We start from the raw sequence: 113495 nt of genomic DNA on the forward strand, positions 1-113495 counted from the left end.
TTGGGGATTTTGGGCAGGTCACGCAAGGGTTTCTTTTTGGTTGGCATACATGCACCTCTTACTCATGTTATGCCCGAACACAAAATTTCTGACACCCTCCCCCAGTGACGGTCGGCCCCTTCACCGTCACCAGCAGCAGTGACGCCACGCCAGTGGCACTGCCGCTGGCCGAGGTGCAGAAGCTCAAGGACAATACCCCGATCACATTCACCTACACGTCGCAGGATCGGGCAGGGAATCTATCGATCGTTTCCGTGCCTCATGACACCCTGCAGTTGCTGTTGCAGGATATCCCCGTCGTTCTCCCTACGCCTGAAGTGCCAGGATTTGACCAGTCGGGCGACCCGCTGATTCTCGACAAAGATGCCCGTGCAGGCATCAACCTGGTGGTTCCCGGGGTCACCGGGGCTCGTATCGGCGATAGGGTCGTCGTGCTTTGGGGAGCCCAACGTTCGGACGAACATGAAGTCACCGTGGTGCCGCCGCCGCCAGAGCCATTGATGAAACTGGTCCTGCTGTATCCGCTTACCAGCGCAGGGCCGAAGACAGGGGCAGTGGCCGTGAGTTATGAATTGTGGCGCGGCGCCTTCAAGATCGGCGACGCGACGCCCCCGGCGAGCGTCAATGTCGACCTGCGGCTGCCGGGTGGGCCCGATCCCGATCCGGAGTTGCCAGGGCATGGCAATCTGGAATTGGCCACCATTGTCGGCGATGCCTCCGGGCAAGTGGATGAGCTGACGCCCGAGGATGTCGCCGCAGGTGCGCAAGTGACCATCCCCTGGCTCGCCGTGGACGGCACTGAACTGTTGGAGGAGGACGATAAACTCCACCTGGTCTGGGGCACACAGCCCTCCCACGCGCTTGCTCCCGTGAGCGCTGCCGAGGCAGCTGCCAAGGTCAACATCAATCGTCCAGTTCCCCCGACCGTGCTGGCCAGCGAGCCCAGTGGCACAGTGCAGATGGCCTATACCGTCACCCGCGTGTTCGGTGCGAGTGGCGAGGAAAACACTGCGCTTTCTCCATCCAAGCCTGTGGACCTACTGCGCGGGGAAGACCTGCCGGGAGGGGGCACTGCGCTCAAGGAGCTTGAATTCACTGACCTCAATCGGTTTGGCGCAATCGATATCGAGAAGGCGCAACGAGCTTTACCGGTGAAAATCGAGCTTTATGGCAACGTGGCGGTGGGCGACACCATTGTGATCCATCTCGGTGCAGACGACAGTCAGCGGCCTACTCCCGGAAACCCTATCCCGGATGCTGAAGAAAACCTCCCGCTCATCAGAATCGAACAGCATCACATAGACAAGGGCGAACTCACCTACCAGATCGAGCGTCGATGGGCGTTCGTAATCTGCACCGGCTCGGCCACCGTCGAGTACACGGCGACGAATGTCCATGGGCCGGTGAAAGCCGGTCACAAACGTGTGCCGGTCTCGGTAAGGGAACCCAGTCAGCCGACGTGCCCGCTGCCTTGAAGTGAAAGTGCCCTGGCGATTGGCCAGGGCACTGTTTCTTCATCTTCCATGGTTGCCTGTGGGCACCTTGACTTTCAGGGGATGACGCATGAGTACCTTTAATGAAGGGGTAAAGGGGACGCTTGAATTCAAAGCACTCGAAGTCTGTGCGCTATTGGATGACGGTTACGATGAGCTCCCTGAACTGTTACCGGGTGACAGGTTAAGTGACGATCTGCAGGTGATCGTCCCGTGGTGGCCCGAGATTGCGGTTGATTACCAAATCGCGTTGACCTGGGACGACGAGATTCTCGAGGCCGAAGAGGGCGCTTATCACTATGTCGAGCAGTCTGAGGCGGAGGATCGCGATCATAAGTTCGAACTCACGCTGCCCGCGTCCTTTTGGCGTTCAGTAGGGGAGGGGAAAGAACGGCGGTTCAGCTTGGGCTACGCTGTTCGCCCTTCTCTGAGCACGGTCTGGGAGCATGGTCCTAGCCGGTTTGTTCGTATTGACAGGCTGGCCCCCGGAGGTGATGAGGGGGCACTGGGAAAGATGGTGTTCCCCAAGGCATTGGAGGACAGGGGTGTAATCCTTGAGTCCGATTTCGAGGAGGGCGTGCTCTGGGTCACGATCAGCGGTTTCTTGCATCAGGCGCTGGGTGACACGATCACGGTCAGTATGACCGATGGCATTGAACGAGTCAGCGCGGGGCCGTTCATCGTGGACAGCGAGAGCGAGCCTACGCCCATCGCATTGCCCCAGGCCAAGTTGCAGACATTGGTTGGCGGGATTCCAATCGCTTTCACCTATCAGATACAGGACCGGGCAGGTAACGAGTCCGCCCTCTCCCTGGCTCATGACAGCCTGGTACTCCAGGTCGTACAACCCCTGTCTGCACCGCGCGTGCTGGATGCCGACGACTCGGGCAACCTTGATTTCAACCTGCTGGGAGATGCCGACGTCCGCATCGTTCTGGACCCCGACGACCGTTGGGTAGTCGGGCAGGCGGTAACGTTGGTCTGGGTGGGCATGACCGCCAATGGCAGCCTTCTGGCGCCTGTGATCAAGCATGGCCAGTTGAAGGCGGGTGGCGTTGAAATCCTTCTGGAGAACGCCCATGCGGCCGCGGTGTTGCAGGGGGATGCACGCCTTGTCTACCGCATTGATGAAAGTGGGATCGGTTCCGATCCACGGATGATCTCCATCATCGGCTCCCTCGAACTTGACGCTCCTGAGGTGGATGAGGCCGCGGACGGTGCGCTCGATCCCGAGAATGTTCCGCCGCAGGGCGCGACGATACGGATCAAGGCTTACCCCCATATGGCCAAGGGCGATCAGATCCTGCTGGAGTGGAATGGCGTGTCCGCTGCTGGCGATCCTCATGATCTTTCCTGGCCGCTCAATGTTCAAAAGGTGGGTGAGCTTGAGCAAAGGGTCGGGAAGGACGAGGTCGAGGTTCTGGTTGGGGGACGGGTCACCGTGTTCTACACGCTGACTGCAGTGGGCGGCGCCCTCTCCGATTCCGCGAATTGCGATCTGCGGGTAGGGCGTGTCGCATTCCCGCGCCCAGAAGTGGAAAAGGCATTCGGTGATAACAAGGACCAGTTGGACTTCAACCGCGACTTCGTCGGGGCCAGCCATGTGAAGGTCACCGTGCGCCAATATGCCGGGATGGCCGGAGACCAGGTCGCGTTAGTGCTGGAAGTGCCGGACCGTGACTACCAGTCCCCCTGGAGAGACGTCGTCGGGCCGGCCGATCTGGTGTTTGAGGTACCCGCTGGCGTGGTGATGAACGGGATTGGGCATACGGTGCCGATCAGCTACAAGATCCTGCGTGATGAAAAGGAGGAAACCTCGGTTGTGCTGGAGCTGAACATTCAGGAACAGCTGCTGGAGATGCAGGCTCCCAGATACATGTCCTTTGCCGGCCAGGAGCCGAAGTTCATCGTGCGCTATCAAGAGGTCAAGAGCGGCGATCAGATCGACATTCACTGGCAGGTTGAAGGGGAACCGTCCAGGCATGCAACGGAGGCGGTGTATCAGGACGCCAGCTATTGGCTTGTGCCAATCGACCCGAACTGGGTTGCCGCAGATGTAAAGAAGACGGTGTACGCCAACTATTCCGTTGTTCCGAAGGTGGGGGAAAAACGGCAGTTTTCGCCTCTTCATGTCTTCACGCCGCGTTAACGGTTCGCCCCGTGTCAATCCCACATTCCATGCGCCATGGCGAGGCAGGTGTCAGTGTTTTCTCGTGCCCTGGCGGAAAAATCCTACAGAAGATTTTTGGATTTCTGTCGAGACTGTTCGCCGTTTCAACAGTGCCGAGGTGCTACGACGACTGGCCGTTCGGTTGACGATGTTTTAGTGGGAGATCGCTATGAGAAGTTCCAGCATACCCTTGAGTGTCGCGGTGGGTCTGATAACTGCCATGTCAGGCGCGGACTTGGCCGAGGCCAAAGTGCTCGACAACCAGAGTGAAACGGTCACTGGCCCGGTCGCGGATACCTATGAGCTGAGAAATGGCTCGACCCTGGAGATCACCGCCACTGGCAGCACAGAGGGTGTAACGGTCTCTAGTGGGTCGACTGTCACTGTCAACGGTGGACAGGTAGCCGCCGCCGGCGCGCAAGCCGGCATCAGCTTGCGCGATGGCACCCAGGCGCTACTCAATGGCGCAACCGTGACGGGTGGCCCGACGGCATCCTCGTTTGGCGTTTCTGCTACCCTGGCCTCCAGCATCCGGGCCCAGGGCAGCACGATTGCAGGTGGCATTGGTGCCTCCCTTGTGCGAGGCAGCAGCCTTGTTCTGGAAGGCAGCACGCTCACCGGGCTGGAGCGTGTCGGCGCCTTTGTCGTCGGTTCCAGTCTGCAAGCCACGGGTGGCAGTCTCGTCAGTGGCAAGACCAATGGTCTGGATGTGCGTCAGGAGTCGGCAGCCAACGGTGGTGGCGGCTCCCGGGTGATCCTGGATGGATCGACGGTCAGGGGCGACACTCAAAGTGCCATCATCGTCAGGGCCGGTTCCGGTAGCTCCACCGGCACCGCACACATTCTGGTGGCCAATGGCAGCCAGCTTATCGGGGGCAATGGCACGATCCTCGAGGTCATCGGTGGCATGACCGCCGACTTCACCGCGGACAACAGCCAGCTGAGCGGCGATGTGGTGGTGGCAGCCGGCAGTACCGCGAACCTGCTGCTGCAGAACAATGCCTCGCTGCGGGGAAACCTGGTCAATGTGCAGAGCCTGGAGCTGAACAGCGGTGGCCGCTGGATCCTGACCAAGGATGGCGAGGTTGGCGAACTGACACTCGACAATGGCACGGTCGATTTCACCGACCGGGACACAACGGCGGGCTTCAAGACCCTGACGGTGGACAACCTCAAGGGCTCGGGCATCTTCGTGATGGACATCGACCTGGCCAGTGGTACCGGCGATCTGCTGAAGGTTACCGGGGCCGCCGAGGGCAGCCACCAGTTGAGCATCGCCAGTACCGGTGCCGATCCGGTCGAAGGGCAGGCGCCGCACCGTATCGTCGAAACCGGTGGCGGCGACGCGACCTTCGGCCTGCTGCACGATATCGATTTCGGTACCTACACCTACACCCTTGAAAAAGGCGAGGGTGAGGACAACTGGTACCTGGTGCAGAAGTTCGACGACAGCGGCAGCCCGATCGTGACGCCGGGCGCCCGTGCGGTGCTGGGGCTGTTCAGCGCCGCGCCCACCGTCTGGTATGGCGAACTGTCCTCGTTGCGCAGCCGCATGGGTGAATTGCGCCTGGGGCATGGCCAGGGCATCTGGATGCGCAGCTACGGCAACCGCTACAACCTCTCGGCCGGCAACGCCGTGGCCTACCAGCAGGATCAGAACGGCGTGAGCTTCGGCGCCGACGGCGCGGTGCCGGGCCACGACGGGCGCTGGTTGCTCGGGGTCATGGGCGGTTACAGCGAGTCCGACCTGGACTTCAGCCTCGGTTCATCCGGCAAGGTCAAGAGCTACTACGTCGGTGCCTACAGCACCTGGATGGCCGACAGCGGTTACTACGTCGACGCGATGCTCAAGTACAACCGCTTTCGTAACAGCAACGACGTGGTAATGAGCGATGGTCGCAAGACCAAGGGTGAATATCACAATGACGGCCTCGGGGCCTCGGTGGAGGTCGGGCGGCACTTCAAGCTGGACGATGGTTGGTATGTCGAGCCGTTCACCCAGTTGTCCACGTTGTGGGTCGATGATGACAGCTACACGTTGGACAACGGCATGCGCGCCCAAAGCGATGGTGCCAACTCGGTGCTCGGCAAGGTTGGTGCCCAGGTCGGGCGCAGCCTGGCGCTGGACAACGGCAGTGTCCTGCAGCCGTACCTGAAAGTCGCGGCGGCTCACGAGTTCATCAAGAGCAACAAGGTGAAGGTCAACGACAACCACTTCACCAACGACCTGTCCGGCACGCGGGGCGAGTTTGCCGTGGGGTTGGCCGCACAGGTGTCCGAGGTGCTGCAGCTGCACGGCGAGTTCCAGTACAGCAACGGCAAGCACATCGAACAGCCGTATGGGGTCAACCTGGGCTTGCGCTACAACTTCTGACCGCTTGGCAAACCCGCTCCTGCAGGTCCTGCAACAGACTACATCCGCGGATAATCGATATACCCCACCGGCCCCCCGGCGTAGAAGGTCTCAGGACGCGGCGCATTGAGCGGCGCATCGGCGGCCAGGCGCGCGGGCAGGTCGGGGTTGGCGATGAACGGGATGCCGAAGGCCACCGCATCGGCCTTGCCGTTGGCCAGGGCCGCGTTGGCGCTGGCCTTGTCGAAGCGTTCGTTGACAATGTAGGGGCCGCCAAACGCCGCCTTGATCTGCGGGCCGATGCTGTCGTCGGCTTCCTTCTCTCGCGAGCAAATGAAGGCGATGCCACGCTTGCCCAGCTCTCGTGCCACGTAGGTGAAGGTCTCGGCACGGTCGGCGTCGCCCATGTCGTGGGCATCCGCCCGTGGCGCCAAGTGCACGCCGACGCGGCCCGGACCCCACACCTCAATGGCGGCGTCGGCGACTTCCAGCAGCAACCGCGCGCGGTTTTCCAGCGAACCGCCATAGCGGTCCGTGCGCTGGTTGGTGCTGCTCTGCAGGAACTGGTCGAGCAGGTAGCCGTTGGCGCCGTGGATCTCCACGCCGTCGAAACCGGCGGCCTTGGCGTTTTCGGCGCCGCTGCGGTAGGCCTCGACGATATCGGCGATCTCCTCGGTTTCCAGGGCTCGTGGCGTCGGGTAGTCGCTCTGTGGGCGCACCAGACTGACATGGCCCTTGGGCTGGATCGCGCTGGGGGCCACCGGCAGCTCGCCGTTCAGGTACGACGGGTGGGAGATGCGCCCGACATGCCACAGCTGCAGGAAGATGCGCCCGCCGGCGGCGTGGATGGCCTTGGTCACGTTGTGCCAGCCGCGTACCTGCTGGTCGTTCCAGATCCCCGGTGTATCCGGGTAGCCAACGCCCATCGGCGTGACCGAGGTCGCTTCGCTGAGGATCAGGCCGGCGCTGGCGCGCTGCACGTAGTACTCGGCCATCAGCGCATTGGGCACGCGGCCTTCGTCGGCGCGGCAGCGGGTCAGCGGGGCCATGATGATGCGGTTGGGCAGTTCCAGGTCGCCCAGGGTGATCGGGTCGAACAGCGTAGTCATGTGCAAAGCCTCGCTTGGATCAGAGCGCTTGGCTCATTTGCTCGAGGAACGCCTTGATGGTCGCCTCGTTGCGTTTGAAGAAATGCCACTGGCCGATCTTCTGGCTGCTGATCAGGCCGGCGCGTTGCAGGGTGGCCAGGTGGGCGGAGACGGTCGACTGCGACAGACCGCAGCGTTGGTCGATTTGCCCGGCACACACACCGTGTTCGGTGCTGTGGTGCTGGTCGGGGAACTGCGCGGCCGGGTCTTTCAGCCAGTTGAGGATGTCTCGCCGGACCGGGTGGGCCAGTGCTTTTATGATTTCGTCGAGATCGAGGGGCATGGTTGGCTCGTGGTGTGTAGCGGTATATCGCGATGGGGCGAAATATAAATCGTTGCATCGCGATATACAAATATGAAAGGGTTCTGAGGCAAGCGTCATTGGCTATATCGGTTCATGACGATTGGCTGTGGGGCGGTGCTAGACTGGCGCCATGAACTACCTCGCGCACCTTCATCTCGGCGGCCCGGCGCCGCAACAACTGCTCGGCAGCCTGTATGGCGATTTCGTCAAGGGCGCGCTGGAGGGGCGTTTTCCGCCAGCGCTGGAGGCTTCGATCCGGCTGCACCGGCATATCGACAGCTACACCGACAGCCATCCGCTGGTGCTGGCGGCGCTGGCGCGTTTCCGGCGTGAGCGGCGACGCTTCGCCGGAATCGTGCTGGATGTGTTTTTCGATCATTGCCTGGCCAGGAGCTGGGGGGACTACGCGGAGCAGCCGCTGGCGCAGTTCACCGGCGACTTCTACAAAGTACTGCTGGCTGAGCCGCAGCTGCCGGGCCGGCTGGCGCGGATCGCGCCGTTCATGGCAGCGGATGACTGGTTGGGGGCGTATGGCGACTTCGCCACCCTGGAACAGGTGTTTGGCGGTATTGCCCGGCGCTTGTCGCGGCCCGAGGGGATGGACGGGATGATGGGAGAGCTGGAGCGGCTGTACGAGCCGCTGCTGGCGGATTTTCGCGAGTTCTATCCGCAACTGCAGGCGTTTGCGGCAGCGCGAAGACGCCCCTCCAACTGACGTCAGCTATTCAGGCTGCCTTGGCCTGGCGTCGCGGCTCGACATCCTCTATGCCGAACAACGCAAGATGCACTGCCTGCTGTGCCTGGAACGCCAGCGCCGCGCGCTCCTGGCCTTCACTGCCGATCGGCGCTAGCAGGTGAATCACCACCTCGCCCCGGTCTTGCCCGAACAGCCGCAGCAGATGGGACACCAGGTCGTCATCGCCTATGAACGGCGCAATCGGATCGGGTTGGCCCGCGCGAAGATACTGGATCGCCACCGGCTGTAACGGCGTGCCACGGTCGATGGCCCCGGCCAGCAGACGTCCATGGAAGGTGCGCAGGGTGCGACCGTCAGTGGTGGTGCCTTCCGGAAAGATCAGCAGGGGACGTTGCTCGCCCAACTGTTCGCTGATCTGTTGGCGCAGGCGCTGGGCATCGCCACCGCCACGGCGGATGAACAGGGTCCCGGCCTTCTCGGCCAGCCAGCCGGCCACCGGCCAGTGCCGCACCTCGGCCTTGGACAGGAACGACAGCGGCGTAAGCATGCCGAGCAGCGGGATGTCGGTCCACGACACATGGTTGCAGATCCACAGCATCGGCCGTTGCGGCAGTTCACCCTTGACCTTGACGTCGAAGGGCAGGGCGGCGACCAGGCGGCCCATGAACAGGCGTGTCCAGCGCTGGCGACGTTCGATCGAGGCTTTCAGGCCCAGGCGTTCGCCCAGGGCAATGATGCTGGCCATTGCCAGCCCCAGTGCCAGTACCAGGAACAGCCGCAACAGGCGGGCAGTGGCCCGCAGACGCGGCATCAGACCGCCGCCTTGAAGTGACGGGCGTAGCGCGGGCAGAGGTCGTCGCGCTTGAGCAGGATGAACACGTCGGCGACCTGGAAGTCCTCGTCCCAGCAAGGCTCGCCGCAGATCTTCGCGCCCAGGCGCATGTAGGCCTTGAGCAGCGGTGGCATTTCGGCGATGACGTTGTTCGGCAGCGGCAGACTGGGCAGTGGGTTCTTCGGTTCGGCGCGCAGGTGCTCGGTGCACAGGTAGCGTTCGCGCAGGCGCTGCATGATCGCGTGGGCCTGCACGCCACCGTCCTGCATGGGGATGCTGGCGCAACCCATCAGGTAGCTGTAGCGGCCTTCGTTGAGCACTTCGGCCAATTCGCTCCAGAGCACGGCGATGGTGCCGCCGTTGCGGTAGGCCGGGTCGACGCAGGTACGGCCCAGTTCGAGGATCGGGCCTTGTAGCTGCAACAGGCCGTGCAGGCTGAATTCTTCTTCGCTGTAGAAGCGACCCAGGCTGCTGGCGGCCTGGTGGTCGAGCAGGCGGGTGGTGGCGACGAGCTGGCCGGTGGCCAGGTCGCGCACGCCGATGTGGCGGCAGTGGATGTCGTAGTCGTCCATGTCCAGGCCGTGTTCGGCGCCCTTGAGCTTGGCCTTGAATTCGGCGCTGAACACCTTGAAGCGCAGGGCCTGTGCTTCCTGCAGGGCCGCGGCGCCGACCAGGCGTTCGGCTTGCAGACGGCGTTCAGTGCTGTTGTCGCCAGAGCGAGCGATCCGAGTCATTGCGAGTCTCCATAAGCCAGCCAAAGGGTTGCGGCCGGTCGGCTTTGTTGTGCAAAGTCAGCCTAGGTACGCCCGGTGTCACCCCTGTGAATCTTTGGTGATGCTTGCGTGACACCCCACAAGGAGCTTGCGATGGCCTGGTTGCAACGACTCAATGACCCCTTGCGCCACCCGCTGGCGGCGACCCTGGGCGAAACCTACGCGGCGGTACTCGAGCGCCTGGGCGCCGTCGCGCCGTTCGAGCTGGCGGTGCTGGGCGGGCGCGCCATGGCCACGCCGGGCCTGGCCTTCCTGCTCGGTTACCAGGCGGCGCTGCGCGTGCTTTGGCCCAGCGCGCCCGCCAGCCTGGGGGCGTTGTGCGCCACCGAGCGGCGCAGCGTGCGCCCTGCGGACATGCACACCCGTCTCGATGGCTTGCGCCTGAGCGGCAGCAAGGACTTCGTCACCGCCGGGCTGGATGCTGAATGGCTGTTGGTGGCGGCGCGCCACGAGGGCGTGGGCGAGGCGCCGCGCTTGCAGCTGGCGGTGGTCTATCCGGGCGAGCCAGGGGTAAGCCTCGAAGCGTTGCCGACCCTGCCGTTGATGCCTGAAGTCGGCCATGGCCGCCTGCAGCTCAAGGAAGCCGCGTGCGAGTTGCTGGCCGGCGATGGTTGGGACGCCTACGTCAAACCGTTCCGCTCCCTTGAAGACCTTTATGTGCTCGCCGCGCTGGTGGCCTGGCTGTATGGCGTGGCCCAGGAGTGCGCCTGGCCGCAGGACCTGCGCCTGCGGCTGATCGGGCTGCTGGCCGGTTGTGCCGAGGGCAGCCGGCAATGCCCTGACAGCGTGGCCTGCCACTTGCTGCTGGGTGGCCTGTTTGCCCAGTTCCAGGGCTTGCGGGGCGAGATCGACCAGGCGTTGGCCGCCGGGCCCGGGCACTGGGCGCAATTGTGGCAGCGCGACCAGGGCCTGCTGGCGCTGGCCGGCGTGGCCCGTGACAAGCGCCTTGCCAAGGCCTGGAGCGCCGCCGGATTGTCATGAAAGCCTGAGAGGCTGGGGAGCCTTTGAACCTGGGCTGCTCCCGATGAAGTCACTATTGCTTGCCCTGGCCATGACCGCTGGCCCTGCCTGGGCCGAATACTGGCCCTCGGCGCAATGGCCGGTCGATAACGCCGTCATCGACTGGCAGGCGGTCGACACCTACGCCTTCGCGCCGCGTGATGCCGAACGCGGCGGCATTCGCACCGACGCGCTGTTGATCATCCGCGATGGTCGTATTCTGCATGAGCGCTATACCGAACCAACCCAAGCCGACACGCCGCACCTGACCTGGTCGGTGAGCAAAAGCGTGCTGGCCACGGTCATGGGCGTGGCCTACGGCGAGGGGCGTTTCAGGCTTGATGACCCGGCCGCCCGTTACTACCCGGCCCTACAGCGACATCCTGGGCTGCGCCTGGCCGACCTGCTGCACTGGGCCAGCGGCCTGGCCTGGCAGGAGGACTACGAATACGCGCCCCTGAAGTCGTCGGTGGTGGCCATGCTCTATACCCGTGGCCGTGCTGATATGCCGGCCTACGCGGCGGCAATGCCCGCTGCCAATGTGCCCGGCACGCAGTTCGCCTATTCCAGCGGCGACAGCAACCTGCTCGCCGCCAGCCTGCGCGGCATGCTCGATCCCGCGGGCTATGCCGACTACCCCTGGCAGTCCCTGTTCATCCCGCTGGGGATCGACAGCGCGGTCTGGGAACGGGATGGGGCGGGCACCTATGTTGGCTCTTCCTATCTTTATCTGAATGCCCGCGACCTGGCGCGCATCGGCCTGCTGATGCAGCGCGACGGATGCTGGCGCGAGGGCCGGTTGCTGCCGACCGATTGGGTGGCGTTCAACCGTACCCTGTTCAACGCCGCCCAGCCGGTGCCGGGCGAAGCCAACCCCGGCGGCCATTGGTGGCTCAACCAGCCGCTGCCCGGGCAGCCGGCGCCGTGGCCGGATGCGCCAGCGGACACCTTCGCCGCGCTCGGCCATTGGGGCCAAGCCCTCTATGTGCTGCCTTCGCACAAACTGGTGATCGTGCGCTACGCCGATGACCGCGACGCCAGCTTCAGCCACAACGAACTGCTCAAGCGGGTACTGGCCGCCGTGGCGGGGGAGGGCGCATGAAGCGGGTCGTGCTCGTGGTGTTGCTGGCCGGGTTGGCCTGGGCCTGGCATGAGCGCCAGGCGCTGGCGGACTTCCCGGGCATTCTTTCGGCCTATTCGGCCAAGGAGTATTGCTCGTGCCGCTTCGTCATGGGCTTTGCTGAGACCTACTGCCGTGGCTATGTGCAGCAGTACCTGCCCTTGAGCCTGCTGGAGGAGGACGGCGCCCGGCGTCTGGTCACCGCCGAAGGCATGGGGCGGCGCAACCAGGCCGCCTGGCAGGGCGCGCGTGAGGGCTGCCGCTTGCTGCCGTGAAACCGTGCGGGTAAGGTTGACGGCCTTGATTTACAGGATTTCACATGTTCAAGCCGTCTCGCCTGCTGCCCGCCCTCCTGCTCGCCCTGTGCCTGCCCGCTCACGCCAACTGGCACCTGGACGGCGAGTCCTCGCGCCTGTCCTTCGTCACCGGCAAGAACGGCAATATCGCCGAGGTCAACCGATTCCTGGTGCTGCACGGCAAGGTCGACCGCAAGGGCGCCGCCGAAGTGAGCATCGAAATGGACTCGATCAGCAGCGGTATCCCACTGCGCGATGAGCGCATGCGCGACAACCTGTTCGTCTTTGAGCAGTTCCCCGAGGCCACGGTGCAGGCGCAGATCGACCTGCGTCCGATCAACGATCTGGCCAGTGGCGCGCAACTGGAGCTGCGCCTGCCGGTCAGTGTCACCCTGCATGGGCAGACCCGTAGTTACAACACCCTGCTGCTGGCCACGCGCCTGGATGAGCGACGATTCCAGGTGGTGACTCTCGAGCCGCTGATCCTGCGCGCCTCGGACTTCGGCCTGCTGCCGGGCCTGGAAAACCTGCGCAAGCTGGCCGGGCTCAAGTCGATCAACCCCTCGGTGCCGGTGAGCGCGGTGCTGATCTTCACCGCCCGCTGACATGCCGGGGCCGGTCTTCCCCTGGCGGGATGGCAACCAGTTCGAACTGCTGATCGACGGCCCCGAATTCTTTCCGCGCATGCTGCTGGCGATCGTGCGCGCCGAATTCCAGGTCGACCTGGAGCTGTACCTGGTCGAGGGCGGCGCCTGCGCCGAGGCGGTGGTCGAGGCCCTGGAGCAAGCGGCGCGACGCGGCGTGCGGGTGCGCTGCCTGTTCGATGACTACGGCTCGCTGGCCTTCCCCACGGTGCTGCGCGAGCGCCTGCTGGCGGCGGGAGTCTACCTGCGCTGGTACAACCGCCTGCGCTGGCGCCGGGGCCTGCGCAACCTCTATCGCGATCACCGCAAGCTGCTGCTGGTGGATGAGCGGCTGGCGGTGGTCGGCGGTACCGGGGTCACCGATGAATTCTGGACGCCGGGCGAGGAGGCCAGCGAATGGCACGAGGTGATGGTGCGCATGCAGGGACCGATCGTCACTGATTGGCAACTGTTGTTTGATCGCCAGTGGCACGCTAACCAGCGCCGCACGGCGTGGCGCCCACCCGAGGGCTTCGGCCTGCCGCGCCTGCCCCAGGTGCCGGCCAAGGGCCAGGGCCTGGGCCGGGTGGCCTATGCCGACGCCCGCCAGCACAAGGACATCCTGCATGCGCTGGTCCGCGCTTTGAACAGCGGCCAGCGTCGTATCTGGCTGGCCACGCCCTATTTTCTGCCGACCTTCAGCGTGCGCCGCTCACTGCGCCGTGCCGCGCAGAAGGGCATCGATGTACGCCTGCTGCTGACCGGGCCGCGCACCGACCACCCTGCGGTGCGGTACGCTGGCCACCGCTATTACCCGCGGCTGCTGCGCGCAGGGGTGCGCATCTTCGAGTACCAGCCGTGCTTCCTGCACCTGAAGATGGTGCTGGTGGATGACTGGGTCAGCGTGGGGTCGTGCAACTTCGATCACTGGAACCTGCGCTTTAACCTCGAAGCCAACGTCGAGGCCATCGACCCTCCGTTGACCGCCGCGGTGGCCGTCAGCTTCGAGCGCGATTTCGCCCAGAGCCTGGAGGTTGACCTGGCGCGCTGGCACGCGCGGCCATTGTGGCGGCGGATCCAGCAACGCCTGTGGGGCTGGCTTGACCGGGTGGTGGCCAACCTGTTGGACCGGCGCAACTAGTCGTGTATATCGTGCTCGGGCAAACCGGACTATCTTGCAGGATTGTTCCCAGACAAGCGAAGGAGTGGATGCGATGACGGCGAAGAAGATTCTCATGCTGGTGGGCGACTACGTCGAGGACTACGAGGTCATGGTGCCATTCCAGGCCCTGGCCATGGTTGGCCACACCGTCCATGCCGTGTGCCCGGAGAAGATTGCCGGGCAGACGGTGCGCACGGCGATCCACGATTTCGAGGGCGAGCAGACCTACAGCGAGAAGCCGGGGCACAATTTCGCCCTGAACTACGACTTCGTCCAGGTGCGCGCCGAAAGCTACGACGCGCTGCTGATCCCCGGTGGCCGCGCCCCGGAGTATCTGCGCCTGAACGACAGGGTGCTGGAGCTGGTCAAGGCCTTCGACCAGGCCGGCAAGCCCATTGCGGCCGTGTGCCATGGGGCCCAGTTGCTGGCGGCGGCAGGCGTGCTGGAAGGGCGCGAGTGCAGCGCCTATCCCGCTTGTGCGCCCGAGGTACGGCTGGCGGGTGGGCGGTTCATCGATATCGCGGTGGACCAGGCCCATGTCGACGGGAATCTGGTGACGGCGCCTGCCTGGCCTGCGCATCCGGCGTGGCTGGCGGCGTTTCTGAAAGTGTTGGGAACCCGTATCTCCTGACCGACACGGTTGAGCTTTGTAGGCGATCGCCCAGCCCCACAGGCGTTGCCGCGCCGGGAACTGTCCCCTGTGGGAGTAGCGGTCATGGAGAAATACCTGTCGCGCAGGGGAAAGGCCGCGGGGCTGGGGGGATGCTAGGGTGGGCCTCAGTCACAGCCATCGACAGGACGACCGCCCCGCATGGAAATACGTCTGCTCCATGGCGCCGCCATCGCGCCTTACATCGATGACCTCGCGCGCCTGCGCCTGGCGCTGTTTCGCGAGTTTCCCTATCTCCTGGACAGTTCCCTGAGTCACCAGGCCGATTACCTGGCCAATTACGCCGAGTCCGGACGCAGCCTGGTGGTGCTGGCGTTGGACGGCAACCAGCTGGTGGGCGCCGCCACCGGCCTGCCGCTGGCGGATGTCGATCTCGAGTTGCAGCAACCGTTCCTCGCCCAGGGCCGTGATCCGGCCTCGGTCTATTACTTCGGCGAGTCTGTGCTGCTGCCGGCTTACCGTGGACAGGGGCTTGGCGTGCGCTTTTTTATCGAACGCGAGTCCTACGCGCACAAGCTGGCCGAGTTCGACTGCTGCGCCTTCTGTGCGGTGGAGCGTCCGTCTGGACACCCACGGCGTCCGGCGGACTACAAACCATTGCAGGGGTTCTGGCGCAACCGCGGCTTTCTGCATGAACCGTCGCTGCGTACCGCCTATCGTTGGCGAGACCTCGACGAGCAGGCGCAGTCGGCCAAGATCATGTCGTTCTGGCTCAAGGCGCTGCCTGCGTGATCTTGCCTGAGTCACCCAAGCGAGCGCCGTCAACGAAAACGCCCGACATAAGCCGGGCGTTTCGTTGACCGCGAACGGTGCTTTACTTCACTTCCACCGCTAGGCTCTCGGCGATCTTGCTCTGCCACAGCGCGGGACCGGTGATGTGCACCGACTCGCCCTTGCTGTCCACCGCGACGGTGACCGGCATGTCCTTCACTTCGAACTCGTAGATCGCTTCCATGCCCAGCTCGGCGAAGGCCAGGACCTTCGACTTGCGGATGGCCTGGGCCACCAGGTAGGCGGCGCCGCCGACGGCCATCAGGTACACGGCCTTGTTGTCCTTGATCGCCTCGATGGCGGTTGGGCCGCGTTCGGACTTGCCAATCATGCCCAGCAGGCCGGTCTGTTCGAGGATCTGGCGGGTGAACTTGTCCATGCGGGTAGCGGTGGTCGGACCGGCCGGGCCCACCACTTCGTCACCGACCGGGTCGACCGGGCCGACGTAGTAGATGAAGCGGCCCTTGAGGTCGACCGGCAGCTCTTCGCCACGGTTGAGCATCTCGACCATGCGCTTGTGCGCGGCATCGCGACCGGTGAGCATCTTGCCATTGAGCAGGATGGTCTCGCCCGGCTTCCAGCTGGCGACCTCTTCCGGGGTGATGTCGTCGAGGTTGACGCGACGGGCGCTCGGACCGGCTTCCCAGACGATTTCCGGGTAGGCGTCCAGCGACGGCGCTTCCAGCTCGGCAGGGCCGGAACCATCCAGCACGAAGTGGGCGTGACGGGTGGCGGCGCAGTTGGGGATCATGCACACCGGCAGCGAGGCGGCGTGGGTCGGGTAGTCCATGATCTTGACGTCGAGCACCGTGGTCAGGCCGCCCAGGCCCTGGGCGCCGATGCCCAGCTGGTTGACCTTGTCGAACAGCTCGAGGCGGATCTCCTCAAGACGGTTCTGCGGGCCACGGGCCTTCAGCTCATGGATGTCGATGGACTCCATCAACACTTCCTTGGCCATGACCGCGGCTTTCTCGGCGGTGCCGCCGATGCCGATGCCGAGCATGCCAGGCGGGCACCAGCCGGCGCCCATGGTGGGGACGGTCTTGAGCACCCAGTCGACGATCGAGTCGGACGGGTTGAGCATGGCCATCTTGGACTTGTTCTCCGAGCCGCCGCCCTTGGCCGCGACATCGACCTCGACCTTGTCGCCGGGGACGATGGAGTAGTGGATCACGGCCGGGGTGTTGTCCTTGGTGTTCTTGCGGGCACCGGCCGGGTCGGCCAGAATCGAGGCGCGCAGGACGTTCTCGGGCAGGTTGTAGGCGCGGCGCACACCTTCGTTGATCATGTCGTCGACGCTCAGGGTGGCGCCGTCCCAGCGTACGTCCATGCCGACGCGGATGAACACGGTGACGATACCGGTGTCCTGGCAGATCGGGCGGTGGCCGGTGGCGCACATGCGCGAGTTGATCAGGATCTGGGCGATCGAGTCACGCGCGGCTGGCGACTCTTCACGCAGGTAGGCTTCGTGCATCGCCTGGATGAAGTCGACGGGGTGGTAGTACGAGATGAATTGCAGGGCGTCGGCGACGCTCTGAATCAGGTCGTCTTGCTTGATCACGGTCATGCAGCGCGCTCCTCTTAAAGACGGGAACATTCGAAAAGGCATTCCGACAGTGCACACCGGTATGTCAGGAACGCCTGGCAAGGCGCCGGCTGGTCGGGCCGGCACAAAAAGGCGCGGCAGTATACCGTGCCGCGCCTTCGGAAACACCTGCACGTGGTCTGGACCAAGGTCGGCAGGGAAAGGGCATCCTTTTTGCTGATGGCATGCGATGCTGTGGCACTGGGGCGCAAAGCGGCTCCCAGGACAATCTTGAATCAGACGAGAAACCTGACCATGCCCGAACTTTGCGTGGGCGAGCACCTGTGGACCGTGCCTAGCGGCAGCAACCTGCTGGATGCCCTCAACGAGGCAGGCCTGAACGTGCCCTACAGCTGCCGCGCTGGCAGCTGCCACGCCTGCCTGGTGCGCTGTCTGGACGGTATCCTCATTGACGCCAAACCCGAGGCACTGGCGGCGGACAAGCGCGAGCAGGGCTGGCGTCTGGCCTGCCAGTGCTCGGTCGCCGGCGACTTGCGGGTGGCGTTGTTCGACCCCCGAAACGATGGCCTGCCGGCCACGGTGATTGGCCTGGACTGGTTCGCTGATGTGCTGCGCCTGAGGCTGCGACCGGAGCGGGCGCTGCGCTACCAGGCCGGGCAGCACCTGGTGTTGTGGCGCGGCGGCGTTGCACGGCCTTACTCGCTGGCGAGCGTGCCAGGCGAGGACGACTTTCTTGAATTTCACCTGGATTGCCGCCGTCCCGGGGCGTTCTGCGACCAGGTGAGGCAGCTTCTGCTGGGGGATGTGCTGAGGCTTGGCGAACTGCGAGGCGGTGCGCTGCACTACGACCCGGAATGGCAGGCGCGGCCGCTCTGGCTGCTGGCGGCGGGCACCGGGCTGGCGCCGTTATGGGGCATCCTGCGCGAGGCGTTGCGACAGGGGCATCAGGGGGAAATTCGGGTGCTGCACGTGGCACACACCGCTGAGGGGCACTATCTGGCGCAGTCGTTACAGGCGCTGGACGGAGTGACGGTCGAATGGGTGTTGGCGGCGCAGCTGGATGAAGCGCTGGCTGGATTGAAGCTGATGTCGCGTCAGACCATGGCGCTGGTGTGCGGGTCGCCCGGGAGCGTGGAGCGCTTTGCCCGACGGCTGTTCATTGCCGGGGTGCCACGTAATCAGATCTTTGCGGACGTATTTACCGAGCATGTTTGAGGGCTGAAAAGCATCGCGGGGCAAGCCCGCTCCCACAATGCCGACACCGGCGTGGGAGCGGGCTTGCCCCGCGATAGGGACTGCCGAGGAATCAGCCGACCAGCGGATCACCGACATGCAGGATCTTCATGCCATTGGTGCCGCCGATGGTGTGGTAGCTGTCGCCCTTGGTCAGGATCACCCAGTCACCTTGCTCGACCAGGCCACGCTTGAGCAGCTCGTCGACCGCCGCCTGGCTCACCTTGTCGGCCGGCAGCGAGGCCGGATCGAAGGCGATCGGGTAGACGCCGCGGAACATGTTGGCACGGGCCTGGGTGGCGCGGTGTGGCGACAGGGCGAAGATCGGCACGTGCGAACGCAGGCGCGACATGATCAGCGGGGTATAGCCACTTTCGGTGAGGGCGATGATCGCCTTGACGCCGGGGAAGTGGTTGGCGGTGTACATCGCCGCCAGGGCGATGGACTCGTCGCAGCGCTCGAACGTGGTGTGCAGGCGGTGGCTGGACTTCTGGCTGGTCGGGTGCTTCTCGGCGCCCGAGCAGATACGGGCCATGGCCTGCACGGCTTCGATCGGGTAGGCACCGGCGGCGCTTTCGGCCGACAGCATCACCGCGTCGGTGTTGTCCAGCACGGCGTTGGCCACGTCGGACACTTCGGCGCGGGTCGGCATCGGGTTCTGGATCATCGACTCCATCATCTGGGTCGCCACGATCACCGCCTTGTTGTTGCGGCGGGCGTGCTGGATGATCTTCTTCTGGATGGCGATCAGCTCGGCGTCGCCGATTTCCACGCCCAGGTCGCCACGGGCAACCATGACGGCGTCGGAAGCGAGAATCAGCTGGTCGAGGGTCTCGTCGTCGGCGACCGCTTCGGCGCGTTCGATCTTGGCCACCAGCCAGGCGCTGCCGCCGGCTTCGTCACGCAGCTTGCGCGCGTACTCCATGTCGCTGGCGTCACGCGGGAACGACACGGCCAGGTAGTCCAGGTCCATTTCCGCGGCCAGCTTGATGTCGGCCTTGTCTTTTTCGGTCAGGGCCGGCGCGGTCAGGCCGCCACCCTTGCGGTTGATGCCTTTGTGGTCGGACAGCGGGCCACCGATGATGACCACGCAGTGCAGGGCATCGGCGGTTGCGGTTTCGACACGCATGACCACACGGCCGTCGTCGAGCAGCAGTTCGTCACCGACGCCGCAGTCCTTGACCAGGTCGGGGTAGTCGATGCCGACGATATCCTGGTTGCCTTCGGTCAGCGGGTGGGCGGTGGAGAAGGTGAACGTGTCACCGACTTTCAGTTCGATGCGCTTGTTGGCGAACTTGGCGATGCGGATCTTCGGACCCTGCAGGTCGCCCAGCAGCGCGACATGGCGGCCGTTCTTGGCGGCGATGTCACGGATCAGGCGGGCGCGGGCCTTGTGCTCGTCCGGGGTGCCGTGGGAGAAGTTCAGGCGTGCCACGTCCAGGCCGGCGAGGATCAGCTGTTCGATCACTTCCGGCGAGTTGCTGGCGGGGCCAAGGGTGGCGACGATTTTGGTACGGCGGATGGTCATGCACAGACTCCTATAGTGAAGCGCAGCGAAAGGCTACTCCTCAATTGCGCTGTAGTCATTGTTCCGTTGCACTACCCGCACACGAAGCAGGGTTGCATTTGAACGGCGCGGGTATGCTTGCAAAAGGCGGTGAAGATTTGTCGTGAAAGGCCGATACACTGCCCATCAAAGGAGAATTCCCATGCGCACCCTGATCGTTTTGACCATGGCGGCCAGTGTCGTCGGCTGCACCCGTTGGTCCATGGACCACCATTTGAACAATGCCTATCGCGCCTACGATCGTGGCGATTGCGCGAAAGTCATGCTGGAGCTGTCACAGGTCGACCGCACCAGCCGCGCCCGTCCGTTCATCCACCCGGAAGTGTCGCTGTTGCGTGGCCAGTGCCTGGAGCGGCAGAAGCTCTACGTCGATGCGGCGCAGACCTATCAGTACCTGATCCAGCAGTACCCACGCAACGAGTACGCCTACCGTGCCCAGGCCCGTCTGCAGACGCTGGATAAGCTCGGCTACCTGCGTGGCAGCGAGGCGGCGGTGGCCAATCCGGTGAAGACTACACCTTGGCGTTAATCCCAAGGTGTCGATGATTTCATGTAGTCCGTCCGTCGGACTGGGCTAATCTGTTAAAGAGTTGTAACGATCATCGCCAGTACCTTGTCTTCCTGGCTCCAGGTACAGGACTTCACTGCGATCATGTTTATCGAGCGACACATACAACGTCATCAACTGCCTTGCGTGCTCAAGGTGTTCAACCGCTGCACCGACCAGCAGATCGGTTATCTGGGCAACGCTTCGGAAGATGGCCTGATGCTGATCAGCCAGTTGCCGGTGCTGGTGGGGCCCGACTTCGAGTTGCAGCTGCGGGTGCCCCTCGCCGGCGGTGGCCTGCAGTTCATCAACCTGACGGCCAGTTGCCTGTGGTGCCGCGAAGATGAGACGCCGGGGCATTTCGATGCCGGTTTCATGCTGCTGCAGGCACCGCAGGAATACGATGAGTTTGTCCGCACCCTGCGCGACTTCTTCAGCTTCCGTCCCATGAACGCCTCCGCCTGAGGCTGGCCCAGCCCTCCCACGTGCCGTTAGACTCTGGTCGACCTCGATACAGGAAGACCCCGTGAGCTCCAGCATTTTCTGGCACGACTACGAAACCACCGGCATCAATCCGCGCAGCGACCGCCCGCTGCAGGTGGCCGGCGTGCGTACCGACCTCGACCTCAACGAGATCGAGGCGCCGATCAGCCTCTACTGCCGTCCCTCAGACGATATCCTGCCGCACCCGGCGGCCTGCCTGGTGACCGGCATCACTCCCCGGCAGCTGGCCGACCAGGGCCTGTGCGAAGCCGAGTTCATGACCCGGGTGCACGATCAGCTGGCTCGCCCCGGTACCTGCGGCGCGGGCTACAACACCTTGCGTTTTGATGATGAGGTCACGCGCTACAGCCTCTATCGCAACTTCTTCGACCCCTACGCCCGGGAATGGCAGGGCGGCAACAGCCGCTGGGACCTGATCGACGTGGTCCGTACCGCCTATGCGCTGCGCCCCGAGGGGATTGTCTGGCCACAGCAGGACGGGCGCACCAGTCTGCGCCTGGAACTGCTGAGCCAGGCCAATGGCATCGACCATGGCCATGCCCACGAGGCGCTTTCCGACGTGCGGGCGACCATTGCCCTGGCTCGCTTGATTCGTGAGAAACAGCCGCGATTGTATGACTGGTTGTTCCAGTTGCGCAGCAAACACAAGGTCATGGAGCAGGTTCGACTGTTACAGCCCCTGGTACATGTCTCCGGGCGTTTCTCGGCCCAGCGCAACTATATCGGCGTGGTGCTGCCATTGGCCTGGCATCCGCGTAACCGCAACGCGCTGATTGTCTGCGACTTGCAACAAGATGCTTCGCCGCTGCTCCAGGAAAGTGCAGAGGCCTTGCGCCAGCGGCTGTATACGCGGCACGAAGAGATGACCCAGGGCGAACTACCGGTGCCGCTGAAGTTGGTGCATATCAACCGCTGTCCGGTAGTGGCGCCACTGTCGGTACTGCGCCCGGACGACCAACAACGCCTGGGGCTCGAGTTGTCGGCATTGCAGGTAAAGGCGGAGCAGTTGGCCAATCAGCAGGCCATTTGGGGAGACAAGCTGGACATCATTTATCAGGAAGAAGGCTTTGCCCCCAGCGAAGATCCGGAGCAACAGTTGTATGACGGTTTTCTCGGTGACCGCGACAAGCGCCTGAGTGAACAAGTGCGGCGTGTGGATCCGGCGCAATTGGCACATGGGCACTGGATGTTCGATGATCCGCGGCTGCCGGAACTGCTGTTCCGCTATCGCGCGCGAAACTTTTCCGACACCCTTGATGAACAGGAGCACGCCCGTTGGTATGGATTCTGTCAGCAGCGGCTTACTGATCCTACTTACGGTGCGCCTAATACCCTGGCGGACTTCGAGCAAGCATGCCAGGGCAGTTGGGCCGACGCCAGCGAAGCGGGACGGCAGGTGCTGGAGGCTTGGCAAGCTCATGTCCGGCAACTGAAAGTGCAGTACCAGCTTTGAAATGTGCAGATAAACAAAAAACGCCGGCAAGTGCCGGCGTTTTTAATGTTGAAACCAATGCGCCTATCAGGCGAATCAATCCAGCAGGGTAGCCCAGCTTTCGACGACGTCGCCGCCCCACTTGGCTTTCCACTCTTTCAGGGTCTTGTGATTGCCACCCTTGGTTTCAATAACCTCGCCGTTGTGCGGGTTCTTGTATTGCTTGACCTTGCGCGCACGCTTGGTGCCAGTGGTCTTGACTGCGCCACGCGGGGCTTTGCTCAGTTTGCTTTCGGGATCGAGCAGGGCGATCACGTCACGCAGCGACTTGCCGTTTTCGGCCATCAGCTCGCGCAGTTTCTTTTCGAACTCCAGCTCTTTTTGCAGCTTGCCGTCTTGCGACAGGTTGGCCAGGCGGGCTTGAAGTTCTTTGATGGCTTCTTCGGTGGCGCGGTATTCGTTGATCAGGGACATGGTGTGTTCCTTAATGCATGTTCAGAGAGAGACAGTGAGGCAATAATAGACAGGCGAAACTCTCAAGTAAACAATTTAATATTGATCACTCATTTAATAGTAGGCACTGACAGCGCAGTCATTAGGTTAAGAAAAATTTACAATTTGTCTGGGCCTCTGGCCATTTCCCCTTGGGATGAAGGGAATAGGCGTGTGCGACGGTGTCCTTGAGCGTGAGGGCGCAGAGGCGTAGATGCTTACTGCGTTTTTCCCGGCAGGTCGCTAGAATATGCGCCTTTGCGAAGTTCTGGAGTCTCCCTCATGCGCACCTATCGACTGGTGATTGCCTGCCCCGACCGTGTCGGCATCGTGGCAAAAGTCAGTAATTTCCTGGCCCTCTACAATGGCTGGATCAATGAAGCCAGCCACCACTCCGACGAGCAGAGCGGTTGGTTCTTCATGCGCCATGAGATCCGCGCCGAGTCCCTGCCGTTCGGTATCGAGGCTTTCCGTGAGGCGTTCGCCCCAATCGCCGAAGAGTTCTCCATGACCTGGCGGATCACCGACTCGGCGCAGAAGAAGCGCGTGGTGCTGATGGCCAGCCGCGAATCGCACTGCCTGGCCGACCTGCTGCACCGCTGGCACACCGATGAGCTGGACTGCGAGATTCCCTGCGTGATCTCCAACCACAATGACCTGCGCAGCATGGTCGAGTGGCACGGCATTCCGTTCCACCATGTGCCGGTCGATCCGAAGGACAAGCAGCCGGCGTTCGCCGAGGTCTCGCGCCTGGTCGCCGAATACGGCGCCGATGCCGTGGTGCTGGCGCGCTACATGCAGATCCTGCCGCCGCAGCTGTGCCAGGAATACGCCGAAAAGGTCATCAACATCCACCACAGTTTCCTGCCCTCGTTCGTGGGTGCCAAGCCGTACCACCAGGCGGCGCTGCGCGGCGTGAAGCTGATCGGCGCGACCTGCCACTACGTGACCGAGGAGTTGGACGCCGGCCCGATCATCGAGCAGGACGTGGTGCGTGTCAGTCACGCCGACAGCATCGAGGACATGGTGCGCTTTGGCCGTGACGTGGAAAAGATGGTCCTGGCCCGTGGCCTGCGCTACCACCTGGAAGACCGCGTGCTGGTGCATGGCAACAAGACCGTGGTGTTCAACTGAGACGAGGGCTCAGGCATGGCAGATCCGCGTGACAAGGCCGGCGCCTCGGCGCCAGCGACCTTGGGCGAAGGCTGCCTGGCCCGCTTCGATCCCGAGGCGTTGAGCGGCGAGGACGGCACCGAGTTTCCCGGTGCCGCCGAGCTCTGGGGACGACTCAACCCGTCTGGTGACACTGCGCCTGCCGTGGACGCACCAGCAGGAACAGGAACACCGGCCCTCCCGCCAGCAGATAGAAGTAATAGGTAACCGCGCGCCAGATCAGGATCGCCGCGGCTGCCGTCGAACTGCCCACCAGCGGTGACAGCAAGGTCGCCGAGGTCAGCTCCGCCGCACCGGCACCGCCTGGCAACAGGCTGAACTGCCCGGCACTGAGCGAGAGCATCTGCACCAGGAAACTGGCAATCCACGCCAGGTCCACCCCCAATCCCCGCAACGCCAGATACAGCACGCTATAGCGCAGGCACCAGTGCGCGCAGGTGAGGATGAACACCAGCGCCAGTGTGCGCCTGGGCATGCTCCAGGTTTCGCTCAGTGCGTGGACAAAGCGCAGCAGCTTGCGCGCCCAGCGCCGTCGGCGTTCCGGCGCGATGCCCAGGCGAAGCAACAACCGACCGTTGCCGCGCATCACCGCGCGTCGATAGCGCAGCAGCAGGAAAATCCCCGCAAGTGCGGCGCACAGCAGCAGGGCGCTGCCCAGCAGCATCTGCGCCTGGCTATGACCGAGGCGGTGGAACAGGGCATAGGCGGCAATCGCCAGCATCGCACAGAAGAAGAACAGCAGGTCGTTCAATTGGTCCATGGCGAACACCGCGCCACTGCGCGATGGCGCGATGCGCGCGCGGGCCAGCAGTGTCATCAGGGTCAACGGGCCACCGCTCCCGCCGGGGGTGGTGCAGATGGCAAACTCTGTGGCCATCACCACGCCCAGGCTGTGCATGCGTCCCACCTGCGTGCTCTGCTCACCCAGCAGCAGGCGCAGACGGGCGGCATTGAGGATCCAGCACAGCAGGATCATGGCCAGCAGCAACAGCATCAGCCCGGCGTCGAACGCGCGCAGGCGCGGGAGCAGGTCGCTGCCGCCGAGCAGGGTGGGCACCAGCATTGCCAGCAGCAGTGCCAGGGCCAACCAGCCCAGGCGCTTCATGGGGCGGCCTGGCGCCCCAGCCAGGCGGACTTGGTCAGTGGCTCACGGCCTTGGGCCAGCAACCGGTGCAGGGTGTCGAGCCAGTAATTGCGTGCGCTGGCGTGGCGCATGTCGACCGGATGCAGGCCCAGGCGCAGGGTGTCGGCTTCGCGCCAGCGGCGGCACTGCCAGTCGCTGACCACCCTCGACAGGCCGCGGCGCCAAGCGCTGCGTGCGCTCCATACCAGCCCCGGGGCATCGAAGGCGGTGAAATCCGGCAGTCGGTAGAGATGGCGCGGTGAACTGGTATAGCGCAGCGGCAACGCCCGCAATGCCTGGCGCGTACCTTCGCTCATCAACCAGGCGGGAGCGACGAAACCCGCCACCGGCCAGCCCTGTTTCTCGAACAGTGCCAGCCCCGCCTGCAGGCGCTGCAGGGCATCTGCCTGGTCCAGCCCATGGAACTCGCCTTCGTGGGTATAGATCCGGCGCATGAAGTATTCGCCCGGTCCGCGCGGTGGCGGGCCATCGTCGGCGTGGTAGTAGCCATGCAAGGCCAGCTCGTCACCTTGGGCCAGGCGCCGCTCGAGCAGTCGGCAAAAGGTAGGAGAACGCGTCAGTGGATTGCGATGGTGGAAATCCGGCACCACCAGCCAGGTCATAGGCACCCCGCCCAGTGCGTCGATGGCCTGGACAAAGGGCTGGTAGTCCGGCCAGGTTTCTGGCGCGACATCGTGCAGCACCAGCATCAGGCTGCGCGTGGCGGTCTGGCCCTCAGCCATGGGCGCGCACCGTCAGTGGGTGGCCGAGCACTGCCTGGTAATGCTGGAGCAAACCGTTGACCACGGTGTCCCAACTGTAATGGCGCTCCACATGCTGGCGCGCCTGACGGCCCAGCTGGTCCACACCGCTGTCGAACGCCTCGCGCACAGCTTCGGCCATGGCTTGGCCATTGTTGGGTGGACACAGCCGGCCGCAGTGCCCGTCGACGATCTCGCTAAAGGCGCCGGCACGCACGGCCACCACGGGCGTCGCGCTGGCCATGGCCTCGAGTATCACCAGACCGAAGGTCTCCTGGTCACCGGCATGCACCAGAAGGTCGGCGCTGGCCAGCAGTCGTGCGATCTGCGTGGGCGGGCAGAAGTGGTCGATCACGCTGACATTGCCCGGCACGTTGGCCGGCATGTTCGAGCCCACCAGCAGCAGGTGGTAGGGCTGGCCGAGCGCTTGCATGCAGTCGAGCAGCACCGGCAGGTTCTTTTCCCGTGAGCCGCGACCGGCGAACACCAGCAGGCGACGGTCGTCGGCGATGCCCATCTCTGCACGCAGGCCGGGGTCGTGCCGGTCGGGGTTGAACAGCGCCAAGTCCACACCCAGGCGCTGCACGTGCACATTCTCAACGCCCAGCCGGCGCAACTTGTCGGCCATTACCTGGCTGGGCGCCAGGACTCGGTCGAAATGCCCGTAGAGCTTGCTGACGTAGGCCTCGACATTGGGGGTGAACCAGTTGCCCATGCGGTTGCTCACCAGCAAGGGCAGGTCGGAATGATAGAAGCCGATCACCGGCACATCGAGCTTGCGCCGCGCCTCGAGGGCTGCCCAGGCGGTGAGGTAGGGGTCACCGACCTCGATCAGGTCGGGCTGCAGGCGGCGCAGTTCCTTGCACCAGGGCGCCAGGCGCACCGGGAAGCGGTAGCCATTGCCGAAGGGCAGGGGCGGGGCCGGTACGTGGTAGACACCATCGACATGGCTGGCATTGGCACCGGGAATCAGCAGGCTGTGGCGAACGCCGGGCATGGCGTCGAGGCGGCGGTGTTTGGCATCAAGATAGGTTCGCACGCCGCCGCTGGCCGGGGCGTAGAACATGGTGATGTCGGCGATGTGCACGATCAGCATCCCTCCGGGATCGTCCTCGAGTGTGTCATCCGGCGGTAATGAACCGGCGATGACGCGCCTGAGGGTTGACCTGTCTGAAGGATAGTTTGTTCGATCGGGATTTGGCGGAGCGTCCTGTCGCGGGGCAAGCCCGCTCCCATGACGGGAGCGGGCGGCAGGTCAGATGCGGAAGCTGCCGACCAGTTGCTTGAGGCGGCCGGCCTGTTGCTCGAGGTCCGAGCAGGCGCGCAGGGTGGCCTGCAGGTTCTCGACGCCTTCCTGGTTGAGCATGTTGATCTCGTTGATATCCATGTTGATCGAGTCGACCACGGCGGTCTGCTCTTCGGTGGCGGTAGCCACTGACTGGTTCATGCCGTCGATCTCGCCGATGCGCTGGGTGACGCTGCCCAGGCGTTCACCGGCCTGGTTGGCGATCTCCATGCTGTCCTGGCTATGACGCTGGCTCTGGCCCATGGTGTCGACCGACTCGCGGGCGCCGACCTGCAGCTCCTCGATCATGGTCTGCACCTGTTGCGCCGACTCCTGGGTGCGGTGTGCCAGGTTGCGCACCTCGTCGGCGACCACGGCAAAGCCACGTCCTGCCTCGCCGGCGCGGGCAGCCTCGATGGCGGCGTTGAGGGCGAGCAGGTTGGTCTGCTGGGAAATGCTGGTGATCACCTCGAGGATCTGGCCAATGTTGACGGTCTTGTTGTTCAGCGTCTCGATATGCTCGCTGGAGGTGACGATCAGGTCCGACAGGCGGTTCATCGCATCGATGTTGCGTTGCACCACCTGCTGGCCTTCCTCGGCCAGCAGCCGCGCGGAGCTGGCATGCTGCGAGGCCTGGGCGGCGTTGCCGGCGATTTCCTGGGCGGCGGCGCCGAGCTGGTTGATGGCGGCGGCGACGCTGTTGGTGCGGTTGGACTGCTCGTCGGAGTTGCTCATCGACGAATTCGAGGCGCTGATGACCCGCAGCGCCACTTCGTTGACTTGCTCGGTGGCCGAGGACACCTCGCGGATCGAACCATGGATACGCTCGACGAAGCGGTTGAAGGCGGTACCGAGGATGCCGAACTCGTCGTGGTTGTGGATTTCCAGGCGGCGGGTCAGGTCGCCTTCACCCTCGGCGATGTTCGACATGGCGCGAGTCATGGTGTGCAGTGGCTGCATCAGCACGCGGATCAGCAGGCCGAGCAGGGCGATGATGATCACCACCGCCACCAGGGTGGCGATCACCGCCGAAGTGCGGAAGGTGCTGAGCATCGAGAAGGCCTTGTCCTTGTCCACCGACAGGCCGATGTACCAGTTGGCCGACGGCAGGCCCTTGACCGGGGTGAAGGTGAGCAGGCGGGTTTCGCCGTTGAGCGTCACTTCGGTCAGGTTGCTGGACAGCCTGGGCGTGTTCTGCGGGAACAGGTCCGACAGCGACTTCATCACCAGGTTCTTGTCCGGGTGCACCAGGATCTTGCCCTGGTCGTTGACCAGAAACGCGTAGCCCATGCCGCCGAAGTTCAGCGAGTTGATGATCTGCACCAGTCCGTCGAGGGCCAGGTCGCCGCCGACCACGCCGACCGAGCGCGAGGCGGTGCTGATGATCGAAATGACCAGCTCATTGGTGGCCATGTCGATATAGGGTTCGGTGAGGATCGTGCCATTGGCGTTCAGGCCGTCCTTGTACCAAGGACGCACGCGCGGGTCATAGCCGTCGGGCATCTTGGTGTCCGGGCGCACGGTGAAGGTGCCGTCGGGCTGGCCCAGATAGATGGTCTGGAAGCTCGAGGTGAGGGCGTTCTGGCCCAGCAGGGTACCGGTGTTCTGTGGGTACTGGGCAATATTCTGGGCGACGTTCTCGACCAGCTTGATGCGCCCTTCGAACAGGTTGCGGATATTGGTGGAGGTGGACTCGCCCATCTCAGCCAGGTAGTTCTCCAGGTCTTCGCGAATGGCGTTACGCTGGAGGTAGTCGTTGTAAAGGGTGAAGAGGCTGAAGGCGAGTATCACGATCAGTGATGCCGCCAGAAGAATCTTATGGCTGAAACGAAGGCTTTTATTCATAACGTGATCGCGTCCGCTAAGGTTTTTTATCGGGTCGTTCGCACAAAGCACGGCTGGAAAACAGTGCAACAATTCCCGTGGGTCCTTTTCGGGTTGTTACTGTCTTTCTGGAAGAATCAATTTGAAATATCGGCTGTCACGCGTCAGAACTTGAGCAGGGGATGAAAGAAGATGTCGGATTTCTTACGAATGGTAGTAGGAGCAGGTCCCGATGGTCAGCCGGTGTCCCAGTCCATGCGACTGGCCAACCGGCACGGCCTGGTGGCCGGGGCCACCGGCACCGGCAAGACGGTCACCCTGCAACATCTGGCCGAACTGTTCAGCGATGCCGGGGTCGCGGTATTCGCCGCAGATGTGAAGGGCGACCTGTGCGGCCTGGGCGCGGCGGGGGCGCCCCAGGGCAAGGTGGCCGAGCGGATCGCCGGCATGCCCTGGCTGAACCACACGCCCCAGGCTTATCCGGTAAGTCTTTGGGATATCGCGGGGCAATCGGGGCATCCATTGCGCACTACCTTGAGCGAAATGGGACCGTTGTTGCTGGGCAACCTGCTGGAGCTCACCGACAGCCAGCAGGCCGCCTTGTATGCGGCGTTCAAGGTGGCCGATCGCGAAGGCCTGCTGCTGCTCGACCTGAAAGACCTCAAGGCCCTGCTCGCGCACCTGAAGGACAACCCGCAGCTGCTGGGCGAGGACAGCGCCTTGATGACCGGCGCTTCCACGCAGGCCTTGCTGCGCCGGCTGGCGACCCTGGAACAGCAGGGCGCCGAGGCGCTGTTCGGCGAGCCGGCGCTGCAACTGCAGGACCTGCTGCGCCCCGAAGGCGATGGTCGCGGGCGTATTCACCTGCTCGATGCCAGCCGCCTGGTGCATGACGCGCCCAAGGTCTACGCGACCTTCCTGTTGTGGCTGCTGGCCGAGCTGTTCGAGCAGTTGCCGGAGCGTGGCGATGCCGACAAGCCGGTGCTGGCACTGTTCTTCGACGAAGCGCACCTGCTGTTCAACGGCACCCCCAAGGCATTGCAGGACCGCCTGGAGCAGGTGGTGCGGTTGATCCGCTCCAAGGGCGTGGGGGTGTATTTCGTCACCCAGTCACCGGGCGACCTGCCGGATGCGGTACTGGCTCAGTTGGGATTGCGCATCCAGCATGGCCTGCGGGCATTCACCGCCAAGGAGCAGAAGTCGCTGCGCGCGGTGGCCGATGGTTTCCGTCCCAATCCGGCGTTCGACAGCCTGGCGGTGTTGACCGAGCTGGGCATTGGTGAGGCGCTGGTCGGGACGTTGGAGGAGAAGGGTACGCCGGCCATGGTCCAGCGGGTGCTGGTCGCGCCACCGCAGTCGCGGATCGGGCCATTGAGCGCAGCAGAGCGGCAGGCACTGATCGCGGCATCGCCGCTGGCAGGGCGCTATGACAAGCCGGTGGACCGTGAGTCGGCCTATGAAATGCTGACCCAGCGCAAGGGCGAGCCGGTGGAGCCCGCGCCCCAGGCCAAGGCCGACGAGGACAGCTTCGCCGACAAGGCCGGCGAGTTTCTGCAGAGCGCGGCGGGGCAGGCCATCAAGTCAGCGGTGCGCCAGGCGGCCAATCAGTTGGGGCGGCAGTTGGTGCGTGGTTTGATGGGATCGTTGCTGGGCGGGAAGAAACGTTAAACCCGTTACCCCGCGATAGGCCTCGAATGACGGATATGAAAAAGGCGCCCTGCAAAGGCGCCTTTTTCAGTACTGCATCAGCACTCAGCCAATCGCCTTGGTGGCCAGCCAGAACAGGCCAGCCGCCAGGCCCATCGTTGCCGGCAGGGTGAGCACCCAGGCCAGCAGAATGGTCTTCACGGTGCCGCCCTGCAGGCCGCTCTTGTTGGCGACCATGGTACCGGCGACACCCGACGACAGCACGTGGGTGGTGGACACCGGCAGGCTGAACACGTTGGCCATGCCGATGGCGCAGGCCGCGGTGATCTGGGCCGACATGCCCTGGGCATAGGTCATGCCCTGCTTGCCGATCTTCTCGCCGACAGTCAGTACCACGCGTTTCCAGCCGACCATGGTGCCCAGGCCCAGGGCCAGAGCGACGGCGACGATCACCCAGAACGGTGCGTACTCGGTGGTGGCGGTCAGGTCCTTGCGCAGTTTCTCCAGGTCGGCCTTTTCACGGGCCTGCAGGCCCGGCAGCTTGCCGACCTTCTTCGCCGTGTCGTCCAGGCACAGCAGGTAGCGACGTACTTCGACGCGCTTCTCGGCGCTCAGGGCGCGGTAGTCGGTCACGCCGGCCAGCGACGATTGCAGCGCGGCGATGGTTGGCTCGGTCTGCTGTGGATTGCAGCTGAACTGCTCCGGCAGGTCGCTCGCTTGCGCCTTGCCCAGCGCCAGGAACTCGCCCAGGGTGGCGGCGTTGCGCTGGTAGAACTGGCTCAGGTGCAGGGTGGCGTCACGGGTACGCTCGATCTGGTAGGTGGTGCTGTTCAGGTCGAGGACGAACTTGGCGGGGACGATGCCGATCAGTACCAGCATGATCAGGCCGATGCCTTTCTGGCCATCGTTGGAGCCGTGCACGAAGCTCACGCCCATGGCCGAGATCACCAGCACCAGGCGGTTCCAGAACGGCGGGTGCTTCTTGTCGTCGAGCTTGCGGCGCTGGTCCGGGGTCTTGTGCATCTTCGACAGCGGACGCCACCATTTCAGGCCGATCAGCAGCAGGGCGGCGACAGCGAAGCCGGCCATGGGCGAAAGCACCAGGGACATGCCGATGTCGATCGCCTTCTGCCAGTTGACGCCGTCGCCCAGTGGAATGTCGCTGAGCAGGGCGTTGGCCAGGCCGACACCGAGGATCGAGCCGATCAGGGTGTGCGAGCTGGAGGCCGGGATACCGAAGTACCAGGTGCCCAGGTTCCAGGTGATGGCGGCAGCCAGCAGCGAGAAGACCATGGCCAGGCCGTGGCCGGTGTTCACGTTGATCAGCAGTTCGACCGGAAGCAGGTGGACGATGGCGTAGGCCACCCCGACACCGCCGAGCAGAACGCCGAGGAAGTTGAACACCCCGGAGAAGAACACGGCCAGGTGCGGTGGCATGGCCTTGGTATAGATGACAGTGGCTACCGCGTTGGCGGTGTCATGAAAGCCATTGATGAACTCGAATGCGAGCACGAAGGTCAGAGCGAGCGTCAGGCTCACGATAACCCAGGCATCCAGTCCGCTGAATAAATCGATCATGAAGGTTGTCTGGCGGTCTTAGGGGGGGCGGATTATGCCAGAAAACCATTGCAATCGATGCACCCGCCACTGACCGATGGCAGGGGAATGTCGACCCCATCCACGCGTCGTGCGAGTGGGCTGTTGCGAAAAAATGCCGTAAAAAATCGATAAATTTCAGAAAAATCAGCGATTTGAGACGATTTAGGCAAGTTGTCCGCAATTAAAACGCTTGTATGAAATTTGTGTGATTCCATTTCATATCGAGCAATTTTGTCCAGGATGCCTCGCTGCAATCGCCATAAGGTGATGGCGCTATAGCATCGCTCAGCTTCAATCGCCGTCGCTGCGCAGTTCCTTTTCGATCTTCTCGATCTCCTGGGCGAAGGCCTGGTCGAGAATGCTGGCACGTTTACGCCAGGGTTTGCGTTCCGGGTCGGGTTGTGCGGCATAGGTGGTGACTTCACCACCGTAAACATCCTTGTAACGTTCAGCCTGGCGCTCGAGTTCGGCGCGCAGTTCTTCTTTCGTCACAGTCATACCTGAATAGTTTAAGTTGGGCGTTGGCCGTTAAATACACATGCTGAATGTGGACATACAGGCAGCGCGTACACATCGTTGCACTTGGAATGACTGGGCGTGGGAGGGCGACCTGCCGTGCACCACACGACACACCACTGCTCAAGCAGCGGGCTGGCGTCAGGAAGGCAACGAAAGTTTATCGATTGGATCCGTTATACAGCACTGGCAATCAACAGTGCCGATTATAGCAATCGTCAATTCGAAGGCTATCGTTCTTTATGCGTCATTGACAATAGACCGGAAGTTATTCTGGCCAGCCAAAGTTTTGGCCTGATTGGCGTGCTGAAAGTTCCACTTGTCAGGGGGCCACTTTGACCGTTCGCTGTCAGAAATGAAAACGGCCTCGCTAGGAGGCGAGGCCGCTGCCTGGGACTTCTACGGTGGGTACCTGACCAGTCTCTCCAAAGAAGCCACATGTGGCAGGGGAAAGGTATAAGCAAACGTGTCAGCGGTCAATTGCGATTATCGGCCGTTCGTTCGATAATCGCACGAGGTAGCGATTTTTTGAGGCATGTCCATGAGCGAAGAAACCAGCGCGCCGCCAGCAAACGAGCCCACGCGCAGTACCAGCCCCGCCCTGGCACCGCCGATCGTGGCGTCCGCGGCCAAGCGCATTCAGGCCTTCACCGGCGACCCGGACTTCATGACTTCCCTGGCCCGTGGGCTGGCAGTGATCCAGGCGTTCCAGGAGCGCAAGCGACACCTGACCATCGCGCAGATCAGCCACCGCACGGAAATACCCCGGGCGGCGGTCCGGCGTTGTCTGCATACTTTGATGAAGCTGGGTTACGCGACCACTGACGGGCGTACTTATTCGCTGTTGCCCAAGGTGTTGACCCTTGGCCATGCCTACCTGTCGTCGACGCCGTTGGCGGTATCGGCACAGCCCTACCTCGACCGGATCAGCGACCAGCTGCACGAAGCGGCCAACATGGCCACGCTGGAAGGCGACGACATTCTTTATATAGCGCGCTCGGCCACGGTCGAACGGTTGATCTCGGTCGACCTGTCCGTCGGTGGGCGGTTGCCGGCCTATTGCACCTCGATGGGGCGCATCCTCTTGGCGGCGCTCGACGATGCCAGCCTGCACGAATATCTGGATAGGGCGGACCTCAAGGCGCGGACCAGCCGTACACTGCACGACCCTGAATCGTTGTTCGCCTGCATCCAGCAGGTGCGCGAGCAGGGTTGGTGCGTGGTCGACCAGGAACTGGAGCAGGGGTTGCGTTCGATTGCCGTGCCGATCTATGACGCCTCCGGGCAGGTGCTGGCGGCGTTGAACGTGAGCACCCATGTCGGTCGGGTCAGCCGTGGCGAACTGGAGCAACGTTTCCTGCCGATCCTGCTGGCGGCCAGCCGGGACCTGTGTCACCAGTTGTTTGGCTGAACAACGTCAGGGCGCATTGCGCCCCATCGGCGGCAGACGGGCTTTCATACCATGTGGGCTGAGCTGTCGAACCGGCGCTGCCGTTTCCTGTTCGATAAACGCACAGTGTCGTTCCCGACGAATTGCGCCACCCACGCCTGCTGATTAATGTCTGTCGCACGAGTCGGCTTCGCCGACCGGACAATAACAACAGGCCCGAGGGCATCCCCCATGAAGACCGTCCCTTTGCTGTCGCGGCCACACCCGCGCGCAGTGCTGCTGCCCGGCTGATCCCAGGCCGTCGTATCCAACGTTTCCTGCTCCTGCGTATCAGCGATGCGCGGTAGCCTGCCTGTGCCCAACTCCCGGATAACAACAATGAACAAGCCACAATCCGCTGTCGGCAACTGCCTCGATGTCCAGTCTCTCATCAACGACCAACCGCTGTCTCGCTATCAATGGCGGGTGGTGATCCTGTGCTTCCTGATCGTCTTCCTCGACGGCCTGGACACCGCCGCCATGGGCTTCATCGCCCCGGCGCTATCCCAGGAATGGGGCATCGACCGCGCCAGCCTCGGCCCGGTGATGAGCGCCGCGCTGATCGGCATGGTGTTCGGTGCCCTTGGGTCCGGGCCGTTGGCCGACCGCTTCGGGCGCAAGGGCGTGCTGGTGGGGGCGGTGCTGGTGTTCGGCGGTTTCAGCCTGGCCTCGGCCTACGCCAGCAATGTCGACCAGTTGCTGGTGCTGCGCTTTTTGACCGGCCTGGGCCTGGGGGCGGGCATGCCCAATGCCACTACCTTGCTTTCCGAGTACACCCCGGAACGGCTCAAGTCGCTGCTGGTGACCAGCATGTTCTGTGGCTTCAACCTGGGCATGGCCGGGGGTGGTTTCATCTCGGCCAAGCTGATCCCGGCCTACGGCTGGCATAGCCTGCTGGTGATCGGCGGGGTGCTGCCGTTGCTGCTGGCGCTGGTGTTGTTGGTCTGGTTGCCGGAGTCGGCGCGGTTCCTGGTGGTGCGCAATCGTGGCACCGAGAAGGTGCGCCGGACCCTGGCGCCGATTGCCCCGGCCCTGGTGGCCCAGGCTGCGAGCTTCAGTGTGCCTGAGCACAAGGTGGTGGCGACGCGCAACGTGTTCGCGGTGATCTTCTCGGGCACCTATGGCCTGGGCACCGTGCTGCTGTGGCTGACCTACTTCATGGGGCTGGTGATCGTCTACCTGCTGACCAGCTGGCTGCCGACCCTGATGCGTGACAGCGGCGCGAGCATGGAGCAGGCTGCCTTCATCGGCGCATTGTTCCAGTTCGGCGGCGTGCTCAGTGCGGTGGCCGTGGGTTGGGCGATGGACCGCTTCAACCCGCACAAGGTGATCGGCATCTTCTACCTGCTGGCGGGTGTTTTCGCCTATGCCGTGGGGCAGAGCCTGGGCAACATTACCTTGCTGGCCACGCTGGTGCTGGTCGCCGGCATGTGCGTGAACGGCGCGCAGTCGGCCATGCCTTCGCTGGCAGCGCGGTTCTACCCGACCCAGGGGCGCGCCACTGGGGTGTCGTGGATGCTCGGGATCGGTCGCTTCGGCGCGATTCTCGGTGCGTGGAGCGGGGCGACGCTGCTTGGGCTGGGGTGGACCTTCGAGCAGGTACTGACCGCGCTGTTGGTGCCGGCGGCGCTGGCCACCCTGGCGGTGGTGGTCAAGGGGCTGGTAAGCCACGCCGACGCGACCTGAGACGACAGGGGCGGGCATAAATAGCAAGATAACAATCTGTTCGATAATCGCACTAAAGTGCGATTATCGGATTGTAACCACCCCGATAGCCTCCGTAATCTGGGCCCATCGCAGCGACGCAATGGCCCGCTGCTCACTGACTCGACTCGACCTGACCAGGAGTCTCCAATGGCAGCAATCCTCTCGCTTCACGAGGCTGTGAAGCAGTTCATCCAGGACGGCGACAGCGTCGCCCTCGAAGGCTTCACCCACCTGATCCCGACGGCGGCCGGTCACGAGATCATCCGCCAGGGCAAGCGCGACCTGACCCTGGTGCGCATGACCCCGGACCTGATCTACGACCAGCTGATCGGTGCCGGCTGCGCGCGCAAGCTGATCTTCTCCTGGGGTGGCAATCCCGGCGTCGGTTCGCTGCATCGCCTGCGCGACGCGGTGGAGAAGCAGTGGCCGCACGCCATCGAGATCGAAGAGCACAGCCACGCCGACCTGGCCAACGCCTATGTCGCCGGCGCCTCCGGCCTGCCGTTCGCGGTGCTGCGTGCCTACGCCGGCTCCGACCTGCCGAAGGTCAACCCGCTGATCAAGAGCGTCACCTGCCCGTTCACCGGCGAGGTGCTCGCCGCTGTGCCGTCGGTGCGTCCGGACGTCACCGTGATCCACGCGCAGAAGGCCGACCGCAAGGGCAACGTGCTGTTGTGGGGCATCCTCGGCGTGCAGAAGGAAGCGGCCCTGGCGGCCAAGCGCTGCATCGTCACCGTCGAGGAGATCGTCGATGACTTGAATGCGCCGATGAATGCCTGCGTGCTGCCGACCTGGGCGCTCAGCGCGGTGTGCCTGGTGCCCGGCGGCGCCCACCCGTCCTACGCCCACGGCTACTACGAGCGCGACAACCGCTTCTACCAGGCCTGGGACCCGATCGCCCGCAACCGCGAGTCGTTCACCGCCTGGATCGACACCTTCATCCGTGGCACCCGGGACTTCACCGAATTCCAGGCCAAGCTGGCCAGCACCGCGGAGGCCGCGCAATGAGCTACTCCACTTCCGAAATGATGACCGTCGCGGCGGCCCGCCGCCTGCGCAACGGTGCCGTGTGCTTCGTCGGCATCGGCTTGCCGTCGAAGGCCGCCAATCTGGCGCGCCTGACCTCGTCGCCCGATGTCGTGCTGATCTACGAGTCCGGCCCGATCGGTGCCAAGCCGAGTGTGTTGCCGCTGTCCATCGGTGACGGCGAGCTGGCCGAGACTGCCGACACCGTGGTGCCGACCGGCGAGATCTTCCGCTACTGGCTGCAGGGCGGGCGCATCGACGTCGGTTTCCTCGGCGCGGCCCAGGTCGACCGCTTCGGCAATATCAACACCACGGTGGTCGGCGACTACCACGCGCCGAAGACTCGCCTGCCAGGTGCCGGTGGTGCGCCGGAGATCGCCGGTTCCGCCAAGCAGGTGCTGATCATCCTCAAGCAGTCGCCACGCGCCTTCGTCGACAAGCTCGATTTCATCACCTCGGTCGGCCACGGTGAAGGCGGTGACTCGCGCAAGCGCCTGGGCCTGCCCGGCGAGGGGCCGGTCGGCATCATCACCGACCTGTGCATCATGGAGCCGGAAGCGGGCACCCATGAATTCGTGGTCACGTCGATCCACCCGGGCGTAACCCGCGAGCAGATCGTTGCCGCCACTGGCTGGGCGATCCGCTTCGCCGACGACGTGCTGCAGACCGCGGCACCCAGCGATGTCGAGCTGTCCGCCCTGCGCGACCTCGAAGCGCGCACCGCCGCCGCCCATGGCCAGACGGCAGGAGAAGCCTGATGCGTGACGTCTTTATTTGCGACGCCATCCGCACCCCAATCGGCCGCTTCGGTGGCGCTCTGGCCGGCGTGCGCGCCGACGACCTGGCGGCGGTGCCGCTCAAGGCGCTGGTCGAGCGCAATCCGCAGGTGCAGTGGGAGCTGCTCGACGAAGTGTTCCTCGGTTGCGCCAACCAGGCCGGCGAGGACAACCGTAACGTGGCGCGCATGGCGCTGCTGCTGGCCGGCCTGCCGCAGAGCATTCCTGGCGTGACCCTCAATCGTCTGTGCGCCTCGGGCATGGACGCCATCGGCAGCGCGTTTCGCGCCATCGCCAGTGGCGAGATGGAGTTGGCCATCGCCGGTGGCGTCGAGTCGATGTCCCGTGCGCCGTTCGTGATGGGAAAAGCCGAAAGCGGCTATTCGCGCAACATGAAGCTCGAGGACACCACCATCGGCTGGCGCTTCGTCAATCCGTTGATGAAGGCGCAACATGGCGTGGACGCCATGCCCGAGACCGCCGACAACGTCGCTGACGATTACCAGGTGTCGCGCGCCGACCAGGACGCCTTCGCCCTGCGCAGCCAGCAAAAGGCTGCCGCCGCGCAGGCTGCTGGTTACTTCGCCGAAGAGATCGTGCCGGTGCGTATCGCCCATAAAAAAGGCGAGACCGTGGTCGAGCAGGATGAGCACCTGCGCCCGGACACCACGCTGGAGGCGCTGAACAGGCTCAAGCCGGTCAATGGCCCGGACAAGACGGTTACCGCAGGTAATGCATCGGGCGTCAACGATGGCGCCGCCGCACTGATCCTGGCCTCGGCCGATGCGGTGAAGAAACATGGCCTGACCCCACGGGCCCGGGTGTTGGGCATGGCCAGTGCCGGCGTGGCGCCACGGGTGATGGGGATCGGCCCGGTGCCGGCGGTGCGCAAGCTGACCGAACGGCTGGGTGTGGCGGTGGCGGATTTCGATGTCATCGAGCTCAACGAGGCGTTTGCCAGCCAGGGGCTTGCGGTGCTGCGCGAGCTGGGCGTGGCGGATGATGCGCCGCAGGTCAACCCTAACGGCGGTGCGATTGCCCTGGGGCATCCGCTGGGGATGAGCGGGGCGCGGTTGGTGCTGACGGCGTTGCATCAGCTGGAGAGGAGCGGTGGGCGCAAGGGGTTGGCGACCATGTGCGTAGGCGTCGGTCAGGGCTTGGCGTTGGCCATCGAGCGGGTTTGACCGGCACCGGCCCAATCGCGGGGCAAGCCCGCTCCCACGCTGTTTCCTGGCAATTGCGCGGGCAATCGTGGGAGCGGGCTTGCCCCGCGATTGGGCCGACAGTGGAACGAGATTGTTACTGGGTATGTCTAGACTTTGCAGTGACCTCCCAGGAGTAAAAACACCATGACTTCCAGCTATTACACCGGCGAAGAACGCAGCAAGCGGATCTTCGCCATCGTCGGCGCCTCCTCGGGCAACCTGGTGGAATGGTTCGACTTCTATGTCTACGCCTTCTGCGCGATCTACTTTGCACCGGCCTTCTTTCCCTCCGATGACCCCACCGTGCAGTTGCTCAACACGGCAGGCGTGTTCGCCGCGGGCTTTCTGATGCGCCCCATCGGTGGCTGGATCTTCGGCCGCCTGGCCGACCGGCACGGGCGCAAGAATTCGCTGATGATCTCGGTGCTGATGATGTGCGGCGGCTCGCTGATCATCGCCTGCCTGCCCACCTACGCCAGCATTGGCGCCTGGGCGCCGGCGCTGCTGCTCCTGGCGCGGCTAATCCAGGGCCTGTCGGTGGGCGGCGAGTACGGCACCACCGCCACCTACATGAGCGAAGTGGCCTTGCGCGGTCAGCGCGGCTTCTTCGCTTCGTTCCAGTACGTCACCCTGATCGGCGGCCAGTTGCTGGCGGTGCTGGTGGTGGTGATCCTGCAACAGCTGCTCACCGAGGATGAGCTGCGTGCTTATGGCTGGCGCATCCCGTTCGTGGTCGGCGCCATCGCCGCGCTGATCTCGCTGATGCTGCGCCGCTCGCTGAAGGAGACCAGCAGTGCCGAGACTCGCCAGGACAAGGAGGCCGGTACCATTCGCGGGCTTTTCCGCAACCATGCCGCCGCCTTTGTCACGGTATTGGGCTACACCGCCGGTGGCTCGCTGATCTTCTACACCTTCACCACCTACATGCAGAAGTATCTGGTCAACACCGCCGGCATGAACGCCAAGAGCGCCAGTTACGTCATGACCGGCGCGCTGTTCCTGTTCATGATCCTGCAGCCGGTGTTCGGCATGCTCTCCGACCGTATCGGTCGACGCAACTCGATGCTCCTGTTCGGCGCCCTGGGGACGATTTTCACCGTGCCGCTGCTGATGGCGCTGAAGACCGTGAGCAGTCCGTTCATGGCCTTCGTGCTGGTGACCCTGGCGCTGTGCATCGTCAGTTTCTACACCTCCATCAGCGGCCTGGTGAAGGCCGAGATGTTCCCGCCGCAGGTCCGTGCGCTGGGGGTGGGGCTGGCCTACGCGGTGGCCAACGCGGTGTTTGGCGGCTCGGCCGAATACGTGGCGCTGGGCTTGAAAACCTTAGGCATGGAGAACACCTTCTACTGGTACGTGACCGCGATGATGGCGGTGGCCTTCCTGTTCAGCCTGCGCCTGCCCAAGCAGGCGGCGTATCTGCATCACGATCATTAAGGACGTTGCATGAGCAACCAACTGTTCGACGCCTACTTCACCGCGCCGGCGATGCGCGAGATCTTCTCTGACCGCGGCCGGTTGCAGGGCATGCTCGATTTCGAGGCCGCCTTGGCCCGCGCCGAGGCCGGTGCCGGTCTAGTGCCGCACACGGCGGTGACCGCCATCGAGACGGCCTGCAAGGCCGAGCGTTATGACGTGCGTGCCTTGGCCGATGCCATCGCCACCGCTGGCAACTCGGCGATTCCGTTGGTCAAGGCTTTGGGCAAGGTGGTCGCCAGCGGCGTGCCCGAGGCCGAGCGCTACGTGCACTTGGGCGCGACCAGCCAGGATGCGATGGACAGCGGCCTGGTGCTGCAACTGCGTGACGCCCTGACGCTGATCGACCGTGACCTTGGCAAATTGGCCGACACCTTGGCTCGTCAGGCCCTGCAACATGCCGACACGCCGCTGGTGGGGCGTACCTGGCTGCAGCATGCCACGCCGGTGACGCTGGGGATGAAACTGGCCGGTGTGCTCGGCGCCCTGACCCGTCATCGCCAGCGCCTCAAGGAGCTGCGCCCGCGCCTGCTGGTACTGCAGTTTGGCGGCGCTTCGGGCAGCCTGGCGGCGCTGGGCAGCAAGGCCTTGCCGGTGGCAGAAGCCCTGGCCGCGCAGTTGAAACTGTCCTTGCCCGAACAGCCGTGGCACACCCAGCGGGACCGCCTGGTGGAGTTTGCCTCGGTATTGGGCCTGGTCGCCGGCAGCCTGGGGAAGTTCGGCCGGGATGTCAGCCTGCTGATGCAGACCGAGGCGGGTGAGCTGTTCGAGCCCGCTGCGCCGGGCAAGGGCGGGTCCTCGACCATGCCGCACAAGCGTAACCCGGTGGGCGCGGCGGTGCTGATCGGTGCTGCCACCCGGGTACCGGGATTGGTCTCGACATTGTTCGCCGCGATGCCCCAGGAGCATGAGCGTAGCCTCGGCCTGTGGCACGCCGAATGGGAAACCCTGCCGGAAATCTGTTGCCTGGTCTCCGGCGCCCTGCGCCAGGCGCAGCTGATCGCCGAGGGCATGGAGGTGGACGCCGCCCGCATGCGCCGCAACCTGGATCTGACCCAGGGCCTGGTGCTGGCCGAGGCCGTCAGTATCGTGCTCGCCCAGCGCCTGGGGCGCGAGCGTGCCCATCACCTGCTGGAGCAATGCTGCCAGCGCGCCGTGGCCGAGGAGCGCCATTTGCGTGCCGTGCTGGGCGACGAGCCACAGGTCAGCGCCGAACTGTCCGCCGACGAACTCGACCGCCTGCTCGACCCGGCCCATTACCTTGGCCAGGCCCGCGTCTGGGTGGCGCGCGCCGTGGCCGAACATCAACGATTCACTGCCTGAAAGGAGACTGCTGTGGCGCACCTGCAACTGGCCGATGGCGAAATGCATTACCAACTCGACGGCCCGGCCGATGCGCCGGTGTTGGTCCTGTCCAATTCGCTGGGCACCGACCTGCACATGTGGGATGCGCAGATCCCGGCATGGGCCGAACATTTCCGTGTGCTGCGCTACGATACCCGGGGGCATGGCGGTTCGCTGGTCAGCGAGGGGCCCTACAGCATCGAGCAGTTGGGCGGCGACGTGCTGACCCTGCTCGATGCCCTGGATATCGAGAAGGCCCACTTCATAGGCCTGTCCATGGGCGGCCTGATCGGTCAGTGGCTGGGTATCAATGCGGGTAACCGCTTGCTCAGCCTGTCCCTGTGCAACACCGCGGCGAAGATCGCCAACGACGAGGTGTGGAACACCCGCATCGCCACCGTGCTCGCGGGGGGCCGGCAGGCCATGGCCGAACTGCGTGATGCGTCCATCGCCCGCTGGTTCACCCCGGCGTTCGCCGCCGCCGAGCCGGAACGCACCCTGCGTATCTGCCAGATGCTGGCGCAGACTTCACCGGAGGGCTACGCGGCCAATTGCGCCGCGGTGCGCGATGCCGATTTCCGTGACCAGCTCACCCACATCCAGGTGCCGACCCTGATCGTCGCCGGCACTGCAGATGCAGTGACCACCCCCGAGCATGGTCGCTTCATGCAGGCCGGCATCCATGGCGCCGAGTACGCCGAGTTTGCGGCGGCGCACCTGTCCAATGTCGAAATCGGCGCGCCGTTCGGCGCCCGTGTGCTCGACTTCCTGTCGAGCCGCTGAGGAGTACACCGTGGACGAGAAACAACGCTACGAGGCGGGCATGCAAGTGCGCCGCGCGGTACTGGGCGATGCTCATGTCGACCGCAGTCTGGAGAAGCTCAATGACTTCAACGGCGAGTTCCAGGAGATGATCACCCGGCATGCCTGGGGCGATATCTGGACGCGCCCGGGGTTGTCGCGACATACCCGCAGCCTGATCACCATCGCCATGCTGATCGGCATGAACCGCAACGAAGAGCTCAAGCTGCACCTTCGCGCTGCCGCCAATAATGGCGTGACGCGAGAGGAGATCAAGGAGGTGATCATGCAGAGCGCGATCTACTGCGGGATCCCGGCGGCCAACGCCACGTTCCACCTGGCCGAGTCGGTGTGGGATGAGCTGGGGGTGGAGTCGCGCACCCAGGTGACTTGAGAAATTGCCGGGGCTGCTGTGCAGCCCATCGCGACACAAGGCCGCTCCCACAGGGTTTGCACAAGCCTGCGGGAGTGGCTGTGTCGCGTTGGGGTGTGCGGCGGCCCCTGACTCTTGTGGTCAGATCGCGGCTTTCTTGTGGCGGATGGCCACCGGCCCGGCATTGGCCTCCACGGCCTTTTTCAGCTCAGGGCACAGCCCGGCCATGAACGCCAGCTCCGCCACCACGAACAGCGGCCCGATGATCAGCCCGCTCAGGTCATCGACGAACGCTGGCTTGCGCCCCTCGTACCAGTGGCCGACGAACTGGATGATCCAGCCCACCACGAACGCCCCCAGCCCGGCGCTCAGCCACAGCCCGGTGCTCTGTACGGCCAGCGCCTGGCCGGCCCACAGGCACAGCCCTAGCAGCAGGCCCATCACCAGCCCGAAGCGCAGGTCCAGGCGCAGGTAGAACCACACCGACCAGCCCGCCAGCAACAGCGCCGGCGACAGCCAGACGCCGGCCAGTTCCCAGCCGGGGCGCGACAGCAGGATGGCCACGGCCAGCACGATCAGCGGAATGCCGATGAAGTGGGTGGCGATATTGCGCGGGTCGCGGTGGTAGGTCGCGTATTGACTCAGGTGCTCGACGAGGTTTTTCATTGTTGTTCCTCCATCAGGGGTGAGCGCAGCTTGCCCCCGTTCAGTCACCGTCGTCTGTCGCCTGGCCGACAGAGTTCGTTTTGCGAGGCGCCATGCACGATCCGCGTACCCAGCTGCTGCATGGCCAGTGGTTCCGGCAATTGCCCGCTACCGTTCAGGATAGCCTTCTGGCTCAGGGGCGTGCGCGCGAGCTGGCGCCGGGGCAGTGCCTGTTCCAGCGCGGCGATGCGCCCTGTGGCCTGTATGCGGTGCTCGAGGGGGCGATGCGGGTCGGCGCGGTCAGCAGCGAGGGCAAGGAGGCGTTGTTGACGTTGGTTGAATCGCCCCACTGGTTCGGCGAGATCAGCCTCTTCGACGGCCAGCCGCGTACCCATGACGCCTATGCCGAAGGACCGACGCGCCTGCTGTGGATCCCCCAGGCGCCGCTGCTCGAGTGGCTGGCGCGCGAGCCTGTGCATTGGCGTGAGCTGGCCTTGCTGATGAGCCACAAGTTGCGCTGGGTGTTCGTTGCCCTGGAGCAGCAGAGCCTGCTGTCCGCCGCGCCGCGGGTGGCACAGCGCCTGCTGCAGATGGCCGAAGGCTACGGCGAGCGCGATGTCGCCCAGTGGCGGCTGCAGGTGTCCCAGGAACAGCTGGCGCTGATGCTGTCGCTGTCGCGCCAGACCATCAACCAGATCCTCAAGAGCTTCGAGCAGTCCGGCGTGGTACGCCTGGGCTATGGCGAGGTGGAGATTGTCGATGCCCGGCGTCTGCGGGCGATGGGGCAGCATCCAGGCTGACCAGGGTATCGATCATCGCCCGTGCCGCCGGTGACAGGCGATAGCCGCTGCGGCTGATCACCCCGCAGCGGACGCTGAGCACCTCCAGGCCTGGCGGCAGGTTGCGCCAGTGCAGGCGCACCAGATCGCCGACGGCCAGGTCCACGGCCACCGCCTCCTCACTGGCCGTGCCGATGGCGTCGCTGGCCAGCACCACACTGCGCAGCACCGCCAGGTGCTCGGTTTGCAGGTGCGGGGTGAAGTCGCTGCGTCCGCTGAGGTTGGCCAGGCGCTTGCGCACGCCCGGCGCCAGCAATGCACTGGCCAGGGGATAGGCGAACAAGTCGTTGGTCGACAAGCTGTCCTTAGCCAGCAATGGGTGCCCGGGGCGGCAGAAGAACAGGCCGGGGCGCGGGGTCAGCGGTTCGGTGTGGAAGTTCGGGTCGGCCTCGAAGGTGCGCACGTCATCGACGAAGAACTCGATCTGCTCGCGCCGCAGCGCCTGGCCCAGGCGTTCGGCGTTGTCCACCAGCAGCGCGGTGCGGATGCCCGGATGGCGCTCGATGAACTGTTGCAGGGCCTGGGGCACCAGGCGCACGGCCAGTGCCGGGCCGCTGCCGAAATGCAGTTCGCCGGCATCGAGCTTGGTCATCTGCAGCACTTCGTTGTTCAACTGCGCCGCGCCTTGCACCAGGCGACGGGCGTGTTGCAGTACCACCTGCCCCTCGGGAGTTGGGCGCAGTGACTTGTTGGCGCGATCGACCAGGGCGCAGCCGAAGGCCTGTTCGAGGTTCTGGATGGCGCGGCTGAAGGCGGGTTGGGTGATGCCCATGGCTTCGGCAGCGCGGACGAAACTGCGGTATTCGGTAAGGGCGATGAAGTAGCGCAGTTGGCGCAGGTCCATGCTCGGGCTCTGGGGCGGGGATCGGAGCTTGGTTTTAGCGAGTTCTCGCATATAGCGTCAAAGAATTTAATTTGATTTGAATATGTCTTTTGATTATTTGAGGAAAACCCACTCCCACGCCGCTCCTCTCTTGTGCGGACGATGTGGGAGCGGGCTTGTCCCGCGATGGCATCAAAGAAGATTGAGTGGGTAACTGACGATCAGTCGGTTCTCGTCGAACGCATTGCTGCTGAAGTCCCTGCGCATGGTCGAGTTGCGCCATTTCACCGAAAGGTCCTTGAACGTCCCGGCCTGTACCACATAGGCCAGCTCGGTCTCCCTGGCCCACTCCTTGCCATCGTCCACCCCACCGGCGTGCACGTTGTCACCCTTGATGTAGCGGTTCATCAGGGTTAGCCCAGGGATGCCCACGGTGACGAAGTTGAAGTCATGGCGCACTTGCCAGGAGCGCTCCTTGGCATTATCGAAGCTGGCGTTGTAGCTGTCGTTGGCCAGGGTGCCGCCGCTGGTGCCGTTGACCCGCATCCAGGCGTCATCGCCGCTGACCTTCTGCAGGCCGATGTAGAAGGTGTGGCCCTGGTAACGTGCCGAAAGCATGGCCGAGGCCGTACGGTTGTCGAGGTCGCCGGCGCGGGCGCTACCCTCTTCCTTGCCGAGGAAGTAGCCCAGGTTGGCGCCCAAGGTCCAGTCGCCCAGCGGCTGGCTGTGGACCAGGTTCAGGTACTGTTGGCGGTAGATGTCCTTGAGCCGGGCATCCCACAGGCCGACCATCGTGCGCTTGTCGTTGAAGCTGTATTCGCCACCGGCGAAGTTGAAGCGGTCGGAGGTGATGCCGGCGCGCCCCTGCATGAACATGTCTTCCATGCTCGCGTCGTTGCGCGGGCTGTTACCGCGGAACTGGCCGGCATAGAGGGTCAGGCCTTCGATCTCCTTGGCGGTGAGCTGGCCGCCGCGGAACGTCTGCGGCAGCGAGCGGCCATCGTCCGAACGCAGGATCGGCAGCACCGGCATCCACTCGCCGACCTTGAGTTCGGTCTGCGACAGGCGCGCCTTGAATGCCACGCCCAGGCGGCCGAAATCATCGGCCGGGCGGCCATCGTCATGCACCGGCAGCAGGTGAGTGCCGGCCGTGCCCTTGCCACCGTCGAGCTTGACCGAGTACAGCCCCAGCACGTCGACACCGAAGCCGACGGTGCCCTGGGTGAAGCCGGAGCGAGCGTCGAGGATAAAGCTCTGGGTCCATTCCTCGGCCTTGCCCTGAGGGTTGGCCGGGTCGACGAAGTTGCGGTTGATGTAGAAGTTGCGCAGGTTGAGGCTGGCCTTGGCGTCTTCCAGGAAACCGCTTTCGGCGGCGACGGCGGGCAGGGCGCAGGACAGGGCCAACAGGCCCGGGAGCAGCTGGCGTGCGGGTTGCAAAGTGCTCATCTGTCGTGGATCTCTTGTTTTTATTGGGCGAGCCGGTGCACTGCGGGTACGGACCGCAGGGGTGGGCGTCTTTAGAGAGAACGAGTGCAACGTTGCGTGGGCGATGGTGCGGGGGAGGGTGGGGGCGAGGCAATTCGTGGAACGCGGAATGGGGCGATTATCGAACGTAATGTTGACCGAGCGTCATCGCGGGCAACAAAAAGCCCACCGCAAGGGTGGGCTTGATGCGTTACCGGGCCAATCAGCCTTTCGGCGTCTGGATCGAGGTTTGTTGCTGGGTCTGCTCGTACCAGCCGCCACCGAGGGCCTTGTACAGGTTGACCTCGCTGACCAGCTGCGACAGGCGATCGCCGATCAGCGACTGCTGGGCGCTGAACAGGTTGCGCTGGGCGTCGAGGAAGGTCAGGTTGCTGTCGATTCCGATGCGGTAGCGGCGCTCGGCCAGGCGGTAGTAGTCCTGGTTGGCGGCCACCAGGTCACGTTGCGCCTGCAGCTGCTCCTCGAACGTCTTGCGTGCGGCCAGGCCATCGGCGACTTCCTGGAAGGCGGTCTGAATGGTCTTTTCGTACTTGGCGACGTTGATGTCCTTCTGGATCTTCGAGTAGTCCAGGCTGGCCTTGAGGCTACCGGCGTTGAAGATCGGCAGGTTGATCTGCGGCTGGAACAGCCAGGTGCCCGAACCACCCTTGAACAGCCCGCCCATGTCCGGGCTCAGGGTACCGGCGTTGGCGGTCAGGCTGATGCTCGGGAAGAACGCGGCGCGGGCGGCGCCGATGTTGGCGTTGGCGGCCTTGAGCAGGTGCTCGGCTTCCTGGATGTCCGGACGACGTTGCAGGATGTCGGACGGCAGGCCCGCCGGCACTTCGGCCAGTTGGTCGGCATTGAGCTCCAGCGGCTTGGGCAGGTTGGCCGGCACGCCGGTACCTACCAGCACGGTGAGGCTGTTCAGGTCCTGGGCGACCAGGCGCTGGTACTGCGACAGCTTGACCCGCGCACCTTCGACGGCGGTGCGGGCCTGGCTCAGGTCCAGCGCCGAAGCCACGCCCACCTCATTGCTGCGGCGGGTCAGGTTGTAGCTCTCTTCGTACGTCTTGAGCGTTTCTTCGGTCAGCTTCAGCAACGCCTGGTCGGCCTGCCAGGTGTAATAGGCGTTGGCCACGCTGGCCACCAGGCTGATCTGCGTGGAGCGACGCGCCTGCTCGCTGGACAGGTAGGTTTCCAGGGCCTGTTGGGTCAGGCTGCGCACACGGCCGAACAGGTCCAGTTCATAAGCGCTGACACCCAGGGTGGCCGAGTACTGGCTGCTGATGGATGCCTCGCCGGTCTGCGACATGTTCGCCGGCAGCCGCTGGCGGCTACCGCTGCCATTGGCCGATACCGCCGGCAGCAGGTCGGCGCGCTGGATGCGGTACTGGGCGCGGTAGGCGTCGATGTTCAACGCCGCGACGCGCAGGTCGCGGTTGTTTTCCAGCGACGTCTGGATCAGCTGCTGCAGCGCCGGGTCGTGGAAGAACTGGCGCCAGCCTTGCTCGGCCGCGGCAACGTTGGCCGACTCGGTCGGCGAGTACGCAGGGCCTTGCGGCCACTGCGCGGCCACCGGCGCCTCGGGCGTCTGGTAGTCGGGGATCAGCGAGCAGCCGCCGAGGATGAAGGCGGTTACCGCCAGGGACAACAAAGACTTGGTCATTGCCCAGCCTCATAACGTGGAGTTTCAGGGGTGGCGTGTTCTTTCGGCTCTTTGCTGCCGAACAGCGACGACACTGCGACGAAGAATAGCGGTACCCAGAAGATGGCCAGCACGGTCGCACTGATCATGCCGCCGATCACGCCGGTACCAATGGCGTGCTGGCTGCCGGCGCCGGCGCCGCTGGCGATGGTCAACGGTACCACGCCGAGGATGAACGCCAGCGAGGTCATGATGATCGGGCGCAGACGCATGCGGCACGCCTCGATCGCCGCGTCGTACAGGCTGCGGCCTTGCTCGTGCAGTTCCTTGGCAAACTCGACGATCAGGATGGCGTTCTTCGCCGCCAGGCCGATCGTGGTCAGCAGGCCGACCAGGAAGTACACGTCGTTGGACAACCCACGCAGGCTGGTGGCGAGCAGGGCACCGATGATGCCCAGCGGTACCACGAGCACGACCGCGATCGGGATCGACCAGCTTTCGTACAGCGCCGCCAGGCACAGGAACACGAACAGTACCGAGAGGGCGAACAGCGCCGGCATCTGCGAGCCGGAGAGTTTTTCCTCGTAGGACATGCCGGTCCAGGAGTAGCCGATGCCGGTTGGCAGTTCGCCGGCGATGCGCTCGACTTCGGCCATGGCCTCACCGGTACTGTAGCCCGGGGCCGGGGTACCGAGGATCTCGACCGCTTCCACGCCGTTGTAGCGCGACAGCTTCGGCGAGCCGTAGCTCCATTCGCCCTTGGCGAAGGAGGAGAACGGCACCATTTCACCCTTGCCGTTGCGCACGTACCACTTCTGCAGGTCTTCCGGGCTCATCCGCGAGTTTGGCTCGCCCTGGATGTAGACCTTCTTGACCCGACCGCGGTCGATGAAGTCGTTGACGTAGCTACCGCCCAGGGCGATCGACAAGGTGTTGTTGATGTCGGCGATGGTCACGCCCAGGGCACTGGCGCGTTCGTCGTCGATGGTCAGTTGGTACTGTGGCTCGTCGTTCAGGCCGTTCGGACGCACGGCGCTGAGGATCTTGCTCTGCGCGGCCTTGGCCAGGAACTGGTTGCGCGCTTCCATCAGTTTCGCGTGGCCGACGCCGGCGCGGTCCTGGAGGAACACGTCGAAGCCGGTGGCGTTACCCAGTTCGAGTACCGCCGGCGGGGCGAAGGCGAACACCATCGCGTCACGGAAGCTGAAGAAGTGCATCTGCGCGCGCTGGGCGAGGGCGAACACGCTGTTCTCCTTCGAGCGCTCGCCCCACGGCTTGAGCATGATGAAGGCCATGCCCGAGCTCTGGCCACGACCGGCGAAGTTGAAGCCGTTGACGGTGAACACCGAAGCCACGGTATCGGCTTCCTTGTCGAGCAGGTACTCGCGCATCTGGTCGACCACCACCTGGGTGCGCTCGGCACTGGAGCCGGCCGGGGTCTGCACTTGGGCGAACAGCACGCCCTGGTCTTCCTCGGGCAGGAACGCGGTGGGGATGCGCGCGAACAGCCAGATCATGCCGACCACGATCAGGGCGTAGGCCAGCAGGAACGGGATCTTGTTGCGCAGGATGGTGCCGACGCTGCGTTCGTAGCCGGCGACGCTGCGGTCGAAGTTGCGGTTGAACCAGCCGAAGAAGCCGCGCTTGGCCACATGGTGCTCGCCCTTCTTGAGCGGCTTGAGCATGGTGGCGCACAGGGCCGGGGTGAAGATCAGCGCCACCAGCACCGACAGGCCCATGGCCGAGACGATGGTGATGGAGAACTGGCGATAGATCACACCGGTGGAACCGCCGAAGAAGGCCATCGGCAGCAGTACCGCCGACAGGACCAGGGCGATACCCACCAGGGCGCCCTGGATCTGCTCCATGGAGCGCTTGGTTGCCTCCTTGGGCGGCAACCCTTCCTCGGACATCACCCGCTCGACGTTCTCCACCACGACGATGGCGTCGTCCACCAGCAAGCCGATGGCCAGGACCATGGCGAACATGGTCAGGGTGTTGATGCTGAAGCCTGCGGCGGCAAGGATGCCGAAAGTACCCAGCAACACCACCGGCACGGTCATGGTGGTGATGATGGTGGCGCGGAAGTTCTGCAGGAACAGGTACATCACCAGGAACACCAGGACCACGGCCTCGATCAGGGTGTGGATCACCCCGCTGATCGATTCGGTGACCACTGGCGTGGTGTCATACGGGAATACGGCCTTCACGCCCGGCGGGAAGAATGGCTCCAGGTCGCTGATGGTGGTGCGCAGCGCCTTGGCGGTGTCCAGGGCGTTGGCGCCGGTGGCCAGCTTGACCGCCAGGCCCGAGGCCGGCTTGCCGTTGTACTGGGCGCTGATGGCGTAGTTCTCGCCGCCCAGGCCGACCGTGGCGACATCGCCCAGGCGTACCTGGGAACCGTCGTTGTTGACCTTGAGCAGGATCTTCTCGAACTGCTCGGCGGTCTGCAGGCGGGTCTTGCCGATGATGGTGGCGTTGAGCTGGGTGCCCGGCAGTGCTGGCAAGCCGCCGAGCTGGCCGGAGGAGACCTGGACGTTCTGCGCGGCCACGGCGGTGCGCACGTCGACCGGGGTCAGCTGGAACTTGTTCAGCTTGGCCGGATCCAGCCAGATACGCATGGCGTACTGCGCACCGAACACCTGGAAGTCACCGACGCCCGCGGTCCGCGAGATCGGGTCCTGCATGTTGGAGACGATGTAGTTGGCCAGGTCGTCCTTGCTCATGCTGCCGTCTTCGGACACCAGGCCGATCACCAGCAGGAAGTTCTTCACGGCCTTGGTGACGCGGATACCTTGCTGCTGCACTTCCTGCGGCAACAGCGGGGTGGCCAGGTTCAGCTTGTTCTGGACCTGGACCTGCGCGGTGTCGGAGTTGGTGCCCTGCTCGAAGGTGGCGGTGATGGTCATGCTGCCGTCGGAGTTACTTTCTGACGACACATAACGCAGGTTGTCGATACCGTTGAGCTGTTGCTCGATCACCTGCACCACGGTGTCCTGCACCGTCTGCGCCGAGGCGCCCGGGTAGGTCACGGAGATGGCGATGGCCGGCGGGGCGATGCTCGGGTACTGGTTGATCGGCAGCTTCAGGATCGACAGGGCGCCGACCAGCATGATCACCAGGGCGATCACCCAGGCGAAGATCGGGCGATCGATAAAGAACTTCGACATGGTTTACTCCGCTTTGGCGTCGGCTTTGGCCGTGTTGGCCTGAGCAGGGCCGGCCGGCTTCTTGACGTTGGTGGCTTCGCTGACCTTGACCTCGACGCCCGGTCGCACGAACTGCAGCCCTTCGGTGATCAGACGATCGCCCGGGTTCAGGCCTTCCTCGATCAGCCAGTCGCTGCCCAAGGTGCGGCTGGCCTTGAGCTGGCGCAGTTCGACCTTGTTCTCCTGGTTGACCACCAGCGCGGTCGGCGCGCCCTTGAGGTCGCGGGTCACGCCCTGTTGCGGGGCCAGGATGGCGTTGGCGTTGACCCCGGCCTTGAGCCGCGCATGCACGAACATGCCAGGCAGCAGGGTGTGGTCGGGGTTGGGGAAGATCGCGCGCAGGGTGACCGAGCCTGTGGTCTCATCGACGGCGACTTCGGAGAACTCCAGGCGACCCTGTTGCTTGAACAGGCTGCCGTCCTCCAGCACCAGCTGCACCTGGGCGGCGTTGTCGCCGGCCTTCTGCAGTTGGCCGCTTTCCAGGTCACGACGCAGCTTGAGCAGCTCGGCGGTGGACTGGGTGACGTCGACGTAGATCGGATCGAGCTGCTGGATGGTGGCCATGGCGTTGGTCTGGCCGTTGTTCACCAGGGCGCCTTCGGTGACCGAGGAGCGACCGATGCGGCCACTGATCGGGGCCAGTACCTTGGTGTAGCGCAGGTCGATCTGGGCGCTCTTGAGCGAGGCCTCGGCCTGCAATCGTTTGGCATTGGCGTCGTCGTATTCCTGCTTGGAGACGGCTTGCTCGTCGATCAGTTGCTTGTAGCGTTCGGCCAGCGAGCGGGTAGCCTGCAGGTTGGCCTGGGCGTTGGCCAGGGTCGCCTCGTAGACGGCCGGGTCGATCTGGTAGAGCTGCTGCCCTTCCTTGACGTCGGTGCCTTCCTTGAACAGGCGCTTGAGAATGATGCCGTTCACCTGCGGGCGAACCTCGGCCACACGGTAGGCGCTGGTGCGCCCCGGCAGTTCCGAGGTCAGGGTGAAGGCTTGCGGTTGCACGGTCACGACGCCGACCTGAGGAGCCTGCGGCGCAGGCGCTGCTTCCTCTTTCTTACAGCCACTGAGCAGGGTTGCCAGGGCCACGGCGGAAACCAGGGCGGTTACGGCTGGCTTGAATTGCATGAGGATCCTCGGGTCGCGGGAGCAAGGGAGCTCAAGAATATAGTGGAAGAGTCTTAAGAGAAAAACGCTATCCGGTGGATAAATAGCTTGCTAAGGAATATACTTACATTCATGGTTGTTTGTAAATACCGTCGGTGAGTCGCCGCGGATCGTCCACATGCACCCGGGAGTGGCCCATAAAATGCTCGCCCCGGCCCGATTCCCGTCCGCCAGATGTGCGGGCGGGGCCTGATGAGGTTGTACTGCCATGGTCCGTCGAACCAAAGAAGAAGCCCAGGAAACCCGTGCCCAGATCATTGAGGCGGCGGAAAAGGCCTTCTACAAGCGCGGTGTCGCGCGTACCACCCTGGCCGACATCGCCGAGCTCGCGGGGGTGACCCGCGGGGCGATCTACTGGCATTTCAGCAACAAGGCGGAGCTGGTGCAGGCGCTGCTCGATAGCCTGCACGAAACCCATGACCACCTGGCCCGGGCCAGTGAAAGCAAGGACGAACTCGATCCGCTCGGCTGCATGCGCAAGCTCTTGCTGCAAGTGTTCAACGAGCTGGTGCTCGATGCCCGTACCCGGCGTATCAATGAAATCCTGCATCACAAGTGCGAGTTCACCGACGACATGTGTGAGATTCGCCAGCAACGCCAGGGCGCGGTGCTGGACTGCCATCAGAGCATCGCCCTGGCCCTGGGCAATGCGGTACGTCGTGGCCAGTTGCCCGGGGAGCTCGATATCGATCGGGCTGCCGTGGCCATGTTTGCCTATGTGGATGGCCTGATCGGCCGCTGGCTGCTGCTGCCGGACAGCTTCGACCTGTTGGCCGATGTCGAAAAATGGGTCGATACCGGGCTGGATATGCTGCGCTTGAGCCCAGGCTTGCGCAAATGACACTTTGTTAAGGATTGTGAGGAAGTGTTACTCCTTTGCGATTAAGGGGGCGTTAATACCCCCTGTGGGCGCAGACAGCTAGCGCCCGCGCAACTGCCGGTCGGGTAAGGCCAGCGCCGCCAGCAGCCCGATCAGCGAAGCGCCGGCACTGACCAGCAGCAGGTCGCGGAAGGTTTCCAGCAAGCGCGCCTGGGTCTGCGGATCCGCCTCGCCGGCCTTGAGGCTCCCCAGCAGCGGGTTACCCAGCATTTCGAAACCGCCCTGATGCAGCAGCGCCAGCAACAGGCTGGACATGCACGCCACCCCCATCGCCCCGCCGAGCGAGCGGAACAGGTTGGTGGTACTGGTCGCCACGCCGATGTCCCTGCTGTCCACCGCGCTTTGCGTGCCCACCAGCGAGGTGGGGAACTGCAGGCCGCAGGCGATGCCGGTCAGCAGCATGAACACCGCGCCGAGCAAGCCCGACTGTGGTGGTGTCAGCGCCATGGCGGCAATGGCCAGCGGCATCAGCAGTGCTCCTGTCAGGATCTGCGGTTTGAAGCGGCCGGTGCGGCTGGTCATGCGTCCACCGGTGAAGGCGCCGACGGGCAGCCCCATGGCCAGTGGCAGCAGGTGCAGCGCCGCGCTGTCGGCACCCGCACCGGTGATGCCCTGGTAGCGCAGGGGCATGAGCATGGTCAGCGAAATCGACTGGAAGCTGGCGAAGAAGATCACGCACCAGCACAGCACCGCCACCCGATTGCCGAACAGGCTCAGCGGCAGCAGCGGCTCGCGGCAACGGCGCTCGTGGGCGATGAACGCCAGCAGCCCGAGCAGCGCGCAACCCAGCAGCGCCAGCACCTGCGACGACAGCCAGGCATGCCCCTGGCCGACCAGGGTGATGCCCAGCAGCAGGCTGCCCAGACCAACGATCATCAACACAGCGCCCAGGTAGTCCACCCGGGCCTCGCGGCGCTTGACCGACAACCCGTCCAGCGCCCGATGGATGACCCACAGGGCGACCAGTCCCAGCGGCAGGTTGATCCAGAACACCCAGCGCCAGGACAGGTACTCGGTCAGCCAGCCGCCGAGCACCGGCCCGGCGACACTGGCCAGGGCGTACATACTGCTGAAATAGCCCTGGTAGCGTCCGCGCTCGCGCGGTGGCACAAAGTCGCCGATGATCGCCTGGCTCACCGACACCATGCCGCCGGCGCCGATGCCCTGGAGCACCCGCGCCAGCACCAGTTGCGGCATGTCCTGGGCCAGGCCGCAGGCCACCGAGGCCAGGGTGAACAGGGCAGTGCCGGTGAGGATCATGCGCCGCCGACCATACAGGTCGCCGAGCTTGCCGTAGATCGGCACCGCGATGGTCATGGCCACCATGTAGCCGGAGATGACCCAGGCCAGCAGCCCGACATCATTGAACTGCGCGGAGATCGCCGGCATGGACACGGCGACGATGGTCTGGTCGAGTGCGCCGAGGAAGATCGCCAGCATCAAGGCGGTCAGGACGCTACGCAGGACGGTGGGGGGGAGGGCGGCAGTCACGGTGGATACCTTGTGGTCAGAGCTGGCACGAGCGCGAGGCGTCGTGGGCTTGTCGTGCGATGGGATCGTCAATGGGGGCGTATTGTAGCCTGAGTTACATAGCTACCTATGTACTCCATGCATCCCCTATGCAAGATCGGCATTAGCGCATTCATCCAGCGATGCATGACCGCGTGATATCGTGGCAGGGCCGCAGAGGCTGAAATCCGGGGGCTGCACCAGCATGGTGCAGCTGTTTGCCGCAGGGTTTCGCGTCGCTGTATGTCCACACCTTCTATTCCTCTGCCTGCATGTCGAGCATGACCGCCCTGATGGCGACGGTTGGAACAGTCAGGTAGACCCGATACAGGGGTCGGTTGTCAGCCGTTCACAAATTTCATTACAAGCGGAGTGATCATGCCCAAGGCTTCCCACCACGATCTGCGTTTTGCCTTTCGCGAACTGCTTGCTTCAGGTTCGTGCTATCACACCGCTTCGGTCTTCGACCCGATGTCCGCCCGTATCGCCGCGGACCTGGGCTTCGAAGTCGGCATCCTCGGCGGCTCGGTCGCCTCGTTGCAGGTCCTGGCCGCGCCGGACTTCGCCCTGATCACCCTCAGCGAGTTCGTCGAGCAGGCCACCCGCATCGGGCGCGTGGCCCAGTTGCCGGTGCTCGCCGACGCCGACCACGGCTATGGCAATGCGCTCAATGTGATGCGCACGGTCATCGAGCTGGAGCGCGCCGGCGTGGCCGCGCTGACCATCGAGGACACCTTGCTGCCGGCCCAGTTCGGCCGCAAGTCCACCGACCTGATCTCGGTGGAGGAGGGCGTGGGCAAGATTCGCGCGGCGCTGGAGGCACGTGTCGATTCGGCGCTGGCGATCATCGCCCGGACCAATGCCGGTGTGCTCACCACCGAGGAAATCATCGTCCGCACCCAGAGCTACCAGAAGGCCGGCGCCGACGGCATCTGCATGGTGGGGGTGAAGGACTTCGAGCAGTTGGAGCAGATCGCCGAGCACCTGAGCGTGCCGCTGATGCTGGTCACCTACGCCAACCCGAACCTGCGCGACGACGAGCGCCTGGCGCGCCTGGGCGTGCGCATCGTGGTCGATGGCCATGCCGCCTACTTCGCCGCGATCAAGGCCACCTACGACTGCCTGCGCCAGCAGCGTGGCCAGCAGCACAAGTCGGACAGCCTCGGCGCCACCGAGCTTTCGCACACCTACACCCAGCCCGAGGACTACATCCGCTGGGCGAAAGAGTACATGAGCGTCGAGGAGTGATTTTCTCTACCTGACGGCGCTCAGGGTGGCGCTGTGGGGAACGCAGTGTTCGTGGACGCAACTGGCCGCCGTGTTGGGCTGGCTTCGCAGCAGCTCGACCCGCCAGCAGGCCGAGCCATAAAGCCCGGCCACCGCGACCAGGGCGAAGACGAGGGCGCAACGCCTGGATTTGATGCTCATGGTGCGGACCTCCTGTTGGTGCAACAGGTCATACCTTCAAGCATAGGCCTTGTGCACGAATCTGCATCGCCTGGACTCAGCTCAATCCCTTGTCCCACTCCGGCTCGTCGCCGAACCGCTGCGCCAGGAAGTCGAGCATGCTGCGCAGCGTCGCCGGCATGTGCTTGCGCGAGGTGTACACCGCATTCAGGGTCAGCTCCCGTGGCCTGGCGTGCGGCAATAGCCGCACCAGCTCGCCACTGCGCAACGCGGCCGCCGCCTGGTAGGTGGGCAACATGGCGATCCCGGCGTGGGCCAGGGCGGCTTTCTGCAGGGTCATGGCCTCGTTGGCGCTGATATTGCCCTGCACCGGCACGGCGACGTTCTGCCCGTCCACCTCGAAATGCCACAGGCTGTGGCCGAAGTAGGCGTGGGTCAGGCAGTTGTGCCGGCTCAGTTCCTCGACCTGGCGCGGCGTACCGTGCTCGCGCAGGTAGGCGGGGCTGGCGCAGACCACCGAGCGGCACACGCTCAGGCGCCGGGCGATGAGGTTGGGGTCGACGTCGTTGCTGGTGCGGATGGCCAGGTCGATGCGCTCGTCCACCAAGTTGACGGTGCGGTCGAGCATTTGCAGTTCCACTTTCACCCCAGGGTAGCGTTTGACATAGGCGGCCAGCGCATCCACCAGTTGGGCCTGGCCGAACGAGGTGCTGACGCTGATGCGCAGTTCACCGCGGGGGGCGTCGTCCGGCTGGCGCACGGCGTTCTGCAGGTCGCCGGCCAGCTCCAGCAACTGGCGGCAGCGGGGCAGGGTTTCGAGACCCGCCGCCGTCAGGCTGAGCTTGCGCGTGGTGCGTTGCATCAGGCGTGCGCCCACCCAGTCCTCCAGCTCCGCCAGGTAGCGCGATACCACGGGCCTGGAAAGCTCCAGATGATCCGCCGCGGCGGACTGGCTGCCCAGGTCGACGACGGTGACGAATACGCGCATGGCGTTGAGACGGTCCATGATCTGTCCGATTTTAGAAACAAACTATGTCGAAGCATCGCATTTTTTGTATTGGTTCGGGCAACTAAGCTTGTCTGCATCGTCCCACTCACAGGATCTTGCGATGTCTCTTCTCACTCCCCTGCGCGGCCTGCTGCTGGCCTGTCTCACCCTCGGCGGCCAGGCCATGGCCAGCGAACCGCTAAAGCTCGAAGCCTACAACCCTGGCCACGCGGCGATCTTCCCGGTCAGTTCGGTGATCGTCAGTGGCGCCCATGAGGCCATCCTGGTAGACGCCCAGTTCGGCAAAGGCCAGGCCGAGCAGGTGGTCGAACGCCTGCGTGCCAGCGGCAAGCAGCTGACCACCATCTATGTCAGCCATGGCGACCCGGACTACTACTTTGGCCTGGACACCATCATCCAGGCGTTTCCCAAGGCCCGGGTGGTCGCCTCGGCCGCCACTGTCGAACACATTCGCAAGACCATGGACGCCAAGCTGGCCTACTGGGGCCCGCAGATGGGCGCGGACAAGCCGGCACGCCTGGTGGTGCCGCAGGTCCTCAAGGGCAATCGCCTGGAGCTGGAAGGCCAGGCACTGGAGGTTGTCGGCCTGGACGGTCCACAGCCGGACCGCAGCTTCGTCTGGATTCCCTCGATCAAGGCAGTGGTCGGTGGCGTGGTGGTTTCCGAGCACATCCACGTGTGGATGGCCGACACCCAGACCGCGCAATCCCACGCCGACTGGCTGAGCACCCTGGCGAAGATCGAGCAGCTTGCCCCGCGCACGGTGATCCCTGGGCATTACCTGGGCGACAGCAGCCGCTCGCTGGACGCGGTGCGCTTCACCGCCGGCTACATTCGTGACTTCGATACCGAAGCCGCCAAGGCCGCCGACTCCGCCGCGCTGATCGCAGCGATGAAGCAACGCTACCCGAACCTTGGCGACGAGAGTTCCCTGGAACTGGGGGCCAAGGTCGCCAAGGGCGAGATGAAGTGGTAATCCCTTTCAACCTGTTGGAGTGTTTCCCATGAGCAAGATCGCAATCATCGGCGCCACCGGGCGCGCCGGCAGCCAGTTACTGGAAGAGGCCCTGCGTCGTGGTCACAGTGTGGTGGCGATCGCCCGTGATCCGGGCAGCCTGCAAGGCCGTGACGGCGTGACGGTCAAGGCGCTGGATGCCAAGGACAGCGCCGCCCTGCAGGCGGCCGTGGCGGGCTGCGACGCGGTGCTGAGCGCGGCGCATTTTTCCACTCTCGAGCCGGGCGCGATCATCGAGCCGGTCAAGCGGGCCGGGGTCAAGCGCCTGCTGGTGGTGGGCGGGGCCGGCAGCCTGCTGCTGCCGTCTGGGCACCGGGTGATCGACAGCCCGGACTTCCCCGAGGCCTACAAGGCCGAGGCCAGCGCCGGGGTGCGCTTTCTCGATACGCTGCGCCGCGAACCGACCCTGGACTGGACCTTCCTATCGCCGTCGGCGGAGTTCGTCGAAGGCGAGCGCAGCGGGCACTACACCCTGGGCAAGGACCACCTGCTGATCGGCGCAGACGGCAAGAGCTGGATCACCTTTGCCGATTACGCCATCGCCATGCTCGACGAGCTGGAAAAGCCGGCACACTCGCGGGCAAGGTTCACAGTCGGTTACTGAGTCGCACGGTACAAGGAGCGGCCTTGTGTCGCGAAAGGACCCGCAAGCGGCCCCGGCGATCTATGCCATGGCCACGATCCTGGGGCCGCTGCGCGCCCCTTTCGCGACACAAGGCCGCTCCTACAGGGATTGTGCAAGGCTTGAGGCACGTGCCTGCAGCCACTCCATCAACTCGACCAGCCCCGCGGGCATGGTCTTCGAAGGTGTCACCAGGTAATACCCCTTCCCGGTCGTCACCTTCAGCTCGAACGGCATGCACAACCGGCCTGCGTGCAGGTCGTCGCCGATCAGCGAGAAATCGCCAATGGCGATCCCCGTCCCTTGGGAGGCCATGGCCATCGCCATGTCCAACGTCTCGAAATGCTGCTTCGGCCCCTGGGGCTCGAACCCGGCATTGGCCGCCTGCAACCACAACCGCCAGTCATGTTCGTCCCGCGAGGGGTGCAGCAGCATCTGCCGTGCCAGGTCCTGCAACTGCAAGGGGCCGCTAGACACCGATGGCGCGCAGACCGGCGTCAGTTGTTCGTCGAACAGCTTGCGTACCTGCTGCCCCTGGTTCGGCGCCGCGCCATAGACCACGGCCGCATCGAAGCCCTCGCGACGAAAATCCACGCCATGCTGCACCGTGGTGGTCAACTCCACCGGGACATCTGGGCGCAGTGCCTGCCATTCCAGCAAGCGTGGCAGCAGCCAGCGCATCACACAGGTTGGCGCTTTGAGCTGCAGTGTCGCGCTGCGTCCGCCGACCTCGCGCACGCCTTGCTCGATCAGGGCAAAGATCTGCTGCACCCGGGGCAGCCAGTCCTGCCCTTCGCGGGTCAGCGCCAGGCCTCGGGCCTGGCGCTGGAACAATGCGTAGCCCAGGTGCTCCTCGAGCCCGGCGATCTGCCGGCTGACCGCGCCTTGGGTGATATGCAGATGGTGCGCGGCGCGGGTGAAGTTGCAGTGCTGGGCGGTCACCAGGAAGGTGTGCAGGGCGGGGAGGGGCGGCAGGCGTTTCATTGTGACAAGCCATGATATGGGATCATGGCTAGTATGTGTTTTTTTGCATTGTGGCGGTAGTCGGCGCTTGTTTCCATGAGCACAGGTCTTAACAAGAATCGGGTACTCGATGATGGCAACCTGTGGTGAAGTGCTGGTCAAACTCCTCGAAGGCTATGGCGTCGATCATGTCTTTGGCATTCCCGGCGTGCATACCGTGGAACTCTACCGCGGCCTGGCCGCTTCCTCGATCCGTCACATCACCCCCCGCCACGAGCAGGGTGCCGGGTTCATGGCCGATGGCTACGCGCGTACCCGGGGTAAGCCTGGCGTGTGTTTCATCATCACCGGCCCGGGCATGACCAACATCACCACCGCCATGGGCCAGGCCTATGCCGACTCGATTCCGATGCTGGTGATTTCCAGCGTGCAATCGCGCAACCAGCTGGGCGGCGGCCGTGGCAAGCTGCATGAGCTGCCCAACCAGGCCGGGCTGGTAGCGGGGGTGGCGGCGTTCTCGCACACGCTGATGAGCGCCGATGATCTGCCTGAGGTGCTGGCCCGGGCCTTCGCCGTGTTCGACGGTGGCCGACCTCGCCCTGTGCATATCGAGATCCCGCTGGATGTGCTGGTGGAACCCGCCGATCATCTGTTGCCGGGCCGCGTGGTGCGTACCACCCGTGCCGGCGCCGCGCCACAGATCGTGCAGCGCATGGCCGTGCGCCTGGCCAAGGCGCGGCGTCCGCTGATCCTGGCCGGTGGCGGTGCGCTGGAGGCGGGCACCGCGCTGGCGCGACTGGCCGAGCACCTGCAGGCGCCGGTGGCGCTGACCATCAACGCCAAGGGGTTGTTGCCCGCCAACCATCCGCTGCAGATCGGTTCGACCCAGACCCTGTCTGCCACCCGCGCGCTGGTGGCCGAGGCCGACGTGGTGCTGGCCATCGGCACCGAACTGGCCGAAACCGACTACGACGTGACCTTCAAGGGCGGTTTCGAGATTCCCGGCAGCCTGCTGCGGATCGATATCGACCCTGACCAGACAGTACGCAATTACCTGCCAGAACTGGCCCTGGTGGGCGATGCCGCCCAGGCCACCGAAGCGCTGCTGGTAGCCCTGAACCTGCAGGCGCAACCGCCGCGTGATAGCGATTGGGGAGCGGCGCGGGCCGCCCGCCTGCGCCAGGACAACGCGGCCAGTTGGGACCAGCCGACCCTGAGCCAGACCCGTCTGCTGACCAGCATCCTGCAAACCCTGCCGGACGCCATCCTGGTGGGCGATTCGACCCAGCCGGTCTATACCGGCAACCTGACCCTGGACATGGCCAGGCCGCGCCGCTGGTTCAATGCATCGACCGGTTACGGCACGCTGGGCTACGCGTTGCCGGCCGCCATGGGCGCCTGGTTGGGCAGCGCCGAGTCGCCCGCCGAACGCGCGCCGGTGGTGTGCCTTATCGGTGACGGCGGGTTGCAGTTCACCTTGCCCGAGCTGGCCAGCGCGGTCGAGGCGCAGGTGCCGCTGATCGTGCTGCTGTGGAACAACCAGGGGTACGAGGAAATCAAGAAGTACATGGTCAACCGGGCGATCGAGCCGGTTGGCGTGGACATCCATACCCCGGACTTCATTGGCGTGGCGCTGGCGCTGGGGGCCGAGGCAGAGGACGTGGGCGATGTGGGACAGTTGCAGGCGGCGTTGGGCCGGGCAGTGGAGCGTCAGGGACCGACCTTGATCCAGGTGGATCAAGGCCGGTGGCAGCAGGCGGTACTAGCCTGAGCGCAGTAGCGAGGGCTTTGCCGTCGATCGCGGGGCAAGCCCGATCCTACGGTCGTCCAATGTTTGTCTCTTTTCAGCTGGCGCTGGCGCGCAGGCGCGCCACGTCGCGAATCGGCGGTGCTCCGTACAAGCGGCTGTACTCGCGGCTGAACTGCGACGGACTTTCATAGCCCACCCGGTAGCCAGCCACCGCGGCCTCCAGCCCGTCATTGAGCATCAGTCGCCGCGCCTCCTGCAGGCGCAGCTGCTTCTGGTACTGCAACGGGCTCATCGAGGTCACCGCCTTGAAACGGTGGTGCAGGGTCGAGGTGCTGAGGTTGACCTCGCGTGCCAGGTCCTCGATGCGCAAGGGCTCCTGGTAATGCCGGTTGAGCCAGGCGATGGCCTGGCATACCCGGTGGGTCTGGCTGCTGGACAGGGCGATCTCGCACAGACGCCAGCCTTGGGGGCCACGCAGCACGCGATACATCAGCTCGCGGCGCACCAGTGGGGCGAGCACGGCGATATCCCGCGGGCTGTCGAGCAAGCGCACCAGGCGCAGCAGCGTGTCGAGCAACTGCGGATCGCTTTTCTCCACGAACAGTCCACGGCCGGAAGCCTGGCCAGGGACCAGTATCGGCCCGCTCTCGGCGATCAGCTGGCTGATCTGTGCCGGGTCGATATCCAGGCGCAAACCCAGGCAGGGGTTCTCGGGGCTGGCCTCGAGCAGGGCGCCGGTAATGGGCAGCGTCACCGAGACCACCATGTAGTGCAGCGGGTCGTAGGTATAGCGCTCGTCGCCCAGGAACAATGTCTTGCTGCCCTGGGCCAGGATGCACAAGGCCGGTTGTGCCAGGGCCGGCATGCCGCGTACATCCTCTTCGTAGCGGGTCAGGTACAGGTCTTCGATGGCCGACACCGAGCCATGGGGGATTTGGGCGTGACGCCGGATCAGTCCGGCCAGCTCCTGGCGTTGCTGCTCCAGAAGCGGATCGAGGGACGTGGATGAACTCATGGCGGTATTCCTCTGCTGACGGACGCAGCATAGGTTTGGGCAATGGCAGGCGCTAGTCGAAAGCTGCAGATCGATTGCCTGATCCTGCTCCGTTGCAGGATCAGGCAATCGGCCGGCAGTAATGGCCTAACGTTCCGCGTGGGCGACCCCCTAACCTTGGCAGCCTGGTTTTCCCGTCCGTAGCGCTTCAAGGAGATCGTTCATGAGCCAGCAGCAACCGGTCACACACCTGGCTTTCATCCGCGCCAGCAACGGTCGATCCGCGGAACTTGGCGTGCGCCTGCGCGACCTGCTCGAGCCGTCGCGGCGTGCGCCGGGCTGCCTGAGCTTCAGCGTGCAGCGCTCGCAGGTCGATGCCGACCTGTGGCTGCTCAGCGGCAGCTGGTGCGACCAGCAGGCGATGAGTGGCTATTTCGCCTCGCCCACCCTCGACGTATTTGGTGAGCTGGTGCAGGAGCAGGTGGTCAGCAGCCTCGACCTGCATACGTTCGCCTAGCGTGTAAAATGTCGTCCCTCGATCACACAGGCGCAGAGCGACATGGCACGTAGAGAATTCCCCCACTTCGAAGCGGTTTCGGCAATGGTCCCGGTACAAGGCGGCGGCTACCACGCGGCGATTGCCGTGAAGGCCCTGGTCATGGGCGGCGCGCCGCGCTTTCACAAAGTGCTGGACGGGCAGGTGTTCCAGTCGGCGATCGCGGCCGACGAGGCCGCTTGTGCCGAACTCGAACGCCTGCAGGGCGTGGGCGAGGAAGGTGAGCTGATCTTCTGATCAGGCCTGTGGCCGAGCCATCTTGAACAGCTCGCCCAGCGCAAAGTAGTCGGCCGGGCCGCCGCCACGCAGGATCGGCTCGGCGGCGGCGGTGTCGTAGATACCGTCTTTCAGCAGGTGCTCGGCAATGTGCACCGCCACCACCTCGCCGAGGATCAGCCAGCTGGGCACCACTTCCTGGTCCGCACGCTTGAGCTGGACGATCTGGCTGACCTTGCATTCGAAACTCACCGGGCTTTCGCCGACACGCGGCACCTTGACCACATTCGAGGCGGTCGGGGTGAGGCCGCTGAGCGCGAACTCGTCGACATCCGCCGCCACGGCGGCGCAGCTCTGGTTCATCTGCTGCGCCAGCGGACGGGTGGCCAGGTTCCAGACGAACTCTCCGGTCTGCTCGATGTTGTTCAGGCTGTCTTTGCGCCCGACGCTGCAGAAACCGATGATCGGAGGGATGTAGTTGAAGGCGTTGAAGAAGCTGTAGGGCGCCAGGTTCAGGCGGCCTTCGCGGTCGTGGCTGGAGATCCAGCCGATGGGCCGTGGGCCGACGATGGCGTTGAACGGGTCGTGGGGCAGGCCGTGGCCTTTGGCGGGTTCGTAGTAGTACATCTGCGCAAGGCCGCGAGGCCCTTCCTGGTGGGGGACAAGGCGCCTAGTGTGCCAAGGCTTGGCCCGGCTGCAAATAATCAAGCCCGGCCGAAGCCGGGCTGGTAGCGCGCATCAGCGATCAGCTGATGCGGTGGCCGTTGGTGCGGTCGAAGCCGTCTTCGGCGAAGCGCTGGCCGCCGGTGCGATCGAAGCCGTCTTCGGCGAAGCGCTGGCCGCCGGTGCGATCAAAGCCATCTTCAGCGAAGCGCTGGCCGCCGGTACGATCGAAGCCATCTTCTGCGTAGGTGGCCGACTGACTCTGTACGGCAGCGAAGGTGTGGGCGCCGGTACGGTCGAAACCGTCTTCGGCGAAGGCGCCAGTGGCCAGAACAGAGAGGGCGAGGGTGAGGATCAGTTGGTTTTTCATGGTCGTTGCTCCGGTGGGTTGCTTGGGGTTGTTGTTTCTATGGGTTCAATGCTACGCCCATTAAATTGATTAAAAAGCGCAAAAAATAGCAAATTAGAATCGATTAAATCGATTGATTGTGGCGCGGGTAATGTCAGGAAGCTGCCATTGGCGCCCCAGCCACCGCCCAACGCCGTTCCCATCGGTTTCGGAAGGGCAGGTCAGTGGCAGGGCCATTTCAGAATGGGCCCAGGCAGTTAATTGGGAATTAAGGGAAGAAGTGGCTTTCCATGAGATAGCGACCTGTTACCAGTGACGCGAGGTACAGCGGGGAGCGAGCTGTTCAGGGCGCTCGTTGACCAGCCCTGCTCAGGTCTCTTGGGTATTCACCCTGTATCGGGTGCTACGCCCGCCGCCGGGCAGACGAACCAGGCAATGCTTGTCCAGCAGGTCGACAAGGTGCCGGGTGGCTGTGGCCTTGGAGACCTTGGCCACCGCCTGGTACTGGCTGGCACTGATACCGGCCTCGAACCCGCGAGGCCCACCATCGAGCAGGCGGTTGAGCACCTTGACTTGTTCGGGCAACAAGCCATCGTCACGATGGATCAGCCAGAAGCGCGCCTTGGCCAGCACCCGGTCGATGCGCACCAGCGCTTGCTGGAGGCTGCGCAGCAAGGTGGACAGGAACCAGGCCAGCCATTGTGTGACGTCCAGGTCGCCGCGCTGGCTGCTTTCAAGGACTGCGTAGTAGCCGGCCCGGTCTTCCAGGATGCTGCTGGACATGGCGTAGAAACGGACCGCACGCTGCTCGCCCTGGGCCAATGCCAGGTCTGTGATGGCGCGCGCCAGGCGGCCGTTGCCATCGGCGAAGGGGTGCAAGGTGACGAACCAGAAATGGGCGAGCCCCGCGCGTAGCAGGGGGTCGAGTTGCCGATCGCTGCGGCTATTTTCAAACCAGTCGATGAACTGCCGCACCCGCTGCTCCAGGCCGGCACGCGGCGGTGCTTCGAAATGCACCCTGGGTTTGTCGATACGCCCCGATACCACTTGCATTGGAGCATCGTCGCGCCATTCACCGACTGGCAGGGGCGGTGCGAGTGAATCGTCAGGTTCGGGAAACAGCCAGCGGTGCCACAGGAACAGGCGCTGTTGATCCAGTGGCCGAACATAGCCCATGGCCGCATCCACCATCAGTTCGGCCAGGCCCTCGCTGCGTGTCGTGGTCGTACCCGGCTCCGCGATGCCGAGCCGGCGGGCCAGGGAAGAGCGGACGGACTCCACATTGAGCTGCTCACCCTCGATGGCCGAGGATGTGACAATGTTCTGCAGCAGGGTATCGAGCGTATCGAGGTTGGCATTGGCCTCGGTCACTGCCCCCGCTCTGCCCAGCAGGCAGCCCTGCGCCTGGACGCAGTCTCTGAGCAAGGTTGCCAGTTGTGATGCGTCCCAACGAAAGTCGGGCCAGTCGGCCTGCTGCCAGACCCAGACGGTGTCGGCAGCCGTATGCGCTTTTGGGTTCATGAGCCGAATAATAGCGCCATTCGGCTCATTGTGTGAGCCGAATGGCGCTATTATTCGGCTCACAATCCTTAAAAAGGGGCGCACGGTCATCCGCAGCGCCCCTTTTCAGTTCTGCGAGGAGGAATCAGTCGGTGGTGATCCGCGAATGCTGCTTGGTGTCCTTCATGGTCGCGTACACCAACAGCGAGCAAGCGATGCAGGCGGTGACGTACCAGTAGAAGCCGGTCTCCATGCCGATGCTCTTGAACCACAGGGCCACATACTCGGCGGTGCCGCCGAAGATCGACACGGTCAGCGCGTACGGCAGGCCGACGCCCAGGGCGCGGATTTCGGTCGGGAACAGTTCGGCCTTCACCACGGCGTTGATCGAGGTGTAGCCGCTGACGATGATCAGCGCGGCCATGATCAGGAAGAACGCGCCCCACCAGGTCTGGATGGTGTGCAGGGTGCTGAGGATCGGCACGGTGAAGAGGGTGCCGAGCACGCCGAAGGCGATCAGGATAGGGCGTCGGCCAATCTTGTCGGACAGCCCGCCGATCACCGGCTGCAGGCACATGAACAGGAACAGCGTGGCCGCCGAGATGGTGGTCGAGTCGCTGATGCTCATGCCCACGGTGTTGACCAGGTATTTCTGCATGTAGGTGGTGTAGGTGTAGAAGGCCAGGGTACCGCCCATGGTCAGACCGACCACGGTCATCAGCTCCTTGGGATGGCGCAGCAGGGTACGCATCAGGCTTTCCTTGGATTTTTCCTTCTTGGTGAAGGAGGCGGTCTCTTCCATGCCGCGGCGCAGGTACAGGGCGACCACCGCGCATAGCGCGCCGATCACGAACGGTACGCGCCAGCCCCAGGCATACAGCTCCTCGGTGGTCAGGGTGTTCTGCAGGACGATCAGCACCGCCAGGGCGATGAGCTGGCCCGAGATCAGGGTGACGTACTGGAAACTGGAGAAGAAGCCACGGCGTTCCTTGCTGGCCATCTCGCTGAGATAAGTGGCCGAGGTGCCGTACTCACCACCTACCGACAGGCCCTGCATCAGGCGGGCGATGACCAGCAGGATCGGCGCGGCGACGCCGATGGTCTCGTAGCCCGGCGTCAGGGCGATGACCAGGGAGCCTGCGCACATCAGCAGTACAGAGGCCATCAGTGCCGCCTTGCGGCCTTTGCGGTCGGCGTACAGGCCCATCAGCCAGCCGCCTATCGGGCGCATGAGGAAGCCCACGGCGAAGATCGCGGCGGTGTTGAGCAGTTGGGCGGTGGTGTCGCCGGCGGGGAAGAAGGCCTTGGCGAAGTACAGCGAAAATGCGGCGTAGACGTACCAGTCGTACCATTCGACCATGTTGCCGATGGAGCCACTGAAGATCGATTTGAGGCGGCTGGCGGTGGACTTTTGCGCGGCGGGCGCAACGGCCGCCCCGGTGGGCAGAGTGCTGGCGTTATCCATCAGGGATACCTTCTCGTTGTTTTTGTGGAGCGCGCTCGAGGCGCAGCTTGAGAAGGGTTTTGCAGGAGGTGTGCCAGATGAGTGCGTGGTGATCCATCTGGGGGCGCCTGGCGCTCATCGCTGGCAAGCCAGTTCCCACACAGACCGCGTGCTGCTTGGCGTGCACGGTAACCTGTGGAAGCTGGCTTGCCAGCGATGGGCTGTAAAGCAGCCCCTTGAAGGCACAGACGGATAAGCGGTTTCCCGCTCATTCATGCAGGTTGATAGGCAAAAATCCGCTTACTCGCTGGCGAGAAAGTCCTCTCTCACCAACCCATGCCGCTGCATCTTTTCATTGAGTGTGCGCCGCGGCAGTTGCAAGGCCTCCATCACGCCCTTGATCTCACCCTTGTGCTGGCGCAGGGCCGCGCGCAGGCACTGGGCCTCGAACGCTTCCATCTGCTCGACCAGTGATTGCCCACCGGACTCGATCTCCAGGGCCGGCGAGCCCAGCCCCAAGGCATGCCGTTCGGCGGCATTGGCCAGCTCGCGCACATTGCCCGGCCAATCGTGAGCCAGCAGGCGCGCCAGTTGCACGCCGGTCAGCGGCGGGGCGCTGCGTCCGAGGCGTTCGGCGGCGGCGCGGGCGAAATGCTCGAACAGCAATGGGATGTCCTCGCGCCGCTCGCGCAGGGGCGCCAGTCTCAGTTCGGCGACGTTCAGGCGGTAGGCCAGGTCTTCGCGAAAGCGCCCGGCGCGGGCTTCCTCCAGCAAGTCCGGCTTGGTTGCGGCAATGATGCGCAAGTCGACGCTGATGCTCTGGTTGGCGCCCAGTCGCTCGAGCTTGTGCTCCTGGATCACCCGCAGCAGCTTGGCCTGCTGGGCCAGCGGCATGCTCTCGATTTCGTCGAGGAACACGGTGCCGCCATTGGCGTACTCCAGCTTGCCGATACGCTTGCCCTGGGCGCCGGTGAATGCGCCGCTCTCATGGCCGAACAGCTCGGCTTCGAAGAGCGTCTCGGGAATGGCCGCGCAGTTGAGGGCGACGAAGGGCTTGTCGGCGCGCGGGCCGAAGTCGTGCAGGCAGCGCGCCACGCGCTCCTTGCCGCTGCCGGTTTCACCGCGGATCAGCACGTTGACCGGCAGGCCGGCCAGCTCAAGCACCTGACGGCGCAGTTGCAACAAGCCTTGGGACATGCCCAGCAGGGTGTTCTCCAGTTGTGCCTTGAGGTCGGCCTGTTCATGCAGGCGGCGGTTCTCCAGGACCAGCTGGCGCTTTTCCAGGGCCCGGCGCAGGCTGCCCATCAGGTGTTGCGGGGTGAACGGTTTCTCCAGGAAGTCATAGGCGCCATTGCGCATGGCTTCCACCGCCATGGGCACGTCGCCATGGCCGGTGAGCAGGATCACCGGCAGGTCGGGATCGCTTGCCTGCAACCGTTCGAGCAGCTGCAAGCCGGACATACCGGGCATGCGCACGTCGCTGAGGATCACCCCGGGGAAGTGCGGCTCGAGCCTGTCCAGGCAGTCCTCGGCGCGGGCGAACAACTGCACGTTGAAGCCCGACAGGCTCAGCCACTGTTCCACCGCGGTGCGGATGCTCGCTTCGTCGTCGACGACGATCACCGAATTCAACATACAGGCTCCAGGTCGCGCGGCAGGGTGAGGCTGAAGCGGGCACCGCCCGGCAGGTTCTCGACCTGCAGGCGACCACCGGCGTCGATGACGATGCCATAGGAGATGGCCAGGCCCAGCCCCAGCCCCTCACCGACCGGCTTGGTGGTGAAGAACGGATCGAAGACCCGGTCCAGGTCGCAGTCGAGGATACCACCACCGGAATCGAGCACGCTCAGGCGCCACTGCGCATCGTCGGCCTCGATGCGGATCTCCAGGCGTTTGTAACGCTTGTCGGCCATGGCGTCGATGGCGTTGCGCAGCAGGTTGATCAGCACCTGCTCCAGGCGGATCGCGTCGCCGCGGACCCAGGCCGGGCGTGCCAGGTACAGCGCCACTTCGACGCCTTCGGCACGGATGCGGGTGTCCAGCAGGTGCAGCGCCTGGTCGACCACCGTGGCCAGGTCCAGGCGCTCGCGCAGGCCGCCGGGGCTGTTGCGGGCGAAGGTCTTCAGGTGGCCGGTGAGCGCGGCCATGCGGCTCAGCATCTGCTCCAGAGGCTCCAAGGCCTGGCGCGCTTCGTCATGGCGGCCATGGTCGAGCAGCAGGCGCAGGGTTTCCAATTGCATGCGCTGGGTGGTCAGCGGCTGGTTGATTTCATGGGCCAGGGCTGCCGACATCTGCCCCAGCGCCGCCAGCTTGGCTGACTGCACCAGGCCTTCCTGGGCGGTATGCAGCTCGCGGGTGCGCTCTTCGACCAGGCGCTTGAGCTCTTGTCGGCTGCGTTGGCGCAGTCGGGCCAGGCGCAGGCGCTGGCTGACGAACAGTGCGGCGAACACCAGGCTCAGCCAGATGGCCGCGGCGGCGAGGGCGGCGTTGCGCCCGTCCTCGGCGACCTGTGGCTTGCGCAGCAGGTGCAGGGTCCAGCCTTCGGCCTCCAGCGGCAGGCGCTCCCACAGGTACTCGGCGGTGCCATCCGGGCCCTGGACGCGGGTCAGGTGGCTGGTGTCGGTGAAGCGGGTCAGGACCTGGTGCTGCAGGGGCACCAGCGGTTGCTTGTCATACTGGCGGGTTTCGGCCAGCTCGGCGCGGTCGGCGCCGGACAGCGGTTGCAGCTCACGGTAGCGCCAACCGTCCTGATTGGCGATGAAAGTGATGCCGCGGGCATCGCTGACCAGCAGGATATCGCTGCCTTGGCGCCACTCGCGCTCGAGCTCCGGGAACTCCAGCTTGACCACCATGGCGCCGAGGAAGCGGCCGTGTTCGTCGTCTACCGCGCTGGACAGGAAGTAGCCCGGCACGCCGCTGGTCACGCCGACCGCGTAGAAGCGGCCGCTGCCCTGGCTGCGGGTCTGCTTGAAATAGGGGCGAAAGCCGTAGTTGGAACCGACATAGGTGGTCGGCAGGCGCCAGTTGCTGGCGGCGATGGCCAGGCCCGTGCGGTCGAGCAGCTCCAGGGTGGAGGAGTTGGCGGCGCCGTTGATGCGTTCGAGCTTGCGGTTCAGGGCGTCCTGCACCGGCTCGGTGACTGGGCCGCGCAGGGCTGCAATCAGCTCTGGATCCAGCGCCAGCACTGCGGGCAGGGCGCGGTAGCGCTCAATCAGAGTGTGCAGGGCGTTGGCGTACAACCCCAGTTGTTCGCTGGCCCGGCGGGCGTCGGTTTCCATGGCCTGGCGCTTGGCCTGGTGCATGGCCCAGCCGGCGCTGAGGGTGGTGCCGACCAGGATCAGCAGGATGATCAAACCCAGGCGCAGGGCGCGGAAGGATGAGGGCATGGGGCGGATCCGGGATCTCGGTTGTCTGTGCCAGCCTTATCGCGGGGCAAGCCCGCTCCCACAGGATTGCAGAGGGTCCTGTGGAAGCCGGCTTGCCTCGCGAAGGGGCCGATCCTGCTTAACGCAGCTCGAAGCTCTGTTGCTGTACCGCCTGCGAGTCGAGGCCGATCTGGACATTGAACTGGCCAGCCTCGGCGACGTGCTGCAGTTGGCCATTGTAGAACTTCAGGTCCTGCTCACTGATGTCGAAGGTCAAGGTTCGCGCTTCGCCTGCCTTGAGCATCAGTTTCTGGAAGTTCTTCAATTCCTTGACCGGGCGGCTCATCGACGCGCTCTGGTCCTGGATATACAGCTGCACCACGGTCTCGCCGTCACGCTTGCCGGTGTTCTTCACCGTCACCTTGGCCTGCAGGGTGTCGCCACGCTTGAGTGCCTTCTGCGACAGCGCCAGCCCCGACAGCTCGAAACGGGTGTAGCTCAGGCCGTAGCCGAACGGGTACAGCGGGCCGTTCGGCTCCTCGAAGTACTGCGAGGTGTAGTTGCCCGGCTTGCCCGGGGTGAACGGGCGGCCGATGCGCATGTGGTTGTAGTACATCGGGATCTGCCCGACCGAGCGCGGGAAGGTGATGGCCAGGCGACCGGACGGGTTGTAGTCGCCGAACAGCACGTCGGCGATGGCGTTGCCGCCCTCGGTACCGCTGAACCAAGTCTCGAGGATGGCATCGGCCTGTTCGCGCTCCCAGGCGATCGACAGCGGGCGGCCGTTCATCAGCACCAGCACCAGGGGCTTGCCGGTGGCCTTCAGCGCCTTGATCAGGTCACGTTGTACCGCTGGGATTTCCAGGGTGGTACGGCTCGACGATTCGTGGGACATGCCACGGGACTCGCCGACCACGGCCACCACCACATCCGCCTGCTTGGCCGCCTTGACCGCTTCGTCGATCAGCACGGCGGCGGGACGTGGGTCATCGACGATTTCCGGCGCGTCGAAGTTGAGGAAGTTCAGGTAGTCGAACATGGCCTTGTCGCCGGTCACGTTCGAACCCTTGGCGTAGACCAGTTTGGCCTTGCCTTCGACTGCGCGGCGCAGCCCCTCGCGCACGGTGACCGAATGCTGCGGTTTACCGTCAGCGGCCCAGCTGCCCATCATGTCGATCGGCGCGTCGGCCAGGGGGCCGACCAGGGCGATGGTGCCGGACTTCTTCAGCGGCAGGGTCTGCTCGCGGTTTTCCAGCAGCACCAGGCCACGGCGTGCCACGTCGCGAGCGGCGTCACGGTGCAGGCGGTCTTCGGCGTAATAGTCCTTCAGGTCGGTATCGGCCTTGGGAATGCGTACATAGGGGTCCTTGAACAGCCCCATGTCGTACTTGGCGCCCAGCACTTCGCGCACTGCCTGGTCCAGCTCGGCCTGGCTGACTTCGCCGGACTTCAGCAGCCCCGGCAGCTCTTCGCCGTAGAGCGTGTCGTTCATGCTCATGTCGATGCCGGCCTTGATCGCCAGCTTGGCCGCTTCCCGGCCGTCGCGGGCCACGCCATGGCGGATCAGTTCCTGGATGGCGCCGTGGTCGCTGATGGTCACACCCTTGAAGCCCCACTCCTTGCGCAGCAGGTCGTTCATCAGCCAGGTGTTGGAGGTGGCCGGCACGCCGTTGATTGAGTTCAGCGCGACCATTACCCCGCCGGCACCGGCGTCGAGCGCTGCGCGGTAGGGTGGCAAGTAGTCGTTGTACATCTTCGGCAGGCTCATATCGACCGTGTTGTAGTCGCGCCCGCCCTCGACCGCGCCGTAGAGGGCGAAGTGCTTGACGATAGCCATGATGCTGTCGGCGTTGGCCGGGCTCGAGCCCTGGAACGACTTGACCATCACCTGACCGATCCTCGAGGTCAGGTAGGTGTCCTCGCCGAAGCCCTCGCTGGTGCGGCCCCAGCGCGGGTCGCGGGCGATATCGACCATCGGCGCGAAGGTCATGTCCAGGGAATCGGCGGCGGCCTCGATGGCCGAGGTGCGGCCGACCTTGGCGATGGCATCCATGTCCCAGGACGAGGCAAGGCCCAAGCCGATCGGGAAAATGGTGCGCTCGCCGTGGATGGTGTCGTAGGCGAAGAACATCGGGATCTTCAGGCGGCTGCGCATGGCCGCGTCCTGCATCGGCCGGTTCTCGGGGGCGGTGCGCGAGTTGAAGGTGCCACCGATGCGTCCGGCGGCGATTTCCTCGCGGATCTTGTCGCGGGGCATCTCGGGGCCGATGCTGATCAGGCGCAACTGGCCGATTTTCTCGGCCTCGGTCATCTGGCCGACCAGGTGGTCGATGAACGCCTGCTTGTCTTGCAGGGGCGCGGCGGTGGGGGCGGCAAGGGCCGCCTGACTGGCAAGGCCCATGGCCAGGCCCAGCAAAGACAGTTTCATCATCAATTCCGTTGTCGAGTGATAAGCGGCTGGTCGAGACGTTTCGTACGCTTGTAGCTGTCGCGTCCGCTGGCGGTTCTGTGGATCATTCATCCATGATCCAGCGCAGTCGCGGATTATGCCTTATATGAAGCGCTTGTTGAGATACACTCACGCCCACCCGATTGCCGGGATAACAACGATAAGAACGCTCGAGAGACGATGGCATGACCGAATACGAACAGCGCCAGATCGCCGAGGCGATCGCCCGCGCCGAGCGGCGTACCGATGCGGAGCTGGTGACCGTGCTGGCCCGCCGCGCCGACGACTTTCCCTACCTGCCGTTACTCTGGGCCGCCCTGCTGGCCTTGCTGATCCCCGGCGCATTGCACCTGTGGCTGGGCGGTATCGGCGTCAATGGCCTGCTGCTGGCGCAGATGCTGACCTTCATCAGCCTGTGCCTGCTGCTGCGCCATCCACGTCTGGCGGCCTGGGTGGTGCCGTCGGTGCTGCGGCGCCGACGTGCCTCGGGCCTGGCCCGCCAGCAGTTTCTTGAACTCAATCTGCAGCGTACCGCCGGTGCCACCGGGGTGTTGATCTTCGTCAGCGAAGCCGAGCGTCATGTCGAGATCCTGGTTGACGAAGGCATTGCCCGACACCTGCCGGAGCAGGCACGCGAGGCGATTGTTGCCCGCTTCACCGAGCAGGTGCGCCTGGGTCATACCCTGCAGGGTTTCGTCGAATGCATCGAGGCCTGCGGCGAGCTGCTCAGCGAACACGTGCCGCCCACCCATGCGCGCAACGAGCTGCCCAACCGCCTGGTGATTCTCGACTGAGTCTGATCAGACCGGAGGCGAGTCGCAGCGGGCTTGCCCCGCAAACACCGGTGAAGCCGGTGCATTCCGCCGGGTGCTGGTTTCGTGAGGATCACCATCGACGTAGAATGCCGGGCATTGCGCATTGCGCCCCCGCATTCCGAGGCACCCGTTCCCATGTCGTCCCCTTCTTCAGCCCCCACCGCGCCGGACGCGCGTGCCCAGTTCCTGAACCTGCTCGCCGACGCCCTGGCCGATGGCAGCCTGAGCAAGCTGGTGCTGGCCCGCCATGTCGGCGCCGACCAGACCCTGCAGCGGATCATCGCCAAACCGGTGCAGATCAAGGGGCAGGCCTGCCTGTCGCTGGTCTACCGTCATCAGACCCGCGACATCACCCGCAACCTGGGGCTGGACCCGGCGCTGGCGCTGGTGACCGAGCTGCTGCCGGAAAGCTTTCGCAACGCGCACCTGTTCACCGCCGCCGGCGAGGTGCAACTGGAATTCAGCAAGAAGGGCAAGCCGATGCTGCGCCGCCACCTGGCCCAGCCGACGCCACGCGAGACCGGGGCTGGCGGGCACGACCGCGAAAAGAAGCGCTACCTGGAACTGTCGCGACCGTTCCTGCGCGACCTGGGGGTGACCGATGGTCAAGGTGCGCTGATCCCCTCGATGTCGCGCAAGTGGAAGCAGATCAACAAGTTCATCGAAGTCTTCGACCATGCCTTGAGCAGCGCGCCGGTGAGTGCGCAACAGACGCTCAAAGTCGCCGACTTCGGCTCGGGCAAGGGCTACTTGACCTTCGCCATGCACGATTACCTGCGCAATACCCTAGGGCGTGAGGCGCAGGTCACCGGTGTCGAATTGCGCGCGGACATGGTCGAGCTGTGCAACGCCGCCGCCGCTCGCCTGGAGCATCCGGGCCTGGTGTTCGAATGCGGTGATGTGCGCAGTGTGGTGCCTGAAGCCATCGACGTGATGATCGCCCTGCATGCCTGCGACATTGCCACCGACTACGCCATCCATACCGGCATTCGCTGCAAGGCCGCGATCATCATGTGCTCGCCGTGTTGCCACAAGCAGGTTCGTCCGCAACTGCGCAGCCCCGGCCTGTTGCAACCGATGCTGCAATACGGGCTGCACCTGGGGCAGCAGGCTGAAATGCTCACTGACAGCCTGCGGGCACTCTATCTTGAGGCCTGTGGCTACGAGACCAAGGTGTTCGAATTCATCTCGCTCGAGCACACCAACAAGAACAAGATGATTCTTGCGGTCAAGCGCCGACAGCCCCAGGACAATGCGGCGCTGCTGGAGAAGATCGCCGAGCTCAAGGCGTTCTATGGGATACGCGAGCATTGCCTGGAAACCCTGCTGCAGGCGGATGGCCTGATCGCTGGGTGATCGACCTCGCCTGGACCTACAGCACCTTCCCCGTTTCGGTTAGGCCGTTTCCGAAAGAGCTTTTCTGAGTCTGTTGCAGCCTTCCTGGCACCTAGTCTGGCTTGTGGTGACGCCCGTCGGCGTTACTGGGTTGTCACTTGACAACCTTCTTCCCATGCCCATACTGGAGCTCAATCGATGGCCCGTCCCCTCCATCCAAACAAGGAAGTCGAGCAGTCCTTGGCACACGCTGAGGCGCAGGGCTGGAAAGTCACGGTGCGGGGCGGCCACTGCTGGGGGCGGATCTATTGCCCCAACAACGACCGCGAATGCCGCTGTGGCGAGTTCTGCATCACCAGCGTGTGGAGCACACCCAGAAATCCGGGCACCTTCGCTCGCCAGTTGCGCCGGGTCGTGGACAACTGCACATCGATGCGCGGGATCGTCAAACAGCCAGTGGAGCGAAAGTGATGGAGTACGAATTCACCCTCAAGTACCAATTGCACGACGGTGTGGACGTCGATGCACTGATCGAGCTTCTGGGAGAGGCCGGTTGCGATGACGCGGTGGTCGGTAGTGGTCAGCCCGGACGCCTGGCCCTGGCTTTCTCCCGCGAGGGCAAGACTGCGCGGGAAGCGGTGCACAGCGCCCTGGAGAATGTCCGGCAGGTCTTGCCGGAGGCCCGCCTGATCGAAGCCAGTCCTGACCTGGTCGGCCTGACCGATGTGGCGACGCTGGTGGGGGTGTCCCGACAGAACATGCGCAAGCTCATGCTCACGCATCACCGCACTTTCCCGGCCCCGGTGCATGACGGCAGCCTTTCGCTCTGGCACCTGGCCGACATCCTGGCCTGGATGCAGGAACGTGGTACCCACGCCGTGGGCCAGGCGCTTCACGAACTGGCTGTCGTGGCGATGCAGGTGAATGTCGCCAGGGCCCAGGAACGGGTGGCGAGTGGCAGGTGATGCAGTCCTTTGCATCATCGCCGTTGGACAGACTCAGAAGAACCGGGTCACGCTGATCTTGGCATTGCGCCCTTGGGTATAGGCGTTCTCGCCTGACAATTCCGGTCGGATTGCCTTGTTGAACAGGTTGTCCACGGTCAGGTTGACCTCGGTGCCCTTGAGGTACGGCTGTTGGGGTTTCCAGTTGGCGAACAGGCCGTGAATTTCGTACTTCTCGTTGCCGAAGTTGTCGTAGTAGCGGTCACCGAGGGCGCTGGCCGGGCCCTCGAAGTATTTGTCACTGGGCAGGTGGCGGGTGGCGCCGACGAATTGTGCGGTCCAGCCGACACGGGCGTCCCAGGACGGAATCTTGACCCCCAGGGTGGTGATCCATTTCGGCGCCGGCACATCCTTGGCCCATACGTCGGGGCCCCAAGGGTTGGTATAGGCGCCCTCATGGCGACCTTCCATCCAGGCGTACGATACCGCGCCGAACAGGTAGGTGGAATCGTAGAACGTCTCGATCTCGAAGCCCTTGTACTCCACGTCGCCGATGTTGCGGTAGTTGCCCATCAGGCCACCGCCGCAGGTGTTGGCGATGCTGCCGCCAGTGACCAGTTGCTCCTGGCAGCCGACGCCAGTGGCCTTGAAGATCTCGTCGGTGATCTTGTTGCGGAACAAGGTCGTGCGTACCTGGGCGCTGTCGCCCTGAACAAACACGTTGGAGAAATCACTGATGCTGCCCACGCGCACGCCGGTAATGCGTTCCGGGTCAAGGTCGCGGCTGGTGGACGTGCGGCTTCCCACGCCTTGCACCTCGTACTGCTCATCCAGCACGGGGGCGCGCCAGGTCTTGCTGTAGTCGGCAAACAGCACGGTCTGTTCGGTGGCCTTCCAGAACAGCGACAGGCGTGGCGACCAGCCGCTGTAGGTCTTGTCGCTGTAGTCGTGGCCGGCGGCCGGGTTGTTGTAGTAGGGCGCCTGGTTGGGCTTGCCCTCGTTGGTGACGTGGTCATAGCGCAATGACGGAGTGATGGTCACGCTGCCCAGGGTGACGGCGTCCTGCAGGTAGTAGCCCTGGCTGTGGACCTGGCCGCTGGGCATGAAGTAGGGCTGGTAGTGGCCATAGTTGTACTTGGGCACTTCATAGGTCTTGCCGGGCATCCACATCTGCGTGTCGCGATCGTGGCGACGAAGCTGTACGCCAGCGGTAAGCGCATGCTCCAGCGGTCCAGTAAGGAAGGTGCTGGTGTTCTTCACATCGAGCATGCGGTCCTTGTACTCGGTGTCCATCTTGCGACCACCGGTGGCCGGCTGGAAGAACGCCGTGGCTTCACGCTCGTCGGTCTGCTTGGTGTCGGACTCGGAGTATTTCACCTGCAAATCGACCCACGGATTCTCGATGGGCTGGTACTTGTAGGTGGCCGACCAGGTGGTGTCGATGGTGGTGCGATAGGCCAGGAAGCGTTTGAGAGAGCCTTCGTAGCCATACTTCTTGATGTCCGCGGCCGAGGGTGGCGCCGGGTAGGCGGTGGCGGCGAAGGTGGTCCAGCGGTCGGTTTCGGAGCGCGAGTAGGAAAGGCCCAGGCTGTGCTCGTCGGTGAAGTGGACGTTGCCCTTGAGCAGCATGCCGTCCAGGTCCAAGGCGCTGTAGGGCACGCGCTTGGGGTTGACCGGCCACTGGTTGTTCGGGTCCGGCAGGTTGTCGGCCATTTTCAGGTTGCCGCCGTCGCGTTTGGTGTAATAGACCAGGCCGTCGAAGCGCCTGTCATCGCTGCGGCCGAACAGCGCCGAGCTGTAGATCTGCTGATGGTCGTTGCTGGCGTAGCCATATTTGAGCATGGCGCCACTGTCGCGACCTTCCTGCAGCAGGTCGCCGGCGTCCTTGGTCTGCATGTTGACGCTGCCGCCGAAGCCGCCGTTGCCGGTCTTCACCGAATGTGGGCCCTTGTCCACCTCGATGTGCTTGATCAGTTCCGGCTCGATGAAGACCGTGCCTTGCTGGTAACGCTCGAAGCCGCTCTTGGGCGCGCCATCAAGGGTCATCGGCACGTCTTCGGCGTCGCCCAGGCCCCAGATGTTGATGGTCTGGCCGCCGGGTTTGGCCGAGCCGCCCATGTTCACGCCGGGCAAGGTGGCCAGTACGCTGGGGATGTTGTTCGGTTGGTAGCGGTCGATCTGTTCCTGGTCGAGGGTCGAGCGTCCGACGTTGCCGGGCTCCACCTGCTTGCCGTCGCCGACGATGCTCAAGGCGCCGAGCTGGATGCTGTTGTCGGCACTCGGGGCGTCCTCGCGCAGGCGTACCACGTAGGTGTTGCCCATGCGCACGACACTGAAGCGGCTGCCCACCAGCAGGCGCCCGATGGCCGCCTCGGCCTCGAAATCTCCCTTGAGTGCCGGTGCCTGTGCGCTGCCGAGCAGGGCCTCGTCGAACAGCAACTGGACCTTGGCCTGCTGGGCCAGCTGACTCAACGAACGGGCCAGCGGTTGTGCAGGCAGGTCGAAGGGTACCGGCGCGGCTTCAGCGGCCAGGCTCATGGCCAGGCACAGGGCCAGCAGGGTGGGTCGGGCAGGCAGGCAGTGCAATGGACGCAACGCGGACAACATGGATTCCCCCAAACGGCAAAAGGCCGGAAAAAGCCCGCCATCAAACAGCAGGCGGGGAGGAAGACGCGGCGTTGCGATAAAACCTCACCTGCGAATGATAAAAATTCTCAAATTATTTTTTAGCGCCGCTCGATGCGCAGGCGCCCATCGGCGAGCAAGGTTGTCTTGACCGGCAACAGCGCAGGCAGGGCATTGAGCAGGGCGTCCGGATCGCGCACGTCGAGGTTGCCGGACACCTTGTAGCGGCCGAGCGCCGGATCGGCCAGCACCACCGGCTGCTGGCGATACAGGCCGAGCTCGTCGACCAGGCTGGCCAGCTCGCGGTTGCGGAAGCTCACATGGCCTTCGCGCCAGTCGGCGACCTGCTGCTCACCGAGTTCGTGGCGGGTCAGGCTGCCGCGCGCCAGGTCGTAGGTGACGCCCTGTCGGGCACCGAGCAGCACGGGTGGTTGTCGCTCACCCGGCGTATCGAACGCCACCTGACCGTGGGCGACCGCCACCACCAGTTCGCGCTCGCCACGGCGCAGGTCGAAGCCGGTACCGACCACGCGCACCTGGCCGCTGCCGGCGTCGACGAACAGGGGGCGCTCCTTGTCGGGTGCCACCTCGATGTACAACTGGCCGTGGTCGAGATGGATCAGTCGGCGCTCGGCGCTGAAGTCCAGGCGCAGGCGAGTCTGGGCGTTGACGAAGAGCTGGCTGCCGTCGGGCAGTTGCAGGGGCTGCAGGGCCTGGCCGGCGGCGATGTACTGGCTGAAGGCGGTGCTGCCCGCCCCCAGATTGCCCGCCAGCACCGCACAGAGCAGGGCCGCCGCGGCTGCCAGGGCCGGGCGCCAGCGTGGCGTGCGGCGCACCGGCAAGGGCACGGGGCGGTTGGCCTGTTTGAGCGCGGCCAGGTCATCCCACAACTGTTCGAACTGACGATAGGCACGGGTGTGCTCGGGCGTCTGCATCCACAGGGCGAAGGCCTTGCGCTCCTGGCGCGACGGCTGGTTGCGGTTGCGGCTGAACCAGCTCGCCGCCTGGGCGTCGATCGGGCGCGGGTCGAGCTCGTCGGTGGGGGTCATGGGAACTGCTCCGTGCCGTTGTCACTGTCCAGGCGTTGCTTGCATTGCAGCAGGGCGGCGGCGATGTGCTTCTCGACCATGCTGACGGAAATGTTCATGCGTTCGGCGATCTGGGCCTGGGTCAGGCCTTCGAAACGGTGGAGCATAAGGGCTTCGCGGCGTCGCGGCGAGAGTTCGGCGAGCACTTGGCGCAATTGATTCAGTCGTTGCTGCTGCTGGGCGTGATCCAGCGGGTCATTGGCGGACGTGTCATGGGCCTCGGGCAGGGTGTCGTCGGCCAAAACCGCGTGGCGGACTTTTTGCCGTCGCCAATGGTCGCTCAGCAGGTTGCGCGCCACCTGGAACAGGAACGCGCGCGGCTGTTCCACCTTGGCCCGGTCCCGATAGCCCAGCCACTGGGCGAACACATCCTGGGTCATGTCTGCGGCATCGCTGGCATTGTTCATGCGCTTGCGCAGGAAATGCAGGATGTCGGCATAGAAACCGTGGGCGACAGGGTCGGGCTTGGGGCGCTGCATGCACGCTTTCCGGGCTGGCGTGGAGGAAAGGGTGCGGATATTATCGAGAATTATTTACATTTGCAAAGTGGCCGATTCAATGCCGACGAGCGTGGCTGGCGGGTACGGCAATCGCCAGCTCAGCCAACCCCAAGGGATGACTGGTTGAATCGAAGAAATGCAGTGAAACCTGGTCAAGGTCGGCGAAACGGTCGATAAAGTGTTGCTTCTGGTTGATGATCGACGCCTCGCTCAATGGTCGGATGGCGATTGCCAAGTGCCGTGGCCGTGCCTGACGGATGGCCTCGAGCAGGTGCTGGTCGCTGGCATCCAGGTGTTGGCCGAACAGGCACAGGCCACCCTGTTCGCGGGCCAGCTGGCCCAGGCTCCAGGACAGGTAGTCCGAGTGGCGGATGGCGCGTAGCTTGTCGTCACTGCGGCTCTCGTTGACGAACAGCGGCACTTCGCCAGGGATGTTGACGGCGAAGCCTTCGAGCAGCTCGGCCTGTTCCGCGCCGCGCTGGCGGGTGCTGCCGTCGGGTAGTTTAAGCAGGTGCATGCCGCCATGCAGGTGCAGCACGCGGATGCCTTCTACCTCGCTGCGGCGCACATCGAAGAAACCCTGTTCGTCGAACAGGCTGGCAAAACCTTGCGCATCCTGGGCCACGGCCCAGGGCAGGATCAGGTCGTAGTTGCTGGTGTAGACGGTACGGTACTGGCGCAGCGCCTGGTTGATGGCCGTGCGCGTCGCGGCGGGGAACAGCGGCCAGGGCAGGTGCACGGCGCGCACCGCGTGGATCAGCGCCTCCTTGATCGAGTAGTAGCGGTTCAGCGGTGCGGTGGAGTTGATCGCCAGCGCGGCATTGGCCCGTACCGTGGTGTTCAGGGTGCTGAGAACCGGCTCGAACAGCTCGCTACCCAAAGCCTTGAACAGCGCCTGGTCGCTCACCCCCAGCGCCTTGTGCCGTACCTGCTGGGCTTGCTCGAACAACGAGAAGTAGCCGAACGGCTTCCACAGCGCGCGACTGGCGCCGTTGCCCAGCAGCAGGGCGGTGCAGGGGTGGCGCTGGTTGAGGTCGGCCCAGGAGGGCAGGTGGGCGTCGAGTGCGGGCATGGGTGGTCCGTTGGGTGGGGCGGAAACGCCAGGGACTTTAGCATGTCATGCAGAGTGTGCGAGGCTTGCGCCTTCAAGGACTGCACCGTTGACCTTGCCGGCGCTTTCAGAGGCCGGCCCCGATCTGCAAAGGACTACCCATGTACAAGACCCTTCTCCTGGCCACTCTGCTGGCGAGCACTGCCGCCCATGCCACTGATGGCAAGGACCTTGCCAATGCCCAGGACATCCCTCACCCGGCCGTGATCGCCCACCGCGGCGCCTCGTTCGACGCGCCCGAGTCCACCACCCCTGCCTACCTGCTGGCCCGTGAACTGGGCGCCGACTACCTGGAAATGGACCTGCAGCGCACCCGCGATGGCGTGCTGGTGGTGGTCCACGACGATGTGCTGGCGCGCACCAGCGACGTCGCCGAACGTTACCCGGAGCGCAAGGCCAGCCCGGTCAGCGCCTTCACCCTGGCCGAGCTCAAGGCGCTGGATGCCGGCAGCTGGTTCAACAAGGCCTACCCCGAGCGTGCCCGGGATGCGTTCAAGGGCCAGCGCATCCTGACCCTGGACGAGGTGATCGACATCGCCGAAGGCAATCCCGAGCGTCACCCCGGCCTGTACATCGAGACCAAGGAACCGGCCCACTTCCCCGGCATCGAGCAAGATCTGAAGCAGCGCCTCGAAGCCCGTGGCTGGCTCGACAAGCCGGGCCGGGTGGTGTTGCAGACCTTCGACCGCAACAGCCTCAAGCTGCTGCACGAAGCCATGCCGCAGGTACCGAAGATCCTCTTGCTTTGGGTGGCCAAGGGCAGCATCGAACCGGCCTCCGGGCAGGACTTCGCCGAGTCCGGCGAGCAGGACAAGTCGGCCTTCTACGCCCGCCAGCAGCCCAAGGACCGCGCCGAGTTCGAGCGCTGGCTCGACTACGCCAAGGCCGGCGGCGCCATCGGCACCGGCCCTTCGGCGATCCGCACCCACCTGGGCGAGCAGAGCTATTCCGACCTGATTCAGCCCTGGATGAACCAGGCCAGTCATGACAAAGGCCTGCTGGTGCACGTCTACACCCTCGACGAGGCGGTGGACTTCGACAAGGCGATGAAGGCCGGCGTCGATGGCATCTTCACCAACCGTGCCGGTGAGCTGATGCGTTTCTATAAACGACCGATGCCACAGAGCGAAGGCCAGTTACTGCGCAAGCTGGGTTACTGAACGGCAACATGATCGGCAGGGGACACAGGCTGTGCCGTGATACCGAGCCCACGTCCCGTTCAAGGGACGTCGTGGGTGGTAGTCCCTTCCCTCACTCCGCGGTACCCTCCCGGCGAGCCCTGTTGCGCCATACCCGATACGCCCGAATCCCCGCCCGTACCGAGCCGAACAGCAATTTTTCCTCCATCTCCCGGGCCATCCCGGAACGCACCAGCATGCGCAGGAAGGTGCCACGGGCACGGGCGATGGCGAAATGAATACCCTGGGCGGCGAGGGTGTCGCGGACTTCGCGCAAGGCTGCCACGCCACTGACGTCGATGTTGGTCACGGCTTCTGCGTCGAACAGCACCACCTGGGGTTTCTCCACGCCTTGCACGGCCTCGAGCAGGCGCATCTTGAAGTAGTCGGCGTTGAAGAACAGGATCGCGTCGTCGAAGCGGTACACCACCAGGCCCGGCACGGTACGGGCGTCCTTGTGCTGGCGCACGTCCACCTGGCCTTCGATGCCCGGCACCCAGCCAAGCACGGCGTCGGTGGGCTGGTAGATGCTGTAGAGCAGGCGCAGGATGGCCAGGGTCACGGCGAACACGATGCCCGGCAACACGCCCAGGCCGAGCACGCCGACCGTGGTCAGCAGGCACAGCCAGAACTCGAAGCGGCTGAGCTTGCGGATGGTCTTTAGCGACTTCACGTCGATCAGCCCCCAGCCGGCCATCAGCAGCACCGCGCCCAGCGCGGCCTGGGGAATCCAGGCCATGGGCGCGGTGAAGAACAGCAGGATCAAGGCGATCACCAGGGCGGCGATGATGCCCACCAGCTGGCTCTTGCCGCCGACCATGTCGTTGACCGCGGTGCGCGAGTCGGCGCCGCTGATGGCGAAGCCCTGGGAGATGCCGGCGGCCAGGTTGCTCACGCCCAGGGCGAGGAACTCGTGGTTGGCGTTGATCGCGTAGCCGTGGCGGGCGGCGAAGCTGCGGGCGGTGAGCATTGCGCTGCAGAAACTGATGGTGGCGATACCCAGGGCATCGCGCAGCAGGCTCTTGGTTTCCGCCAGGGTGCTCTGCGGCCAGGCCAGCTCCGGGATGCCCGCCGGTACCGGGCCGAGGATCGCCACCCCATAACGGTCAAGACCGAACAACCCGGCCAGGGCGGTGAATACCACCACCGTCACCAGTGCCGCCGGCAGCCGCGGGTAGCGTCGCGGCAGCCAGATCAGCAGGCCCAGCCCGGCCAGGCCGATGGCCAGGGTCAACCAGTGGATCTCGCCCAGGCGCTGGAGGAAGTTGATCAGGCTGAGGATGAACCCATCGCCTTCGATCCTGAAGCCCACCACTTTCGACAACTGCCCGGCAAGCAGGCTCAGGCCGATGCCATTGAGGTAGCCGATGAGGATCGGCCGCGAGAAGAAGCTGGCGATGAAACCGGCCCGCGCCACCCCGGCGGCGATCAGCATCACGCCCACCAGCACGGTGACGATTACCGACAGCTCGGCGATGCGGTGCGCATCACCCATGGCCAGCGGCGCCACGGCCCCGCCGATCATGGCGCAGGTGGCGGCGTCCGGGCCGACCATCAACTGGCGTGAGCTGCCGACCAGGGCATAGACCATCATCGGCAGCACGCAGGCGTACAAGCCGTACTGCGGTGGCAGGCCGACGATCTGCGCATAGGCGATGGCGATGGGGATCTGGATCGCGGCCACCGACAGGCCGGCTTGCAGGTCTGCGTGGAACCACTCGCGGCGGTAGTGCAACAGGTTGGCCAGGCCCGGTAGCCAGCGGGAGAGAAACATGCGCAGTCCTTTGGAAATGTTTCACAAAGCGTAGCGGTTATGCACCGCGAATCACTGGGCATTCAAGCCAATCGGCGCGGCCATGGCCATGGGCCAGATCAACAAAGGAACACTGGAAACGAAAAAAGGAGCCGAGGCTCCTTTTGACAGCGACGACGCTATTGGAACGTCGGGCGGGGAATGCGAGTTGGAGCGGGTAGAGGGAATCGAACCCTCCTCAATAGCTTGGGAAGCTATAGTTTTACCAATAAACTATACCCGCTTCGAAGCACGACTTTTTACCAGAACCCTCCCTGAATGAGAAGCCCAAGGCTGTAAAAAAGCCTGTCGGCGGCCCGTAGCCTGCGGCTGTCGAGGGCTACAGGACGCCGATGCGCTCAGATGGCCAGTGCATGCTGCCCCGTTTCCTGTGTGTAGCGGTGGCGGGGTTCGCGCAGCGCCGGTTTGAGGAAACCGAGCATCGCATTGCGGGTATCCTCGCAGGCAGTCTTGTGCTCCATGTCCAGGAAGTGGCCGGCGCCGCGGATCACGCTGAAGTGGCTACGCCCCACATGCCGGCTGAACTGGCGGGCATCCTCCACGGTGGTGTACTCGTCGCGGTCACCGTTGATGAACAGCACCGGGATGTCGATGTTGCGCGCGGCCTTCAGTGCCCGCTCCAGGTCGTGGTCGAGCACCTGGTTGATGTGGAAGTGCATCTGCGCATACTCGTGGCTGTCCAGGCTGCTGACGTGCCGGTAGTTGAAGCGCTTGAACAGCGACGGCAGGTGCTTGCCGATGGTGTCGTTGACCAGGTTGCCCACCTGGTAGCGGTCGCAGGCGGCCAGGTACTGGCAACCGCGCTCCAGGTAGTCGCGCATCGGTTCGTTGATCACCGGTGAGAACGAGCTGACGATGGCCTTCTTCACCAGCCGCGGCTGGTGCGCCAGCGCCAGCAGGGTGCAGGCGCCGCCCCAGGAGAACGACATCACGTGGTCGGCACGGAAGTGTTCAATCAGCTCGAGCAGGATGTGTGCCTCGGCTTCCTTGGTCAGCAACCGTTCATGGCGGTTGTGGGGTTTAGACTTGCCGGCGTAGGGCTGGTCGTACAGCACCACGTTGAACTGTGGGTGCAGGTTGCGCACTGTCTGTGCAAAGGACGCCGTGGTGGCCAATGAGCCATTGATCAGGATGATCGTCTTTTCGGCGCCTTCCGCGCGATGGAACTCCGTGTAAACCCGGTACTGCCCTTGGATATCAAGTACAGCGATTTCTGGCCTCATGTCATCGACTCCTGGCGCAAAAAGGGTATTCGCGTCACCTGGTGGCGTGTGCGATCGGCAGGCGGGTTGGGCGCCGAATCGACCGGACAGGCCATTAGGGTGCACGTGCTTTATGACAGGTAGGCATTCGCCTGGAACTGAAACCGGTAGGCCCTTGTGTCGATCCTTGACGCTTGTAGACGACGGTATTGTTGTGCGGGCGATTACCGTGCCCCAGGGCATCGAGACCCCGGGTGGCCGGTAAAGGGCGTCTTGGACTGCGGTTGTGACCAATGAGTCACATGCAGACCGACGAGTTAGCAGTCAAGCAGCGAGGCCGGGATCGCGCAAGTGCCGTTGAGGCAATCTTTCGTGGGAAACTGCCGAATGGCGAGTTCGTTCAGACCGAGGCGATTTCCTCGGCGGTCAGCGCCCTGAATTCTCCCGGATGCAATATCGGGTCCAGTGTGATCGACCCCATGCTTTCCCGATGCAGTCCCACGACCTTGTTCTGGAAGTGTCCGAACATCCGCTTCACCTGGTGATAGCGGCCCTCGACGATGACCAGGCGCGCGCTGCGCGGGCCGAGGATGTCCAGCTGCGCGGGCAGGGTGGTGAGGTCTTCGAAGGCGAAGTAGAACCCTTCGCGGAACCGATCGATGTAATGTGCACCGATTTCGTCCTCGGTGTGCACCAGATAGGTCTTGGGCTGCTTGGTCCGTGGCTGGGTCAGGCGCCGCGACCACTGACCATCGTTGGTCAGGATCAGCAGCCCGGTGGTGTTGTAGTCCAGGCGTCCGGCGATGTGCAGGTCATCGCGCAGCGCTGCCGGCAGCAGGTCGAGCACGGTGCGGTGCTGCGGATCCTGGGTGGCGCTGACGCACCCGGCGGGCTTGTGCAGCATCAGGTAGCGCGCTGGACGCCCGGGCTGGTGCAGTTGCTCGTCGACCTCGACGCGGTTGAATTCGCGCACCTCCAGCAGCGGGTCGCCGGTCGGCAGGCCATCCACGCGCACGCGCCGCTGGGCCAGCAGCAGGCGTACTTGCTGGCGGTTGTAGCAGGGCAGGTTGCCGAGGAATCGGTCGAGGCGCATGGGGCGGGTCGCTTGCGGGAAATCGGCGCGCAGTCTAGCGGATCGGGCGCGCTGGCGCTGCCTTGAGCTGCGCGTCCACCTGCGCGCAGCGCGGGCACAGGCAGGCCTTGTCGCGCAGCTCGGATGGCAGGGCCTCGATCAGCGTCGGGTCGATGGCCACGTCGAAGCACCAGCAGCCTTGCGCGGCGTTGCGCGGGTCGGCCAGGCCGCACTGGTTGAGGGCGCCACAGGCGGGGCAGCGTTGAAGTTCAGGCATGGTCGGGTCCGGGCATTTCGCTGCAGACGCGGTTGCGTCCGCCTTGTTTGGCACGATAGAGCGCATGGTCGGCGCGGGTCAGCAGGCTGTGCAGGCTGTCGTCGCGCCGCAGGGCGGACAGGCCGATGCTCACGGTCAGGCGCAGAGGCTGTTCGGCGTGGCTGAAGGTCAGTTGCTCGGTGCGCCGGCGGATCTTTTCCGCCACCTCGATGGCCTGGCGGCCTTCGGCTTCGCGCAGCAGCACGATGAACTCCTCGCCGCCCCAGCGGCACAGTATATCGGACTGGCGCAGGCTGCCCTGCAGCACATTGGCGAACTGGCGCAGCACTTCGTCGCCGGCCAGGTGGCCATGGGTGTCGTTGAGGGTCTTGAAGTGGTCGAGGTCGATCAGCAGGGCGACCAGCGGCGCGCTGTCACGCTGTGCTTCGATGAGCGCCTGGCCGGCCAGCAGGTCGAAGCTGCGGCGATTGGGCAGGCCGGTGAGGCTGTCGAGGGTGGCCAGTGCCTCGGCGTTGTCCTGGTGCCGCTTGATCATGGCATTGAGCAGTGACAGGACCACCAGGGTAATCATGGCGCAAATAGCCAAGTTCAGGTACAGCGACTGGCGGATGCGGTCCAGGGCGCCGCTTTCGCGCTTGTCCACCAGCAGGTACCAGTCCAGTTCCGGCAGCAGGCGCACATTGAGAAAGTGGCTGTGGCCGTCGTTGTCGGTGTACTCGTGACTGCCGCTGGCCGGTGTCGGCATGCGTGCCAGCAGGTCCTGCCACTGGCTGCTGTCGGCCAGTTGCTGGCCGGCGCGCAGGCCATGGGGGCCACCGTCGGAGCCGGTCAGCAAAACCTTTCCACCGGCGTCGGTGAACAGCACCGAGCGCTGGTAGCGTCGCTGGTATTCGTCGATCAGTCGGACCACCGACTCCACACTCAAGCCCACGCCGGCGGCACCGATGAAGCGCTGCTGATAATCGAGCACGCGGTGGTTGATGAATACGGTGGGTTTGTCCTGGTTGGCCATGTCCACATCGACATTGATCTCATAGGGCTTGCCCGACTGGCGCAGGCGGAAGTACCAGGCGTCGCGCCAGGCGTCGGCCCGCACCTGCTTGAGTACGCCCTTGGCCTGGTAGTAGGTGAGGCTGCGGTCGGAGACGAAGAAGCTGGTGCAGGTGGCCTGACTGCCCATCACGGCGCCCAGGTAGCGGGTGATGCGCCCGGTGTCCTGCTCGCCGGCCAGCACCCAGTCGCGCAGGAAGGTGTCCTGGGCCATCATCGAGGCGATCAGCACCGGGCGGATCAGGTCTTTCTGGATCTCGGAGTAGACGGTGTCGGAGGTCAGCGGCAACTCGGTGTTGACGATGCCGTCGCGGATCGCCCCGCGCGAGGCGTAGTAGCCGAGCAGCGAGGTGGCCAGGAAGCCGCCGGCCAGCAGCAGCAGCAGGGCGACGATCAGCGAGCGTTGCGAGAACAGGGCGGAAGGCGAAGGCATGATCTTCCCGTGAAGTGTGCCGGTGGCCACATTCTAGTGAGATGATCGAAAAATGACTGCATGTTTTTCAGGGTTATAGGACCTGTTTCAATTTGTTGCGCAAATGGCACTGAACCCTGTTGCCACGGTCTTATCCTGTGTCGACCAACAGCTTGTCGTCGACGCCCGCCAGCGTCGCTGTGCCGGGCATCCCTGCGGTCCAGGAGGCCGCCATGTACCCACGAATCCTGCTCGTCGTCCTGCTCGGACTGCTGACCTCCGCCTGCGCCCCTTACTACGAGAGCGGTGGCTACTACCGCAGCGACTACTACACCAGCGATCGCTACGTTTACCCAGGCTATTACCGCCAGGACCGCTATTACGTGGTACCGCAGACCCGCTACTACTACCAGCCTGCGCCGCGTTACTACGGGCCGGCGCCGGTGCCACAGTACCGCCCTTATCCGGCGCCCGGCATGCAACCGCGCTGGCACGGGAATCCGCGTTATGATTACGGCAACCGCCAGCGCTACGACTACGGTCGGGATCGCGACCGCCACGACTACCGCAATGACGACCGTCGGGGCGATCGCTGGCACTCCAACGGGCAGGGCAACCGTGACCGTCGACCCGATGGGGGCCGCGGTGGCGAGCGGGGCTGGTCGCGGTGACAGGGCACTGACGTCATCCCAGTTCCGCCAACGGATGCCGCCCCTCCCAGACCTTGCTGAAATGCGCCTCCACCACCGCCGCCGGCACCTGCGCCACATCCGGCCAGTGCCAGTGCGGGGTGTTGTCCTTGTCCAACAGACGGGCGCGCACCCCCTCGCTGAACTCCGGGTGACGGCAGCAGTTCAGGCTCAGGGTGTATTCCATCTGGAATACCTGCGCCAGCGAAAGGTGCCGCGCCCGACGGATCTGCTCCCACACCAGGTGCGCCGTCAGCGGGCAGCCCTCGTGCAGGCGTTGGCCGGCCGCCGCCAGCACGGGATCGGCGTGCGTGGCCAGGCCGGCCAGGGCCCGCCAGGCCGCTACCGGGTCGGCCACGTCGAGCACTTCGTCGATCACGCCGCGGCGCGCCAGCCACTGGCCTTGCGGCAGTTCGGCGCAGGCGCGGTGCTGCTCGGCCTTGAGCAGGCTGTTGAGCTGCAGGGTGGTCTGCTCCTGCCAGTTCAATTGCAGCAGTTCCTCGATCAGCGCCTCCTGCTGGTGCTCGCCCAGGAAGCGATCGGCCAGGTTCAGGTCCAGTGCGTCACGGGCATTGAGCGGGGCGCCGGTGAGCCCCAGGAACAGGCCGAGCTTGCCCGGCAGTCGGGCGAGGAACCAGCTGGCGCCGACGTCCGGGTACAGGCCGATGCTTATTTCCGGCATGGCTAGGCGGCTGCTGGGGGTGACGATACGCACCGCGGCGCCTTGCAGCAGGCCCATGCCGCCGCCCAGCACATGGCCGTGGCCCCAGCACAACAAGGGTTTGGGGTAGGTATGCAGGCGGTGGTCGAGGCGGTACTCGCTGGCGAAAAACGCAGCGGCCAGCGGCGGCACGCTGCCGGGGTGTTCGCGGCAGGCCTCGACCAGGGCGCGGACATCGCCGCCGGCACAGAAGGCCTTCGGCCCGTTGCCGCGCAGCAGCACGCAGACGATCCCGGGGTCGCTGGCCCAGGCGCGCAGCCGTTCGTCGAGCACCTCGATCATGGGCAGCGTCAGGGCGTTGAGCGCCTTGGGCGCATCCAGGGTGGCGATGCCGATACGGGCGCCGTCGGCGCCGGTCAGTACCTCGCATTGAATGGACATGGACTACCTCGCGCAGGTCATCCCCTCAGTATGGCCTGCTGCGGCGAAGCTGCCGGTCGTCGGTCGGATCGATTGACAAGCCGGCCCGGCTTTCCTAGTGTCGCGGCACTTTGCTTTTGGATGCCCCCATGACCGACGACGATCGCATCAAACTCGAACCCAGCTGGAAGGCCGCGTTGCGCGCCGAGTTCGACCAGCCCTACATGCAGCAGCTGCGCGAGTTCCTGCGTGCGGAGCACGCCGCCGGCAAGGAGATCTACCCGCCTGGGCCGCTGATCTTCAACGCCCTGAATTCCACACCGCTGGAGCAGGTCAAGGTGGTCATCCTCGGCCAGGACCCATACCACGGTCCCGGCCAGGCCCATGGCCTGTGCTTCTCGGTGCAGCCGGGTATCCCCACGCCGCCATCGCTGGTCAATATCTACAAAGAGCTGCAGCGCGATCTCAACCTGCCGATCCCCGCGCATGGCTATCTGCAGAGCTGGGCCGAGCAGGGCGTGCTGCTGCTCAACACCACCATGACCGTGGAGCGTGCCAATGCCGCGTCCCACGCGAAGAGAGGTTGGGAGTTCTTCACCGACCGGATCATCCAGGTGGTCAGCGAGCAGTGCCCGAACGTGGTGTTCCTGCTGTGGGGCTCCCATGCGCAGAGCAAGCAGAAGCTGATCGATGCCAGCAAGCACCTGGTGCTCAAGTCGGTGCATCCCTCGCCGCTGTCGGCTTACCGTGGGTTCTTTGGTTGCGGGCATTTCAGCCGTACCAACAGCTTCCTGGAGCAACGCGGGATGGCGCCGATCGATTGGGCGTTGCCGCCGTTGTGACATGAAATCATAGGGCCGCTTCGCGGCCCTTTGATTTCATGTCCTGGCCCAGCGCCTGAACAACGGCTCGGCCAGGAACAGCACGAACAACAGCCTCATCACCTGCAGCGCCGTCACCAGCGGCACGGACAGTTGCAGGGTCTCCGCCGTCAGGCTCATCTCGGCGATGCCCCCGGGCATCATCCCCAGCGTCAGCGAGCGCAGGTCCAGGTGCGTCAGCAGGCTCAACGCCCAGGCCGCGCCTGCGGCGATCAGCATGCACAGTGCCGTGGCCAGCAATGTCCGGCCAAGGAACGACGGCGCCCGGCGGAAGAATGCGCGGTTGAAGTGACAGGCCAGGCCGCTGCCGATCAGCCACTGGCCGATCTGGCTGGCGCCGTTGGGCAGGCCGATCTGCAGGTTGCCCGCCAGGCTCACGCTGGCTGCCACCAGCAACGGTCCGAACAACCAGGGGTTGGGCTGGCGCAGACGCTGCCAGAGCAGCGCCATCAGCACCCCCAGCGGCGCGATCAATACCAGCCAGCCCCAGCTCACGCTGCCGGCATGGTTCAGCGGCGCGCCATCGCCAAGCAGCAACTTGAACAGCGCCGGCACGCACAGCACCACCGCCAGCACCCGCAGGCTCTGCGCCGCGGCCACCTGGCTGAGCACCGCGCCGTTGCGCGCGCCGAGGTTGACCATCTCGCCCGAACCGCCCGGCATGCTGGCGAAGAACGCCGTGGCGCGGTCCTCACCGGTGCGCCGCAACAGCCACACGCTGATCACGCTGGAGAGGGTGGTGAACAGCGCGCCGAAGAAGATCAGCGCGAAGTGACTGGCCACCTGTTCGATCACCGCCGGGGTGAAGTGCAGGCCGATGCCGATGCCGATGATCCATTGCCCGCATTTGCGACCATTGGGGATTTCACTGAGTTGCCAGGGGGTAAGGCAGCGCACCAGGATGATAGCCAGCAACGAGCCGATCATCCACGGCAAGGGCCAGCCGACCTTGCTGGCGAGAAATCCGCCGGCAAGGCCGACCAGTCCGGTGGCCCAGAACAGTGGCACCGAGCGATCAGGCATCGGCCATGGCCCGGCGTTGCAGGGCACGTTTGCGCCAGCTGCGCAGCAGCGGCAGGCTCAGCATGCACACCACCAGCACCCACACACCCATGCTGATCGGGCTCGACCAGAGGATGCCCAGTTCACCGTTGGAGATCGACAGCGCGCGGCGCAGGTTCTGTTCCATCAGCCCGCCGAGGATGAAGCCCAGCAGGATCGGCGAAAGCGGGAAGTCCAGCTTGCGCAGGATGTAGCCCATGATGCCGATACCGACCATCAGGAACAGGTCGAAGGTGGTGGCATGCACCGCGTACACGCCGATCGCGGTGATGATCGCGATCACCGGGACCAGCGCCCAGTTCGGCACGGCGAGGATGCGGGTGAACACACGGATCATCGGCACGTTGAGGATGATCAGCATGAGGTTGGCGATGAACAGCGAGGCGATCAGCCCCCAGACGATGTCCGGCTGTTGCTCGAACAGCAGCGGGCCGGGGGTGATGTTGTACAGGGTCAGCGCGCCGATCATCACTGCGGTGGTACCCGAGCCGGGCACGCCGAGGGTCAGCATCGGCACCAGGGCGCCGCAGCAGGAGGCGCCGATGGCGGTTTCAGGCGCGGCCAGGCCACGGGCGTCGCCCTTGCCGAACTTGCCTTTGTCGCCGGCGATGCGTTTTTCGGTCATGTAGGCCACGGCACTGGCCAGGGTCGCGCCGGCACCCGGCAACACGCCCATGAAGAAGCCCAGCAGGCCGCAACGGATGTTGACGAAGAACACCGAGGCCGCTTCCTTGAGGTTGAACAGCATGCGCCCGGTGGCCTTGACCGCCACATGACCGTGGTGGGTCTTTTCCAGCAGCAGGAGGATCTCGCTGATGGAGAACAGGCCCAGCACCAGCACCACGAACTGGATGCCATCGGCCAGGTGCACGCTGTCGCCGGTGAAACGGTACACGCCGCTGTTGGCGTCGATGCCCACTGCCGAGAGGAACAGGCCGATCAGCGCGGCGATAAAGGTTTTCAGCGGCTTGTCGCCGGCCATGCCGCCGAGGGCGACGATGGCGAACACCATCAGCACGAAGTACTCCGCCGGCCCGAAGGCGATCGCCCATTTCGCCAGCAGCGGGGCGAACAGCACCATGCCGCAGGTGGCGATGAAGGCGCCGATGAACGAACTCCAGGCCGACAGCGACAGGGCCACGCCGGCCAGGCCCTGGCGGGCCATGGGGTAGCCGTCGAGGGTGGTCATCACGGTGGAGGCTTCGCCGGGGATGTTCAGCAGGATCGAGCTGATCCGCCCACCGTATTCGCAGCCCAGGTACACCGCGGCCAGCAGGATCAGCGCCGACTCTGGCGGCAGGCCGAGGGCGAAGGCGATGGGGATCAGCAGGGCCACGCCGTTGATCGGGCCCAGGCCCGGCAGCAGCCCAACCACGGTGCCGATCAGGGTGCCGGTCAGGGCGGTGACCAGGTTGTACGGGCTCAGGGCGACGCCGAAGCCCTGGCCCAGGTAGCTCAAGGTATCCATGTGTCAGTTCTCCAGTACGTCGAGCAGGCCGAGGGGCAGGGGCACGTCCATCACGCGGTCGAACAGCCAGTAGAGGAACAGGCTCATGCCCACCACCACGAGGGCGCTGTGCAGCCAGCGGCCACCATAAAGGCGGGCCATGGGCACGCCGGCCAGGATGGCGCTGAGGATGAAGCCCAGGGCTTCGAAGGTGCTGGCGAAGACGATCAGCAGGCCGACGCAGGCGGCGATCTTGATCAGGGTCTCGCGGTCCAGCTCCGGTTCGTCGTCCTTGCGTACGATGGGCGTGGGGCGGATCGCCAGGTACAGCAGGCCCAGGCTCATCAGGCCGAGCATCAATAGTGGGTAGGCGCGCGGGCCGACCGGTTCATAGGAGAAGGCGGCCTGATAGGGCCAGGCCATGACTGCCAGGGCGGCGCATACCGCCAGCAGGACCAGGGCGAAGAGGCGTTGCAGGATCATGGGAGAATCCTCGGTAATGTTCGACACGGCGCGGCCCCCTGTAGGAGCGGCCTTGTGTCGCGAAAGGGCTGCGCAGCAGCCCCAGCGATTCATGCGTTGACGCTCAGAACCTGGGGCCGCTTCGCACCCCTTTCGCGACACAAGGCCGCTCCTGCAGGGATCGGGGGAGGCTTACTGGATCAGCCCGAACTCACGGGCCAGCGCCTTGTAGTCCGCCACCTGTTTCTTCACATAGCCGTCCAGCTCCTCGCCGGTCATGGCGAACGGGAACAGTTCGCGCTGGTCGCGCAGCTTGGCGAAGTCCTCGGACGCCAGCAGCTTGTCGAACGAAGCCTTCCACCAGGCATAGTCCTCGTCGCTGACCTTTGGCCCCAGGTAGAAGCCGCGCACCACCGGCCAGACGATGTCGTAGCCCTGCTCCTTGGCGGTGGGGATGTCCTTCATCTCCGGCTCGTCCAGGCGCTTGTCGGAGAACACCGCGAGGATGCGCATGTTGCCGCTCTGGATGTGCGGCATGGAGTCGGAAATGTCGGTGGAGCCAACCTGAATGTGCCCGCCCAGCAGCGCGGTGGCGATCTCGCCACCGCCTTCAAGTGCCACGTAGCGCAGGTCGCGCGGGTTGATCCCGGCGGCCTTGGCGATCAGCGCGGTCTGCATCCAGTCCTGGCTGCCGACGGTGCCGCCGGAGCCGATCACCACCTTGCTCGGGTCTTTCTTCAGCGCCGCGACCAGGTCGTCGAGGGTCTTGTAGGGCGAGTCGCTCTTCACCGCGATGGCGCCATAGCTGGTGCCGACCGCGGCCAGCCATTTCACCGCGTTCTCGTCGAAGCGGCCGAACTTGCCCTGGGCCAGGTTCAGCAGCGAGCCGCTGGACCAGGCCACCAGTGTGCCGGCATCCGCCGGGCGCTGGGCGACCACGGCGTTGTAGGCCACCGCGCCGACGCCGCCGGGCATGTAGGTCACGCGCATGGGCTTGCTGAGGATCTTCTCGTTGACCAGGGCGCTCTGCACCAGCTTGCAGGTCAGGTCGAAACCGCCGCCGGGCGAGGCTGGGGCGATGCATTCGGGGCGTTTCGGTTCGGCGGCCAGGGCGTTGCCGGCCAGCAGCAGGCAACCGGTGGCCAGGACGAGGCGGCGCAGTGAAAAGGTCATCGTCTATCTCCGTGAGCGTTGTTGTTATGGGTTACCACAGGGCCACGCTGTAGCTCACCAGCAGCCGCACCTCGTCCGCGTCGCGGGTGAAGTTGGAGCGGAAGGTGGCGTTGCGCAGGCGCACGGCGACGTTCTTCAACGGGCCGCTTTGTACCACGTACTTCAGTTCGGTGTTGCGTTCCCACTCCTTGCCCTCGCCACCGGCGGCGCGGCTGACGTTGTCGCCGCTGATGTAGCGGGTCATGAAGGTCAGGCCGGGGATGCCGAGGGCGGCGAAGTTGTAGTCGTAGCGCGCCTGCCAGGAACGTTCGTCTCTGCCTGCGAAGTCGTTGATCTGGACGAAGTTGACCAGGTACGGGTCGGCGCCATCGACATAGGGGAAGGCGCTGTCGCCGGACAGCTGCTGCCAGGCGCCGCTGACCTTGTGTCCGCCCAGGGTATAGCTGAGCATGCCGTTGACGGTGGTGTTGTCGATCTTGCCGGCCTTGGCCGCGCCGGCGTCGTCGCTGATCGCCAGGCGCAGGTCGGCGCCGAAGGTGCCAGGGCCCCAGGGCTGGGTGGCGAGCAGGCCGATGAAGTGCTGGCGGTAGATGTCGTCGAGCTGGGCGAAGTGGTAGCTGCCGGTGATGCGATCGGTGAACTGGTAGTCCAGGCCGCCCATGTCGAAGTTGTCGGCGCTGAAGGTGCCGCCGAAGCGGCCGTTCTTGTTGTTCAGGGCCAGGTCTTCCCAGTTGCTGTCGTCGCGGTCCTTGGCCTTTTCCAGGCGCCCGCCGGTGAAGGTCAGGCCCTTGATCTCCTTCGAGGTGACCAGACCGCCTTCGAAGGTCTGCGGCAGGATGCGCCCGTCGTTGGGCTGCAAGGTGGGCAATTCGGGGATCAGCGTGCCGATCTTCAGCTCGGTCTGCGAGACCTTGACCTTGCCGGTGAGGCCCAGCTTGGAGTACTCGTCGGCGGCCTTGCCGTCGTCGTGGGTGGGCAGCAGGCCCGTGCCCGTGCGGTCCTTGCTGGAGTCGAGCTTGACCCCGACCATGCCCAGCGCGTCCAGGCCGAAGCCCACGGTGCCCTCGGTGTAGCCGGACTCGAAATTGAGCATGAACCCCTGGGCCCATTCGTCGCGCTTGGATTGCTGCGCGCTGGTGCCGTCGCGGAAGTCGCGGTTGAAGTACATGTTGCGGGTTTCGAAGGTGGCCGTGCTGTCTTCGAAGAAGGCGGCCTGGCTGATGGGCGCGACACCGGCAAGGGCGAAGGCGCTGGCGAGGGCGGAAGGTCGGGCGGCGAACGAACGGATAGGCGCGAACGCCTGCGGCTGCATGGACAGCATCGTCGGTGACTCCATTTATTGTTCTTATGTGTTGCACCTTGCTGGTGCTTTTTGCGGCGCACGGGGCGACCGTGGTGCGATGCTAGGCAACCAACCTTTCGCTAACCTTTCAGCGTGAAAGGTTTCCGGCGAGGGCTTCACAGCACCCGCCACGGCGTTACACTCCGCGCAAAAAGCCCAGCCGAACAGGGAGAATCCGATGCGTGTGCTGCTGGTCGAAGACCATCTGCAACTGGCCGAAAGCGTGGCCCAGGCCCTCAAGAGCCAGGGCCTGACCGTGGACGTGCTGCATGACGGCGTGGCCGCCGACCTGGCCTTGGCCAGCGAGGACTACGCCGTGGCGGTGCTGGATGTCGGCCTGCCGCGGCTGGACGGTTTCGAGGTGCTGGCGCGTCTGCGCGGGCGCGGCAAGACCCTGCCGGTGCTGATGCTCACCGCCCGCAGCGATGTGAAGGACCGCGTGCTCGGCCTGAACCTCGGCGCCGACGACTACCTGGCCAAGCCTTTCGAGCTGACCGAGCTGGAGGCGCGGGTCAAGGCCCTGCTGCGTCGCAGCGTGCTTGGTGGCGAGCGCCAGCAGCGCTGCGGCCCGCTGGTCTACGACCTGGATACCCGGCGCTTCAGCCTGGGCAGCGAGCCGCTGACCTTGACCCAGCGCGAGCAGAGCGTGCTAGAGGCGCTGATCGCTCGCCCTGGTCGGGTGATGAGCAAGGAACAGCTGGCGGCCCAGGTGTTCGGCCTTGACGAGGAGGCCAGCCCCGACGCCATCGAGATCTACATCCACCGCCTGCGCAAGAAGCTCGACGGCCACCCGGTGGCCATCGTCACCTTCCGTGGCCTGGGCTACCTGCTCGAGCACCGCGATGCGTGACAACGGCAGCCTGCGCGGGCGCTTGCTGGGCAACCTGGCGCTGCTGCTGGTGGTGCTGATGCTGGCCAGCGGCCTGAGCGCCTACTGGAACGGTCGCGAAGCCGCCGACACCGCCTATGACCGGACCCTGCTGGCGTCGGCGCGGACCATCGCCGCCGGCCTGTCGCAGCGCGACGGCACCCTCAGCGCCGACGTGCCCTATGTGGCCCTGGATACGTTCGCCTACGACAGCGCCGGGCGCATCTACTACCAGGTGCTGGACATTCACCAGAAGCTGATTTCCGGCTACGAGAACCTGCCGCCTCCGCCTGCGGGCACGCCGCGCACCGACGATTATCCGGCGCTGGCGCGCTTCTACAACGCCACCTACCTGGGCCAGGACGTGCGCGTGGTCAGCCTGCTAAAGGCGGTGAGCGAACCGAACATGAACGGCATGGCCGAGATCCGCGTGGCCGAGACCGAGGAGGCGCGGGTGCGCATGGCCCGCGGATTGATGGCCGACACCCTGCTGCGCCTGGGCATGCTGGCCTTCGGTGCGCTGGTGATGGTGTGGTTCGCGGTGAGTGCCGCGCTGCGCCCGCTGGAGCGCTTGCGCACGGCGGTGGAGGAGCGCCAGCCGGACGACCTGCGCGCCTTGCCGGTGGTCCAGGTGCAGCGTGAACTGGGGCCGCTGGTGCGCGGGCTCAATCACTTCACCGAGCGCTTGCGGGGCCAGTTCGAACGCCAGGCGCAGTTCATCGCCGACGCCGCCCACGAACTGCGCACGCCGCTGGCGGCGCTAAAGGCGCGGGTGGAACTGGGCCTGCGCTCACGGGAGCCGGACGAATGGCGCAAGACCCTCGAAGCCGCCGCCCAGGGCACGGACCGGCTCACCCACCTGGCCAACCAATTGCTGTCGTTGGCGCGGGTGGAGAACGGCGCCCGCGCCATCGCCGAGGGCGGCGCCCAGCGCCTGGACCTGAGCCAGCTGGCCCGTGAACTGGGCATGGCCATGGCGCCCCTGGCCCATGCCCGCGGCGTCGCCTTGGCGCTGGAGGCCGAGGCGCCGGTGTGGCTAAAGGGCGAGCCGACCCTGCTCAACGAACTGCTCAGCAACCTGGTGGACAACGCCCTTGCCCACACCCCGCCCGGCGGCGATGTGGTCCTGCGGGTATTGGCGCCGGCCGTGCTCGAAGTCGAGGACGACGGGCCGGGGATTCCCGAGGACGAGCGTGAGCGGGTGTTCGAGCGCTTCTACCGACGCAGCGCCCAGGGCAGCGGCCTTGGGTTGGCGATCGTCGGCGAGATCTGCCGGGCGCATCTGGCGCAGATCAGCCTGCACGACGGCGAGCGGGGCGGGCTGAAGGTGCGGGTGAGTTTTATCGCGGACTGAAGGTCATCGTGGGGCCTGTCGATTCAGCGCAGCATGCCCCGCGCATCCAGCAGCTCGGTGATATCCAGCTCGGTGCCGTAGGGCAGGCCCAGGTGGCGGTAGGCGGGCAGGGCGGCCAGCGGTCGGCTGCGCTCGCGCTGGCTGATGCAGCGGGCGATCTGCACGATGTCGATGTAGTCGATCTGGTCGGTGCGCCGGTCCAGGTCCTGCACCTGGCTGGGCACGTTGACCAACTGCTCGGGGAATTCCCAGGCGCTGAGGATCTTGTCGCCCAGTACCGGCTGGATCTGCTCAATGACGAAATGCAGGCAGATCGGGTCGGAGAGCAGCTCGTTGTGCTCCTCGGCATAGATCAGCACCGGTAGGGCGCCGATCTGGTGCACCAGGCCGCCGAGGGTGGCCTGGTCGGGCTTGAGCTGGGTGTAGCGGCGGCACAGTTCATAGCTGATGCCCGCGACTTCCAGGCTGTTGGCCCAGATATCCCGCAGCTTGTGTTCCACCGCCGGAGCGCGGGCATGGAAGATCTGCTCGATCACCAGGCCGATGGCCAGGTTGCAGCTGTAGTTGATGCCCAGGCGGGTGATGGCGGTGTGCAGGTCGGTGACTTCGACGGCGGCGCGCATCAGCGGGCTGTTGACCACCTTGATCAGGCGGGCCGACAGCGCGGCGTCGCGGCCGATCACCTTGCTCAGGGCGGAAACGCTAATCTCGCTGTCTTCGGCGGCTTCGCGGATGCTCAGGGCGACTTCCGGCAGGGTCGGCAGGACCAGGTCGTCCCGGTCGATGGCGGCGAGCAGTTGCGCTTGGACCTTCTCGGCCAGCTTGTTCATGGACTTCTCTACGGCAAAGGTGGTGCAGCCCCGGCATGTCGCCGGGGCGGGCTGGTCAGCGCTGGATTTCCCGGTCGCGGTCCAGTTCGTAAGGCAGGTCGAGCAGCGACAGGCGCGGGCCTTCGAGGCTGCCCAGGTGCAGGTTGTCGTCCGCCACCGCCTCGGCGCTGAGCACGGCCAGCAGTTCGACGGCGCTGCCGGTGCTGGCCCCGATCACCACTTCGCCGACCGACGAGCCGTGGGTCGGCGAGAAGATCTCGGCGCCCGGCTGGGGTACCGCTGTCTCGGCCAGCGCCAGGCGATATTGCCGGCGCTTGAGCTTGCCCAGGTACTGCATGCGGGCGACGATTTCCTGGCCGGTGTAGCAACCTTTCTTGAAGCTCACGCCATCGACGGCCTGCAGGTTGATCATCTGCGGGATGAACAGCTCGCGGGTCGGGCCCATGACCTGGCCGATGCCGGCGCGGACCTGGCCCAGCAGCCAGTCGTTGAGCGTGCCCTCGGGCAGCGAGGCGGCCAGTTTCTGGGTAACGGCGGCGGCCTGCTCGGCAGGCGCCCACAGTTCGACACGGCCGGCCGAAGCGCGGACGGCGATCAGACCCGCATGACGGGCGGTCGCGCCGGCCTCGTCCGCCACGGACAGGCCCAGCGCCTGCAGGGCGGCGTCGCCCTGCTGCAGGCCGAAGCGCGTCCAGGCGGCGCTGTCGTCGCTCAGCGTGGCCTTGGAGAACACCGCGTATTTCTTCAGGTCGGCCAGTTGCGCCTCGAGCAGCTCGCTGGCCATGGCCAACAGGTAGCCATTGCCCTCGGGCAGGATACGGAAGCTCGACTGCATGCGGCCCTTGACCATGCAGCGGGCGCCAAGGCTCGCGTGCTCGTCGTTGAGGTAACCGATGTTGCAGGTCAGCTGACCTTGCAGGAACTTGCCGGCGTCGGAGCCGCGGACGGCGAGGATGCCCTCATGGGAGAGGGTACAGAAGAAAGCGGAATCGGCCATGGGTCATCGCGGTAGCTAAAGACTGGCGGCCATCATAGAACGCCGGTAACAAAATAGGTAGGTGACTAGACCAACGCCTTGTGCCGCTTCGTTCGCTGCGCGGTATACTGCGCGACCACTCGAGGAGGGCCCCATGGTCGAACAAACTGAACTCAACCGGCTTTTCTGGCATAGCCGTCGCGGCATGCTGGAACTGGACGTGCTGCTGGTCCCTTTCACCCAGGAGGTCTACCCAAGCCTGAGCGAAGCCGACCGCGAGCTGTACCGTCGCCTGCTGACCTGCGAGGATCAGGACATGTTCGGCTGGTTCATGGAGCGCAGCGAGTCCGAGGATCCGGAACTGCAGCGCATGGTCCGCATCATCCTGGACCGTGTTCAGCCCAAGTGAAGTTTTCGAGTGCCGTTGGCAAGGCTCGCGCCTGCTGCTGACGGCCTACCTCGCCAGCCTGGCGCTGGCACTGCTTACCCTCGCGCTGATGGCGCTGCCCGGGTGGCTGCGCGGCCTGTTGGCCGTCGTCTGTCTTGCCCACGCCTGCTGGGCTATTCCCCGGCGCGTCCTGCTCACCCACCCCGAGGCCATCACCGGCCTGCGCCGCGACCTGCGTGGCTGGCACCTCTATAGCCGCGCCCAGGGCTGGCAGCCGGCGCGCCTGTGCCGAGACAGCGTCGCCCTGCCGGCCATGGTGGTGTTGCGGTTCGTGCGCAAGGGGCGCAGGTTCAGCCAGAGCCAGTGCATCCCCAGCGACGCACTGGATCGTGAGGCACACCGGCGACTGCGGGTGCGCCTGAAGTTCAGCCGGCGCCGCTGGGCCGCGCCGGCCTGACCCTCACACCCCCTGCGGGATCTCTTCGCCGCCCAGGGCTTCGAACAGCACCGGCAGGAACTCGGTGAAGGTCATCATCATCAGCTGGAAGCTGGCGTCGAACTGTTGCTGGGCCTCGTCGCCGCCATCCTGTTCGGCCTGCTCCTGCAGCAGCTCCTCGAACTTCAGGCGCTTGATCACCATCTTGTCGTCGAGCACGAACGACAGCTTGTCCTGCCAGGCCAGGGCCAGCTGGGTGACCAGCTTGCCGGTGCTCAGGTGCAGCTGGATTTCCTCGCTGGTCAGGTCCTGGCGTTTGCAACGCACGATGCCGCCGTCCTCGGCGGTGTCGCGCAGCTCGCACTCGTCGAGAACGAAGAAGCCTTCGGCGGCCTGCTGCGACTTGACCCAGTCGGTCATGGTCGCGCTTGGCGCGATCTTCACGGTGGCCGGGCGCACCGGCAGCGAGCCGATCACTTCACGCAGGGTCGACAGCAGGTCTTCGGCGCGCTTGGCGCTGGCCGAGTTGACCAGGATCATGCCCAGGCGCGGGGCGATGGCGGCGAAGATCATCGAGCGGCGGATGAAGGCGCGCGGCAGGAAGGCCTGGATGATCTCGTCCTTGATCTGGTCGCGTTCCTTTTTATAGACCTTGCGCATCTGCTCGGTCTCGATCTCCTCGACCTTCTCCTTGACCGCGTCGTTGACCACGCTGCTGGGCAGGATGCGTTCTTCCTTGCGTGCGGCGATCAGCATGAACTCGCCACTGACGTGAACCAGGGGCGCGTCCTCGCCCTTGCCGAACGGCGCGACGAAACCGTAGGTGGTCAGTTCCTGGCTGGCGCAGGGGCGGGCCGGCTTGCTGGCCAGGGCGGCCTCCAGCGCCTCGGCCTCGAACGGTACTTCCTGGGTCAGGCGATAGGACAGCAGGTTCTTGAACCACATGAGGGGGAATCTCTCCTTAATACATAAGGCGGGCATTATTCTCCGAGGGGCGCTTCCAGGCCAACCCTGTCATAGGGCCAGCAGTCCTATATAGAGGAAGAAAATCGCGGCGCGGCTAGGTCTTTGAAAGGCCTGGAATTTTTTTTCAAAAAATTTGAAAAAAGTGCTTGCCAGGGTAGGAGGTCCTCCGTAGAATGCGCGCCACACCGAGACGAAGGGTGATTAGCTCAGCCGGGAGAGCATCTGCCTTACAAGCAGAGGGTCGGCGGTTCGATCCCGTCATCACCCACCACTCGATGTATAGCGCGGCGGTAGTTCAGTCGGTTAGAATACCGGCCTGTCACGCCGGGGGTCGCGGGTTCGAGTCCCGTCCGCCGCGCCATATTTAGCTTCCAGGGCCCACTGAACACCCGGAAGCAACAGAGAAAGCGACCTTAGGGTCGCTTTTTTTGTTTCTGGCATTACGCCAGAATGCCCCTGTCCGCCGCATGTGGCCAGCAGGCCCCGCGTCGGTTCCTATCGCAAGCCAGAGACCGATCATGCAGGATGCCAGCCTCTCCAACCCCCCCACCTATTCCACGCCACTGCTCGGTATCGACCTCGGCACCACCAACAGCCTGATTGCCGTCTGGCAGGACGGCGAAGCTCGGCTGATCCCTAATGCCGTGGGTGAAGTGCTCACCCCCTCGGTGGTCAGTGTCGATGACGACGGCTCGATCCTGGTCGGCCAGGCTGCCCGGTCGCGATTGACCACGCACCCCGAGCGCACCGCGGCGGCGTTCAAGCGCTTCATGGGTAGCGACAAGCGCTATGCGCTAGGCGAGCATCGATTCACGCCTGAAGAATTGTCGGCGCTGGTGCTGGGCGCATTGAAGCAGGATGCCGAGGCGCACCTGGGCTGCGCGGTCAGCGAGGCGGTGATTTCGGTACCGGCGTATTTCAGCGACGAGCAGCGCAAGCGCACGGTCTTCGCCGCCGAGCTGGCCGGGCTGAAGGTCCAGCGGCTGATCAACGAGCCGACCGCCGCGGCCATGGCCTATGGCCTGCATGAGCAGAAGTTCGAGCGCACCCTGGTGTTCGACCTGGGCGGCGGCACCTTCGATGTCACCGTGCTGGAGTACGCCTTGCCGCTGATCGAGGTGCATGCCTCCACCGGTGACAATTACCTGGGCGGCGAGGATTTTACCGAGGCATTGTTGCAGGCCTGCCTGCGCGATTGGAACCTCAAGGCCGAGGACCTGGCCCCCCAGGCCCTGGCCAGCCTGCATGACGCCATCGAACAGCTCAAGCGCGAGGCGGGCGAGGGCAGCCGCGTGCTGGACTGGCACGATGGCGCGCAGCCCCGCGAGTGGCGGCTGGACGACCTCAAGCTGCAGGCGATCTGGGCGCCTTTGCTGACCCGGGTGCGTGCGCCCATCGAGCAGGCCCTGCGCGATGCCCGGTTGAGCCCGCGCGAGCTGGACAGCCTGGTGCTGGTCGGTGGCGCCACGCGCATGCCGCAGGTGCAGCAACTGGTGGCCAAGCTGTTCGGACGCTTGCCGTACCGGCACCTGGACCCGGACACCATTGTCGCCCTCGGCGCCGCCAGCCAGGCCGCCTGCAAGGCCCGCGACGCGGCCATCGACGAACTGATTCTGACCGATGTCTGCCCCTACACCCTCGGTGTGGCCTCGTCCCGGGGCGACGACGTCACCGGAGCGTTCTCGCCGATCATCGAGCGCAACACGGTGATCCCTACCTCGAAGGTGCAGCGCTTCTACAGCAGCCACCCAGAGCAGAAGTTCGTGCGCATCGCCGTGTACCAGGGCGAGCGGCCGTGGGTGCGGGACAACATCCTGGTGGACAGTTTCGAGGTCCCGTTGCAGCCGACCGGTGAAATCCAGTCGCTGGACGTGCGCTTCAGCTACGACATCAACGGTTTGCTGGAAGTGGATGTGACCTTCCTCGAAAGCGGCCAGAAGCACAGCCACAGCATCGACCGCAGCCCCGCCGGGCTGGATGCCGAGGCGCGCCTGGCGAGCGAGGAGCGCTTAGCGCGGCTGAAGATCCACCCGCGTGACACGCTGCCCAACCGCACCCTGCTGGCCCGTCTGGAGCGGGCCTGGATGCAGAGCCTGGGCGACGAGCGCGAGCTGATCGGCAGTTGGCTGGACGCCTTCAACGCTGTGCTAGCCGGGCAACAGGCCGCTGAGATCAGCCGTGAGCGCCAGGCGTTGAGCCAGGCGCTTGACGAGCTGCGCTACTGACCGTTCAGCCGCCGTAGGGTAGCCTGCAGGCTGTCATCGAGCAGCGCTTGCTGGCCCGGTTGCGAGCCGTAGCGGTTCGGCAGCCGGTCACCGGGCAGCAACAGCAGCAACAGCGGTAGTACCGGTAGCACCCTGCTCAGCACGAGCAGCAGGATCAGCGCCGGGATACCCTGGCCAAGGTCGCGCAGGCGCCTGAGGAAGGCACTGATCAGCAGCAGCACCGTGACCAGCATCAACACTGGCAGTGTGAGCATCATGCTGGCGCAGAGGGCGGCGGCCGCCAGGTTCAAGGCAAACCCTGAGCGGTTCAGGCGGCTGTTGAGTTTCCACACGGCCCAGAATTTCGCGGGAGGGTGCTGCAGGGCATTGCGCAACATGCGCTCGCTCCACGACAGCACGGCCATGATTGCACAGCGCAAGCCCAGGTCCTGCTGCGGGTCGTCCTTGATCTTCTGCAAGGCGCGCAAGGCGCGGATCTTCGGCGGCGCGCAATCGTTGTACAAGCTGTCCAGGGCGTCGAGCACATCATTGAACGCACGGCTGTCGACGCCGTGGGCATGGGCGAGTTCGGCCGGTGGATGCTTGGTCTTGCCTTGCAGCAGGCCGCTGCGCAGTGCCTCGAACCATTCATCCTGCGGCGCCAGCGCATCCAGGCGCTGGCGCAGGCGTTCACGTTGCTCGGTGTCCAGGGAGCGGTCATGGTGCAGCACGGCGCAAAACAGCAGATAGCCCAGAGGATGGTCGTTGCCCAGGCTGCCATCGTCATGCTCCAGGCAGGCCAGCAATTGCGCTGCACCGGGTAGGCGCGTGCTGCTCAGGGCTTGTTGCAGGGTCAGCAACCGCGCTGAAACCATCGCCTGTACAGGGTCGCGGGTATCCAGGCTGCCAAGCAGGCCACTGCTGCCGTCAGGGCTGGGCAGTTGTTGGCAGAGCAGGGCGTGCAACGGGGCGAACGGATGCCCGGACGGGTAGTGCAACTGGCTTGGCAGGGTCGGGTCGATCAGCGCCAGCCAGCGTGACGGCTGCTCCAGCAGGGCAAGCATGAACAAGTGCTGGCGGTGCCAGTTCCACAGCGCGTCGCCCTCGGGCATGGCCGGCAACAGTACGCCGGTCTCGGCGAGCGTGTCCTGCAGTTGCAGGGCGAACGGCGTGGTGAACAGGCGGCGCATGTCAAACCGCACATTCAGGGCATGCAGGGCGTGGGCCGGGTATACCCGCATGCGCCGCAGCCATTCGCGACAGACCGGGCGAATGGCGTCCTCGGTCAAGGCCTCGGGCAGCTCCGCCCCCGGGGCTTCGCTGGCGCAGAAATCCACCAGCACCTTGACCACCGGGGCCTGTTCAAGCCAGTGCAACTGCTGGCTGGCCTGGCGCTGGAAGCCTTCGAGGATCAGCGCGTCGAGGGCATCTTCGGCGAGCGGCTGGGCGAGCACCTGGCGCAGCAGACCGGCTTCCCCGCGTTGCAGCGCCCAGGCCTGCCAGTAGAGGCGGTGCAGGTCGTGGTCCTGCGGGTCCTGCAGCAGCCAGGCGAGCAGCGGCAGTTCGTCATCACCGTCCAGCCGCCAGTCGATGAAGGTCGCGGCGATGCCTTGCAGCTCCAGGCGCGAGGCTTCGGACCAGCGCGCCAGGGTCTGCGGGGACTGCCCGGGGCTGCCCCAGTTCTGGGCGGGGTCGTCCAGCTCGGCGGGCCAGCCGGCCGGGGTGTGCAGGCGGTCAAAGGCCTGGATCAGCAACGGCAGGCGCTGGGGCTGGTGGCGGGCGCAGAGGTCGATCAGCCAGCGTTCGGCCTGTGGGTGCTGGTGTTCGCGATACAGCCGCAACCAGCAGTCCAGGGCCTGTTGCTCGGCGCCCAGGGCATCGGCCTGGCGGGCCAGCAGGTAGAGCAGGTCGGCATCGTCCGGGGCCTGTTGCTGGCGCGTCTTGAGCATTTCGTGGAAGGTCCGGCTGGGGATACCGGCCTGGCTGAACTGCACCAGCAGGCGTTGCACCAAGGCCGGGTCATCCGGCATGGCCAGGCAGGTATGCACGCCGGCGAACTGCTCGTACTCGAACAGTGGACGCTGCTGGTAGCAGTACTCGAGGCTGCGGAAATACCACAGGCTTTCCATCTGCGCGCTGGCCGGCCAGTCGCGCATGCAGGCGGTGTCGAAGGGATCGGGCTGTTCCAGGCGGTCGAGGAAAGCTTCCACTTCGTGGCGCTCGTCCAGGCGCAGCAGCTGCTCGGCCCAGCCCAGGCGCCGTGCCAGCAGGCCCGCGCAGTGGTGGGACAACGGTCCGCAGTCGCGCAGGGTGTGCAGCAGTTGCCAGCTGAGGTCGTCCAGTTCGTCCAGCGGCAACTCGTCCAGTTCGGCGATAAAACGCTGCCAGGCTTGTGGGTCGAAGCGCTTGGACGGCTCCTCGAGCAGTGTGTGGAACTGCTTGAGGGCTGGATGGGGGGCATTTTCTTCGCGTGTTGGCTCAGCCTCGCTGGGCGCCTGCTCGCGGGCCAGGTGCAGGGCTTCCTCGTAGGCTGCCCGCAGCGCCTGGAACCCTTCGGGATCGGTTTCCGGGTGGTGCGAGGGCAGGCGGCCGCGATAGGCCAGGCGGATGGCGTCCATGTCCTGGGTCGGTTCGATTCCCAGGCGAATCCAGCAACTCATGACCAGCAGTCCTCTTCCAGCGTGGTGGGTCGTGCGGGCTCGGGCAGGGGCATGTCCCAGGGCAGTCCGGCCAGCAGGTCATGGGCGCCGAGGCGCAGGTTGAGCACGATGCAGCGGTTCCAGTGCTCGCAGCCCTGGCGCTCGAGGTTGGCGGCCAGGGCCTCGTCGCTGCTGTCGCTGGCATTCCACAGCGCCTTGCCGAACAGGTAGCCGGCCAGGTAGCCGTCCCAGCGGTTGTAGTAATGGCGGGCGCGCAGGGCCAGGCGGTAGTGCAGGTAGAGGCTTTCGTCGCGATCGATCAGGCCTTTCTTGACGCCGGCGCGCAGCAGGAAACCCATGCGCCCCAGGTCCCAGGCCCGGGTGCCGCCCGGGCCGCAGTCGGGGAAGGTGCGGGCGGCGTATTCGTGGCGGATGCGCTCGCGCGGGGGCAGGGTGTCGAGCAGCGCCTGCCACTGGCTGGGCAGGCAGCGCTGGTATTGCCAGTAGGCCTCGCTCATCTCGGTAGCGTGGCCGTTGTCGGCCATGCTGAGCATGTCCAGCAACTGGGCGCGGTTGCTGATGCCCCACCAGCGTTCAAGGTCGGTCTGGTCTTCACCCTCGAAATAGTCGGGTGCGGTATAGCTGGCCCCGTTGAGGGCGGCCATGGGGGCGGAGAGAGCATGCAGCCAGTGCTGCGCGGTTTCGTCCATGAAAGGAGTCCTGGAGGTGCTGGGAACTGGCGGGGATTGTATAGGAAGTTCCCTGCCGGGTTCTCAGGGATAGGTCCCGAGTCGATAGGCCTCGGCCACCTCGCGGAGCACTTCGCACACCCATTGCGCCGGCAGGCTCTGGGGCAGCGCCGCATTGCGGCAGATGCCCACCGACCCGCCCGGTTCGAGCACGCCCAGGTCGAGCTCGGCCAGCTCGCCACGCCCGAGGTCGATCAGCACGGCGTCCCGTGGCGCCACCCAGACCGCCTCGCTGCCCAGCACATAGCGCCTGCTCAGGGCCAGCGACAGGGTTTCCAGGCGCTGCGCCGGCAGCGGGATCGCGCATTGCACGAACAGGCTGTCGGCATGCTGGCGAATGGTCGTCCCCGGCGGCGGCAGCACCAGCGGGTAATCACCGACCTGCCTGCGCTCGACGGGCCGCTGCGCCAAAAGCGGGTGCCCCGGCCGCACCACCAGGGTCATCGACTCGCTGTACAGGTGCTCGAACGACAACCCTTGGATCTGCGGGCTGTCGGTCATTCGCCCGACCACCAGTTCCAGTTCCCCCAGATGCAACTGACCGAGCAATTGGGCACTGGCCCCGGTCACCACGCTGATCAGCAACGCCTCGTGGCGTTGGTGCAGGCGGCACAGCACCTCGGGCATCAGCAGCCCTTCGACCGTCGACAGCACGCCGATGCGCACCTGCGACGGTGACCGCGCCTCGCCGCGCACACTGCAGACCCCGTCGCGCAACGCCTGCACGCTGGGGCCGGCGTAGCGCATGAAGCGGGTGCCGGCCGGGGTCAGGGTAACGCCGTTGTGACCACGCTCGAACAGGCGTGCCTCGAGCAGGTCCTCCAGTTCCTTGAGGGTCTTGGAGATCGCTGGCTGGCTGATCGCAAGCACGTCGGCGGCCCTGGCCAGGCTGCCCTGCCGGGCAATCTCCAGGAAGCACAGCAGGTGACGGAACTTGATGCGGGTATCGAGGTTCATGCCCGGCAGTGTATCCGTGCGGGCCAGACCTGCAACGTCTGGGTGATCTTCGTCACTCGGCGACGGTTCCTCCCTTGCAGGCAAAGCCCTGAACCTTTAGCGTGTGCCGCTTCGATGCATGGAGCAGCGCTATGGCCGCCTACCTGACCCAGGACCTGGTCCTTGAACTGGGCGATGAAACGCCCGAAGACACCACCATGAACATGCTGACCTTCCGTCAGCGTGGCACCACCCTGGTGATCGCTCGCAGTCCGCTGGCTGCCGGGCAGACGCTGGAGGCGCTTTACCTGCAGCAACTGGCGCAGTTGCGTGAACGCCTGGGGGCGATCATCAGCGAACCACAGCCGGTCAGCGCAGGCGTCGATCGTGGCATCCACGGCCTGGAAGTCAGCCTGCAATTCAAGCGCGGCGAAGTGGTCTCGTACCAGCGTCAGTTGGCTTACGCGCCAAGCGGGCAGGCCCGTTTCGTGGCGATCAGCTATAGCAAGGAAACACCGCTGGAGGCGGTCGATCTCGCCCATTGGGAAGCCATCAAGGCAGGATTGCGGCTGAACTGACCCGGGCACAAGGAAGTGGTTCATGGGCGATAGCCTGCATGCCGCCCGCGAGGGCGATCTCATATTGCATCCGCCGTTGATGGCCGAGCTGGTCAGCGGGCTGACCGAAGCGGTGATCTATGCCGCCGCTACTGCGGCGGTCGCGGCGGCGATCGGCGGTGCCGTGGTGGCCGTGGTTGGCACAGGTGGGGCCGCCGCCACGCTCACACCATTGATCGCCGGTGCCCTGGTCGGTGCCGCCGCTATGTTGCCTGCTGGCGAAGACAAGAGCATTGGCGAGCACATTTCCGATCTGAGCAGTTGGGTTGGCAATTCGATGTTTCCCCCCGAACCCTACGGTGCGATCGACAGCGGATCATCCAACACCCGCATCAATGGCATGCCTGCAGCCCGCGCGGCAGGGATCGTCACGGGTGCCAGTGAGGCCGAACCCTCCGCCGAGGCACCCTCGATACTGGAAAACATCGGTAACTACGCGATGATGGGCGCATCGCTGATGCTGCCGGTCATCGGGCTGGCTCAGGAAATCAACAGCATCTTCAATCCCCCAGTCGCCACCCCGGCGAATCCTGGCACCCAACCTGCCGAACTGGACACCGTCAAGTGCAGCAAGCACCCGGTCCCCAACTTCGTCGCGCAAGGGTCGGACAAGGTTTTCATCAATGGCCATCCTGCGGCCAGGGTCGGGGACAAGAGCACCTGCGACGGCCCCATCGGCATGACCTTCTCGCCCAATGTGCGGGTTGGAGGTGGCACGGTGACCGTGCGAGACATCCGCGACGGCAAGAGCGCAGCGGCAAAGATCATTGGCCTGGTCGCCGGCATGCTGCTGGCAAGGCGCGTCAAGAGCCGCTCGCGGCCACGCAACGCACCCAAGCCCCGTTCCCGTATTCCTGGCTGCAAGGGACACCCGGTGCTGGTCGCCACCGGCAGCAAACGGCTCGATGGCCCCGAGGACCTGGACTTCAGCCTGCCCGGCCTGCTGGCCATCGATTGGTCGCGTCGTTATGACAGCAACGACCTGCGCGACGATGGTCTGTTGGGCAAGGGCTGGAGCCTGCCCTACGAAGTGCGTCTGGAACGGGTGCCTCATCCGCAAGGTGGCGAGCTGTGGATCTATGTCGACGAAGACGGCAGTCGCATCGAGTTGGGCCGCATGGTGCCCGGCAGCGCGCTGCTCAGTACCTTGGACGGTGTTGCCATTTTCCATCAGGACGATGGCATCACGGTGGTGGAGGACATCTATAGCGGCCAGTACCAGGTGTTCAAGACCGATCCGACAGCACACAGCCGGTCGCGCCTCGTGCAACTTGGCGATCGCAACCTCAACCGCCTTGAACTGCTGTATGACGACCAAGGGCGCTTGCAATTGCTGGTCGATGCCTTCGGTCGCACTGCCGTGCAGTTGCGCCACGACAACCAGCATGGGCGCCGAGTGCGCGAGGTGTGGCGGCTACAGTTGGCCCCAGGCGATGCGTTCCAGATCACTGACCAGCAGTTGCTGGTCAGTTACCGCTACACCCAGGCCGGTCAGCTAGCCGAGGTACGCGATGCCAGCGGGCAAACGGTACGCCGTTTCACCTACACCGCAGCAGGGTGCATGGCGAGCCAGACTCTCGCCAGCGGTGTCGTCCATCACTATGAATGGGCCAGCCTGGCGGTACCGCCAGACGGAGTGGCCTCGCGTGGGGGCTGGCCACGGGACCTACCGGCACCGCTCGAGGCGCAGCCCACACACCAGTGGCGAGTGATGCGCCACCACAGCGATAGCGCAGAGGACTATCACTTCGACTACGACCTGGCTCAGGGCCTGACCCGGGTTCGCGACAGCCTGGGGCGGGAGGAGTCGTTCCATTGGGGGCCGCACTATGAGATCCATCGGTATGTCGATGCCCTGGGCAACCTCTGGCAGGAGACCTTCCAGCAGGGGCAGTTGATCGCCAGTACCGAGCCCGATGGCAGCCAGTGGTGCTACAGCTACGACGGTGCAGGCCGCCTTGTCTGCAGCCAGGACCCGCTCGGGCGCAGTGAAAGCATTGCCTATGGCGAACATTGGGCACTGCCGCTGAGCATCGTGTCGCCTGGCGGCGCAAGCTTGCGCATGCAGTACGATTGCCAAGGCAATGTGCTCAGTGAAACCGACGCCCTGGGTAATACCACAGGTTACCGCTACGACGATCGCGGGCGACTGCTGGCCATCACCGACGCGCATGGCCGACAACGCCGGTTCACATGGAATGACCGTGGCCAGTTGCTCAGCTACCGCGACTGTTCCGGCCATGTCACGCATTATCGCTACACCGAGCGCGGTGAACTGGCGGAGTCTGTCAATCCGCGGGGCGAGCGTAGCCGCCACCGCTACGATGTGCGCGGCTACCTGATCGAAAGCCAGGGGGCCGACGGGCGCACCGATCATTATCAGGTCAACGCCGCCGGGCAGTTGACCCGCCATATCGATGGCGCCGGGCGCACCACCCACTGGCATTTCGACTCCAGCGGTCGCCTGTTGCAACGTATCGACCCCATGGGGGCGGCGCTGAGTCTGAATTACGATGCCTATGGCCGACTGCAGGCGCTGGTGAACGAGAACGGCGAACGCTATCGCTTTGAATGGGATGCGCTGGACCGCGCGCTCACCCAGCAGAACCTCGATGGTGGTGGCTACGCCTATACCTACGACCACCGGGGCAACGTGACGTGTATCGCCCACCACCCGATCCCGGATCAGGCTCACGACACGGCCATACAGATCCATCAGCTGGAGCACGATGCCGTTGGTCGCTTGCTACGCAAGCACACCACCGATGGTTGCACCGAATACGTCCATGACGAGGGCGACAACCTGCTGTCGGTGACATTCACCGATAAGCAGGGCAATGCCCGGCGACTGGCGTTCAGCTATGACCGCATGGGCCGCCTGCTGAGCGAGACCAGCGCTGCCGGTACCGTGGGTTATGCGCATGACGAGTTGAATAACCTGCAGAGCCTGACCCTGCCCGATCAACGCCGGATAAACCACCTGTATTACGGCAGCGGCCACCTGCATCAGCTCAATCTCGACGGGCGGGTGATCTGCGATTTCGAGCGCGACAGCTTGCATGACGAAGTGCTGCGCACCCAGGGCCAGTTGCAGACCCGCACCCGCTATGAAAGCTGTGGGCGCCTGCAACAGAGGGCGATCCATTACCGGGACGCCTCGAGCATGACGCTGGCGTTGTTGCAAAAGGACTATCGCTATGACGACGGCGACAACCTGGTCTGCGAAACCTTTACCCAGACCCAGCGACCCGGCACACAGAATCCGGCCCAGCAAGAGCATGCGCTGCGCTTCCACAGTGCTGGCCTCGGCAATGGCAGCTGCCAGGGCTCGGTGACCTACGACTATGGGCCGAGCCAACGCATCTATGGTGTGACCCGCCGCCTGGCGCTGGGAGATGTGCCGATCGTCGAGCATTATGGGTACGACCGCGCTGGTAACCTGATCGAGGGCTACCAGCCCAAGGCTCATGTGCGGCACAACCGGGTCACGGTGCATCAGGACAAACGCTACCGCTACGATGGTTTCGGCCGCATGGTCGAGAAGCGCAGCGGCAGCCGGCTGTTACAGCGCTTCGAGTACGATGCCGAGCATCGGCTGGTCCGCGTAAACCAGCAACGCGGCACCGTGCACGAGCGCATTGAGTTCAGCTACGACCCACTGGGGCGGCGCATTGGCAAGCGCCTCTACCGCAGTGGCCATGA

The 113495-nt window shown here is 64.8% G+C and carries 100 protein-coding genes, 3 tRNA genes and 1 pseudogene (1 of these 104 running past the window's edge); 50 read left to right on the plus strand and 54 right to left on the minus strand.

What is annotated here, in order from left to right:
- The first annotated feature begins 152 nt into the window (after nt 1-152).
- The 3 genes from AC25MA_RS13010 to AC25MA_RS13020 all read left to right on the plus strand — a co-directional run bounded on the left by AC25MA_RS13010 (nt 153) and on the right by AC25MA_RS13020 (nt 6037).
- Nucleotides 153-1475 (plus strand): hypothetical protein, encoded by a 1323-nt coding sequence (locus AC25MA_RS13010; protein WP_486972085.1) that lies wholly within the window; start codon nt 153-155, stop codon nt 1473-1475.
- A gap of 88 nt (nt 1476-1563) precedes the next feature.
- On the plus strand, nt 1564-3642 hold the full coding sequence (locus AC25MA_RS13015; protein ID WP_486972086.1) for a hypothetical protein: 2079 nt from the start codon (nt 1564-1566) through the stop codon (nt 3640-3642).
- Nucleotides 3643-3898: 256 nt separating this feature from the next.
- Nucleotides 3899-6037, plus strand: coding sequence for an autotransporter outer membrane beta-barrel domain-containing protein (locus tag AC25MA_RS13020; RefSeq protein ID WP_486972087.1), 2139 nt, complete (start codon nt 3899-3901; stop codon nt 6035-6037).
- Nucleotides 6038-6075: 38 nt separating this feature from the next.
- Here AC25MA_RS13020 and AC25MA_RS13025 read toward each other — a convergent pair whose 3' ends face one another.
- Both AC25MA_RS13025 and AC25MA_RS13030 read right to left on the minus strand, forming a co-directional pair.
- On the minus strand, nt 6076-7125 hold the full coding sequence (locus tag AC25MA_RS13025; RefSeq protein WP_062364086.1) for an alkene reductase: 1050 nt from the start codon (nt 7123-7125) through the stop codon (nt 6076-6078).
- Nucleotides 7126-7144: 19 nt separating this feature from the next.
- Nucleotides 7145-7447 carry an ArsR/SmtB family transcription factor gene (locus tag AC25MA_RS13030; RefSeq protein WP_028689715.1) on the minus strand — a complete coding sequence of 101 codons (303 nt, stop codon included), beginning with the start codon at nt 7445-7447 and terminating at the stop codon, nt 7145-7147.
- Between the two features lie 151 nt (nt 7448-7598).
- On the opposite strand from AC25MA_RS13030, the gene AC25MA_RS13035 reads away from it, so the two are divergent.
- The gene (locus tag AC25MA_RS13035; protein ID WP_028689714.1) at nt 7599-8183 is read left to right on the plus strand and encodes an acyl carrier protein phosphodiesterase; all 585 of its coding nucleotides are present in this window, start codon (nt 7599-7601) and stop codon (nt 8181-8183) included.
- Nucleotides 8184-8193: 10 nt separating this feature from the next.
- On the opposite strand, the gene AC25MA_RS13040 is transcribed toward AC25MA_RS13035, so the two are convergent.
- The gene (locus tag AC25MA_RS13040; protein WP_069016098.1) at nt 8194-8976 is read right to left on the minus strand and encodes a lysophospholipid acyltransferase family protein; all 783 of its coding nucleotides are present in this window, start codon (nt 8974-8976) and stop codon (nt 8194-8196) included.
- Nucleotides 8976-9731: an L-ornithine N(alpha)-acyltransferase gene (olsB, locus tag AC25MA_RS13045; RefSeq protein ID WP_028689712.1), complete on the minus strand. Its 756-nt coding sequence runs from the start codon at nt 9729-9731 to the stop codon at nt 8976-8978. The genes AC25MA_RS13040 and olsB overlap by 1 nt, the downstream gene beginning before the upstream one ends.
- Nucleotides 9732-9863: 132 nt before the next feature.
- On the opposite strand from olsB, the gene AC25MA_RS13050 reads away from it, so the two are divergent.
- The 7 genes from AC25MA_RS13050 to AC25MA_RS13080 all read left to right on the plus strand — a co-directional run bounded on the left by AC25MA_RS13050 (nt 9864) and on the right by AC25MA_RS13080 (nt 15372).
- Entirely contained in the window at nt 9864-10751 is an 888-nt protein-coding gene (locus tag AC25MA_RS13050) for an acyl-CoA dehydrogenase middle domain-containing protein (protein ID WP_062364090.1), read from the plus strand.
- A 43-nt stretch (nt 10752-10794) separates the two neighbouring features.
- A complete protein-coding gene (locus tag AC25MA_RS13055; protein WP_213883356.1) occupies nt 10795-11871 on the plus strand; it encodes a serine hydrolase domain-containing protein in 1077 nt (358 codons plus the stop codon).
- Nucleotides 11868-12164: an amidase gene (locus AC25MA_RS13060; RefSeq protein WP_028689709.1), complete on the plus strand. Its 297-nt coding sequence runs from the start codon at nt 11868-11870 to the stop codon at nt 12162-12164. Before AC25MA_RS13055 ends, AC25MA_RS13060 begins: the two co-directional genes overlap by 4 nt.
- Before the next feature lie 44 nt (nt 12165-12208).
- Entirely contained in the window at nt 12209-12790 is a 582-nt protein-coding gene (locus AC25MA_RS13065) for a YceI family protein (protein WP_028689708.1), read from the plus strand.
- A gap of 1 nt (nt 12791) precedes the next feature.
- Nucleotides 12792-13949 (plus strand): phospholipase D-like domain-containing protein, encoded by a 1158-nt coding sequence (locus AC25MA_RS13070; RefSeq protein WP_069016096.1) that lies wholly within the window; start codon nt 12792-12794, stop codon nt 13947-13949.
- A 73-nt stretch (nt 13950-14022) separates the two neighbouring features.
- On the plus strand, nt 14023-14601 hold the full coding sequence (locus AC25MA_RS13075) for a DJ-1/PfpI family protein (RefSeq protein ID WP_062572944.1): 579 nt from the start codon (nt 14023-14025) through the stop codon (nt 14599-14601).
- Nucleotides 14602-14781: 180 nt separating this feature from the next.
- On the plus strand, nt 14782-15372 hold the full coding sequence (locus tag AC25MA_RS13080) for a GNAT family N-acetyltransferase (protein ID WP_280093107.1): 591 nt from the start codon (nt 14782-14784) through the stop codon (nt 15370-15372).
- Between the two features lie 82 nt (nt 15373-15454).
- On the opposite strand, the gene AC25MA_RS13085 is transcribed toward AC25MA_RS13080, so the two are convergent.
- Complete coding sequence (locus AC25MA_RS13085; protein WP_011532463.1) at nt 15455-16978, minus strand: fumarate hydratase; 1524 nt, start codon at nt 16976-16978, stop codon at nt 15455-15457.
- A 273-nt stretch (nt 16979-17251) separates the two neighbouring features.
- Between AC25MA_RS13085 and AC25MA_RS13090 the strand changes: the two genes are divergently transcribed.
- Nucleotides 17252-18172, plus strand: a complete 921-nt coding sequence (locus tag AC25MA_RS13090; protein WP_486972088.1) for an iron-sulfur-binding ferredoxin reductase — start codon at nt 17252-17254, stop codon at nt 18170-18172.
- A 91-nt stretch (nt 18173-18263) separates the two neighbouring features.
- On the opposite strand, the gene pyk is transcribed toward AC25MA_RS13090, so the two are convergent.
- Nucleotides 18264-19718, minus strand: coding sequence for a pyruvate kinase (pyk, locus tag AC25MA_RS13095; RefSeq protein WP_028690233.1), 1455 nt, complete (start codon nt 19716-19718; stop codon nt 18264-18266).
- Nucleotides 19719-19899: 181 nt separating this feature from the next.
- Between pyk and AC25MA_RS13100 the strand changes: the two genes are divergently transcribed.
- The 3 genes from AC25MA_RS13100 to sbcB all read left to right on the plus strand — a co-directional run bounded on the left by AC25MA_RS13100 (nt 19900) and on the right by sbcB (nt 22261).
- Entirely contained in the window at nt 19900-20286 is a 387-nt protein-coding gene (locus AC25MA_RS13100; RefSeq protein ID WP_028690232.1) for a tol-pal system YbgF family protein, read from the plus strand.
- 123 nt (nt 20287-20409) lie between these two features.
- Nucleotides 20410-20769 (plus strand): PilZ domain-containing protein, encoded by a 360-nt coding sequence (locus tag AC25MA_RS13105; protein WP_028690231.1) that lies wholly within the window; start codon nt 20410-20412, stop codon nt 20767-20769.
- Between the two features lie 61 nt (nt 20770-20830).
- Complete coding sequence (gene sbcB / locus AC25MA_RS13110) at nt 20831-22261, plus strand: exodeoxyribonuclease I (protein WP_028690230.1); 1431 nt, start codon at nt 20831-20833, stop codon at nt 22259-22261.
- 75 nt (nt 22262-22336) lie between these two features.
- On the opposite strand, the gene mvaT is transcribed toward sbcB, so the two are convergent.
- Nucleotides 22337-22714 (minus strand): histone-like nucleoid-structuring protein MvaT, encoded by a 378-nt coding sequence (gene mvaT / locus AC25MA_RS13115; protein ID WP_028690229.1) that lies wholly within the window; start codon nt 22712-22714, stop codon nt 22337-22339.
- 300 nt (nt 22715-23014) lie between these two features.
- Between mvaT and purU the strand changes: the two genes are divergently transcribed.
- Nucleotides 23015-23866: a formyltetrahydrofolate deformylase gene (gene purU / locus AC25MA_RS13120; RefSeq protein ID WP_028690228.1), complete on the plus strand. Its 852-nt coding sequence runs from the start codon at nt 23015-23017 to the stop codon at nt 23864-23866.
- Between the two features lie 154 nt (nt 23867-24020).
- Here purU and gpgF read toward each other — a convergent pair whose 3' ends face one another.
- The 5 genes and pseudogenes from gpgF to AC25MA_RS13145 form a co-directional block, all read right to left on the minus strand.
- Nucleotides 24021-25010, minus strand: coding sequence for a glucosaminyl phosphatidylglycerol flippase (gene gpgF, locus AC25MA_RS13125; RefSeq protein WP_241410836.1), 990 nt, complete (start codon nt 25008-25010; stop codon nt 24021-24023).
- Nucleotides 25007-25771 carry an N-acetylglucosaminyl phosphatidylglycerol deacetylase gene (gene gpgD / locus AC25MA_RS13130; protein ID WP_028690226.1) on the minus strand — a complete coding sequence of 255 codons (765 nt, stop codon included), beginning with the start codon at nt 25769-25771 and terminating at the stop codon, nt 25007-25009. Before gpgD ends, gpgF begins: the two co-directional genes overlap by 4 nt.
- The gene (gpgS, locus tag AC25MA_RS13135) at nt 25764-26885 is read right to left on the minus strand and encodes an N-acetylglucosaminyl phosphatidylglycerol synthase (RefSeq protein ID WP_028690225.1); all 1122 of its coding nucleotides are present in this window, start codon (nt 26883-26885) and stop codon (nt 25764-25766) included. Before gpgS ends, gpgD begins: the two co-directional genes overlap by 8 nt.
- A gap of 159 nt (nt 26886-27044) precedes the next feature.
- Nucleotides 27045-27809: a methyl-accepting chemotaxis protein gene (locus tag AC25MA_RS13140; RefSeq protein ID WP_371349843.1), complete on the minus strand. Its 765-nt coding sequence runs from the start codon at nt 27807-27809 to the stop codon at nt 27045-27047.
- Between the two features lie 93 nt (nt 27810-27902).
- Nucleotides 27903-28919 (minus strand): annotated as a pseudogene (locus AC25MA_RS13145) (HAMP domain-containing protein); the annotation flags it as partial.
- Between the two features lie 171 nt (nt 28920-29090).
- Between AC25MA_RS13145 and AC25MA_RS13150 the strand changes: the two are divergent.
- Entirely contained in the window at nt 29091-30566 is a 1476-nt protein-coding gene (locus tag AC25MA_RS13150; RefSeq protein ID WP_028690223.1) for a helicase HerA-like domain-containing protein, read from the plus strand.
- 84 nt (nt 30567-30650) lie between these two features.
- Here the strand turns inward: AC25MA_RS13150 and AC25MA_RS13155 are convergent, their stop codons facing one another.
- Both AC25MA_RS13155 and AC25MA_RS13160 read right to left on the minus strand, forming a co-directional pair.
- Nucleotides 30651-32123, minus strand: coding sequence for an inorganic phosphate transporter (locus tag AC25MA_RS13155; protein ID WP_028690222.1), 1473 nt, complete (start codon nt 32121-32123; stop codon nt 30651-30653).
- A 312-nt stretch (nt 32124-32435) separates the two neighbouring features.
- Nucleotides 32436-32636, minus strand: a complete 201-nt coding sequence (locus tag AC25MA_RS13160) for a hypothetical protein (protein ID WP_028690221.1) — start codon at nt 32634-32636, stop codon at nt 32436-32438.
- 565 nt (nt 32637-33201) lie between these two features.
- On the opposite strand from AC25MA_RS13160, the gene pcaR reads away from it, so the two are divergent.
- The 9 genes from pcaR (at nt 33202) to pcaC (ending at nt 42815) form a co-directional block, all read left to right on the plus strand.
- Nucleotides 33202-34071, plus strand: a complete 870-nt coding sequence (gene pcaR / locus AC25MA_RS13165) for a pca regulon transcriptional regulator PcaR (protein WP_028690220.1) — start codon at nt 33202-33204, stop codon at nt 34069-34071.
- Between the two features lie 357 nt (nt 34072-34428).
- A complete protein-coding gene (gene pcaK, locus AC25MA_RS13170; RefSeq protein WP_028690218.1) occupies nt 34429-35775 on the plus strand; it encodes a 4-hydroxybenzoate transporter PcaK in 1347 nt (448 codons plus the stop codon).
- A 168-nt stretch (nt 35776-35943) separates the two neighbouring features.
- The gene (locus AC25MA_RS13175; RefSeq protein ID WP_028690217.1) at nt 35944-36804 is read left to right on the plus strand and encodes a CoA transferase subunit A; all 861 of its coding nucleotides are present in this window, start codon (nt 35944-35946) and stop codon (nt 36802-36804) included.
- Nucleotides 36801-37580: a CoA-transferase subunit beta gene (locus AC25MA_RS13180; protein WP_088851493.1), complete on the plus strand. Its 780-nt coding sequence runs from the start codon at nt 36801-36803 to the stop codon at nt 37578-37580. The genes AC25MA_RS13175 and AC25MA_RS13180 overlap by 4 nt, the downstream gene beginning before the upstream one ends.
- Nucleotides 37577-38782 carry a 3-oxoadipyl-CoA thiolase gene (gene pcaF, locus AC25MA_RS13185; RefSeq protein WP_182322201.1) on the plus strand — a complete coding sequence of 402 codons (1206 nt, stop codon included), beginning with the start codon at nt 37577-37579 and terminating at the stop codon, nt 38780-38782. The genes AC25MA_RS13180 and pcaF overlap by 4 nt, the downstream gene beginning before the upstream one ends.
- A 165-nt stretch (nt 38783-38947) precedes the next feature.
- Nucleotides 38948-40237: an MFS family transporter gene (locus tag AC25MA_RS13190; protein ID WP_062364114.1), complete on the plus strand. Its 1290-nt coding sequence runs from the start codon at nt 38948-38950 to the stop codon at nt 40235-40237.
- A gap of 9 nt (nt 40238-40246) precedes the next feature.
- The gene (locus AC25MA_RS13195; protein ID WP_028690213.1) at nt 40247-41599 is read left to right on the plus strand and encodes a 3-carboxy-cis,cis-muconate cycloisomerase; all 1353 of its coding nucleotides are present in this window, start codon (nt 40247-40249) and stop codon (nt 41597-41599) included.
- A gap of 12 nt (nt 41600-41611) precedes the next feature.
- Nucleotides 41612-42403: a 3-oxoadipate enol-lactonase gene (gene pcaD, locus AC25MA_RS13200; protein WP_062364116.1), complete on the plus strand. Its 792-nt coding sequence runs from the start codon at nt 41612-41614 to the stop codon at nt 42401-42403.
- Nucleotides 42404-42413: 10 nt separating this feature from the next.
- Nucleotides 42414-42815 (plus strand): 4-carboxymuconolactone decarboxylase, encoded by a 402-nt coding sequence (pcaC, locus tag AC25MA_RS13205; protein WP_028690211.1) that lies wholly within the window; start codon nt 42414-42416, stop codon nt 42813-42815.
- A gap of 120 nt (nt 42816-42935) precedes the next feature.
- Here the strand turns inward: pcaC and AC25MA_RS13210 are convergent, their stop codons facing one another.
- Nucleotides 42936-43460 carry an Mpo1 family 2-hydroxy fatty acid dioxygenase gene (locus AC25MA_RS13210; protein WP_028690210.1) on the minus strand — a complete coding sequence of 175 codons (525 nt, stop codon included), beginning with the start codon at nt 43458-43460 and terminating at the stop codon, nt 42936-42938.
- A gap of 92 nt (nt 43461-43552) precedes the next feature.
- Between AC25MA_RS13210 and AC25MA_RS13215 the strand changes: the two genes are divergently transcribed.
- Complete coding sequence (locus AC25MA_RS13215; protein WP_028690209.1) at nt 43553-44239, plus strand: Crp/Fnr family transcriptional regulator; 687 nt, start codon at nt 43553-43555, stop codon at nt 44237-44239.
- Here AC25MA_RS13215 and AC25MA_RS13220 read toward each other — a convergent pair.
- The 5 genes from AC25MA_RS13220 to ttgA form a co-directional block, all read right to left on the minus strand.
- The gene (locus tag AC25MA_RS13220) at nt 44139-45122 is read right to left on the minus strand and encodes a LysR family transcriptional regulator (RefSeq protein ID WP_486972089.1); all 984 of its coding nucleotides are present in this window, start codon (nt 45120-45122) and stop codon (nt 44139-44141) included. The genes AC25MA_RS13215 and AC25MA_RS13220 overlap by 101 nt on opposite strands.
- A 171-nt stretch (nt 45123-45293) precedes the next feature.
- A complete protein-coding gene (locus tag AC25MA_RS13225) occupies nt 45294-46547 on the minus strand; it encodes an OprD family porin (RefSeq protein ID WP_186594307.1) in 1254 nt (417 codons plus the stop codon).
- Nucleotides 46548-46788: 241 nt separating this feature from the next.
- Nucleotides 46789-48234 carry an AdeC/AdeK/OprM family multidrug efflux complex outer membrane factor gene (locus AC25MA_RS13230; RefSeq protein WP_486972090.1) on the minus strand — a complete coding sequence of 482 codons (1446 nt, stop codon included), beginning with the start codon at nt 48232-48234 and terminating at the stop codon, nt 46789-46791.
- Nucleotides 48231-51383, minus strand: a complete 3153-nt coding sequence (ttgB, locus tag AC25MA_RS13235; protein WP_028690205.1) for a multidrug efflux RND transporter permease subunit TtgB — start codon at nt 51381-51383, stop codon at nt 48231-48233. The genes AC25MA_RS13230 and ttgB overlap by 4 nt, the downstream gene beginning before the upstream one ends.
- Nucleotides 51384-51386: 3 nt before the next feature.
- Nucleotides 51387-52541, minus strand: a complete 1155-nt coding sequence (gene ttgA / locus AC25MA_RS13240; protein ID WP_028690204.1) for a toluene efflux RND transporter periplasmic adaptor subunit TtgA — start codon at nt 52539-52541, stop codon at nt 51387-51389.
- A gap of 247 nt (nt 52542-52788) precedes the next feature.
- On the opposite strand from ttgA, the gene ttgR reads away from it, so the two are divergent.
- Complete coding sequence (gene ttgR, locus AC25MA_RS13245; protein ID WP_279152892.1) at nt 52789-53421, plus strand: efflux transport transcriptional regulator TtgR; 633 nt, start codon at nt 52789-52791, stop codon at nt 53419-53421.
- A gap of 78 nt (nt 53422-53499) precedes the next feature.
- Here ttgR and AC25MA_RS13250 read toward each other — a convergent pair whose 3' ends face one another.
- On the minus strand, nt 53500-54951 hold the full coding sequence (locus tag AC25MA_RS13250) for an MDR family MFS transporter (RefSeq protein WP_207851283.1): 1452 nt from the start codon (nt 54949-54951) through the stop codon (nt 53500-53502).
- A 396-nt stretch (nt 54952-55347) separates the two neighbouring features.
- On the opposite strand from AC25MA_RS13250, the gene AC25MA_RS13255 reads away from it, so the two are divergent.
- The gene (locus tag AC25MA_RS13255) at nt 55348-56217 is read left to right on the plus strand and encodes an isocitrate lyase/PEP mutase family protein (RefSeq protein ID WP_028690201.1); all 870 of its coding nucleotides are present in this window, start codon (nt 55348-55350) and stop codon (nt 56215-56217) included.
- 6 nt (nt 56218-56223) lie between these two features.
- On the opposite strand, the gene AC25MA_RS13260 is transcribed toward AC25MA_RS13255, so the two are convergent.
- Together AC25MA_RS13260 and AC25MA_RS13265 are read right to left on the minus strand one after the other, a co-directional pair.
- Entirely contained in the window at nt 56224-56397 is a 174-nt protein-coding gene (locus AC25MA_RS13260) for a hypothetical protein (protein ID WP_167388398.1), read from the minus strand.
- A gap of 76 nt (nt 56398-56473) precedes the next feature.
- Nucleotides 56474-57382 (minus strand): LysR family transcriptional regulator, encoded by a 909-nt coding sequence (locus AC25MA_RS13265; RefSeq protein ID WP_028690200.1) that lies wholly within the window; start codon nt 57380-57382, stop codon nt 56474-56476.
- Nucleotides 57383-57485: 103 nt separating this feature from the next.
- Here AC25MA_RS13265 and AC25MA_RS13270 point away from each other — a divergent pair, with 103 nt between their 5' ends.
- Nucleotides 57486-58361 (plus strand): MBL fold metallo-hydrolase, encoded by an 876-nt coding sequence (locus AC25MA_RS13270; RefSeq protein WP_486972091.1) that lies wholly within the window; start codon nt 57486-57488, stop codon nt 58359-58361.
- A gap of 28 nt (nt 58362-58389) precedes the next feature.
- Nucleotides 58390-59004, plus strand: coding sequence for an NAD(P)-dependent oxidoreductase (locus AC25MA_RS13275; protein WP_062364124.1), 615 nt, complete (start codon nt 58390-58392; stop codon nt 59002-59004).
- Between the two features lie 120 nt (nt 59005-59124).
- Here AC25MA_RS13275 and AC25MA_RS13280 read toward each other — a convergent pair whose 3' ends face one another.
- A complete protein-coding gene (locus AC25MA_RS13280; RefSeq protein WP_028690197.1) occupies nt 59125-60006 on the minus strand; it encodes a LysR substrate-binding domain-containing protein in 882 nt (293 codons plus the stop codon).
- Nucleotides 60007-60118: 112 nt separating this feature from the next.
- On the opposite strand from AC25MA_RS13280, the gene AC25MA_RS13285 reads away from it, so the two are divergent.
- Complete coding sequence (locus tag AC25MA_RS13285) at nt 60119-61756, plus strand: 5-guanidino-2-oxopentanoate decarboxylase (RefSeq protein WP_247284584.1); 1638 nt, start codon at nt 60119-60121, stop codon at nt 61754-61756.
- Between the two features lie 73 nt (nt 61757-61829).
- Here the strand turns inward: AC25MA_RS13285 and AC25MA_RS13290 are convergent, their stop codons facing one another.
- Nucleotides 61830-62750 carry an AraC family transcriptional regulator gene (locus AC25MA_RS13290; protein WP_028690195.1) on the minus strand — a complete coding sequence of 307 codons (921 nt, stop codon included), beginning with the start codon at nt 62748-62750 and terminating at the stop codon, nt 61830-61832.
- A 202-nt stretch (nt 62751-62952) separates the two neighbouring features.
- On the opposite strand from AC25MA_RS13290, the gene AC25MA_RS13295 reads away from it, so the two are divergent.
- Nucleotides 62953-63246 (plus strand): putative quinol monooxygenase, encoded by a 294-nt coding sequence (locus tag AC25MA_RS13295; RefSeq protein WP_028690194.1) that lies wholly within the window; start codon nt 62953-62955, stop codon nt 63244-63246.
- Between the two features lie 42 nt (nt 63247-63288).
- The gene (locus tag AC25MA_RS13300) at nt 63289-63522 is read left to right on the plus strand and encodes a hypothetical protein (protein ID WP_028690193.1); all 234 of its coding nucleotides are present in this window, start codon (nt 63289-63291) and stop codon (nt 63520-63522) included.
- On the opposite strand, the gene AC25MA_RS13305 is transcribed toward AC25MA_RS13300, so the two are convergent.
- The 7 genes from AC25MA_RS13305 to bglX form a co-directional block, all read right to left on the minus strand.
- On the minus strand, nt 63523-64128 hold the full coding sequence (locus tag AC25MA_RS13305) for a flavin reductase family protein (protein ID WP_062364125.1): 606 nt from the start codon (nt 64126-64128) through the stop codon (nt 63523-63525).
- A gap of 118 nt (nt 64129-64246) precedes the next feature.
- The gene (locus tag AC25MA_RS13310; RefSeq protein ID WP_486972092.1) at nt 64247-64534 is read right to left on the minus strand and encodes a hypothetical protein; all 288 of its coding nucleotides are present in this window, start codon (nt 64532-64534) and stop codon (nt 64247-64249) included.
- Nucleotides 64535-64882: 348 nt separating this feature from the next.
- A complete protein-coding gene (locus AC25MA_RS13315; protein WP_088852647.1) occupies nt 64883-66034 on the minus strand; it encodes a Fic family protein in 1152 nt (383 codons plus the stop codon).
- Between the two features lie 124 nt (nt 66035-66158).
- Nucleotides 66159-67478 carry an MFS transporter gene (locus AC25MA_RS13320; protein ID WP_028690189.1) on the minus strand — a complete coding sequence of 440 codons (1320 nt, stop codon included), beginning with the start codon at nt 67476-67478 and terminating at the stop codon, nt 66159-66161.
- 279 nt (nt 67479-67757) lie between these two features.
- A complete protein-coding gene (locus tag AC25MA_RS13325; RefSeq protein WP_349738269.1) occupies nt 67758-69092 on the minus strand; it encodes a sigma-54-dependent transcriptional regulator in 1335 nt (444 codons plus the stop codon).
- Entirely contained in the window at nt 69086-70843 is a 1758-nt protein-coding gene (locus AC25MA_RS13330) for an ATP-binding protein (protein WP_028690187.1), read from the minus strand. Before AC25MA_RS13330 ends, AC25MA_RS13325 begins: the two co-directional genes overlap by 7 nt.
- Nucleotides 70844-70961: 118 nt before the next feature.
- Nucleotides 70962-73253 carry a beta-glucosidase BglX gene (bglX, locus tag AC25MA_RS13335; RefSeq protein WP_028690186.1) on the minus strand — a complete coding sequence of 764 codons (2292 nt, stop codon included), beginning with the start codon at nt 73251-73253 and terminating at the stop codon, nt 70962-70964.
- 203 nt (nt 73254-73456) lie between these two features.
- Between bglX and AC25MA_RS13340 the strand changes: the two genes are divergently transcribed.
- The 4 genes from AC25MA_RS13340 (at nt 73457) to AC25MA_RS13355 (ending at nt 76386) form a co-directional block, all read left to right on the plus strand.
- A complete protein-coding gene (locus AC25MA_RS13340; RefSeq protein ID WP_028690185.1) occupies nt 73457-74065 on the plus strand; it encodes a TPM domain-containing protein in 609 nt (202 codons plus the stop codon).
- A 156-nt stretch (nt 74066-74221) separates the two neighbouring features.
- Complete coding sequence (locus AC25MA_RS13345; RefSeq protein ID WP_028690184.1) at nt 74222-75442, plus strand: class I SAM-dependent methyltransferase; 1221 nt, start codon at nt 74222-74224, stop codon at nt 75440-75442.
- 177 nt (nt 75443-75619) lie between these two features.
- The gene (locus AC25MA_RS13350) at nt 75620-75892 is read left to right on the plus strand and encodes a hypothetical protein (RefSeq protein ID WP_028690183.1); all 273 of its coding nucleotides are present in this window, start codon (nt 75620-75622) and stop codon (nt 75890-75892) included.
- Complete coding sequence (locus AC25MA_RS13355; RefSeq protein ID WP_028690182.1) at nt 75892-76386, plus strand: helix-turn-helix transcriptional regulator; 495 nt, start codon at nt 75892-75894, stop codon at nt 76384-76386. Before AC25MA_RS13350 ends, AC25MA_RS13355 begins: the two co-directional genes overlap by 1 nt.
- A gap of 33 nt (nt 76387-76419) precedes the next feature.
- Here AC25MA_RS13355 and AC25MA_RS13360 read toward each other — a convergent pair whose 3' ends face one another.
- The 4 genes from AC25MA_RS13360 to AC25MA_RS13375 all read right to left on the minus strand — a co-directional run bounded on the left by AC25MA_RS13360 (nt 76420) and on the right by AC25MA_RS13375 (nt 81650).
- The gene (locus AC25MA_RS13360) at nt 76420-78972 is read right to left on the minus strand and encodes a TonB-dependent receptor (RefSeq protein ID WP_486972093.1); all 2553 of its coding nucleotides are present in this window, start codon (nt 78970-78972) and stop codon (nt 76420-76422) included.
- 119 nt (nt 78973-79091) lie between these two features.
- Nucleotides 79092-80039, minus strand: coding sequence for a FecR family protein (locus tag AC25MA_RS13365; RefSeq protein WP_062364137.1), 948 nt, complete (start codon nt 80037-80039; stop codon nt 79092-79094).
- Nucleotides 80036-80557 carry an RNA polymerase sigma factor gene (locus AC25MA_RS13370; RefSeq protein ID WP_062364139.1) on the minus strand — a complete coding sequence of 174 codons (522 nt, stop codon included), beginning with the start codon at nt 80555-80557 and terminating at the stop codon, nt 80036-80038. The genes AC25MA_RS13365 and AC25MA_RS13370 overlap by 4 nt, the downstream gene beginning before the upstream one ends.
- A 76-nt stretch (nt 80558-80633) precedes the next feature.
- Nucleotides 80634-81650: a DUF4917 family protein gene (locus AC25MA_RS13375; RefSeq protein ID WP_486972094.1), complete on the minus strand. Its 1017-nt coding sequence runs from the start codon at nt 81648-81650 to the stop codon at nt 80634-80636.
- Nucleotides 81651-81790: 140 nt separating this feature from the next.
- Here AC25MA_RS13375 and AC25MA_RS13380 point away from each other — a divergent pair, with 140 nt between their 5' ends.
- Nucleotides 81791-82849, plus strand: a complete 1059-nt coding sequence (locus AC25MA_RS13380; protein WP_486972095.1) for a glycerophosphodiester phosphodiesterase family protein — start codon at nt 81791-81793, stop codon at nt 82847-82849.
- A gap of 91 nt (nt 82850-82940) precedes the next feature.
- Here AC25MA_RS13380 and AC25MA_RS13385 read toward each other — a convergent pair whose 3' ends face one another.
- The 6 genes from AC25MA_RS13385 to AC25MA_RS13410 form a co-directional block, all read right to left on the minus strand.
- Nucleotides 82941-84641: a SulP family inorganic anion transporter gene (locus AC25MA_RS13385; RefSeq protein ID WP_028690176.1), complete on the minus strand. Its 1701-nt coding sequence runs from the start codon at nt 84639-84641 to the stop codon at nt 82941-82943.
- 188 nt (nt 84642-84829) lie between these two features.
- Nucleotides 84830-84903 (minus strand) — tRNA-Gly (locus tag AC25MA_RS13390).
- A 115-nt stretch (nt 84904-85018) separates the two neighbouring features.
- Nucleotides 85019-85903 carry an alpha/beta fold hydrolase gene (locus tag AC25MA_RS13395; RefSeq protein WP_088852653.1) on the minus strand — a complete coding sequence of 295 codons (885 nt, stop codon included), beginning with the start codon at nt 85901-85903 and terminating at the stop codon, nt 85019-85021.
- A gap of 379 nt (nt 85904-86282) precedes the next feature.
- On the minus strand, nt 86283-86975 hold the full coding sequence (locus tag AC25MA_RS13400) for a 16S rRNA pseudouridine(516) synthase (protein ID WP_062364144.1): 693 nt from the start codon (nt 86973-86975) through the stop codon (nt 86283-86285).
- Nucleotides 86976-87009: 34 nt separating this feature from the next.
- The gene (locus AC25MA_RS13405) at nt 87010-87231 is read right to left on the minus strand and encodes a cysteine-rich CWC family protein (RefSeq protein WP_486972096.1); all 222 of its coding nucleotides are present in this window, start codon (nt 87229-87231) and stop codon (nt 87010-87012) included.
- The gene (locus tag AC25MA_RS13410) at nt 87224-88714 is read right to left on the minus strand and encodes a sensor domain-containing diguanylate cyclase (RefSeq protein ID WP_486972097.1); all 1491 of its coding nucleotides are present in this window, start codon (nt 88712-88714) and stop codon (nt 87224-87226) included. Before AC25MA_RS13410 ends, AC25MA_RS13405 begins: the two co-directional genes overlap by 8 nt.
- Before the next feature lie 212 nt (nt 88715-88926).
- Here AC25MA_RS13410 and AC25MA_RS13415 point away from each other — a divergent pair, with 212 nt between their 5' ends.
- Complete coding sequence (locus tag AC25MA_RS13415) at nt 88927-89364, plus strand: hypothetical protein (RefSeq protein WP_028690171.1); 438 nt, start codon at nt 88927-88929, stop codon at nt 89362-89364.
- A gap of 13 nt (nt 89365-89377) precedes the next feature.
- Here AC25MA_RS13415 and AC25MA_RS13420 read toward each other — a convergent pair whose 3' ends face one another.
- Nucleotides 89378-90484 carry an enoyl-CoA hydratase/isomerase family protein gene (locus AC25MA_RS13420; protein ID WP_028690170.1) on the minus strand — a complete coding sequence of 369 codons (1107 nt, stop codon included), beginning with the start codon at nt 90482-90484 and terminating at the stop codon, nt 89378-89380.
- 128 nt (nt 90485-90612) lie between these two features.
- Between AC25MA_RS13420 and ung the strand changes: the two genes are divergently transcribed.
- A complete protein-coding gene (gene ung, locus AC25MA_RS13425) occupies nt 90613-91305 on the plus strand; it encodes a uracil-DNA glycosylase (protein WP_028690169.1) in 693 nt (230 codons plus the stop codon).
- Between the two features lie 36 nt (nt 91306-91341).
- Here the strand turns inward: ung and AC25MA_RS13430 are convergent, their stop codons facing one another.
- From AC25MA_RS13430 to AC25MA_RS13450, 5 genes are all read right to left on the minus strand, one after another.
- The gene (locus AC25MA_RS13430) at nt 91342-92367 is read right to left on the minus strand and encodes an AbrB family transcriptional regulator (protein ID WP_028690168.1); all 1026 of its coding nucleotides are present in this window, start codon (nt 92365-92367) and stop codon (nt 91342-91344) included.
- Nucleotides 92360-93874, minus strand: a complete 1515-nt coding sequence (locus tag AC25MA_RS13435; protein WP_062364151.1) for a tripartite tricarboxylate transporter permease — start codon at nt 93872-93874, stop codon at nt 92360-92362. Before AC25MA_RS13435 ends, AC25MA_RS13430 begins: the two co-directional genes overlap by 8 nt.
- 3 nt (nt 93875-93877) lie before the next feature.
- Nucleotides 93878-94336 (minus strand): tripartite tricarboxylate transporter TctB family protein, encoded by a 459-nt coding sequence (locus AC25MA_RS13440; RefSeq protein ID WP_028690166.1) that lies wholly within the window; start codon nt 94334-94336, stop codon nt 93878-93880.
- Nucleotides 94337-94507: 171 nt separating this feature from the next.
- On the minus strand, nt 94508-95488 hold the full coding sequence (locus AC25MA_RS13445) for a Bug family tripartite tricarboxylate transporter substrate binding protein (protein WP_028690165.1): 981 nt from the start codon (nt 95486-95488) through the stop codon (nt 94508-94510).
- 31 nt (nt 95489-95519) lie between these two features.
- Entirely contained in the window at nt 95520-96809 is a 1290-nt protein-coding gene (locus AC25MA_RS13450) for an OprD family porin (protein ID WP_028690164.1), read from the minus strand.
- A gap of 199 nt (nt 96810-97008) precedes the next feature.
- Here AC25MA_RS13450 and AC25MA_RS13455 point away from each other — a divergent pair, with 199 nt between their 5' ends.
- Nucleotides 97009-97680: a response regulator gene (locus AC25MA_RS13455; protein ID WP_486972098.1), complete on the plus strand. Its 672-nt coding sequence runs from the start codon at nt 97009-97011 to the stop codon at nt 97678-97680.
- Nucleotides 97673-99052: a sensor histidine kinase gene (locus tag AC25MA_RS13460; RefSeq protein WP_028690162.1), complete on the plus strand. Its 1380-nt coding sequence runs from the start codon at nt 97673-97675 to the stop codon at nt 99050-99052. Before AC25MA_RS13455 ends, AC25MA_RS13460 begins: the two co-directional genes overlap by 8 nt.
- Before the next feature lie 23 nt (nt 99053-99075).
- Here the strand turns inward: AC25MA_RS13460 and AC25MA_RS13465 are convergent, their stop codons facing one another.
- Both AC25MA_RS13465 and ygfZ read right to left on the minus strand, forming a co-directional pair.
- A complete protein-coding gene (locus tag AC25MA_RS13465) occupies nt 99076-99882 on the minus strand; it encodes an HDOD domain-containing protein (RefSeq protein ID WP_028690161.1) in 807 nt (268 codons plus the stop codon).
- 55 nt (nt 99883-99937) lie between these two features.
- A complete protein-coding gene (gene ygfZ, locus AC25MA_RS13470) occupies nt 99938-100879 on the minus strand; it encodes a CAF17-like 4Fe-4S cluster assembly/insertion protein YgfZ (RefSeq protein WP_062364155.1) in 942 nt (313 codons plus the stop codon).
- 133 nt (nt 100880-101012) lie between these two features.
- Between ygfZ and AC25MA_RS13475 the strand changes: the two genes are divergently transcribed.
- Both AC25MA_RS13475 and AC25MA_RS13480 read left to right on the plus strand, forming a co-directional pair.
- Entirely contained in the window at nt 101013-101267 is a 255-nt protein-coding gene (locus AC25MA_RS13475; RefSeq protein WP_028690159.1) for an FAD assembly factor SdhE, read from the plus strand.
- On the plus strand, nt 101251-101703 hold the full coding sequence (locus AC25MA_RS13480) for a protein YgfX (protein ID WP_486972099.1): 453 nt from the start codon (nt 101251-101253) through the stop codon (nt 101701-101703). The genes AC25MA_RS13475 and AC25MA_RS13480 overlap by 17 nt, the downstream gene beginning before the upstream one ends.
- A 3-nt stretch (nt 101704-101706) precedes the next feature.
- Here the strand turns inward: AC25MA_RS13480 and rdgC are convergent, their stop codons facing one another.
- Nucleotides 101707-102627, minus strand: coding sequence for a recombination-associated protein RdgC (gene rdgC / locus AC25MA_RS13485; RefSeq protein ID WP_028690157.1), 921 nt, complete (start codon nt 102625-102627; stop codon nt 101707-101709).
- A 216-nt stretch (nt 102628-102843) separates the two neighbouring features.
- Here rdgC and AC25MA_RS13490 point away from each other — a divergent pair.
- The 3 genes from AC25MA_RS13490 (at nt 102844) to AC25MA_RS13500 (ending at nt 104873) form a co-directional block, all read left to right on the plus strand.
- Nucleotides 102844-102919, plus strand: a tRNA-Val gene (locus tag AC25MA_RS13490).
- Nucleotides 102920-102932: 13 nt separating this feature from the next.
- Nucleotides 102933-103009: transfer RNA gene (locus AC25MA_RS13495), tRNA-Asp, on the plus strand.
- A gap of 157 nt (nt 103010-103166) precedes the next feature.
- Nucleotides 103167-104873, plus strand: a complete 1707-nt coding sequence (locus AC25MA_RS13500) for a molecular chaperone HscC (protein WP_028690156.1) — start codon at nt 103167-103169, stop codon at nt 104871-104873.
- On the opposite strand, the gene AC25MA_RS13505 is transcribed toward AC25MA_RS13500, so the two are convergent.
- From AC25MA_RS13505 to pcaQ, 3 genes are all read right to left on the minus strand, one after another.
- Nucleotides 104867-107512, minus strand: a complete 2646-nt coding sequence (locus AC25MA_RS13505; RefSeq protein WP_182322134.1) for a J domain-containing protein — start codon at nt 107510-107512, stop codon at nt 104867-104869. The genes AC25MA_RS13500 and AC25MA_RS13505 overlap by 7 nt on opposite strands.
- On the minus strand, nt 107509-108201 hold the full coding sequence (locus tag AC25MA_RS13510; protein WP_182322136.1) for a DUF1266 domain-containing protein: 693 nt from the start codon (nt 108199-108201) through the stop codon (nt 107509-107511). Before AC25MA_RS13510 ends, AC25MA_RS13505 begins: the two co-directional genes overlap by 4 nt.
- A 63-nt stretch (nt 108202-108264) precedes the next feature.
- Nucleotides 108265-109197, minus strand: coding sequence for a pca operon transcription factor PcaQ (pcaQ, locus tag AC25MA_RS13515; RefSeq protein WP_182322138.1), 933 nt, complete (start codon nt 109195-109197; stop codon nt 108265-108267).
- Nucleotides 109198-109328: 131 nt separating this feature from the next.
- Between pcaQ and AC25MA_RS13520 the strand changes: the two genes are divergently transcribed.
- Both AC25MA_RS13520 and AC25MA_RS13525 read left to right on the plus strand, forming a co-directional pair.
- The gene (locus AC25MA_RS13520) at nt 109329-109754 is read left to right on the plus strand and encodes a DcrB-related protein (RefSeq protein ID WP_279153196.1); all 426 of its coding nucleotides are present in this window, start codon (nt 109329-109331) and stop codon (nt 109752-109754) included.
- Nucleotides 109755-109776: 22 nt separating this feature from the next.
- On the plus strand, nt 109777-113495 hold the 5' portion of the coding sequence (locus AC25MA_RS13525; RefSeq protein ID WP_486972100.1) for an RHS repeat-associated core domain-containing protein. It continues 895 nt past the right edge of the window; the window shows 3719 of its 4614 coding nt (coding positions 1-3719); the start codon lies at nt 109777-109779; its stop codon lies beyond the right edge, outside the window.

Source organism: Pseudomonas sp. P65(2024) (assembly GCF_057480955.1).

Coding starts and splice junctions, on each gene's coding strand:
- AC25MA_RS13015 (WP_486972086.1), top strand. CDS start 1,564: ATGAGTACCTTTAATGAAGGGGTAAAGGGGACGCTTGAATTCAAAGCA.
- AC25MA_RS13025 (WP_062364086.1), bottom strand. CDS start 7,125: ATGACTACGCTGTTCGACCCGATCACCCTGGGCGACCTGGAACTGCCC.
- AC25MA_RS13030 (WP_028689715.1), bottom strand. CDS start 7,447: ATGCCCCTCGATCTCGACGAAATCATAAAAGCACTGGCCCACCCGGTC.
- AC25MA_RS13035 (WP_028689714.1), top strand. CDS start 7,599: ATGAACTACCTCGCGCACCTTCATCTCGGCGGCCCGGCGCCGCAACAA.
- AC25MA_RS13040 (WP_069016098.1), bottom strand. CDS start 8,976: ATGCCGCGTCTGCGGGCCACTGCCCGCCTGTTGCGGCTGTTCCTGGTA.
- olsB (WP_028689712.1), bottom strand. CDS start 9,731: ATGACTCGGATCGCTCGCTCTGGCGACAACAGCACTGAACGCCGTCTG.
- AC25MA_RS13050 (WP_062364090.1), top strand. CDS start 9,864: ATGGCCTGGTTGCAACGACTCAATGACCCCTTGCGCCACCCGCTGGCG.
- AC25MA_RS13055 (WP_213883356.1), top strand. CDS start 10,795: ATGAAGTCACTATTGCTTGCCCTGGCCATGACCGCTGGCCCTGCCTGG.
- AC25MA_RS13060 (WP_028689709.1), top strand. CDS start 11,868: ATGAAGCGGGTCGTGCTCGTGGTGTTGCTGGCCGGGTTGGCCTGGGCC.
- AC25MA_RS13065 (WP_028689708.1), top strand. CDS start 12,209: ATGTTCAAGCCGTCTCGCCTGCTGCCCGCCCTCCTGCTCGCCCTGTGC.
- AC25MA_RS13070 (WP_069016096.1), top strand. CDS start 12,792: ATGCCGGGGCCGGTCTTCCCCTGGCGGGATGGCAACCAGTTCGAACTG.
- AC25MA_RS13075 (WP_062572944.1), top strand. CDS start 14,023: ATGACGGCGAAGAAGATTCTCATGCTGGTGGGCGACTACGTCGAGGAC.
- AC25MA_RS13080 (WP_280093107.1), top strand. CDS start 14,782: ATGGAAATACGTCTGCTCCATGGCGCCGCCATCGCGCCTTACATCGAT.
- AC25MA_RS13085 (WP_011532463.1), bottom strand. CDS start 16,978: ATGACCGTGATCAAGCAAGACGACCTGATTCAGAGCGTCGCCGACGCC.
- AC25MA_RS13090 (WP_486972088.1), top strand. CDS start 17,252: ATGCCCGAACTTTGCGTGGGCGAGCACCTGTGGACCGTGCCTAGCGGC.
- pyk (WP_028690233.1), bottom strand. CDS start 19,718: ATGACCATCCGCCGTACCAAAATCGTCGCCACCCTTGGCCCCGCCAGC.
- AC25MA_RS13100 (WP_028690232.1), top strand. CDS start 19,900: ATGCGCACCCTGATCGTTTTGACCATGGCGGCCAGTGTCGTCGGCTGC.
- AC25MA_RS13105 (WP_028690231.1), top strand. CDS start 20,410: ATGTTTATCGAGCGACACATACAACGTCATCAACTGCCTTGCGTGCTC.
- mvaT (WP_028690229.1), bottom strand. CDS start 22,714: ATGTCCCTGATCAACGAATACCGCGCCACCGAAGAAGCCATCAAAGAA.
- purU (WP_028690228.1), top strand. CDS start 23,015: ATGCGCACCTATCGACTGGTGATTGCCTGCCCCGACCGTGTCGGCATC.
- gpgF (WP_241410836.1), bottom strand. CDS start 25,010: ATGAAGCGCCTGGGCTGGTTGGCCCTGGCACTGCTGCTGGCAATGCTG.
- gpgD (WP_028690226.1), bottom strand. CDS start 25,771: ATGGCTGAGGGCCAGACCGCCACGCGCAGCCTGATGCTGGTGCTGCAC.
- gpgS (WP_028690225.1), bottom strand. CDS start 26,885: ATGCTGATCGTGCACATCGCCGACATCACCATGTTCTACGCCCCGGCC.
- AC25MA_RS13140 (WP_371349843.1), bottom strand. CDS start 27,809: ATGAGCAACTCCGACGAGCAGTCCAACCGCACCAACAGCGTCGCCGCC.
- AC25MA_RS13150 (WP_028690223.1), top strand. CDS start 29,091: ATGTCGGATTTCTTACGAATGGTAGTAGGAGCAGGTCCCGATGGTCAG.
- AC25MA_RS13155 (WP_028690222.1), bottom strand. CDS start 32,123: ATGATCGATTTATTCAGCGGACTGGATGCCTGGGTTATCGTGAGCCTG.
- pcaR (WP_028690220.1), top strand. CDS start 33,202: ATGAGCGAAGAAACCAGCGCGCCGCCAGCAAACGAGCCCACGCGCAGT.
- pcaK (WP_028690218.1), top strand. CDS start 34,429: ATGAACAAGCCACAATCCGCTGTCGGCAACTGCCTCGATGTCCAGTCT.
- AC25MA_RS13175 (WP_028690217.1), top strand. CDS start 35,944: ATGGCAGCAATCCTCTCGCTTCACGAGGCTGTGAAGCAGTTCATCCAG.
- AC25MA_RS13180 (WP_088851493.1), top strand. CDS start 36,801: ATGAGCTACTCCACTTCCGAAATGATGACCGTCGCGGCGGCCCGCCGC.
- AC25MA_RS13190 (WP_062364114.1), top strand. CDS start 38,948: ATGACTTCCAGCTATTACACCGGCGAAGAACGCAGCAAGCGGATCTTC.
- AC25MA_RS13195 (WP_028690213.1), top strand. CDS start 40,247: ATGAGCAACCAACTGTTCGACGCCTACTTCACCGCGCCGGCGATGCGC.
- AC25MA_RS13210 (WP_028690210.1), bottom strand. CDS start 43,460: ATGAAAAACCTCGTCGAGCACCTGAGTCAATACGCGACCTACCACCGC.
- AC25MA_RS13215 (WP_028690209.1), top strand. CDS start 43,553: ATGCACGATCCGCGTACCCAGCTGCTGCATGGCCAGTGGTTCCGGCAA.
- AC25MA_RS13220 (WP_486972089.1), bottom strand. CDS start 45,122: ATGGACCTGCGCCAACTGCGCTACTTCATCGCCCTTACCGAATACCGC.
- AC25MA_RS13225 (WP_186594307.1), bottom strand. CDS start 46,547: ATGAGCACTTTGCAACCCGCACGCCAGCTGCTCCCGGGCCTGTTGGCC.
- AC25MA_RS13230 (WP_486972090.1), bottom strand. CDS start 48,234: ATGACCAAGTCTTTGTTGTCCCTGGCGGTAACCGCCTTCATCCTCGGC.
- ttgB (WP_028690205.1), bottom strand. CDS start 51,383: ATGTCGAAGTTCTTTATCGATCGCCCGATCTTCGCCTGGGTGATCGCC.
- ttgA (WP_028690204.1), bottom strand. CDS start 52,541: ATGCAATTCAAGCCAGCCGTAACCGCCCTGGTTTCCGCCGTGGCCCTG.
- ttgR (WP_279152892.1), top strand. CDS start 52,789: ATGGTCCGTCGAACCAAAGAAGAAGCCCAGGAAACCCGTGCCCAGATC.
- AC25MA_RS13255 (WP_028690201.1), top strand. CDS start 55,348: ATGCCCAAGGCTTCCCACCACGATCTGCGTTTTGCCTTTCGCGAACTG.
- AC25MA_RS13260 (WP_167388398.1), bottom strand. CDS start 56,397: ATGAGCATCAAATCCAGGCGTTGCGCCCTCGTCTTCGCCCTGGTCGCG.
- AC25MA_RS13265 (WP_028690200.1), bottom strand. CDS start 57,382: ATGGACCGTCTCAACGCCATGCGCGTATTCGTCACCGTCGTCGACCTG.
- AC25MA_RS13270 (WP_486972091.1), top strand. CDS start 57,486: ATGTCTCTTCTCACTCCCCTGCGCGGCCTGCTGCTGGCCTGTCTCACC.
- AC25MA_RS13275 (WP_062364124.1), top strand. CDS start 58,390: ATGAGCAAGATCGCAATCATCGGCGCCACCGGGCGCGCCGGCAGCCAG.
- AC25MA_RS13280 (WP_028690197.1), bottom strand. CDS start 60,006: ATGAAACGCCTGCCGCCCCTCCCCGCCCTGCACACCTTCCTGGTGACC.
- AC25MA_RS13285 (WP_247284584.1), top strand. CDS start 60,119: ATGGCAACCTGTGGTGAAGTGCTGGTCAAACTCCTCGAAGGCTATGGC.
- AC25MA_RS13290 (WP_028690195.1), bottom strand. CDS start 62,750: ATGAGTTCATCCACGTCCCTCGATCCGCTTCTGGAGCAGCAACGCCAG.
- AC25MA_RS13295 (WP_028690194.1), top strand. CDS start 62,953: ATGAGCCAGCAGCAACCGGTCACACACCTGGCTTTCATCCGCGCCAGC.
- AC25MA_RS13300 (WP_028690193.1), top strand. CDS start 63,289: ATGGCACGTAGAGAATTCCCCCACTTCGAAGCGGTTTCGGCAATGGTC.
- AC25MA_RS13305 (WP_062364125.1), bottom strand. CDS start 64,128: ATGTACTACTACGAACCCGCCAAAGGCCACGGCCTGCCCCACGACCCG.
- AC25MA_RS13310 (WP_486972092.1), bottom strand. CDS start 64,534: ATGAAAAACCAACTGATCCTCACCCTCGCCCTCTCTGTTCTGGCCACT.
- AC25MA_RS13315 (WP_088852647.1), bottom strand. CDS start 66,034: ATGAACCCAAAAGCGCATACGGCTGCCGACACCGTCTGGGTCTGGCAG.
- AC25MA_RS13320 (WP_028690189.1), bottom strand. CDS start 67,478: ATGGATAACGCCAGCACTCTGCCCACCGGGGCGGCCGTTGCGCCCGCC.
- AC25MA_RS13325 (WP_349738269.1), bottom strand. CDS start 69,092: ATGTTGAATTCGGTGATCGTCGTCGACGACGAAGCGAGCATCCGCACC.
- AC25MA_RS13330 (WP_028690187.1), bottom strand. CDS start 70,843: ATGCCCTCATCCTTCCGCGCCCTGCGCCTGGGTTTGATCATCCTGCTG.
- bglX (WP_028690186.1), bottom strand. CDS start 73,253: ATGATGAAACTGTCTTTGCTGGGCCTGGCCATGGGCCTTGCCAGTCAG.
- AC25MA_RS13340 (WP_028690185.1), top strand. CDS start 73,457: ATGACCGAATACGAACAGCGCCAGATCGCCGAGGCGATCGCCCGCGCC.
- AC25MA_RS13345 (WP_028690184.1), top strand. CDS start 74,222: ATGTCGTCCCCTTCTTCAGCCCCCACCGCGCCGGACGCGCGTGCCCAG.
- AC25MA_RS13350 (WP_028690183.1), top strand. CDS start 75,620: ATGGCCCGTCCCCTCCATCCAAACAAGGAAGTCGAGCAGTCCTTGGCA.
- AC25MA_RS13355 (WP_028690182.1), top strand. CDS start 75,892: ATGGAGTACGAATTCACCCTCAAGTACCAATTGCACGACGGTGTGGAC.
- AC25MA_RS13360 (WP_486972093.1), bottom strand. CDS start 78,972: ATGTTGTCCGCGTTGCGTCCATTGCACTGCCTGCCTGCCCGACCCACC.
- AC25MA_RS13365 (WP_062364137.1), bottom strand. CDS start 80,039: ATGACCCCCACCGACGAGCTCGACCCGCGCCCGATCGACGCCCAGGCG.
- AC25MA_RS13370 (WP_062364139.1), bottom strand. CDS start 80,557: ATGCAGCGCCCCAAGCCCGACCCTGTCGCCCACGGTTTCTATGCCGAC.
- AC25MA_RS13375 (WP_486972094.1), bottom strand. CDS start 81,650: ATGCCCGCACTCGACGCCCACCTGCCCTCCTGGGCCGACCTCAACCAG.
- AC25MA_RS13380 (WP_486972095.1), top strand. CDS start 81,791: ATGTACAAGACCCTTCTCCTGGCCACTCTGCTGGCGAGCACTGCCGCC.
- AC25MA_RS13385 (WP_028690176.1), bottom strand. CDS start 84,641: ATGTTTCTCTCCCGCTGGCTACCGGGCCTGGCCAACCTGTTGCACTAC.
- AC25MA_RS13395 (WP_088852653.1), bottom strand. CDS start 85,903: ATGAGGCCAGAAATCGCTGTACTTGATATCCAAGGGCAGTACCGGGTT.
- AC25MA_RS13400 (WP_062364144.1), bottom strand. CDS start 86,975: ATGCGCCTCGACCGATTCCTCGGCAACCTGCCCTGCTACAACCGCCAG.
- AC25MA_RS13405 (WP_486972096.1), bottom strand. CDS start 87,231: ATGCCTGAACTTCAACGCTGCCCCGCCTGTGGCGCCCTCAACCAGTGC.
- AC25MA_RS13410 (WP_486972097.1), bottom strand. CDS start 88,714: ATGCCTTCGCCTTCCGCCCTGTTCTCGCAACGCTCGCTGATCGTCGCC.
- AC25MA_RS13415 (WP_028690171.1), top strand. CDS start 88,927: ATGTACCCACGAATCCTGCTCGTCGTCCTGCTCGGACTGCTGACCTCC.
- AC25MA_RS13420 (WP_028690170.1), bottom strand. CDS start 90,484: ATGTCCATTCAATGCGAGGTACTGACCGGCGCCGACGGCGCCCGTATC.
- ung (WP_028690169.1), top strand. CDS start 90,613: ATGACCGACGACGATCGCATCAAACTCGAACCCAGCTGGAAGGCCGCG.
- AC25MA_RS13430 (WP_028690168.1), bottom strand. CDS start 92,367: ATGCCTGATCGCTCGGTGCCACTGTTCTGGGCCACCGGACTGGTCGGC.
- AC25MA_RS13435 (WP_062364151.1), bottom strand. CDS start 93,874: ATGGATACCTTGAGCTACCTGGGCCAGGGCTTCGGCGTCGCCCTGAGC.
- AC25MA_RS13440 (WP_028690166.1), bottom strand. CDS start 94,336: ATGATCCTGCAACGCCTCTTCGCCCTGGTCCTGCTGGCGGTATGCGCC.
- AC25MA_RS13445 (WP_028690165.1), bottom strand. CDS start 95,488: ATGACCTTTTCACTGCGCCGCCTCGTCCTGGCCACCGGTTGCCTGCTG.
- AC25MA_RS13450 (WP_028690164.1), bottom strand. CDS start 96,809: ATGCTGTCCATGCAGCCGCAGGCGTTCGCGCCTATCCGTTCGTTCGCC.
- AC25MA_RS13455 (WP_486972098.1), top strand. CDS start 97,009: ATGCGTGTGCTGCTGGTCGAAGACCATCTGCAACTGGCCGAAAGCGTG.
- AC25MA_RS13460 (WP_028690162.1), top strand. CDS start 97,673: ATGCGTGACAACGGCAGCCTGCGCGGGCGCTTGCTGGGCAACCTGGCG.
- AC25MA_RS13465 (WP_028690161.1), bottom strand. CDS start 99,882: ATGAACAAGCTGGCCGAGAAGGTCCAAGCGCAACTGCTCGCCGCCATC.
- ygfZ (WP_062364155.1), bottom strand. CDS start 100,879: ATGGCCGATTCCGCTTTCTTCTGTACCCTCTCCCATGAGGGCATCCTC.
- AC25MA_RS13475 (WP_028690159.1), top strand. CDS start 101,013: ATGGTCGAACAAACTGAACTCAACCGGCTTTTCTGGCATAGCCGTCGC.
- rdgC (WP_028690157.1), bottom strand. CDS start 102,627: ATGTGGTTCAAGAACCTGCTGTCCTATCGCCTGACCCAGGAAGTACCG.
- AC25MA_RS13500 (WP_028690156.1), top strand. CDS start 103,167: ATGCAGGATGCCAGCCTCTCCAACCCCCCCACCTATTCCACGCCACTG.
- AC25MA_RS13505 (WP_182322134.1), bottom strand. CDS start 107,512: ATGAGTTGCTGGATTCGCCTGGGAATCGAACCGACCCAGGACATGGAC.
- AC25MA_RS13510 (WP_182322136.1), bottom strand. CDS start 108,201: ATGGACGAAACCGCGCAGCACTGGCTGCATGCTCTCTCCGCCCCCATG.
- pcaQ (WP_182322138.1), bottom strand. CDS start 109,197: ATGAACCTCGATACCCGCATCAAGTTCCGTCACCTGCTGTGCTTCCTG.
- AC25MA_RS13520 (WP_279153196.1), top strand. CDS start 109,329: ATGGCCGCCTACCTGACCCAGGACCTGGTCCTTGAACTGGGCGATGAA.